The sequence below is a fragment of the Nonomuraea sp. NPDC052634 genome (genome assembly GCF_040678535.1).
In the GTDB taxonomy this organism is placed as follows: domain Bacteria; phylum Actinomycetota; class Actinomycetes; order Streptosporangiales; family Streptosporangiaceae; genus Nonomuraea; species Nonomuraea fastidiosa.
This window is the reverse complement of the sequence record NZ_JBFATY010000015.1, coordinates 1-114,410: the sequence shown is the minus strand read 5'-3', so window position 1 is coordinate 114,410 and position 114,410 is coordinate 1. Positions and strand designations below refer to the sequence as shown.

Sequence of the window (114,410 nt, the reverse complement as noted above, 5' to 3'; positions counted from 1 at the left end):
CGTCGCCCGCGCTGGCCACCGCGCCGCCCGCGCCGACCAGCAGGGAGACGGCGGTGGCGATCGCCTCCTCGTCATCGAGCAGCAGCGGCGGCAGTGCCTGGCCGGGGCCGAGCTGGTAGCCGCCGCCGACGCCCTGGCTCGCGTGCACCGGATAGCCGAGCGTGCGCAGGCGTTCGACGTCGCGCCGTACGGTGCGGGGCGTCACGCCGAGCCGCTCGGCCAGCTCGGGCCCGGTCCAGACCCGGCGCTGCTGGAGCAGCCCGAGCAGCGTCAGCACCCGTTCGGTCGTGCCGCGCTCGTCCTCGCCCGCCAGAGTCATTTCTTCACCATGCCAGAGAATGCGGACCGATCCTGTCCGCTAGGGGTGTCAGCCTAGGCGCATGAGCAGGAAAGAGATCGACTGGAACCAGACGCTGCGCGAGCAGATCGCATGGCACTGGGCCAACCAGCTGCGTCCCCGCCTCGAGGGCCTGACCGACGACGAGTACTTCTGGTCGCCGGTGCCGAACCCGTGGAGCGTGTGGCCGCGCGGGAAGTCCACGGCGCCCATACAGGCCGGTGCCGGCGACTTCACCATCGACTTCGCCTTCCCCGAGCCGAAGCCCGCGCCGTTCACCACCATCGCCTGGCGGCTCGGCCACGTCATCGTCGGCGTGCTCGCCGTCCGCAGCGCGAACCACTTCGGCGGCCCGCCGGCGTCGTACGAGACCTGGACGTACGCGGGCACCGCGACCGAGGCGCTCGACCAGCTCGACACCGAGCTCGACCGCTGGCTGGCAGGGGTGCGCGGCCTGAGCGAGGAGGAGCTGCGCCGCCCGATCGGCGAGACGGAGGCCTTCCCCGAGGCGCCCATGGCCGCCCTCATCCAGCACATCCACCGCGAGCTGATCCACCACCTGGCGGAGGTCTGCCTGCTGCGCGACCTCTACCTGCACACCCACGCCACCACGGAAGGCGCCCAGCGATGAGCCGTCAGGTCCAGATCACCTTCGACGCCCACGACCCTAAGGCGCTGTCCACCTTCTGGCGGGACGTGCTGGGCTACGTCCACCCGGCGCCGCCCGGCGTGAAGGTGCCCGACGGCGCCGACCCGCTGGCGGCGTGGGACGAGTTCCTGGAGCGCTCCGGAGTGCCCGAGGAGCAGCGCAATATGGCCTCGGCCATCGAGGACCCGGACGGCGTCGGGCCCCGGGTGTTCTTCCAGCGGGTGCCCGAGGGCAAGGCCGCGAAGAACCGCGTGCATCTCGACGTACGTGCGGCGCCCGGCCTTGAGGGTGACGAGCGGATGGCTGCGCTGGAGGCGGAGTGCGAGCGGTTGCTCAAGCTGGGCGCCACCCGGGTGCGCAGGCACGAGCCCGACGATCTGATGAGCGGCGGCTTCATCGTGATGCTCGACCCCGAGGGCAACGAGTTCTGCCTGGACTGAGCGGCGCGACCGCCGCGAGCACGCGGCTCGCAAGCCCGCGAGGCGCGGGGCCCTCAGCGGGCGCTCACCCCAAGACTGGGGACAGCTCGACAGGGACAGCTCAACAGGGGCGGGGTCAGGCGTCGACGAGGCGGGAGTAGAAGTCGAGTGCGACGTCGAACCCGTCGCGGCAGTTGCGGTGGGAGCGGTAGCAGGGCCGCCAGGCCGAGCTGGCTCCCACCCCGGCCCGCGCGTCGCGCAGCGCCTCGGGCACCCGCTCGGGCCTCGGCAGCAGGCCGTGGCCGAGGTAGCGGACGCCGGAAAGCTCGGTCTGCAGGCCGCGCCCGCCGGAGACGAACCGGCCGAACCGCCACCCGCTCTCTTCGTCCCACACCAGCGCGGTGCCATCGCTCAGCCGCACCGTGGCGCAGCGCGGATCACAGGGGCCTTCCCACCAATCCGTGACCTCTGACCCGAGCACCTCGACGACGCGCTGCACGTAGCTGATCGGCTGGTGCAGCCACTCCTCGGTGTACGGCTCGACATGCCTGATGGCCACAGACGGCACCCCCTTGTGCCCAAACGGTAAGGAAAAAGCGGCGTTGAACAACCATACCGGCGCCGAACTTATTCCGATGCACAGCCGTCTAGTCATTACGGACGGTATTTACGTCCCTGACGGGGAAGGAGGGGGACCCATATGCTCGCGGTGCTCCTCGTCGTGCTGATGGTCGTCACGGTGGCGGCCATGGAGCTGTGCTTGCACTGTTCGGCAAAGAGCAAAGAGAGTGTCGAGTCCCGCAGCGAGATCACCGGGGACTAGTCTCTCCGGCATGTCCCTGCTTCTCTGGCTGCACATCGGATTCGCGATCTTCACGCTCGGCCCGATCGTCGCCGCGACGATGTCCGCGCCCCGGGTGATCCGGCAGAAGAACGTGCAAGCGCTGAGCTTCATCCAGCGCACGACCAGGATCTACGCCATCGGCAGCCTCGGCGTGTTCGTCTTCGGCCTGGTGCTCGGCATCGTGATGGGCAACGGGGTGCTCGGCCGGTGGTACATGAGCGCGTCGATGACGCTGTTCATCGTGGGCGTCGTGCTGCTCTTCATCATCGACCGCGACCTGCGCGCCGCCGTACAGGCACTCTCCAGCGAGAGCACCGAGGACGACGCGAAGGTGGAGAAGGGGCGGATCGCCGCGATCAGCAGCCTGCTGTCGGTGATCTGGCTGGTGATCCTCTTCCTGATGGTGGTGCCCGAGTAGCGCCCCTGCGGGTGGGCCCGCCCCCGGGCCCACCGTCGGAGGCGGCTCAGGCCAGCGCCTGGGTGAGGTCGGCGAGCAGGTCGTCGATGGTCTCGATGCCGACCGACAGCCGCACCAGGTCGGAGGGCACCTCAAGCGGCGACCCCGCCGCCGAGGCGTGGGTCATGCGGCCGGGGTGCTCGATGAGCGACTCCACTCCCCCGAGCGACTCCCCCAGCGTGAAGAGCTCGGCGCGGTTGCACACCTCCACGGCCTCCGCCTCGCCTCCGGCGACGCGGAACGACACCATGCCGCCGTACCGGCGCATCTGCTTGGACGCCACCACGTGGCCGGGGTGGTCGGGCAGCCCCGGGTAGAACACCTCGGTCACCTTCGGGTGGGAGAGCAGCAGGTCGACGACGCGCTCGGCGTTGTCGCAGTGGCGGTCCATGCGGACGCCGAGCGTCTTGAGCCCGCGCAGCGTCAGCCAGGCGTCGAACGGCCCGGCCACCGCGCCCATCGAGTTCTGGTGGAAGGCCAGTTCCTCGCCGAGCCCGGCGTCGGCGGCCACCAGCGCGCCGCCCACCACGTCGGAGTGCCCGCCGACGTACTTGGTGGTGGAGTGGACGACCACGTCGGCCCCCAGCGTGATGGGCTGCTGGAGGTACGGCGATGCGAAGGTGTTGTCGACGACCAGCAGCGCGCCGTTGTCATGGGCGAGCTGCGCGAGGCCGGCGATGTCGGCGATGCCGAGCAGCGGGTTGGTGGGCGTCTCGACCCAGACGACCCTGGTCTTCTGCGTCATGGCGGACGCCACGGCGTCTAGGTCGTGCAGCGGCACGGGGTCGTAGTGGAGGTCCCAGCGCCTGAGGACCTTGTCGAAGAGCCGATAGGTGCCGCCGTAGGCGTCGCCGGGGATGATGACGTGGTCCTGCGGCTTGCACACCGTACGCAGGAGGGTGTCCTCGGCGGCCAGGCCCGAGGCGAACGCGAGCCCGCGTGCCCCGCCCTCCACGGCGGCCAGCGCGGTTTCGAGCGCGGTCCTGGTCGGGTTGGCCGAGCGGCTGTATTCATATCCGGACCGCAGGCCGCCCACGCCGTCCTGCTTGTAGGTCGACGTGGCGTAGATCGGTGGCACGACCGCGCCGGTCAGCGGGTCGGGCTCCTGACCTGCGTGAATGGCCAGGGTCTCAAAACCGTTGCTCATACCAGCCACGTTAGTGGACGCCGGCACCGCTCAAGACGACCCACGCCCCCGCCCGGACCGTGGCCGGATCGGCGGTCAGGCCGCGCGGGTCGCGTGCCGGTCCCCGCCGGACCGCGCGCGCAGCGGCACGACCTCCGCCTCGCGTACGGAGTCCGCCTTGATGAAGCGTCCCTTGGCGCCCTCGGCGGGCTCGCCGTTGATGCGGGAGAGCAGGATCGGATCGGCCAGCGCGAGCAATACCGCGACGACCAGCCCGGCCCCTAGAAGGGTGAATCCGATGACCATCATGTCTGTCCCCTTTCCGACACGATTCAGCATCGTCCAGGGCCCGCCTGTTCCACCTCGGCTCTAAGGCTGGTCTCCGGGAAGCCCACTCGGCCGAACGGTTGATACGAGATGTCCGACTTGCGGCTTAGGCTCAAGGCCGTGGTGAGCTCCAAACGCGTCGTGTACTGGATCCGCCGGCTCAGTGAGCTGGCCATGTACGGCTGGCTCGGCCTGCTCCTGCTGCTCGACGTCGCGGCCGCCTGGCAGCTCGGGGGCGCGCAGTGGCTGGTGCCGGTCTGCGGGGCGGCCGGCTGCGCGGCTCTCATGCTGCGGCAGAAGTACCGGACGCAGGGGTTCCTCGCCGTGCTCGGCCTGTCGTTCGTGGCGACGACGGCGATCGCCGCCACGAGCAAGCATGGCCTGCCGGGCATGACGGAGACGGGCGCGCTGCTCATCCTCATGCTCGGCGTGCTGCGCCACGTCGAGCCCGTGCGGAATGCCGCCCTGCTGGCCTGTCTCAACCTGTTCGTCCTGATGACGGAGGCCAACGGACGTGTCGAAGTGGGGCTGCCGGCCTCGTTCCTGCTGTTCGCGAGCTGGTCGCTGACCGCGGGCGTCGGCGGCTACCTGCGCTTCCAGCAGGAACGGCGCAACGAGGCGGTCCACTCCGTACGCCGGGCCGAGCGCCTTGAGCTGGCCAGGGAGCTGCACGACCTGGTCGCACACCACATCACCGGCATCGTCGTGCAGGCCCAGGCGGCGCGTACGGTCGCCGAGACCAACCCGCAGGCCGTGCTGCCCGCACTGGACGCGATCGCGACGGCCGGGACTGACGCGCTGACCTCGATGCGCCGCATGGTCACCGTGTTACGAGCCGAGGACGGCGCCGACAGGACGCCCGGCGTCACGCTGGCCGACCTGCGCATGATGACCGACCGGTTCTCGGCAGAAGGGCCGAAGGTGGCCTTCGAGATCGGCCAGGGCCTGGACGACCGTACGCTGCCGCCCGAGGTCATGACCACCCTGCACCGGGTGCTTCAAGAGGCGCTGACGAACGTGCGCAAGCACGCCTCCCGCACCGCCTGGGTGGAGGCGAGCCTGCGCCGCGTGGACCAGGTGGTGGTGCTGCGGGTGCGGAACTTCGGCTCGGACGCCGACCCGCGCGTCTCCCGGCTCGGCGGCGGGTTCGGGCTGGTGGGCATGGCCGAACGCGTCGAGGCGCTGGGCGGCAGGCTTTACGCGGGCCCGACCCCCGAGGGCGCGTGGGAGGTCGTCGCCGAGTTCCCGCTCCCCTGACCCGGCCGCCGGCCGGCCCCCGGTGGCGCCGCACGCGCGTTGAGCACGACGCCACCGGAGCGCCGGGAGCGTCAGTGGTTGGCGAGGAAGGCCAGCAGGTCCTGGCGGGTGATCAGCCCGGTCGGCTTGCCGTCTTCCAGCACAACGGCCGCATCGGCCTTTTCCAGCGCTTCCACCGCGATGGCCACAGGTTCACCACTGCCGATCGTGGGTAGCGGCGCCGACATGTGATCGGAGATCGGGTCGTCGGAGGAGAGCCTGCCATGGTAGAGGGCTTCGAGGAGATCGCGCTCGACGATGGAGCCGACCACCTCGGCCGCCATGACCGGCGGCTCCTCCTTCATGACCGGCAGCTGCGACACGGAGTACTCGCGCATGATCGAGATGGCCGTGCCGACCGTCTCGTGCGGGTGCACGTGGACGAACTCCGGCAGCCCGCCTCCCTTGCGCGCCAGCACGTCGCCGACCAGCCCCTCGTCGGAGGTGGTGGTCAGGAAGCCGTAGTCGGCCATCCAGTCGTCGTTGAAGATCTTCGACAGGTAGCCGCGGCCGCCGTCCGGCAGCAGCACGACCACCACGTCGTCGGGCGACGCCTTGGCCGCCACCCGCAGCGCCGCGACCACGGCCATGCCGCAGGACCCGCCGACCAGCAGCCCCTCCTCGCGGGCGAGCCTGCGGGTCATGGTGAAGGAGTCCTTGTCGGACACGGCGATGATCTCGTCGCAGATGTTCCTGTCGTACGTGGCCGGCCAGATGTCCTCGCCGACGCCCTCCACGAGATACGGGCGCCCGGTGCCGCCGGAGTAGACCGAGCCCTCCGGGTCGGCGCCGATGATCTTCACCCGGCCGTCGGAGACCTCCTTGAGGTAGCGGCCGGTGCCGCTGATCGTGCCGCCGGTGCCGATGCCGGCCACGAAGTGCGTGACCCGGCCCTCGGTCTGCTCCCAGATCTCGGGACCCGTCGAGTGGTAGTGGGAGTCCGGGTTGTTCGGGTTGGAGTACTGGTCGGGCTTCCAGGCGTTGGGAATCTCCCGCGCCAGCCGGTCGGAGACCGAGTAATAGGACTCGGGGTGGTCGGGCGCGACCGCGGTCGGGCAGACCACCACCTCCGCGCCGTACGCGCGCAGCACCGCGATCTTGTCCTGGGCCACCTTGTCGGGCACCACGAACAGGCACTTGTAGCCCTTCTGCTGGGCCACGATGGCGAGGCCGACGCCGGTGTTGCCCGAGGTCGGCTCGACGATCACGCCGCCGGGGCGCAGCTCGCCGGATTTCTCAGCGGCCTCGATCATGCGTACCGCGATGCGGTCCTTGACCGAACCCCCAGGGTTGAAGTACTCGACCTTGGCGAGCACCTGTGCGGGCACGCCCGCGTTGACTTTGTGCAGCCTGACGAGTGGCGTGTTGCCCATCAGGTCGACAAGGGAATCGTAAACGCGCACCGGGGTGTTCACCTTCTTTGCCGAAGCTTGGTCAGCTTGCCGATGGCCGAGGTCCAGTGGGGGTGGCCGGCCCTCGGTTAGTTTCAAGCAAACGCTACCGCCGAGTTCGACTGAGGAGGGCACGTACGTGGTGTGGCCGGCAGGCATGGCACGCGCGGCGAAGAAGATCGCGACGGCAGCGGCGTTCGGAGGCGGCGGTCTGACGGCGCTCGGAGCCACCGCCTACGGGCTGTTGATCGCGGAGAGCCTGCTGGCGCGCAAGGCCATCGGCCGCCCGCACGGCCTGGACGGGCCGCCCTCCGACGGCGTCTACGGCACCGACTTCCCCGGTGAGCCGATCAAGATGGCGATGCTGGGCGACTCCACCTCGGTGGGCCTGGGCATGACCGACCCGGCCAAGACGCCCGCGGTGATGCTGGCCAACGGGCTCGCCGTGGTGGCCGAACGGCCGGTGGAGCTGAAGGTGGTGGGCAAGTCGGGCACTCCGTCGGCCGAGCTGGCCGAGCAGGTCGACGCGGTGCTGCCGATGAAACCCGACCTGGCGGTGATCTTCGTGGGGGCCAACGACATCATCACGCAGACGCCGCCCGCGATCGCCGTACGCCATCTGACCAAGGCCGTGCGGCGGCTGCGGGATGCGGGGGCCGAGGTGGTCGTGGGCACGTGTCCCGACCTCGGCACCGTACGCCCGATCGCACAGCCGCTGCGCTGGGTGACGCGGCGCTGGAGCCGGCAGCTCGCCGCGGCGCAGACGGTGGCGGTGGTGGACGCGGGCGGCCGTACGGTGGCGTTCGCCGACGTCCTCGGCCCCGAGTTCGCGACAAATCCGACAGAAATGTTCGGACCGGATCGTTTCCATCCATCTGACCGAGGTTACGCGCAGGCCGCTAACGCGGTGCTACCGTCGGTGTGCGCTGCGTTGGGGCTGTGGCCAGAGCCGCGTCCCGCGCGCGGCGAAGCACTGCAACCGATCTACCTCGCGGCGGCGACGGCCGCGGAGGAGCCCGGCACCGAGGTCTCCGCGACCCGGGTCGACGGGCGGGCGACGGGCCTGCACGGCAAGTGGGCGACGTTGTTCCGCCGGCGACTCGGCGAGGCGGTCAACGAGCCCTGACACCTGCGCACCCTCGGCCGGTCACCTTCCGCTGCCGAGCCGCCACTCCCCGTCCTCATTGGAGTGGATTGCCCGTGCGCCGGCCCTCGTGGAAACCGTCACTCGCCCTCGCCGCAACCCTCACCGCCGGCCTCGCCACCGGCGGCTGCTCCGGCAGCGACGCCGCCACCTCCGCCTTCCCTTCCTGGCACAACACCCAGGTCAACGTCGTCAGCAGGATGGCCGTGGGCGGCGACGTGGTCGCCGTCACCTCCATGAAGCCCGAAGGCGCGCTGGAGACCGTCGCCCTCAGCCTGCGCGACGGCCGGCGGCTGTGGGCGCACCCGGCCACCATGGCAGGCCGCCTGCCCGGCATGGGCGTCTCCACCCCCGCGCTCGTGCGCAGCGGCGACCAGGCCGTGGTGGTCGCGCTCGACCCGGGCAAGCAGGGCCGCTGGAACGCCACGCTCATCGCCCGTGACGCCCGCACCGGCGCCCGCAAGTGGAGCAGGCCGGTGCACTCGACGTTCGGGCCGCAGCGCTGCGGTCCGTACGTGTGCCTGTCCGAGCACACCGCGCTGGCCAAGGCGCGCATGGTGGTGCTCGACCCGGCGACCGGCAAGGTGCTGTGGAAGCTGCCCGGCATCTCCGAGGTCGAGTGGTCGGACGACAAGCGCGTGCTGCTGCTCAGACTCGCCAGCAACCCCATGGTGGAGTCGTACGAGCTGGAGACCGGCAAGCTCCAGTGGCAGCAGCCGATCGAGCAGGCGCTCGGCCCCGGCATCGACCTGTCGGGCGGCTGGGCGTTCGGCGGGGCCGGTGACGACCTGGTGGGCTACGTCGCGCCCTACACCAACCCGCGCACGAAGAAGGTCTCGGCGTTCGGGCTGTTCTCCATCAAGATCGCCGACGGGACGATCAACTGGATGCGGCCGTCGGTCGTACGCGTCTATCCCAGCGGCAATCCCGGCCTCGCCCCCGTCGTGCGGCCCGTCGACCGCCACGGCTCCTATGGCGGCTTCGCCAGGCTCGACCCGACCACGGGGCGGGTCGTCGGCCAGATCACCGCCTCCGACGTGCCAGGATCGGGCTGGTGGCTGGCCTTCCCCGACCGCATGGACAAGCTGGGCTTCCTCCAGCACCGCGCCAAGGGCTCGGCCTTCGACCTGGCGGCGGGGCGTCCGGTGCCGCCGGAGAACGTGCGCGCGTGGTCGTTCTGCGTCACCGACCCCAAGCCGCTGCCGCTGCGCGGCCAGCCGCCCGGCTTCTACTCCACGGCCGCGCTCTGCGAGTACGACCTCGGCACCGGCAAGCGGGTCACTCCCGCCTCCACCCCGCCCTCCTGGTACACCGGCAGCCAGGACGGCTGGCGGCTGTGGCGCGACGAGCGAGGCGGCCTGCACGCGGTCAACGACCAGACGGCCGACTCACCCGGCATGTACGGATAACAGCAGCCCTGTCGGCCCCTCCCCCGCGCTCTCTTCGCCCGCCCGGCACGTACGAACAGCGGGCGAGCAGCCCTGCCGGCCGTCGCACCCCCAACCATCCGCGCACCTACGGAAACCGGGCGAGCGGGCCGGTCGGCTCTTGCGCTAAGAACTGGAATATAGTTCTACTATTAGCGCCGACAAAGGAGGGGCCATGCCCGAGGCAGTCATCGTCGCAACCGCGCGTTCCCCGATCGGACGGGCCTTCAAGGGGTCGCTCAAGGACATCCGGCCCGATGACCTGACCGTCCAGATGATCAAGGCGGCGCTGGCCAAGGTGCCCCAGCTCGACCCCGCCTCGATCGATGACATCATGCTCGGCTGCGGCCTGCCCGGCGGTGAGCAGGGCTTCAACATGGCCAGGGTCGTGGCGGTGCTGCTGGGCCTGGACAACGTGCCCGGCACCACCGTGACCCGCTACTGCTCCTCGTCGTTGCAGACCACCCGGATGGCCTTCCACGCCATCAAGGCGGGCGAGGGCGACGTGTTCGTCTCCGCCGGCGTCGAAACCGTCTCCCGCTTCACCAAGGGCAACTCCGACTCGCTGCCCGACACGCACAACCCGCTCTTCGCCGAGGCCCGCGAGCGCACCAAGCAGTTCGCCGAGGGCGGGCAGGTCTGGCACGACCCGCGCGAGGACGACCGCGTACCCGACATCTACATCGCCATGGGCCAGACCGCCGAGAACGTCGCCCAGATCAAGGGCATCTCCCGCAAGGAGCAGGACGAGTTCGGCGTGCGCTCGCAGAACCTCGCGGAGAAGGCGATCGCCGACGGGTTCTGGCAGAAGGACATCACGCCGGTGACCCTGCCCGACGGCACCGTGGTCAGCAAGGACGACGGGCCGCGGCCGGGCACCACGTACGAGAAGGTCTCCACGCTCGCGCCGGCCTTCCGCCCCGACGGCACGGTCACGGCCGCCAACTGCTGCCCGCTCAACGACGGGGCCGCGGCGGTCGTCATCATGAGCGACACGAAGGCCGCCGAGCTGGGCATCACGCCGCTGGCCAGGATCGTCTCGACCGGCGTCTCCGCGCTGTCGCCCGAGATCATGGGACTCGGTCCCGTCGAAGCGTCGAAGCAGGCGCTGGCCAGGGCCGGCATGGCGATCGGCGACATCGACCTGGTGGAGATCAACGAGGCGTTCGCCGCGCAGGTCATCCCGTCGTACCGGGAGCTCGGCATCGACATCGACCGGCTCAACGTCAACGGCGGCGCCATCGCGGTCGGCCACCCGTTCGGCATGACCGGCGCGCGTATCACCTCGACGCTGATCAACAGTCTCCAGCACCACGACAAGAGCATCGGCCTGGAGACGATGTGCGTGGGCGGCGGCCAGGGCATGGCCATGGTCCTCGAGCGCCTGAGCTGAGCCGGTCCCAAGCGATCCTGAGGCGGCTTTGACAGGCTGCTTCATGCGGTGAGGCCGCGCACCCCGGTGACGGGGCGCGCGGCCTCAACAGTGCGGCCAGAACGGACGTAGTGCTTCCCGTGACGGCCGAAAGGGACGCCGAGGGCTCAGCCGTGGCGGTCGGGGCCGGCCTTGACCGGGGTGATGCGCATCAGAACGCGCCGGTCGCGCTCCATCGCGGCCCGGTAATCGTCCCAGTCGGGATGCTCGCCTGAGATGTCGCGATAGTAGGCGACCAGGAGCTCCATGGCCTCGGGCAGGTGGACGACCTCGGCGGTGCCGTCGATCTGGATCCAGTCGCCGTAGAAGCGGTCGGTGAACGCGCACAGCGACACGTGGGGATCCCGGATGGCGTTGCGCACCTTGGCCGCGGTCTCGCGGCTGCTGATCACCACGTGGTCGCCTTGTACGCCTGCGACGACCGGCGACATCTGCGGGCGCCCATCGCGGTGCCGGGTCAGCAGGACGGCGTGGTGATGATCACGAAGGAAGCCGAGGGCCTTGTTGAGATCCATACCCTCATGATGACGCGCCCGCGCTTGCGGCACGGGCGCGGCTAGGACGGTTGGGCTCAGATGAAGCCCATGCGGTTACGGCGGTGCCGCTCGTGCTCGTGGACGATCGCGGCGGCGTAGCCGTGGGTCAGCCCGTGCTCGTCTGCGAGCCAGTTGGCACGCTCGTCGCACCTCAGGAAGGCCGGGCCGTTGTCGATTGCTTGGAACCACTCTGGGAGTTCGCGCCCCGTGATGGCCGGGACCCTTGCGATCAGCTTCGTCTGCGTCTCCGGTGAGTGGTTCAAGGACATGGGCACCTCCGCGGATTAGCTCCTTTGCTTGACACTGCAACACGGAAGTGAGGTTGGCAACCCCTCGGCCCGGCATCATTTTGTGACGGCAGGTAGATTTTCCATCGCAGAGCGAAAGGGCCCCGCCAGTGCGGCGGGGCCCTTTCGCACGACTGTCGGTGACGGTCAGTCGCTATCGCTGAAGTAGCTGATGAACCGCAGCACCTCGAGGTAGATCCACACCAGGCTCAGGGTGAGGCCGAAGGCGCACTGCCAGGCGAACTTGTCCGGAGCGCCCTGCTTGACGCCCTGCTCGATCGAGTCGAAGTCGAGCAGCAGGAAGAAGCAGCCGAGCAGGATCATGGCGACGCTGAAGATCCAGCCGAGCGGGCTGTCGGTGCGCAGGCCGAGGCCGCCCTCGTGGAAGATGCCCACGATGAGGTTGACGACGACCAGGCCGAGCGCGGCGAGGCCGGCCGCGATGGTGAACTTCACCAGCTTGGGTGTGACGCGGACGATGCGCAACGCGTAGACCGTCAGCACCGCGCCGAACGCGAACGCCGTGCCGAGCACCGCCTGCATCACGATGCCGCTGACCAACCCCTCGAAGACCGAGCTGATCTTGCCGAGGAAGACACCCTCGAACACCGCGTACGCCAGGATGAGCGCCGGGTTGGTGCTCATCGTGAACGAGGCGATCAGGCCGAGGACCAGCGCCACGACCGCGGCGCCGATGGCGACCATCGGGGGGACGTCGAGGATCCAGGCCGCGGCGGCGGCCACGACCAGCGCGCCGAGGGTCATGAACCCTCGCACCACGACGTCGTCGAGCGTCATGGTCCGGTACGCCGGCCGGGTCGGTGGTGCGTACGACGGCGCGTCGTACATGTGCTGCAGCTGGTCGGGTGACGGGGTGGGACCGGCCCAGCCCGCCGCGGCCTGCTGCCGCGACCTGCTGAATACGGGGTTCTTGCTCTCCATCGCTGCCTCCTGTGACGACGAGCCTACGGTGCGCGCCGTCACCTTGGTCAACTGACGCTCATAACGATGTTCATACGGGACTTCGGCTGCGTTCACAACGATCCGGGCCTTCGCGGAGTTCCCGGGATCGCCTGGCGGCCGGAATTCCGCCTCCGCAGGTGCCCGGCGGCGCGTCGACGTGCTCCGATGCGCTCGGCGGCGAGTATGGCAGCATTCGGGAACCGGAAAGGATGGCTGTCAGGCGTAGTCGGACATTCACAGAAAGGGAACTCCGGCAATGCCGGAAGAAAGCAGAAAACCTGGGGCTTGTCAATATCGGACGGCCGACGAAAACTTATCGGCCGGCCAAACAGCGGGCGCCGCCCGGCCGGTGGGCGCCGACGGCCGGAGGCCCCGGGCCGGGCGGCTCGGGCCGTACGACACCGGCTCTAACAAGCAGTGATCGCACGGTGACAGGACAAAATCGATAACAACTCGATATCGTCAGGTGACGGCTGAGCCGCGTCCATCCTGCCGATCGCGGTAAAGCTCCAGGTCAGAGACCTGAAGTCAATGGAGAAGGCAAGTGCCCCCGGCGGGATTCGAACCCGCACGTCAACCCTTTTAAGGGGTTTGCCTCTGCCATTGGGCTACGGGGGCGCCGTAATCATACGAAACAGACCATGCTTCCGAGGAGCACAACTTCGCATCAAGCGTCACAAGTGTGAAGCTTGCGGTGAAGTGATAGCGCCCCAGGGACTCTGTCCAAGAAGAGTAGACCGTCGAGATGGTCCAGTTGGTGCTGAATGCAGCGAGCTTCCACGGCATCCGCTTCGATGGTGACGCTCTCCCCGGTTCCTGGCAAATGCCCATGTACGGTGATACGCGTGGCTCTGCGGACATCCGCGGTCAGTCCCGGGATCGATGTGCACCCCTCCCGGCCCTCGTCCCAATCGGCGGCCCCCGCGAGCCTGGGATTGACGAGGACCGTCTCTCCGGCCCAGGAACGACTCCTTGGGTGGCGACGGGCGTCAAAGGCGATCAGGCGCCAGCTCAGCCCGATCTGAGGGGCCGCCAGCCCCGTCGCGGCAGGCGTGCCGCGCAATGTCGCCAGCAGATCCGCCGCGGCGGCCACGACCTCAGGCGCGCCCGGGTCAACGGGCGCCGCCACGGCGGACAGCACAGGGTGCGGGGCGCCGAGCACGTCCCGCACGGTGCCGGTCGGTCTCGGTCCCCGCGGGTTCACAACAGATCCGGTTCGACGGGACGGAAGGTGATCTCGGAGTCGAGGCTCGCGCCGACCGCGGCCAGCCTGCGCATGAGCGCCGCCACGTCGACGTCCTTCGGCAGCTCGACGTCCGCGATGAGCACGTACAGGCGGCCGGTGAGCCGCGTGCTCATGCCGGTGATGTTGCCGCCGTCCTCGGCCAGCACGGCGCTGACGGCCGAGACGATGCCGGGACGGTCGGGGCCGTGCACGGTCAGCACGTACTCCAGCCCGCCGCCCTGCCCGCCGAGCCCGCCGTCGCCGCAGAAGTGGCGGCGGGCGGCGATCGCCGAGGCGGTGACCACGAGGTCGGGGGCGCCCACCCGTTTGGTCAGCTCGGCGGGATCCAGGTCGCCGGATACCAGCAGCATCATCGCGACGTGCCCGCCCAGCAACGTCATGGTCGAGTCCTGGATGTTCACGCCGCAGTCGGCGAGCGACCCGGTTACCGCGGCGATCACGCCTGGCCGGTCGACGCCCAGCACGGTCACCGCTGACAGACCCACTCGTGGCACCCCTTCCGCTTGCGACATGGGTGCCGTGAACGCCCCGGCGACGTGGTTCACCGGGGCGCTGCCGTACCCGAGCTAGCGGCGAGTCGTCGCCACCGCGGCCCTGAAGCCGTCGCGGGGGTGCTCCATCTCTCCCAGCGAGATCGTCTCCCGCTTGAAGAACAGAGCCAGCGTCCAGTCGACGACGACACGGACCTTGCGGTTCAGCGTCGGCACCCGCGACAGATGGTAGGTGCGGTGCATGAACCACGCAGGGAAACCGCGCAGCTTGACGCCATAGACATTGGCGACGCCCTGATGCAGGCCGAGTCCGGCGACCGATCCGACGTACTTGTGGCGGTATTGGACGAGTTCCTCCCCGCGGAGGTAGCGGACGATGTTGTCCGCCAGCACCTTCGCCTGCCGGACGGCGTGCTGGGCATTGGGCGCGCAGTACTTGCCCGGGTTGGTCACGTCGGGCACCCCGGCGGCGTCACCGGCGGCGAACGCGCCCGGCGTGCCCGCCACGGTCAGCATCGGCGTGGTCTTGATCCGGCCGCGCTCGTCGAGCGGCAGGTCGCTGTCGTTGACCACCGGGCTGGGCTTGACGCCGGCCGTCCAGACGAGCGTCTCCGCCTCGAACTCGGTGCCGTCCGAGAGCACCACGTGGCCGCCCACGCAGCTCTCCAGGCGGGTTTCGAGTCGGACGTCGATGCCGCGCTCGCGCAGCTGCTCCAGCGTCCACTTGCCCATCTCGGGGCCGACTTCGGGCAGCACCCGGTTCGTCGCCTCGACGAGCACCCAGCGGATGTCCGACGGCTTGATGTTGCGGTAGTAGCGGGTGGAGTGCTTGGCCATGTCCTCCAGCTCGGCCAGCGCCTCCACACCGGCGAACCCGGCCCCGACCACCACGAACGTCAGGGCCCTTCGCCGCACCTCCGGGTCGTCGGTCGACTCGGCCACGTCGAGCAGGTGCAGCACGCGGTTGCGCAGCGCGATCGCCTCGCCGACCGTCTTGAAGCCGATGCCGATGTCGGTGAGCCCGGGGATGGGCAGGGTGCGGGAGATCGACCCGGCGGCCATCACGATCACGTCGTACGCGATCTGGCGCGGCTCGCCCTCGGCCGGCTGGAAGGTGACGACGCGGCCGGCGTGGTCCACCTTGGTGACGGTGCCGTTCAGGATGTGCACCTTGGGCAGCACACGGCGCAGCGGGGCCACCATGTGGCGGGGCGAGAGGTTGCCCGCGGCGGCCTCCGGCAGGAACGGCTGGTAGGTCATGTAGGACTGGGGGTCGATGATCGTGATGCGGGCTTCGCCGTCGCGGAGTTCGCGACGGAGCCTGCGCTGGAGCCGTAGTGCGGTGTAGAGGCCGACGTATCCGCCGCCGACGATCAGAATGTGCTTGTTCATCCTGAGGCCACATCCCTCGTGGTTGCTTGTGAAAGCATTCACAAGCCTACGCCAGCGGCTTCCGCGTAAGCCAGCCGAGAAGTGGTGTAACGCGTCACACCGCCAGTGACCTGGCCCTTGAGAAGACGTCGTCCAGCATTCGGGCGGTGACGCGGCCGGTGAACGTGTTCTGCTGGCTCGGGTGGTAGCAGCCCATGAGCGTCACTTGGGCGTCGCCGCGCTTGATCGGCACCTCTGTCCCGTGGCCGAACGGCGGACGTGGACGCGGCAGCTCGTAGCCCGCCTCCTTGAGCGCCGGCCACACGGCCTGCCAGGCGTAGCCGCCGAGCGCCACGATCACCCGTACGGTCGGCGCGACCAGCGTGATCTCCCTGGCCATCCACGGGAAGCAGGTGGCCTTCTCCTCCGGCGTCGGCTTGTTGTCCGGCGGGGCGCAGCGCACCGACGCCACCACACGGGCGCCGATCAGCCGCTGGCCGTCGCCCGCGTGCGTGCTGGTCTCCTGGGCGGCCAGGCCGCACCGGTGGAGTGAGGCGAACAGCCAGTCGCCGCTGCGGTCGCCGGTGAAGATGCGCCCGGTCCTGTTGCCCCCGTGGGCCGCCGGGGCCAGCCCCACCAGCAGGATGCTCGGCCGTTCGTCGCCCCACCCCGGCACGGGGCGGCCCCAGTAGGTCTCGTTCGCGAACGCGCGCCGCTTCACCCGCGCGACCTCCTCGCGCCACTCCACCAGGCGGGGGCACGCGCGGCAGACGGACTGCGCGGCCGTGAGCTCCGCGAGCGTGCCGCTGCCGGCGGCGAGGTGGCGCACGTCGGCGGGGTCGAGCGCGACAGGCGTGTCGGCGGTCGCGGGGTCTTCAGGCCAGCCGGTGCCGGGAGGGACGAAGCTCATGACACCGATGGTGCCCGATCACTTCGAGCGCTCGGACCTTGACGAGGCACTCGGGCAGGGCGCGACGTCTTGATCGGAGTCCTGCGCGCCCGCGGCACCCGCAGTCGGGCCCTTACGCGGCCACTCGGGCAGGGCGCAACGACCTTTTCGGAAACCCTGCGCGCCCGCGGCGCACGCGGGAGTGATGCGCGCCCGCGGCACGCGTACGAGCGAACGGAAAACCGGGCGGCTCCCGAAGGTGCCGCCCGGTTGAACCGCTCGATTCGGCGTCACGGCGCGGTCCGCCCGGACGTCGCCCGGCGGCACCGACCGGTGCCGTCCGGACGGGCCCAGGACGCCGCCAGAGGCGTTACCCGGCGGCGTCCGTGCCGTTCCCGTTCACTCAGTGCCTGTCAGGCCTTGCTGTCCTCGGTGGCGGGCAGCGTCGTGGCCTCGGGCGCGGGCGCGGGCAGAGTGGTGGCCGACGGCTTGGGCTCCGGCTTGTCGGCCGGGGCCTTGCGGCAGGCCGGGTAGCGGTCGCTGGAGGAGTCGCTGTTGTTCGGTCCGGTGACCGTCAGCGTCACCACGCCGCCCTTGGCGTCCGGGCCGCTCAGCTCGGTGGAGAAGGCCGGCACCAGGATCGTGCCGCCGTCACGGCCGAAGTAGGTCTGGCCGTTGCTCACCGTACGGCCGTTGAGCGACCAGCGGTAGGAGACCCGGCCCGCACCGGTGGCGGTGATGGAGCCGGTGGCCTTGACCGTGCAGCTGCCGACGACCGTGGCGTTGGCGGACGCGGAGACCTTGCCGCGCGGCTTCGGAGCCTCGTGCCCGTCCTTGCACGCGACCTTGTAGTACGTCCTGTTGGAGGACTCGCTGTCCGGGCTCAGCACCTGGAGCTGCGCCCAGCCGCGCTGGCTGTGACGCGGGGAGATGCTGAAGCCGACCTTGCGCGAGTCGCGCACCTTGATCTTGCCGTAGTCGGCGGTGTGGCCGTTGAGGACCCAGCGGTAACGCACCCAGGCCGGACGCGAGGAGCTGATCACGCCGGTGAAGTTGACCTTGTCACCGGGGGCGCAGCGGTGGGCGTACGAGCTGTAGCTCGTCCAGGCGCGAGCGTTGATCTTGGGGCCGTGGTCGCGCACGACCTCCTTGAGCGACACGCAGGAGACGGAGAAGTAGCTCTTCTTCGAGGTGAACTTCTTGGGCCCGAGGACCTGGACGGCCTCCCAGCCCTTGACGTCCTCCTTGAAGGTGATGGACTGCTTGACCGTGACCGTCTTGGTGCCCTTGCCCTTGACCGTGAGCTCCTTGACCTTGCTCTTGGAGCCGTCGCCGTGCAGCCAGCGGTAGGCCAGCTTGGTCTTGCCGTTGACCGGCACCTTGATCTTGGCCGAGAAGTTGACCGTGACCGGACACGATCCTTCGTGGGCCCGCGGGGAGGCCTTCGGCGTGGTGGCCGTGACCTTGGGCTTCGACGCGGTGGCGGCCTGGGCGGGCCCGGCGACCAGGCCCGCGGCGAGCGCCGCCAGGGCCGCCGACGAGGCGCTGAACGCCACAGCCTTACGCGCTAACCCAACAGACATCATGTGAGAGTGCTCCATTCCTTGAGGGAAGAGACGCGCTCGGGAACGGTCGCCAAGCCTGCGCCTTTCGCGCATGACACATGGCAAAGCCCCCGTTTTGCCTCTTTACTGAAGCACAATACTGATCGCGGGCTCAAGACGATCACGAATCCGGAAATGTCCGGATTTCTTCAGCTTCGGGCGAGAGACCACGCCATCCCGTCGAGGATGTCGTGCTCACTCACGACGACCTGCGAAAACTTGAACCGGCGCACGATGCGGTCGAGGATCAGCGCCCCCGCGCCGATCACGTCCACGCGTCCGGGATGCATCACCGGGATCCGCGCCCGCTCCTCGTGGGTCATCGCGAGCAGCCGCCGCGTCACCTCGTGCACCTGCTCGGCCGACAGGCGGGAGTGGTGGATGCGCGCCGGATCGTAGGAGGGCAGCTCCTGCGCGATGCCCGACACCGTCGTCACCGAGCCGGCCAGCCCGACCAGCGTCTTCGCCTTGCGCACCGGCACCTCGGCCTCGACCCGGTCGAGCGCGGCCTCGATGTCGGCGACGACCGCCTCCAGCGCCTCCGCCTTGGGCGGGTCTCCGGCGTCGCGCAGGTGCCGCTCGGTCAGCCGTACGCAGCCGATGTCGACCGACAGCGCGCCCTCGGCGTGCACGGAACCGACCACGAACTCCGTGGAGCCGCCGCCGATGTCCACCACCAGGTAGGGCGCGAGCGAGCCCCGCGCCACCTCGGTCTCGGGCGACAGGCGCGAAAGACCCCTGGTGGCGCCCGTGAACGACAGCTCGGCCTCCTCGGCGCCCGTGATCACCTCGGGCTCCACCCCGAAGATCTTCCGTACGCCGGTCACGAAGTCCTGCCGGTTGGCCGCATCGCGGGTCGCGCTCGTCGCCACCACACGGGTCGCGGTGGCGCCGTGGCGCTCGATCAGCTCCTGGTACTCGCGCATCTTCGCGAACGTGCGCTCCAGCGCCTCGGGTGCGAGCCTGCCGGTGCGGTCGACGCCCTGGCCGAGGCGGACGATCTCGTTCAGCCGCTCGACGTCGGTCAGCGTGCCGTCGCCGATGTCGGCGATGAGCAGGCGTACGGAGTTGGTGCCGCAATCGATGGCCGCTACACGCATGGTCCGTCACTCCACCAGTCGGGGAGTGCGTCCAGCGCCTCCCTGCCGAACGGGTTGATCCCGGGCACCGCCAGCTCGTGGGCCACGAGCGCGTGCAGGCACTTGACCCGCTCCGGCATGCCGCCCGTGCTCTGCATGCCCGGCGGCAGCGGCTCGATGCCCTGCTCGCGGGCCGCCTGGTCACGCCGCGCCAGGTAGTCCTCGTGCGCCGCGCGGTAGGCCTCCGCCAGCTCCGGCTCGGTCGCCAGCCTGGCCTGCATCTCCCGCATCAGACCGGAACCCTCGAGGGTGCCGATGGCCGAGGCCGCCTTGGGACAGGTCAGGTAGTAAAGAGTCGGGAAGGGCGAGCCGTCGGGCAGCCGCGGCGCGGTCTCCACCACGTCGGGGTTGCCGCACGGGCAACGGTGCGCGACCGCGCGCAGCCCTCTCGGCGGCCGTCCGAGCTGCCGCTCGACGACCTCGACGTCCTTACTGTCCAACGCGTTCCCTTCCTGTCGCCGACCCTCCGGCCGGCTGCCCCGCGGGCTCCTTGGTCGGCTGTTTCGTGGCCTGCCCGGTGGGCTCATCGCTCGACTGCCCGCTCGACTGGTTCGCCGGCTCCTGCGTGGGTTCCTTCGCCGGCTTCGCGGGCTCTTTCGTGGTCTGCCCGGTGGGCTTGCCGCTCGGCTGCCCGCTCGGCTCCTTGGTGGGCTCGCCGCCCGGCTTCCCGCTCGGCTCCGCACCGGGCTTCCCGCTCGGCTCCGCACCGGGCTTCCCGGAAGGAGCGGCGCCCTGCTGCCCGGTCACGGCCCTGCGGCCGGTGCCCTTGTCGGCGGCCTGCACCGACTCCCACAGCGTCTCGTACCACGGCGGCACCTGCGCGGGCTGCTTGACCGCCGCCTGCGCCTTGCCCTGCTCGGGCTCCATCACCACGTAGCACTTCTCGCCGGGACCGCAGTAGTGCAGCCGCTCCTTCGCCGTCTTCTTGATCCAGTTGGGGTCGTCGCTCTGCCTGTCGCGAGCCAGCAGCGCCTGCTTCTCGGCCTCGACCCTGGCCTTCTCGGCGCGCAGCTCCGCGATGCTGCGGCGCAGGCTGATGTACTCGCGCACAGGGTAGGCCAGGCTCATCGCGATCGCGCACACCACGACGGCCAGGATGGCCGCCCGCCCGGTGAGCTGCGGTCTCTTCGCCACTTGCTGCACACCCCCTCAAGTGCGGCTCGCGGCCGGAGAATCGGGGTGCCGCGAGCCGTACTCGAAACTAGCGCCGGAAACGCGGGAACGCCGCGCGACCCGCGTAGCGGGCGGCGTCGTCGAGCTCCTCCTCGATGCGCAGCAGCTGGTTGTACTTGGCCACCCGGTCGGAGCGGGCCGGAGCGCCCGTCTTGATCTGGCCGCAGTTGACCGCGACGGCCAGGTCGGCGATCGTCGTGTCCTCGGTCTCGCCGGAGCGGTGGCTCATCATGCAGCGGTAGCCGTTGCGGTGGGCCAGGTCGACCGCGTCGAGGGTCTCCGACAGCGTGCCGATCTGGTTGACCTTGACCAGCAGGGCGTTGGCCGCACCCTCCTTGATGCCGCGCTCCAGCCGCTCGGGGTTGGTGACGAAGAGGTCGTCGCCGACGAGCTGCACCTTGTCGCCGAGCTTGGCGGTGATGGCCTTCCAGCCTTCCCAGTCCTCCTCGTCGAGCGGGTCCTCGATGGAGACGAGCGGGTAGTTGGCGACCAGGTCCTCGTAGAAGGCGATCAGCTCCTCGGACGACAGGCCCTTGCCGTCGATCGTGTAGACGCCGTCCTTGTGGAACTCCGACGCCGCCACGTCGAGCGCCAGCGCGACGTCGTCGCCCGGCACGTAACCGGCCCGCTCGATGGCGGCCAGGATGAGGTCGAGCGCGTCGCGGTTGGAGGGCAGGTTGGGCGCGAAGCCGCCCTCGTCGCCCAGGCCCGTGGCGTAGCCCTTCTCCTTCAGCACGCCCTTGAGCGCGTGGTAGACCTCGGTGCCCATGCGCACGGCCTCGCGGAAGGACTCCGCGCCGATCGGCGCGATCATGAACTCCTGGATGTCGACGTTGGTGTCGGCGTGAGCGCCGCCGTTGAGGATGTTCATCATCGGCACCGGCAGCACGTGGGCGTTGGGGCCGCCGAGGTAGCGGAAGAGCGACAGCTCGGCGCTGTCGGCCGCGGCCTTGGCCACGGCGAGCGAGACGCCCAGGATGGCGTTGGCACCGAGCTTGGCCTTGTTGGGCGTGCGGTCCAGATCGATCATGATCTGGTCGATGATCCGCTGGTCCTCGGCCTCGATCCCGTTGATCTCCTCCTGGATCTCGTCGGTCACCGCGAGCACGGCCTTCTCCACGCCCTTGCCGCCGTAACGCTTACCGCCGTCGCGCAGCTCGACCGCCTCGAACTGGCCGGTGGACGCCCCGCTCGGCACGGCCGCCCGGCCCCTGCTGCCGTCGTCGAGAATGACCTCGACCTCGACCGTCGGGTTGCCCCGGGAGTCGAGGATCTCGCGCGCGTATACGACCTCGATGGTAGCCACGGGATGCGCTCCTCAATCGAAAGCTGATATGCCATCAGAGCCTATCGGTACGGCCACCCCGCGCAGGCTCTCAGGTCGCCGCGGCGCACCTCCACTGCGCACTTCTACTGGGCACTTCTACTGGGCACTTCTACTGCGCACTTCTACTGGGGGCTGGAGGACTCCCAGGCCCGCACCCGGTCGCGGTAGGCGCGGGCCGCGCCGCGCAGCTCCGCCTCGGCGTCGAGGCCCGCCTCGGCCGCCCTGCGTACGAGGTCGAACAGCTCCCTGGCCACCCCCTGGCCGACCGCCGCCGACAGCGACTCCGGCGCGCCCGCCCGCTCGGCCCTGCGCAGCAGCTGGGCCACCAGCGACAGCGCGGGCTGCCCCATCGGCACGCCGTCGAGCACCGACTCGGTGCCCTTGGCGGCGCGCTCCGCCGCCTTGATCGCCTCCCAGTTGGCGTTGACCTCGTCGGCGCTCTCCGCGCGTACGGACCCGAACACGTGGGGGTGCCGCCTGACCAGCTTCTCCACGATGCCGGCCGCCACGTCGTCGATGTCGAAGCCCTCGGCCACGCGGGCGTGGAAGACCACCTGGAGCAACAGGTCGCCCAGCTCTTCGCGCAGCGCCGCGTAGTCGCCCTGCTCGATGGTCTCCAGCACCTCGTACGCCTCTTCGAGCAGGTACGGCACCAGCGACGCGTGGGTCTGCTTGCGGTCCCACGGGCACTCGGTGCGCAGCCGGTCCATCACCGCCACCAGGTCGAGCACCCGCGCCCCCGGCAGGTCATAGGAGCCGGGGACGACCTCGATGACCGGTGGCTCGTCGAGCGAGATCGCCGCCTGCCCGACCGCCCGCATGAAGTCCTCGCTGTCGTGCTCGGCCAGCCACACCACGGTCTCGGCCACCGCCCGGCGGGCCAGCGCCGCCGGGTCGGGCTCGACGACCTCGGCGGCGATGCCGGCGTCCGCGAGGTAGGGAAGCTGCGGGTGGTCGGCCGAGCCGGTCAGCACCGGGCCGGACCGCAGCGCCTGCCACGCCTGATGGCTCAGCAGGCCCGGCGCGACCCGGGGCGAGGTGGTGACGACGATCAGCGGCACGATCAGCCCTGCGCCGCCTGCTCGCCCGCCTTGCCGAACCTGCCGGCGTCGACGAACAGCCCCGGCTGCTTCTGGTCGGTGTTGAGCTTGCCGAAGCGCGGGTTGACGATCCGCTTGATCGAGTTGAACTCGTCGAGCAGCCGCTGCTGCCCGGACTGGCCGAACTGCTCCTGCAGCTTCCGCAGGCCGGTCATCGCCCGGCCGTAGTCGCGGGCGTCCGCCGGGGAGACGGCGTTGGCCAGGAGGTTGATCTCGGCGGACTCGTACTGCCCGGGGTCCTTGAGCGTGGCGTCCACCTCGCTCTCGCTCACCTGCACGTTGTAGCGGGCCATGAGCTGCTTGGACGCGGCCACGTCGACCAGCCGGCGCAGCACCGCCTGGGAGACCGGCACGCTCAGCGCCGACTCGTCCAGGTTCGCCCGCTTGAGCGCGGCGATGTACTCCTGGGTGTCATCGTTGAGCTTGCTCATGGAGATGCGCTCGTTGCCCACCACGGCCGCGGCTCCGGCCTGCATGGGCGAGGAGCAGGCGGACAGCGCCACGGCGGCCGCCGCGGCGGCCACAGCCACTCGTATCGACTTCACGTACGTCCCTTCCGACCGGAAACCGCCGCTAGCTTACCCGGGCGGGTTCGAGGAACATCGCCTCGACCAGGTCACCACACCATTTGAGCAAGTCGAGGTCGCGCAGCGGCTGCCCGCCCAGCGGCTTGGTCTTGGGCACCGGCACCAGCAGCGTCTCCGCGGCCTGCTTGTATATCGCCTTCTTGTACAGCCGGTCGAGCCGCACCTGCTGCGACTCCTTGAGCCGTACGGGACCGAACTTGATGTTCTGGCCCTGCAAGGTGACGTCGGTGAGCCCGGCCGCCCGCGCCTTGATGCGGAACCGCGCGACCTCCAGGAGGTTCTCCACCTCCACCGGCGGCTTGCCGTAGCGGTCGGTCAGCTCGGCGCGCACCTCGTCGATGTGCATCGGGGTGGCGATGGCCGCGATCCGCTTGTACGCCTCCAGCCGCAGCCGCTCGGAGGTGACGTAGTCGTGCGGGATGTGGGCGTTGATCGGCAGCTCGACCTTGACGTCCTGCTGCTCCTCCTGCACCTCGCCGCCGGCCAGCTTGGCCTTCTGCTCCTGCACCGCCTCGGCCATGAGGCGGACGTACAGGTCGAAGCCGACGCCCGCGATGTGGCCGGACTGCTCGGCGCCCAGCACGTTGCCCGCGCCGCGGATCTCCAGGTCCTTCATGGCGACGTACATGCCGGCGCCCATCTCGGTGTGCTGGGAGATCGTGGCGAGCCGCTCGTGCGCGGTCTCGGTCAGCGGCTTCTCCGGCGGGTAGAGGAAGTAGGCGTAGCCGCGCTCCCTGCCGCGGCCGACGCGCCCGCGCAGCTGGTGGAGCTGCGACAGGCCGTAGTTGTCGGCCCTGTCCACGATCAGCGTGTTGGCGTTGGGCACGTCGAGGCCCGACTCGACGATCGTGGTGGAGACGAGCAGGTCGTACTCGCGCTCCCAGAAGCCCACCATGATCTTTTCGAGCTGGTGCTCGTTCATCTGCCCGTGCGCCACCGCGATGCGGGCCTCGGGCACCAGCTCGCGCAGCCGCGCGGCGACCCGGTTGATCGAGGCCACCCTGTTGTGCACGAAGAAGATCTGGCCGTCGCGCATCAGCTCGCGCCGGATGGCCGCGGCGATCTGCTTCTCGTCGTACGGCCCCACGAACGTGAGGATCGGATGCCGCTCCTCCGGCGGGGTGAGGATGGTGGACATCTCGCGGATGCCGGTCAAGCCCATCTCCAGCGTGCGCGGGATCGGCGTGGCGGACATCGCCAGCACGTCGACCTGCGTGCGCAGGTGCTTCATGGCCTCCTTGTGCTCGACGCCGAAGCGCTGCTCCTCGTCGATGATGATGAGCCCGAGGTCCTTGAAGCGCACCTCCGGGCTGAGCAGCCGGTGGGTGCCGATGACGACGTCGACCGCGCCCGTGCGCAGGCCGTCGAGCGTGCCCTTGACCTCGGCGTCGGTCTGGAAGCGGGAGACCGGCCTGACCGTGACGGGGAAGCTGGAGAACCGCTCGGTGAAGGTGGACATGTGCTGCTGCACCAGCAGCGTCGTGGGCACCAGCACCGCGACCTGCTTGCCGTCCTGCACGGCCTTGAACGCCGCGCGCACCGCGATCTCGGTCTTGCCGTAGCCGACGTCGCCGCAGATCAGCCGGTCCATCGGGACGCCGCGCTCCATGTCGCGCTTGACCTCGTCGATGGCTTCGAGCTGGTCGGCGGTCTCGGCGTACGGGAAGGCGTCCTCCATCTCGCGCTGCCACGGCGTGTCGGGGCTGAACGCGTGGCCGGGCGAGGCCATGCGCGCGGAGTAGAGCCTGATCAGCTCGCCGGCGATCTCCTTGACCGCCTTCTTCGCCCGCGACTTGGCCTTGGCCCAGTCGGCGCCGCCCATGCGGTTGAGCGTGGGCGACTCGCCGCCGACGTAGCGGGTGACCTCGTCGAGCTGGTCGGTGGGCACGTAGAGGCGGTCGCCCTTGGCGTACTCGATGACCAGGTATTCGCGGGTGGCGCCCTGCACGGTGCGCTGCACCATCTCGACGTAGCGGCCGACGCCGTGCTGCTCGTGGACGACGTAGTCGCCGACCTTGAGCTGAAGCGGGTCGACCATGTTGCGGCGGCGCGAGGGCAGGCGCCGCATGTCCTTGGTGGACGCCTTCTGGCCGACCAGGTCGAGGTGGGTGAGCACGGCCAGGCTCGGGGTGATGAAGCCGTGCTCGATGCGGCCGGTCGTGACGTGGACGACCTTCGGCTCGGGCGCCTTGTCGAGATAGGCGTGCAGCCTGGCCGGCACGTCGACGCCCTTGAGCAGCTCGACCATGCGCTCGGCGGGGCCGTGGCCCTCGCTGAGCAGTACGACGGCCTTGTCCTCGGCCAGCCAGCCCTTGATGTCGGCGAGCGCCTTGGAGGTGTCGCCGCGGTAGGCCTCGGAGTCCTGCGCGTCGAGCTCGACGCCGCCGCCGAACGGCGCCATCGTCCACCACGGCTGGCCGAGCGCCGAGGCGTGCTCGCGGATCTCTTCGAGCGTGCGGAACGCGGCCGCGCCGAGGTCGATGGGGGCCTCGCCGCCGGCCGCCGCGTTGATCCAGGAGGCTTCGAGGAACTCCTGCGAGGTGCGTACGAGCTCCTCCGCCCGCCCCCTGATCCGCTCGGGGTCGCACACGAACACCGCGGACCGCGCGGGCAGGTGGTCGAGCAGCAGGTCCATCTCGCCGGCCAGCACGGGCGCGAACGCCTCCATGCCCTCGACCGGGGTGCCGTCGGCGAGCTGGTCGAGCACCTCGGCGAGCGCGGGGTACTCCCCGGCCAGCTCGCGCGCCCTGGCCCGCACCTCGTCGGTCAGCAGCAGCTCGCGGCACGGCGGCGCGAACAACCCCTCGTCGGCCGCTTCGAGCGAGCGCTGGTCGGCCACCTTGAACCAGCGGATCTCCTCGACCGTGTCGCCCCAGAATTCAAGGCGCAGCGGGTGCTCCTCGGTGGGCGGGAACACGTCGAGCAGGCCGCCGCGCACCGCCACCTCGCCGCGCCGCTCCACCATGTCGACCCGGTGGTAGCCGTTGTCGACCAGGGCGCGCACCACCTCGTCGAGGTCGGCGTCGTCACCGGCGCGCAACCTGATGGGCTCAAGGTCGCCGAGACCCTTCACGATGGGCTGCAACAGGGCGCGCACCGGCGCGACGATCACGCTGAGCGGTCCGGCGGCGGCGTCGCCCTTGACCGGGTGCGCCAGCCTGCGCAGCACCGCGAGCCGCTGGCCCACGGTGTCGCTGCGCGGCGACAGCCGCTCGTGCGGCAGCGTCTCCCACGCCGGGAACACCGCCACGGACGACGGCTCGACCAAGCTGGTCAGCGCCGCCGCCAAGTCCTCGGCCTCGCGCTCTGTGGAGGTCACGGCGAGCACCGTGCGCTGGTCGTGCGCGGCGAGGGCGGCCACGCCGAACGGACGCAGCGAGGAGGGCGCGACCAGCGCGACGTCGCCGCCCTCTTCGAGAGCGGCGGTCAGCTTCGGGTCGGCGCGAACAAGGTCAAGTAGCCCGGAAAGACTCATCAGATACGCCCACAGCCCCACGACGGCAACACGACTACCCCCGGACGGGGAAGGTCGCGGGGGTTCCGTACCAGACTACTCGCCGTGAAAGCTCAGCCGACGCGGTAACCAGGCACGGAGGGCCAGCGCACGGTGAGGACCGTGGACGGCTCCTCGGCCCGCCAGGAGTGGCCGACGCCCTTGCCCCACACCACGTAGTCGCCCGGCTTGTCCAGCAGCACGCTGCGGCCCGGCAGCTCGACGCGGAAACGGCCGCTGATCAGGATGAGCAGCGCGGTGCGCACTTCGTTCTCCACCCACGCGGCCCGCTCGTCGCCCGCCGGGTGCACGCCCCACTTGATCTCGACGTCTTCGCTGTGTCTTGGGTCGCCCGGGGGTTTGAAGTGACCGAGCAGCCATCCCCTGTCGAGCGGCGCGTCCACGTTGGCGTTGCCCACGTAGACGCCCTCGTAGACCTGATCGTCCGCCTGATCGCTCACGGGGCAGGACGCTAGCAGGGAAATGCCTTACTGATTCCACTTGGTTGATTACTGTAGGTGACATGTCTGAGGTGCGATCGGTCGCCCGCAGCGGCGACCTCTTCGAGCAGCGGCTCCGCGAGCACTGCGCCGGCCAGCCGATCCGGCGGCTCGACGTGCTGGTCGCCGGGTGCGCGCACGGCGAGCCGCTGGTGCTCGACCACATCGAGACCAGGGCCACCGGAGCCGACGAGGACCTGCCCGCGGTCAGGAAGGTGGTGGAGGAGCGGGCCGATCTTGTCTCCTACTCGCTCGGCGACCTGCGCTCGGTGCCGCTGCCGCCGCGCGGCTTCGACGTGATCCAGCTGTCGTTCCTGCTGGAGCGGGTGCGCCACGCGGAGCTGGTGTTCGACCGGCTGCTGCAGGCGCTGCGGCCCGGCGGGCTGGTGCTGCTGCGGGTCCGCGACCGCCGCTCCGCCTACGGCCTGCTCGACCGCCTCACGCCGGGCTGGCTGCGCCGGCTGCTGTGGCGGGCCCTGGTCCTGCCGGGCACGCCGGGCCCGCTGCCCGCCGTGTACGAGCCGCTGGCCTCCAGCGACGGCCTGCACGCGTTCTGCCTGAGCCGGGGCCTGATGATCACCGATGACGAGCGCGCCACCAGCGGCCCCGCCCGCGCCCGCCGTCCCGTCGCCGCCCTGGTGTCGCTGGTGTCCAAGCTGACCAGCGGCCGCTTCCCCGCCTCGCACGACGAGATCACGATGGTGATCAGGAAGCCCCAGCACCACTTCGCCCGCCTCATCTAGCGGTCGAGGCAGGCGTCGCGGAGCGGCACACTGGTCTGGTACGGACCGAGCACACTCGAATAGTTGGGATGCAGAACGTGGAGTGGACCCCCGACCCGCGCGAGCTGGCCGACCTCGAACTCCTGTTGTCGGGCGCGTTCGAACCGCTGACGGGGTTCCTGGGCCACGACGACCTGCACACCGTCTACGAGCGCGGCACGCTGGCCGACGGCACCCCGTGGCCCGCGCCCGTCACCCTCCACATCGACGCCGACCTGTCCCCCGGCGACGAGGTCACGCTGCTCGACCCCGAGGGGCTGCCGCTCGCTGCGCTCACCGTGACCGGCCACGAGCCCGACGGGCTGACCTCAGGCCCCGTCAAGGCGCTCGGCACGCCCGAGCACGGCCCGTTCGCCCGGCTGCGGCGCACTCCCGCCCAGGTCAAGGAGGAGCTCGGCGGGCGTCCCGCGCTCGCCGTCACCATGCGGGGGCCGCTCGACGACCTGGACGAGGTGACGGCCACCGCCAAGGAGCTCGACGCGGTCGTCCTGCTGCTGCCGCTCGCATACGGCGAGGCGGGCCCGGCCGTCGTGCGCGCCGCGCTGCGCGCCCAGGAGCGGCTGCCCGAGGGCACGCTCGTCGTCCCGGTGCCACTCGCGCCGCGCGATGAGCCGGAGATCGACCTGGAGCTGCGCGAACACGTCGCCACCGCCTACGGCGCCGCCGAGCACATGGCGGGCCCCGACCCCGTGCACATCCCCGGCCCGCCGCACCGCCGCGGCCTGGTGGTCTTCTTCACCGGCCTGTCGGGCTCGGGCAAGTCCACGATCGCCCGCGGCCTGCGCGACGCGCTGCTGGAGTCCGGCAGCCGCACGATCACCTACCTCGACGGCGACGTGGTGCGCAAGCTGCTGTCGAAGGGCCTGACGTTCTCCAAGGCCGACCGCGACCTCAACATCCGCCGCATCGGCTTCGTCGCCGCCGAGGCGGCCCGCCACGGCGGCCTGGCCATCTGCGCCCCCATCGCCCCCTACGCGGCCACCCGCGCGGAGGTGCGCGAGATGGTCGAGTCGGTGGGCGCCGACTTCCTGCTCGTCCACGTCGCGACCCCGCTTGAGGAGTGCGAGCGGCGCGACCGCAAGGGCCTGTACGCCAAGGCCCGCGCCGGCCTGATCCCCGAGTTCACCGGCATCTCCGACCCCTACGAGGAGCCCGACGACGCCGACCTGGTGATCGACACCACGCACCTGTCGATCGAGGCGGCCGTCTCCCGCGTGCTCGACACGATCAAGGCCGGCGGCTGGGTGCGCTGAGCCCGTCACATGAGCATCGTCAGGGTCTGGGCACGGGCGTGGAGCGGAAGTAGGGGTCGCGGGCCAGCCGGGTGAAGGCGCGGTCGGCGCCGCCGTCGGAGTCGAAGCTGGTGTCGCCGCGCGGCGCCTGCGGCGAGTCGAAGTAGATCAGCGCCTTGATCTGCGGGTATTTCTTGATCTGGCGCAGCACGGACTCGAAGAACGTGCGCTTGAAGTCGCGGTCGTACGATCGCTCGAACACGCCCCACTCGGCCACCATGACCGGCTTGCCGGGGAAACGCGCCTGCATCCACCGGTAGAAGCCCGGCCAGTCCGGGTATTCCTTGCGCGTCTTGTTGACCAGCCCGTCGAAGTCCTGGACCCGGTCGTCGGCGTACGGGTCCATCGCCACCCAGTCGACCACGTCGTCACCCGGGTAGAGGTCCTCGAACCACGGCTTGGCCGCCCAGTTGGGCGCCCCCATGTACGTCATGACGACGACCGCGTTGCGCACGCCCTGCGCCCGCAGCCGCAGCACGATGTGGCGGAACATGGCGGCGTAGTCGGTGGCCTGCATGCCGGAGCCGGACGAGACGTCCACGTCGTTCTCCGGCTCGTGGTGCAGGGTGAGGAAGAACCGCTCGGGGAAGGTGCGCCTGATGTGCGCGGCGAGCCGGTCGATCCTGCGGTCGAGCTTGCCCGCGGCGATCTGCGCCCAGGTGTGCTGAAACGACGGCTTCCAGTTGACCATGAGCAGCCGCGGCCTGTCGGGGTCGCGGGCCAGCCTGACCTCAGCGGGCGTGGGGAACAGCTCGCGGCCCCGGTGATAGACGTGCACCACGTCGGCGGCCGCCCCCATGCGCATCTCCGCGCCGTGCAGCGCCTGCTCGATCGGGACGCCGGTGAACACCTCGGGCGCGAGGCCCCACCAGGCGCCGCAGGACGGGATCAGCCTGGAGGTGGCCGTGCAGGCGGGCGACCCCGCCGCCTGCTTGGCCGTGGGAGCCTGGACCGGCGCGGGGACGGGCGAGCCCGCGGCGGTGGAGCAGGCGGCAAGGACAGTGACCAGCGCAGCGGCCAACACGGCGGCCGGCGACATCGTGAGAACACCGGTCGTTGCTTTCCGCGAAATTCCCCGTAGCAGCAAAGTCTTCCAACCCCCTCGTCGAACGACCCCCGGCTGTCACACCTGAACCTTGCCATGTCATTCCTGGAACTTCAGCCAGTGTGAGAGTTAGCCCAGCTCGTGGCGGGTAAAGAGACGCCCGGGAAATAGCCCTAGAAACCGAAATATGGGCATTTCCCGGGCGGCTTATCCGGGAAAAATCTTGAAGTATTGAACCGGGGTGATCAGGCGCCGCCCTATAGTGGGCCCACCACTTCGGCGGTGACGCGCTGGCGCCAGGCGGCCACGCAACGTACACATTCAGGAGACCATCCCCCATGAGCTCCGGTACCGACCTGGACGCACACCTTTCGCTGCTGCGCAGGCGATGGCTGGTCCTGGTGGGCTGCGTCGTCGTCGGCGGCACGGCCGCGCTCGCGCTGCTGCGGCTGGTCCCGCCCGCCTACACCGCGACCGCACAGGTGCTCGTGCTGCCCGTCGGCGCCGGCGAGCAGGCCAACCAGGTGACCGCCCGCCACCGCGAGGCGCTCAACCTCGACACCGAGGCCCAGGTCGCCCAGTCGGCCGTGGTCGCCGCGCGGGCCGCGCGCACGCTGGGCATCGACGCCGTCGAGCCGGTCGAGGTGGCCGTGCCGCCCAACTCCTCGGTGCTGCTGCTGTCGGTGACCGCCGCCGACCCCGAAGGCGCTGCGGCGCGCGCCTCCGCGTACGCCGAGGCGTACCTCGCACACCGCCGCGAGAGCGCGCTGACCGCCATGGCCCGCCAGCAGGAGGCGGTGCTGAGCAAGCTCAAGCAGGTCAACGCCTCCATCGACCGGGTGATCAGGCAGCTCGCCACCCTGCCGAGGGGCCCGGAGCGCGCGATCGCCGTGCAGCGCCACGGCGTGCTCAACCGGCAGGCGGCCGGCCTGGCCGTCAGGTACGACGCCCTGCGCACGCTCGCCGTCACCCCGGGCACGATCATCACCAGGCCCGTGCCGCCCGCCGCGCCCAGCTCCCCCAGCCTGCCCCTCTACCTCGGGACCGGCCTCATGCTCGGCCTGCTGGCCGGTGTGGCCGCCGCCTACGTACGCGACCGCCTCGACACCCGCCTGCGCACGCCCGACGACGTCGAGCGGCTCACCGGCCTCCCCGTGCTCGGCGACCTGTCGGGCCCGCGCGGGCCCGGCGTGCTGCACGACCTGGCGAGCGCGCTCGTCGCCGCGTGCCCGGGCAAGCGGCTGCTGGTCACCTCGCTGCCCGCCGACCTGTACTCCTCGTCGCTGGCCGAGCCGCTGGCGGTGAGCGCGCCGCTGGTCGTGCTCGACGGCACCGACGTGCGCGACCTGTCCAGAGCCGACGCCGCCGTGCTGCTCATCGGTCTCGGCCGGGTCACCTCGCGCGACGTGGCCGCCGCCGCACGCCGCCTGGCCCACCACGACGTGCCGATCGTCGGCGCGGTGACCGCCACCGACGCCGTCCCGTCGTTCGTGCCCCTGCTGGAGCCGCACCCGCCCACCTCGCTCGGCAAGCTCGTCGCCACCGGCGAGCTGCGCGCCGCCCGGCCGGGAGCGCAGGACGAGACCAGCCCACTGCAGGCGCTGCACCGGCGTCATGGCCGATCGACGTGATCGGACCCGCGTGGCCCATAGCGGCGCTGCTGGTCGGCTACCCGCTGTGGTGGGCGCTGGGGTTCGGCGGGCTGTCGGTGGTGGTGCTCGCCGTGCCCATGGCCGTGCTGCTGTGGCGGCGGCGGCCGATCAAGGTGCCGCGCGGCTTCGGGCTGTGGCTGCTGCTCCTGGCCGGCTACCTGGTGAGCGGCCTGATGCTGGGCGAGTCACCACCGGGCACGTACGGCGAGTTCGGCGCGGGCCGGCTGATCGGCTACGGCATGCGCTTCGCGCTCTACTGCGCGGTCCTGATCATGGTGCTCTACCTCGGCAACCTCACCGAGCGCGAGCTGCCGCAGCTCCGGCTGGTGCGCATGCTGGGCGTATTGTTCGTCATCACCGTGGCCGGGGGGCTGCTCGGCGTGCTCGCCCCCGGTTTCGAGTTCACCTCGCCGGTCGAGCGGCTGCTGCCCGAGTGGATCGCGGGGAACCCGTTCGTGCAGAACCTCATCCACCCGACGGCCGCGCAGACCCAGAAGGTGCTCGGGTTCTCGCTGCCCAGGCCGGAGGCGCCGTACGAGTGGGCCAACGCCTGGGGCAGCAACGCGTCGGTGCTGCTGGTGTGGTTCGTCGTCGGATGGTGGGTGTACGGGCGGGCGCGGCAGAAGGTCTTCGTGGCCGTCGTGGTCGCCCTGGCCGCGGTGCCGATCGTCTACTCGCTCAACCGGGGCCTGTGGATCGGCCTGGGGCTGGCCGTGCTCTACCTGATCGTCCGGGTGGGCGGCAGGACCAGGGTGGCGCTGTGCGCGACGGTCGCGGCCGCCGTGCTGGCGTTCCTGCTGAGCCCGCTCGCGCCGCTGTTCGCGCAGCGGCTCGACCGGCCGCACTCCAACGACATCCGCGCCTTCACGGTGAGCGCCACCCTCGCCGCCGCCGCCCACTCGCCCGTGATCGGTTACGGCAACACCCGCAACGCCACCGGCAACCACCGCTCGATCACCACCGGCAAGACCGGCTGGTGCCCCGGCTGCGGGCATCCGCCGCTGGGCAGCGACGGGCAGCTCTGGCTGCTGATCATCACTCAGGGGTTCACGGGGGCCGCGCTGTACGTCGCGTTCTTCGTGGGGGCGATCCGCCGCCACTGGCGCGACCGCAGCCCGATCGGGCTGGGCGGGGTGCTCGTGATGGGCTTCGTGCTGCTCTACATGTTCATCTACGACGGGCTCGTCACGCCGCTCAGCCTCTATCTCATCTCGTTCGCCCTCCTGTGGAGGAACACGCATACGGCTGGGGGATCGTCATGAACGACGCCGCGGTGCGGCTCGGCTATCTCGCCGACACCGTACGCCTGCTGTATCCGGGCGCCGGCTCGCCCCGCGCGTACACCGTGCTGCCGCATCCCGCCGTGCCCCGCAGGCTGGCGCCGCGCCGCTGGTGGCACCTCGGGTCGCGGGTGGTGGTGCCGGTCGAGGGGTCGATCGCCGACCACCTGGGCGAGGTCTTCCAGCGCCCGGTCGAGACCGTCCTGCACGTACGCCCGGCGCGGCGGGCCAACCGCAAGCCCATCCTGGAGGCCCGCGCGGACGGCCGGCGGCTGGCGTTCGTCAAGATCGGCGACACCGAGCGCGCCCGCAGGCTCGTCGACGCCGAGGCGGCGGTCCTGCGCAGGCTGGCCGCGCTCCCCCTTCACACGGTCACCGTGCCGGCCGTGCTGCACCACGGCGACTGGCGCGGCCTGTCGGTGCTCGCGCTCTCGCCGCTGCCGGTGCGCCGGGGCCGGGTGCCCGCGCCGCTGCTGCTGGAGGCGGCCAGGGAGATCGCCGCCACCGGCGGCGACCGGCCCGCCTGGCACGGCGACCTCACCCCGTGGAACGTCAGCCGCGGCCCCGGCGGGCGGCTGCTGGTGTGGGACTGGGAGCGCTACGAGGTCGGCGTCCCCCTCGGCTTCGACGTGCTGCACCACTTCTTCCACCGGGCCCTGCGCAGGATGCGCCCGCCGGTCGCGGCCAGGGCCTGCGTCGCCCAGTCCGTACGCCTGCTCGCCCCCCTGGGCCTGTCGGCGGCCACGGCCAGGCGGACCGCACTGCGTTACCTCATCGCGCTGGCCGACCGGCACGCCGCCGACGGCCACACGCCGCTCGGCCCGCCGCAGTCGTGGCTCAACCCGGCCGTCGATCACGAGGAGCTACTCACGTGAGGACCACGAAGCGCTCGGTCCTGTCGCTGTCGCGGACCACGGGACGGTTCACCTCGGCCGCCCGCGTGCTGCCGTCGTTCCTGATCGCGGGCGCGCAGCGCTGCGGCACGACCTCGCTCTACCGCGCGCTCGCCCAGCATCCGCTGCTGCTCAAGCCCGTGCTGCACAAGGGCGTGCACTACTTCGACGTGGCCTACTGGCGCGGCATGTCCTGGTATCAGGGGCACTTCCCGCTGCGGGTGGGCGCCGCGCTGCTCACCCACCGGTACGGCCACCGCCCCCAGGCGTACGAGTCGTCCCCGTACTACCTGTTCCATCCGCTGGCCGGGCAGCGCATCGCCGCCGACCTGCCCGGCGTGAAGCTGATCGTCCTCGTCCGCGACCCCGTCGAGCGGGCCTGTTCTGCCCACGCCCACGAGCTGGCCAGAGGCTACGAGACCGAGTCGCACTTCGAGCGCGCGCTGGAGCTGGAGGAGGAGCGGCTGGCCGGAGCCGAGGAGCTGCTGCGCACCTCGCCGCACGCGTTGCACCACTCGCACCGCCACCACGCCTACCTCGCCAGGGGGCGCTACGCCGACCAGCTCGACCGGCTGGAGCCGCTGTTCGGCCGCGATCGCATGCTCGTGCTCGACAGCCACCGCTTCTTCGCCGAGCCGGAGACCGCCTACGACCGGGTGCTGGAGTTCCTGGGCATGCCGCACCTCGGTTATCCGGTCTTCGAGCGCTACAACCGGCGCTCGCTGCCGCGTCCCGTGCCGCGCACGCTGGCCGGGCGGCTGCGCGACCACTTCGAGCCCTGGGACGCGCGGCTGGTGCGCTGGCTGGACGGTGAGCCCTCGTGGCGGCGCTGACCGTCCGCAGGGGGCTCGCCGGGCTGTCGGGGGCCGCGTTCGGCGCGGTGGCGCAGGTCGTGCTCGTCGTGGTGGTGACCAGGACGTACCCGGCGGCGGAGGCCGGGGCGTTCTTCACCGCGACCGCGCTGGCGCTGATGGCGGCCGGGATCGCCAAGCTCGACGCCGGCAACGGGCTCGTCTACTTCATCGCCCGCGCCAGGTCGTACGGTTACCGCGGCGTCTCCGGCTACATCAGGGCCGCCGTACTGCCCTGCCTGGTCGTGGCCGTGGCGGCGGCGGCCGTGCTGTTCCCGCAGCTCGGGCCCGCCGCCGGGCTGCTGCCCGTCATGGTGGCCGCCGACGTGCTGCTCGCGGCCGGGCGCGGGTTCGGGGCGCTGCGGCCGACCGTGCTGCTCGACGGGCTGCTCGTGCCCGGCGGCCAGCTCCTGCTGGTCTCCGCCGCCGCGCTGGCCGGGGCGGGCGGCTGGTGGCTGCTGCCCGCGTGGGCCGCGCCGTACCTGCCGGTGCTGGTGCTCGCCGCCTTCTGGCTGCGCAGGCGCGTCACGTGGACGCCCTACCTGCCGGGGACCGCGCTCGATCTGTGGCGGCACACCGCGCCGCGCTCGCTCGCCGGCGCCATCCAGGCCGTCTTCCAGCGGGTGGACATCGTGATCGTGGCGCTGCTCGCCGGGCCCGCCTCCGCCGCCGTCTACACCGCCGCCACCCGGGTCAAGGTCGTCGGGCAGCTCGCCAACCAGGGGCTCGCGCAGGCCGTACAGGCCGGGCTGGTCAGGGCGCTGGCCGACGGCGAGCGGGAGCGGGCCAGGGAGCTGTACCAGGCCGCGACCGCGTGGCTCGTGGTGCTCACCTGGCCGCTCTGGCTCGCGTACGCGGGGCTCGCGCCGTGGCTGCTGCGCGTGTTCGGCCCCGCGTACGGCGCCGCCGCCCCCATCGCGCTCGTCCTCGCCGCCACGATGATGGTGTCGACCGCCTGCGGCATGGTGGACGTCGTGCTCACCGCCGCCGGGCACACCGGCGTCAGCCTGCTCAACCTGCTGGCCGCCATCGGCTGCACGGTGCTGCTCGACCTCGCGCTGATCCCCGCCTACGGCGCGCTCGGCGCGGTCGCCGGCTGGTCGGGCGGCATGCTGGTGAAGAACCTGCTGCCGCTGTGGCAGCTCCACCGCCGCTACCGGCTCCACCCGTTCGGCCGCCACACCCTGACCGCGCTGCGCAGCCCGCTGCCGAGGCGGCCCGCATGACGGTCCTGGTCACCGGGCTGCCGCGCAGCGGCACGAGCTGGACGGGCCGCATGCTGGCCGCAGGACGCGAGCTGATCTACGTCAACGAGCCGCTCAACCCCCAGCACCCGCCGGGCCGCTGCCCCGGCGTGCTCGCCGCCCGGGTGACGCACCGGTTCCAGTACATCTGCGACGACAACGCGGGTGTCTGGCTGCCCGCCTTCCGCGACACGGCGGCCCTGCGCTACCGGTGGCTCGCCGAGCTGCGTGCGAACCGCTCGCCGTACGACCTGGCGCGGATGCTGCGCTACGGCACGGCGTTCGCCTACGGACGGCTCACCGGGCGGCGGGCGCTGCTGGACGACCCGTTCGCGGTGCTGAGCGCCGGGTGGTTCGCACGGCGGCTGGGCTGCCGGGTGATCGCGCTCGTCCGTGACCCGGTGTCGTTCGTGGCGAGCTGGCAGCGGCTCGGCTGGACCGTCTACTTCCACGAGCTGCTCGAACAGCCGCTGCTCGTCCGCGACCATCCCGAGCTGCTGGAGCTGCGGGAGCTGGTCGGCTCGCAGGACCGGGTGGCCAAGGCGGCGGCGCTGTGGCGGGTCACGACGGGCATCCTGCGCCGCACTCCGGGCATCAGGCTCGTCTCGTACGAGTCGCTGGCCGCCGACCCGATCCCCGGCTTCCGCGACCTGTACGCGTACGCGGGGCTGCGCTGGACCCCCGCCGCCGAGCGGCGCATCGCGCGGGCCTGCACCGGCGACGGGCGGGCGGCGGCGTTCGCCTGGTCGGGCCTGTCGCGCACGGCCTACCGGCGCATGGACCCCCGGCTCGCCCTGGCCGACCCCGCCAGGGGGCTCACCGGCGAGGACGCCGAACGCGTCCGCGTTCTCACCGCCTGAGAGCCTGAGGGCCGCCGCCGGCCGGGAGGTCACGCCTTCATGCGGCGCCGGCGACGGTGGCGCAGGCGGGCGGCCAGGCAGCCGCCCAGCAGCCGGGCGGCGAACGGCAGGTCGTCCACCAGGTACCGCCGCGCCAGCCGCCCGGGCTCGCTCACGAGCCGGAACGCCCATTCGAGCCCGGCCCGCCGCACCCACAGCGGCGCTCTGGCCACGGTCCCCGCCGCGAACGCGATGGCCGCACCGCACCCCAGGAACCACGCCCCGGGCAGCTCCCGCCGTAAGTCGGCGATGAGGAGGTCCTGCCGGGGGAAGCCGAGCCCGACGAACACCAGCCGGGGCGCCGCCGCCACCACCTTCACGCGCACCTCGGCCACGCCCTCGGGCGTGCGGTCGAACCCGTACGGCGGCGCGTACGCCCCGCACACCCGCAGCCCGGGGCAGGCGCCAGCGAGCCGGTCGGCCGCCCGCTCGGCCACCTCGGGCGGGCCGCCGCCGAGCAGGTACACCGGCCAGCCACGGCCGGCGGCGAGCCCGCTGAGCGACCAGATCAGATCGGCGCCGGTGACCCGCTCGGGCACGGGCGTGCCGAGCAGCCTGGCCGCCCACACCAGCGGCATGCCGTCGGCGACGACCAGATCGGCCGACCCGATGAGCGCCCGGAGGGCGGGGTCGGCGGACGCCGCCCGGCAGATGTCAACGTTCGGGGTGACGATGTGGCCGCCCCGCCCGGCCTCCAGCGCCGCCGCGACCCGCCGCAGCACGTCCTCCTCGCGTACGGCGTCCATCTCGACGCCGCCGACGCGCACCCTCCCCGGGGGCGAGAGGGGCAGGACGGTGGTGGGTGCGGTCATATGCCGTGTCCCCGCCGCTGCAGCGCCGACAGCACGGCGGAGGCCGGGATCAGACCGGCCGCCACGGCGGCGGCGATCGCGCCGCGCGGCTCCAGGGGGCGGGTGGTGACGGTGCGGGCGGCCCACCGCAGGGCCGCCCGCCGCTGCCCCAGCGCCGCGTGGCTGAAGGCGAGCTGGCCGTAGACCCGCGCCGCGCCGCACGGGTCCACGGCCAGTTCGGGATGCCGGGCGAGCATCCACTCAAGCCCGGCAATGCGGTCGGCCCAGCGGGCCGCGTAGTGGGACCTGGCCCAGCGCACCAGCACGAGCGGGCGGTCGATGTGGACGAGAGGCCGCCGCTTGGCGGCGCGCAGGGCCAGGTCCCAGTCTTCGTTCTGCCCGGCGGGGGCGCTCTCGTCGGGGCGGAGCGCGCCACGCCGGAACAGGAACGTCGATGAGTGCACCATCATCATGCGCGAGCGGGTCAGGTCGGCGGCGGTCACCGTGTCGGAGCCGGCCAGCCGGGCGACGCGGCGGCCGCCGTGCTCGACCTCGATCGCGCAGCTCGCGAACTCGCCCCCGGCCCGCTCCAGCGCCTCGGCCTGTGCGGCGAGCTTGCCGGGCCGCCACACGTCGTCGTCGTCGCAGAACGCGATCAGCTCGGTGGCGCAGGCGTCGATGCCGGTGTTGCGCGCGCCGGGCAGCCCGGGGGTGCGGGTGTTGGGCAGCACCCGTAACGGCAGGCCGTCGAGCGACCGCGCCGCCTCGCGGGCGAGTGCGAGGCCGCCGTCGGCGACCACGACCACCTCGAGCGGCCCGGCGTACCGCTGGGTGAGCACGGCCTCCGCGGCCTCGCGCAGCTGCCCTGGACGGTCACCACGGGTCGGGATGACCACCCCGACCGACGGCGCCGCGCTCACGCGGCCACGCCCCGATAGCCGTAACGGGCGCGCAGGGGCCAGGTGAGTGCGGCGACCAGCCGGCGGTCGCCGCCGGGCAGCGCCGAACGCCAGGAGTCGTCACGCCGCAGCTCCACCGGCCCGACGCGGAAGCGCATGGGGTTGCCCGACGCCGTGTGCGACGGGCTCAGCCAGGCCGTGCGGCCGTCGAGGAAGTCGGGCTCGGGCAGGCCGAGGCCGCGGGCCAGCGCGGCCAGGGCGGGGCCCGGGGCGGCGAGCAGGTCTTCGTACCGGATTCTGGTGACGCGCGCCCCGCGTGCGGCGAGCAGCTCGATCGCGGCGTTCTGTGCCGACCAGTGGACGGCCGTGCGGGCGGGGCTCCACCGGGTCATCGGCCGGCCGTTCTCCGGCCGGTGGACGGTCCTGCTCCAGGAGTGGGCGACGGCGCGCGGGTCGCGGACCACGTGCACGACGTGGACGTCGGCCCCGCTTGCCACGAGGCAGCAGGCCAGCGAGGCGTGCTTGCTGGAGTCGATCACCACGGGTGCGCCGGCGGCGGAGTAGAGCCGCAGGTAGGCGCGGGTGTATTCGGCCAGGTCGGGATGGCCGATGCGGGGGATCCTACGGGTGCGGTCGATGCGCGCGCGCAGGGCCAGCACGCGCTCGGCCAGCGGACGGGACCAGCCGCCGAAGGCACGCTCCCCCACCTGCCGCCAGAAGGGACAGGCGGGGAAGGCCGTGCCGCACCCGCACGGCTCCCCCGCGAGCACCCCTCGCTCCCACAGGTGCACCACCTCACCCAGCGCCACCACTCCGGGAAGCTCTCCGAGGAGCCTCTCCAGCAGAGTGGTGCCGCTGCGGCCCAGGCCGCCCAGGTAGACGACCTGGGGAGTAGCGCGATCTGTCACGGAACGAGGGGCTTTCGCGTCGTCGAACACCGAACGCGACGACCCTAGCGCGGACCGTAATCGTCAGATCAAGGAACGCTTAAAGATCTACCTGGACGAGTCGATGATCATCCCGGCGCCGACGGTGCCGTTGGTGGCCTCGTCGATCAGGATGAATCCACCGGTCAGCCGGTTGCGCGCGTAATCGTCGACGAACAGCGGCTGGGTGATCCGCAGCGAGACGCGGCCGATCTCGTTGAGGCCGAGCGCGGTCGCCTCCTCGTCGCGGTGCAGCGTGTTGATGTCGAGCCGGTAGTGCAGGTCGCGCACCAGCGCGCGGGCGGTCCTGGTGGTGTGCTTGATGGTCAGCTTGGAGCGCGGCGTGAGCTTGGTGCCGTCGGCCATCCAGCAGACCATCGCCTCCAGCTCCTGGGCCACCCTGGGCTGGTTGTTGGGCCTGGCGATCATGTCGCCGCGCGAGATGTCGAGGTCGTCCTCGAAGCGTAGCGTCACCGACATGGGCGGGAACGCCTCTTCGACCGGCCCGTCGTAGGTGTCGATCGACGCGATGCGGGTGGTCAGGCCCGACGGCAGGTGCACCACCTCGTCGCCCGGCTTGAGCACGCCGCCCGCCACCTGGCCCGCGTAGCCGCGGTAGTCGTGGAAGGCCGGGTCGGTGGCGCGCTGCGGCCTGATGACGTACTGCACGGGGAAGCGCACGTCGGTCAGGTTGCGGTCGGAGGCGATGTGGACGTTCTCCAGGTGGTGCAGCAGCGACGTGCCGGCGTACCACGGCATGTTCTCCGACCGCGACACGACGTTGTCGCCGTTGAGCGCCGAGATCGGGATGAACGTCAGGTCGGAGACGTTGAGCTTGGAGGCGAACGCGGTGAACTCCTCGCGGATCTCCTCGAAGCGCTCCTGGGAGTAGTCGACCAGGTCCATCTTGTTGACCGCGAGCACCAGGTGCGGCACGCGCAGCAGCGAGGTCAGGAACGCGTGCCGCCGCGACTGCTCCAGCACGCCCTTGCGCGCGTCGATGAGGATGATGGCGAGGTCGGCCGTGGAGGCGCCGGTCACCATGTTGCGGGTGTACTGGATGTGCCCCGGCGTGTCGGCGATGATGAACTTCCTGCGCGGGGTCGCGAAGTACCGGTACGCCACGTCGATCGTGATGCCCTGCTCCCGCTCGGCCCGCAGGCCGTCGGTCAGCAGCGACAGGTCGGTGTACTCGGTGCCCCGGTCGCGCGAGGTCCGCTCGACCGCCTCGAGCTGGTCCTCGAAGATCGCCTTGGAGTCGTACAACAACCGCCCGATGAGGGTGGACTTGCCGTCATCGACGCTTCCCGCGGTGGCAAAGCGCAGAATGTCCATCAGAAGTAGCCCTCTCGCTTGCGGTCCTCCATGGCGGCCTCGGACGAGCGGTCGTCGGCCCGCGTGGCCCCCCGCTCGGTGATGCGGGTGGCCGCGATCTCCTGGATGATCTCTTCGACCGTGCTGGCCGTGGACTGCACGGCGCCGGTGCAGGTCATGTCGCCCACCGTGCGGTAGCGCACCACCGCCTCGAACAGCGGCTCGTCGTCGCCGCGCGGCACCACATCGGAGTCGGGCAGCAGCATGCCGTCGCGCTCGAAGACCTTGCGGGTATGGGCGAAGTAGATGGACGGGATCTCGATGCCCTCACGCCGGATGTAGTCCCAGACGTCGAGCTCGGTCCAGTTGGACAGCGGGAAGACCCGGATGTGCTCGCCCTTGCGGATGCGGGCGTTGTAGAGGTTCCACAGCTCGGGGCGCTGGTTCTTCGGGTCCCACTGTCCGAAGTCGTCGCGGAAGGAGAACACCCGCTCCTTGGCGCGCGCCTTCTCCTCGTCGCGCCTGGCGCCGCCGAAGACCGCGTCGAACTCGTGCTCCTCGATCGCGTCGAGCAGCGTCGTGGTCTGCAGCCGGTTGCGCGAGGCGCGCTTGCCGGTGTCCTCGACGACGCGGCCGGCGTCGATGGAGTCCTGGACGCTGGCGACGATCAGCCGGGCGCCCAGCTCGGCCGCGCGCCGGTCGCGGAACTCGATGACCTCCTCGAAGTTGTGCCCCGTGTCGACGTGCATCAGCGGGAACGGAATCGGCGCGGGCCAGAACGCCTTCTCGGCGATGCGGAGCATGACGATCGAGTCTTTGCCGCCGGAGAAGAGCAGACACGGCCGCTCGAACTCGGCGGCCACCTCGCGCATAATGTGGATGGCCTCGGCCTCGAGCACGTCGAGCTGCGACGTCGTGTAGTCGCGCTGGAGCATGGAAGCTTCCTCCGGCGGGTCAGCGGTGCAGGTCACGGATGCCGGCGAGCAGGGATGTCGCCAGCTCCGGTAGGGAAACCAGGATATCCGGTAGGGACGGATCGGCTTGGTTGTAGGTCAGCTGCGAGCCGTCGATGCGGCTGGCGTGGGCTCCTGCGGCGAGCGCGACCGCGACCGGCGCGGCTGAGTCCCACTCGTACTGGCCGCCGGCGTGGACGTACGCCTCGACCTCGCCGGTCAGCACCGCCGAGATCTTGGCCCCGGCCGAGCCGATCGGCACCAGGTCGGCGCCCACGAGGTAGGCCAGCTTCTGGACGAACTCGGGCGGCCTGCTGCGGCTCACCGCGATGCGGAAGCGCCCCTTGTTGTCATAGGCGGGGTCGTAGGCGGGCGGCTTGGGCGGGTCGGCGGTCGTCAGCGTACGGCCCTGGGCCGGCAGCGCCACGGCCCCGGCGGTGAGCCGCCCGCGCTCCCACAGCGCCACGTGCACCGCCCAGTCGCTGCGGCCTTCACCGCCAGGGGTCAGGCGCTCGGAGAACTCCCTGGTACCGTCGAGCGGGTCGATGATCCACACCCGCTCGGCGCTCAGCCTGCGCGGGTCGAGCCGCTCCTCGCGGGTGGCCTCCTCCGACAGCACGCTGTCGCTCGGGCGCAGCCGCGCCAGGCTCTCCATGAGAAACAGGTGGGAGGATCGGTCGCCCTCGGCGCGCAGCGCGGCCGGGTCGTCGTACCCCAGCCGCTCGCGGACCTTCAGCAGCCGCGCTCCTGCCTCGGTCGCCAGGTCTGCGGCGAGGGCGTGGTCGTCGCGAATCGTCATCAATAAGCTCCTTGCCCGCGGGCGACGGCCGACCAAGTCTTCCACAGGATCTGGAGGTCCAGAGTGAGGGACCAGTTCTCCACGTAACGTAGGTCGAGACGGACGGATTCCTCCCACGATAGGTCAGATCTGCCACTGACCTGCCACAGCCCGGTCAGCCCAGGGCGTACGAGGAGTCGTCTGCGCACATCGTCACCGTAACGCGCCACCTCTTCGGGCAGCGGCGGGCGCGGCCCGACGAGCGACATGTGTCCGAGCACGACGTTGATGAGCTGCGGCAGCTCATCAAGCGAATGGCGGCGCATGAACGCGCCGAGCGGCGTGACCCGCGGGTCGTTCCTGATCTTGAACAGCACGCCGTCGCGGTCGCTGACGAGCGTGACCTTCTGCTGCTCCGAGCCGCGCCGCATGGTGCGGAACTTCAGGATCGTGAAGAGCCTGCCGTCCCTGCCCACCCGGGTCTGGCGGAACAGCGCGGGCCCGGGGCTCGTCGCGCGTACGGCCACCGCGAGCCCGGCCATGAACGGCGCGAGCAGCACCAGCAGCGCGGCGGCCACCACGCGGTCGAAGACGTTCTTGACGAGCTGCCGCGCGCCGGCCAGCTCGGGGTGCTCGACGTGCAGCAGCGGCATGCCGGCGACCGGCCTGATCATGGTGCGCGGGCCCGCGACGTCCATCAGCGCGGGGGCGACGACCAGCTCGGTGAGCGTGCGCTCCAGCCGCCAGGCCAGCCGGCGCAGCGCCTGGCCGTCCATCTCGGGGCAGGCCAGCACGGCCACGGTGTCCGCGTCGTGCTGCTCGACGGCGAGCGGCACGTCGCTGAGGTCGCCGGCCACGGTCACGCCCGCGACGCTCTGTCCTTGATGCCCGCCCGGCAGGCAGGCGGCGACGACCTCCATGCCGTGGTGGCGTTCCCTGCGGAAGAGGCCGACCAGCTCGGCGACGGAGGCGGCGTGGCCGACGGCGATCACCCGGCGCATGCACCGCCCGGCGGCCCTGCGCCGGTGCAGGTTGCGGCGCAGCGCGTAGCGGACGGTGAGGGTGAGGAGGGTGACCAGGGGCAGCGCGAGCACGACGTAGCCGCGGGCGACGTCGGTCTTGGTGAGGTAGGAGCCGATGGCGGTGGCCGCGGTGAGCGCCAGGCCGGCCTGGGCGACGCGGCGGAACTCCTCGGGGCCGTCGCCGAGCATGCGCGGCTCGTACGCGCGGTTGAGCGCCACCGCCCCGCACCACACGACCGGCAGCACGAGGCTGACCAGCAGATAGGGAAGGACGTAAGGGGTGGGCCAGCCGAACCTGACGGCGAACGCGGCGCAGGCGCCCACGCCGGCCGCGCACAGATCACCCAGCACGGCCTGCAACCGATATGTGCGCACCCAGGAGCGCGTGCGCGGTGCTGCCTTCCCCCAGCAGCCCCCATGGCCGGTCCTCACAGCCATGAGCCCCTCACCGCGCACGCGTGCCTCCAGGTGACCACTCCTGAACGGACAGTGACCGATCGTAGCCGCGCCGCGTCCCGGCATTCGGCGGAACGAAGCTATGCGGGGATCAGCGAGGAGGGCCGGAAATGTGGAGATCAGCCCGGTGGAAGTCGTTCTGGGTGGCCTCCAGGCCGCGGGTCATCAGCGACTCGACCACGTCGGCCGCCCGGTCGACGAGGAACGGCAGGTCCTTGCGCTCAGCGGTGGCGAAGTCTCTGAGCACGTAGGAGGCCGGGTCCATGCGGCCGGGCGGTCGCCCGATGCCGAAGCGGACCCGAAGGTAGTCGCGGGTGCCGAGGGCCTTGGTGATGGACTTGAGCCCGTTGTGGCCGTTGTCGCCGCCGCCCAGCTTGGCGCGCAGCGCGCCGTAGGGCACGTCGAGCTCGTCGTGCACGACGATGAGCCGCTCGGGGCCGATCTTGTAGAAGTCGCACAGCGCCTTGACGGGCCCGCCGGACAGGTTCATGTACGTCAGGGGCTTGGCGAGCACGGCGGCCCGCGTCTCGCACACCGCGGCCCTGCTCTTGTGCGCCTTGAACCGCCCGCCCGCCCTGGCGGCCAGCTCGTCGAGCACCATGAAGCCCGCGTTGTGCCGGTTGCCCGCGTATTCGGGCCCCGGATTGCCCAACCCGGCGATCAGCCAGCGATCCATGAAGTCCCCTCATAGCGGAACGGGACGGCTCGAGTCCGGCCGCCCCGTTCACGAATGAACCCGTCGCTCACTCGGCGGCGGGAGCCTCCGCGGCCTCGCCCTCGCCCTCGGCGGCCTCCTCGCCCTCGGCGGGCGCCTCGACCGGCTTGGCGATGACCTGCAGCACGATGGTCTCGGCGTCGGCGGCCAGCGAGGTGCCCTGCGGCAGCTTGAGCTGGCCGGCGGTGATGGAGGTGCCGACCTCCAGGCCCTCGACGTCGACCTCGACGCCGGTCGGGATGTGGGTGGCCTCGGTCTCGACGGCGATGGTGGTCACCTGCTGCTCCAGCAGGCCGTCGGAGTGGACGTCGCCGACCGGGGTGACCGGGATCTCGACGGTGACCTTCTCGCCGCGGCGGACCAGCAGCAGGTCGACGTGCTCGACGAAGCCCTTGATCGGGTCGCGCTGGACGCCCTTGGGCAGCGCCAGCTCGTCGACGCCGTCGCCCTTGAGGTGGATCAGCACGTTGGGCGTGCGCAGGGCGAGCAGGACCTCGTGGCCGGGGAGCGTGAGGTGCTTGGGCTCGATGCCGTGCCCGTAGAGAACGGCGGGCACCTTGTCGGCGCGGCGGATCTTGCGAGCGGCGCCCTTGCCGAACGTGGTGCGCTGTTCGGCGGCGATACGTACTTCAGACACGACATCTCCTAGGGATGTAGATGTGGACGGTTCATCGCGCTCCCCCTCACCCGCCCTAGCGGAAGGCGTTACGAGCGCAACCTGTTCAGTCTAAGGGGCTCAGGTGTCTCCCTCGAACAGGCTCGTGACCGAGCCGTCCTGGAAGATCTCGGTGATCGCCCGCGCGATCAGCGGCGCGATCGACAGCACGGTGAGCTTGTCGAAGCGGCTCTCCTGCGTCAGCGGCAGCGTGTTGGTGACGATGACCTCGGAGATGCGGGAGTTCTTCAGCCGGTCGACGGCCGGGTCGGAGAAGACCGCGTGGGTGGCCGCCACGATGACGTTGGTGGCGCCCTGCTCGTAGAGGGCGTCGGCCGCCTTGCAGATGGTGCCGGCGGTGTCGATCATGTCGTCGATGAGCACGCAGGTGCGCCCGCGCACCTTGCCGACGACCTCGTTGACCTTCACCGAGTTGGCGACGTCGAGGTCGCGCCGCTTGTGGATGAACGCGAGCGGCGTGCCGAGCGTGTCGGCCCAGCGCTCCGACAGGCGCACGCGGCCGGTGTCGGGCGAGACGACGGTGGTGTTGGCGAGGTCGAGCTTGTTCTTGAGGTAGCTCTCCAGGACCGGCATGGCGAACAGGTGGTCGACCGGGCCGTCGAAGAAGCCCTGGATCTGCGAGGTGTGCAGGTCGATCGACATGAGCCGGTCGGCGCCCGCGGTCTTGAACAGGTCGGCGATGAGCCGGGCGGTGATGGGCTCGCGGCCGCGGCCCTTCTTGTCCTGCCTGGAGTAGCCGAAGAACGGCATGACCACGGTGATGCGCTTGGCGGATGCCCGCTTGAGCGCGTCGACCATGATCAGCTGTTCCATGATCCACTTGTTGATGGGCGTGGTGTGGCTCTGGATGACGAAGGCGTCACAGCCGCGCACGGACTCCAGGTAGCGGGCGTAGATCTCGCCGTTGGCGAAGTCGATGAGTTTGGTGGGGGTGAGGGAGACGCCGACGTGCTTGGCGACCTCCTCTGCCAGCTCGGGGTGTGCTCGCCCGGAGAAGAGCATGAGGTTCTTCTCCCCGGGCTGCTTCATGCTGGTCACTTCGTGCTCTCCTGCTGCTCTCGCTCGGCCAGCGCCCGCTGGGCGGCCGCCGCCGACTTCGTGCCCGCGCGCCTGCGCAAGACCCATTTCTCGATGTTGCGCTGCCGCGCACGCGCCACGCCGATGGCGCCGGGGGGTACGTCGTCGACGATGGTCGAGCCGGCCGCCGTGTAGGCGCCGTCGTGGACTGTCACCGGGGCGACGAGCATGGTGTCGCAACCGACGAAGGCGCCGTCGCCCACCGTGGTGCGGTGCTTTTCGACGCCGTCGTAGTTGACGAAGACCGTGGAGGCGCCGATGTTGGCGTCGTTGCCGATGGTGGCGTCCCCCGCGTAGGACAGGTGCGGCACCTTGGAGCGTTCGCCGACCTTGGTGTTCTTCATCTCGACGAAGGTGCCCGCCTTGGACTTGCGCCCGAGCACGGTGCCGGGGCGCAGGTAGGCGTAGGGGCCGACGCTGGCCTCCGGGCCGATCTCGGCGTGGTCGCAGACCGCGTTGCGCACCACCGCGCCCTCGCCGACGACGGTCGAGGTGAGCGTGGTGCCCGGCCCGACCTCGGCGCCGGTCTTGATGACGGTCTCGCCGTGAAGCTGGGTGCCGGGGTGCACGACCGCGTCGGGCTCGATGCGGACGCCGACGTCGATCCAGGTGCTGTCGGGGTCGATGATCGTGACGCCGGCGCGCATGTGCTGCTCCAGCAGGCGCCGGTTAAGGATCTTGCGGGCGGCGGCGAGCTGCACGCGGTCGTTGACGCCTTCGACCTCGACATGGTCGGCGGCGACGCACGCGCCCACCCGGTGGCCGTCGCGGCGCAGGATGGCGAGGACGTCGGTGAGGTACTCCTCGCCCTGGGCGTTGTCGGTGGAGACGCGCTTGACGGCGTCGGCGAGCAGCAGGCCGTCGAAGGCGTAGATGCCGGAGTTCATCTCCTTGATCGCGCGCTGCTCCGGAGTCGCGTCCTTCTCTTCGACGATCTCCAGGACGGCGCCGCTCTCGTCGCGGATGATCCGGCCGTATCCGGTCGGGTCGGGCACTTCGGCGGTCAGCACGGTGACCGCGTTGTTCTCGGCGGCGTGCCGGTCGAGCAGCCCGGCGAGGGTCTGGGTGCGCAGCAGCGGCACGTCGCCGTAGGTGACGAGGACGGTGCCGGAGATCGTGCCGATCTCTTCGAGCACCGTGCGCACGGCGTGGCCGGTGCCGCGCTGCTCGCGCTGGACGACGGTGCGCGCGTCGGGGCTGGTGGCGGCCAGGTGGCCGCCGACCCGCTCGAGCGCGTGGCCGATCACCACGATGAGCTGCTCGGGCTCAAGGTCGCGGGCGGCGGCGAGCATGTGGTCGACCAGCGCACGGCCGCACAGCTCGTGCAGGACTTTCGGGGTCTGGCTCTTCATCCGGGTGCCCTCGCCGGCGGCGAGGACGATGACGGCTGCCGGGCGCGGCACACTCACGGACTGAGGCTCCCTGTGACTGGACAGATCAGGGCATTCGGTACGACATCCGCACCGCTGCACATTGTGCAGCTACCCTCCCGACACCGTGAGGATACCTGGCCTCCCCCCGAACTTTCCGCCGGGGGGAGCACGTTAAGGCTCCCGGAAGAGGACTCGAACCCCTACAAAGTGGACCAAAACCACTTGTCCTGCCGATTAGACGATCCGGGACAGATCGGACACGTGATGTCCGGCACTCCCTACGATACCGACCCCACGCGCCGTCGCGCGCCCCTATTGCCGCTCATCCCCGCCTGCACCCGCGTGGCCCCATAACAGAACCTCCGCAAACCGCGCAAGACACGATTCCCACGCTGCTCGGCGGTCTCGCCGTCACGTTCTCGACATTCCGGGCTCGACTCTTTCTAACCTACGCTGGCGTAGGTTACGGTTGCGTAGCCAGGACATTCACTTACATACCTCGCGGAGGACTGCCAATGACCGTTGTCGCCGAGCGTTCCACCCCTGCCCCCAAGCCGGACTTCGAACCGGAACCGAAGTCCCGATCCGAGCTCATCACCTTCGGGCTCGTGGTCACCCTGCCTCTCGTGGCGATCGCCGCGGCCGTACCGTTCGCATGGGGATGGGGACTCGGCTGGACGGACATCGCCATCGCCTTCGTCTTCTATGTGGTCTCCGGGCTCGGCGTCACCGTCGGCCTGCACCGCTACTTCACGCACGGCTCGTTCAAGGCCAAGCGGCCGCTGAAGATCGCCATGGGCATCGCCGGCAGCCTCTCCCTGGAGATGTCGGTGCTCGACTGGGTGGCCACCCACCGCAAGCACCACAAGTTCTCCGACAAGGAGGGCGACCCGCACTCGCCGTGGCGCTTCGGCCCCGGCTTCAAGAACATGACCAAGGGCCTGCTCTACGCCCACATGGGCTGGCTGTTCGAAAGCGAGCGCACCAACAGGGAGAAGTACGCACCCGACCTGTGCAAGGACGAGGACGTGCAGAAGCTGCACAAGTGGTTCCCCGCGCTCGCGCTCACCTCGATCCTGCTGCCCGCCGTGCTCGGCCTGCTGATCACCTGGTCCTGGCAGGGCGCGCTGACCGCGTTCTTCTGGGGCTCGCTCGTCCGCATCGGGCTGCTGCACCACGTCACCTGGTCCATCAACTCGATCTGCCACGTCTTCGGCGAGGAGGACTTCCAGGTCCGCGACAAGTCGCGCAACGTCTGGTGGCTGGCCATCCCGTCCTTCGGCGAGTCCTGGCACAACCTGCACCACAGCGACCCGACCTGCGCCCGCCACGGCGCGCTCAAGGGCCAGATCGACCTGAGCGCCGGCCTCATCCGGATCTTCGAGAAGCTGGGCTGGGTGTACGACGTCCGCTGGCCGACGCCGGAGCGTCTGGCGGCGAAGCGCATTGCCTGACGATCAGCCGGTGAGCGGCGGCCCCGCAACGGCCGTCATTATGGAAACCGTGACCGAACCCCGATCCCGCAGGCGTATGTCCGGTGCCGAGCGCAGAGAGCAGCTGATCCGCATCAGCCGCACGCTCTTCGCGGAAAAGGGGTTCGACGGGACCTCTATCGAAGAGATCGCAGCTACCGCACAGGTGTCGAAGCCGGTGGTGTACGAGCATTTCGGCGGCAAGGAAGGGCTGTACGCGGTCGTCGTCGACCGCGAGATGCAGAAGCTGCTCGGCATGATCACCGAGGCGCTGTCCGCCGCGCACTCCCTGGTGAAGCTGGAGCGGGCCGCGCTGGCCCTGCTCCGCTACATCGAGGAGAGCAGCGAGGGCTTCCGCATCCTGGTCCGCGACTCCCACGCCGCGTCGGGCACCGGCACGTTCGCCAGCCTGATCAGCGAGATCGCGAGCCAGGTGGAGGACGTGCTGGCCGACGAGTTCGCGGCCAGGGGCTACGACCCCAAGCTCGCCCCCATGTACGCCCAGATGCTGGTCGGCATGGTGGCGCTGACCGGGCAGTGGTGGCTCGACGTGCGCAAGCCGAGCCGCGAGGAGGTCGCGGCCCACCTGGTCAACCTGGCCTGGAACGGCCTGACCGCGCTCGACCCCAACCCGTCGCTGACGGTCTCGCTGCGCGACCGCGTCGCCTCGGCCAAGCCGCGCACGGTCAGCGAGAAGGAGCTGCGCGAGCTGGAGAAGGCCCGCGAGAAGGAGCTCAAGGAGGCGGAGAAGGCCCGCCAGCGTGAGCTGAAGGAGGCCGAGAAGGCCCGCATACGCGAGCTGAAAGAGCGTGAACGGTTGCTGAAGGAGGCGGAGAAGGCCCGTGAACGGGAGGAGAAGCTCCGCCAGCGGGAGGCGCGCCTGGCGGAGCGCGCCGCCCGCCTTGAGCAGGTAGATCATCCTGAGTGACCCTTGAACGGCACGGTCCCGCGGGGTGACGATGGGGTTGAGCAGGGCCGACCCTCTGGGGTGAGCCGTTGCGGCGACGTTAACGTGCTGTTCAACCGAACGGGGCACCATACGCCATATGTCTGCGGAACCGTTCCCATCCGCCTCCGACCTGCCCCTCCCGCAGGAGCGGTTCCTCAACCGCGAGGAAAGCTGGCTCCAGTTCAACGAGCGGGTGCTGGAGCTGGCCGAGGACCCCTCCCTGCCCCTGCTCGAACGCGTACGCTTCCTGGCGATCTTCGCCAGCAACCTCGACGAGTTCTTCCGCGTCCGGGTGGCCGGGCTGAAGCGGCGGATGGCGACCGGGCTGCTGCTGCGCACGAAAAGCGGCCTGAAGCCGCAGGAAGAGCTGGTCAGGATCGCCACGGTGGCCGACGAGCTGGCCAGGCGGCACGCGGCCGCCTTCCACAAGCAGATCAGCCCCCAGCTCGCCGGCGAGGGCATCGAGATCGTGCGCTGGGACGACCTGAGCCGCGAAGAGCGCACCGAGCTGCGCAAGCTGTTCAAGGAGCGCATCAGGCCCGTGCTCACGCCGCTGGCCGTGGACCCCGCGCACCCGTTCCCCTACATCTCCGGGCTGAGCCTCAACCTCGCCGTCCTGGTACGCAATCCCGCGACGGGCCACACCGTGTTCGCCCGCGTCAAGGTGCCCTCGCAGCTGCCCAGGTTCGTCCAGGCGTCCAAAGACCGTTTCGTACCCCTGGAAGACGTCATCGCCGCCCATCTCGGGCAGCTCTTCCGCGGCATGGAGATCCTCCAGCACCACGTCTTCCGCGTCACCAGGAACGAGGATCTCGACGTCGACGAGGACGTCACCGAGAACCTCATGCAGGCCCTGGAGAAGGAGCTGCTCAAGCGGCGGTTCGGGCCGCCCGTGCGGCTGGAGGTCGAGGAGAGCATCACGCCGGAGGTGCTGGCCCCGCTCATCGAGGAGCTGGAGCTGGACCCGCACGAGATCTACCGGCTGCCCGGCCCGCTCGATCTGTCGGGCCTGCACGCGATCGCCGACCTCGACCGCGGCGAGCTGAGCTACCGCCCGTTCGTGCCGGCCGAGGTGATCAACGCCGAGGACGACATCTTCTCGGTGCTGCGCGAGCGCGACGTGCTGCTGCACCACCCGTACGACTCCTTCAGCACCAGCGTGCAGCGCTTCATCGAGGACGCCGCCGCCGACCCCAGAGTGCTCGCGATCAAGCAGACCCTCTACCGCACCAGCGGCGACTCCCCCATCGTCAACGCCCTCATCGACGCCGCCGAGGCGGGCAAGCAGGTCGTGGTGGTCGTCGAGATCAAGGCCCGCTTCGACGAGCACGCCAACATCTCCTGGGCGCGCAAGCTCGAACGCGCCGGCTGCCACGTCGTCTACGGCGTGGTCGGCCTGAAGACCCACTGCAAGCTGGCCCTCGTCGTACGCCAGGAGGCATCGGGCGAGCTGCGCCGCTACTGCCACATCGGCACCGGCAACTACAACCCCAAGACCGCCCGCCAGTACGAGGACTTCGGCCTGCTCACCGCGGACCCGCTGGTCGGCGAGGACGTCACGGACCTGTTCATCCACCTGACCGGCTACTCGCACCACTCGGCCTACCGGCGGCTGCTCGTCGCGCCGCACTCCATGCGCAGCGGCCTGGTGGCGCGGATCGAGCGGGAGATCGCCCACCAGCGGGCCGGCCGCCCCGCGCGGATCAGGATCAAGACCAACTCGCTGGTGGACGAGCCGATCATCGACGCGCTCTACCGGGCGTCCAGGGCCGGCGTGCAGGTGGACCTGTGGGTACGCGGCGTCTGCACCCTGCGCCCCGGCATCCCTGACCTGTCGGAAAATATCCGGGTACGCTCGGTTTTGGGGAGGTTCCTTGAGCACTCGCGCGTCTACGAGTTCGGACTCGGCCGCCGCCCCGAGGTGTGGATCGGCAGCGCCGACCTCATGCGCCGCAACCTGGACCGCCGCGTCGAGGCCCTGGTCAAGGTGACCGCGCAGAAGCACAAGGCGTACCTCATCGAGCTGATGGACCGGGCCATGGACGACTCCACCAGCACCTGGTGGCTCAACTCCGACGGCACCTGGACCCGCCACCCGGGCGATGACCTGCAGAGCCATCTGATCAGCACCCGCCGCTGGAGGACCGTTGACAACTGACGAGCCCATCCGGGCGGCCGGCGCCGTCATCCTGCGCGGCTCGGGAAGCGACACCGAGGTGGCCGTCGTCTACCGTCCCCGCTACAACGACTGGACGTTCCCCAAAGGCAAGCTGGAGCCGGGCGAGCACGTCGTCGCCGCCGCCGTACGCGAGGTGCGCGAGGAGACCGGGCTGACCGTCACGCTCGGCCGGCCGCTGCCGCCCGTCTGGTACCCCATCGGAGGGCGGCGCAAGCGGGTCGACTACTGGGTGGCGCGGGCGGTCCACGACGCCGGGTTCGCTCCGGACGACGAGGTCGGCGAGCTGCGCTGGGTGCCGCTCGACGAGGCCGGGCGGCTGCTGTCGTACACCTGGGACACGCCGCTGATCGAGGCCCTTTCCGCCGCGCCGCTCGACACCACGCCGCTCGTCCTCGTACGCCACGGCTCGGCCGGCTCCCGGGACGAGTGGGAGGGCGACGACGCCACCCGGCCGCTCGACCGGCGCGGCCTCGCCCAGGCGGGGGTGCTCTCCGCCGTCCTGCCCGCCTGGCGGCCCGGCCGGCTGCTGTCGTCGCCGAGCGCCCGCTGCGTGCAGACGCTGGAGCCGTACGCGCGGATCTCCGGGCTCGGGATCGGGGTCGATCCGCTGCTCAGCGAGGAGGGCCAGGACCCGCGCAAGACGCCGGCCCTGGTGTCCTCGCTGTCCTGGCCCGCCGCCGTGTGCAGCCACCGCAAGGTGCTGCCCGGCCTCATCCAGGCGCTGACCGGGGAGGACGTACGGCTGCGCAAGGGCGGCTTCGCCGTGCTGCACCGGGCGGACGGGCGGGTCGTCGCCGTGGAGCAGCACACGACGTGACAGTGGGCGCCCGGCGAGGAGCCGGGCCTCCGGCCCGCCGTTACAGGACGGCCTCGGCCGCCTTGCAGGTCTTCTTCCACACCTTGGGGAAGTCGGCGTGCGCGCGTTCGGCGGTGCCGCGTTCGAGGCCGATGAGCAGGCCGTACGTGAAGGTGTCCTGGCCCGCATCGCGGGCGCTCGCCGCCTCCCTGGCCAGCAGCTCCTGCGCGACCACGCCGTCCTGGTAGGCGCCCAGCACCTCCTGGATGTCCTCCGCCAGCCCGGCCAGCGTGCCCATGTCGTCGCCGAGGATCGGCCGGAGCGCCTCTGCGGTGTAGCGGGCGCGCTTGGCCGCCTTGCGCACGTCGTGCATGGCGATCTCGCGGCGTTCGGGGTCGCCGATGGCCTGCGCGCGCTCGTACGCGGTGGTCACCCGCTCCCAACCGGCCCTGGCGAGGTCGCGCAGCTTCTCCTGGGCGGGCTTGGCCGCCGCCTTGCCCAGCTCCGGGGCGGCGAGCAGGGCGTCCAGGGCGTCGAGGAGGCGGTAGTAGCGCTCGCCGCTGAGCTCCTCCTTGATCCGCTCGTACGCCTGCCGCTCGCGTTCCAGCAGGTCGGCGCCGAGCCGGGTCTCGACGTCGCCGACGATCAGCTCGGGCTCCAGGCCCTTGAGCGCGTTGGTGAACCTGGCCCTGATCACCTCCAGGTCGCGGGCCTCGCCGAGGACGTTGCCCAGCCGGCGCAGCTCCTCCTGCACCCCACGCGTGCCGGTCACGACGGTCTTGAACGCCTTGAGCGCGCTGCGCAGCCTGCGGGCGGCCACCCGCATCTGGTGCACGGCGTCCTCCTCGGCGCGGCGCACCCTCGGATCCTGCGCCAGCAGGGCCTGCACCTGCTCGGCCAGGTAGGCCATCACCACCTCGCCCGCGCTGCCCGGCTTCGTGGCGGCGATGGCCGGCGGCGCGGGCTCAAGCAGTTTGGCCAGCTTGTTGCCTGCCTGCGACGGTACGGCTCCGGCCGCGCGCAGCCGCTTGCCGACCTTCTTCAGCAGCTTCTGGGTGCCGCCTTCGAGCAGCTCGGCCTCCACCTCGCGCCAGCGCACCACCCTCGGCTCATCGCCGAACACGGTGCCCTTGACCCGGTCGTCGGCGATCTCCACCAGATCGGTGCCGTCCTCGCGCAGCACGGTGACGCTCCTGCGGGTCTCCAGCTCGGCCACGGCCACCAGCTCGGCGCCGCGGGTGTAGGCGCGGACGAGCTCGGCCAGCTCGGCGGGGACGATCTTGGTGCTGCGGGTGAGCGGGTGGGTGATCTCCTGGCGTACTCCCTTGGCCTTGGGCAGCTTGAGGTGCCAGCCGGCGTCGTCACCGCCGCGCCGCCTTCTGAGCGTCACGCCGCGCGCGGCCAGGCGCAGATCGGGGGTGTCGTAGTACAGGGCCACGAGCCGGAAACTCCTCGGCCCGGTCACCTCGGCCAGGCTGCTGAGGTCCGGGAGCTCATAGTCCGCCGGGACGTCGAACTTGTCCTCGATCTCGATGCCCACTGCACCTCGCAAGAGTCCTGATTCGGACCATGATGCCACCCGAAGCGGCACCTCAGAAGATGGGCTGCTACTTCTGGACCACGACGAAAATGCGCCGGAACGGGAAGGGCGTCCCGTAGCTCCTCGCCGGGTACGCCTCGGCGAGCAGCTTGCCCAGGTCGTTCTTGAACCGCCGCTGGTCGTCCTGGTCGAGCCGGTCGAAGATCGGGCGCAGCGCCGTGCCGGAGACCCACTCGAGCACCGGGTTCTCTCCTTGGAGGATGTGCACGTACGTGGTCTCCCAGGCGTCAACCTGCGAGCCGCCCTGGTTGAGCAGGTCGACGTACTCCAGGGGCTCGCTCACCGGCGTGCCCCGTGTGTAGCCGCCGAGCTTGTCGGACCAGGCGCGGGAGTTGCACAGCTCGCGGATGGCCACGTGGCTGGGCGCGTCGAAGTTGCCCGGCACCTGGAAGGCCAGCCAGCCGCCCGGGGCCAGCTCCTCCATCCAGTGCTCCAGCACGGAGTGGTGGTCGGGCACCCACTGCAGCAGCGCGTTCGAAATGATCACGTCGACGGGCCTGTCAGGGCGCCAGGTGGCGGCGTCGGCGACCTGGAACCTGACCTTCGACTCCAGCTTCCTGGCCTTGCCGATCATGGCCGGGGAGGAGTCGAAGCCCTCGATCGTCGCATTGGGCCAGCGATTGGCCAGCTCGACGGTGAGTTCACCGCTGCCGCAGCCCATGTCCACGACATAATCGGGCTCTACCGCCCCCACCCTTGAGATGAGCTCGATGAACGGCCGCGACCGCTCGTCCGCGTAGACGGCGTACGTCACAGGGTCCCAGATATCTCTCGACATGAAGATAATTGATATCGAGAGGGATATCTCGATGTCAAGACAGTACACTTGTGTGTCATGACGGAAGATGCTAGGGACGAGGTCGATCGCCTCGTCGCGGCTTGGCGGACGGAGCGCCCCGATCTCGACGTTGAGCCGCTCCAGGTGCTCTCTAGGGTGTCACGACTGGCCAAGCATCTCGACCGTGCGCGGCGCGCGGCGTTCGCCGAGCACGATCTGGAGCCGTGGGAGTTCGACGTGCTGACGGCGCTGCGCCGGGCCGGAAAGCCCTACGAGCTCAGTCCCGGTGCCCTGCTCAGAGCCACGCTCGTGACCTCGGGCACCATGACCAACCGCATCGACCGCCTCGCCCAGGCCGGGCTCGTCCGCCGGCGGCCCGACCCCGAAGACCGGCGTGGCGTGCTCGTCTCCCTCACCGAGACGGGGCTGGCGCGGGTGGACGCCGCATTCGCCGACCTTTTGCGGAGGGAGCGGGAGCTGCTGTCCAGCCTCGGCCCCGCCGATCAGCGCACCCTCGCCGACCTCCTCCGCACCCTCCTCACCCCCTTCGACTCCCCTCTCTGACCCACCACGCACGCCTTCGATCCACTCCCGGCCTTCGCGGGTACGGCCGACAAGCCCCGCAGGCGATCCCCCATGCCTTTCGTGAGGGCGCCCGACGAGCCCCGAACGACCCCCCTACGCCCTTCGCGGGGACGACCGCCCAGTTCCCGACCGACGATCCCCACACCACACGCGAAGGCGACCGACGAACACCACCGCGATCCCTTTCGCCCTTCGCAGGGCGACCGACGAGCCCCGCCGGCCCACACCTCCCGCGGAAACGAGAACGGCCCCGATCCGATGCGGGATCGGGGCCGTTCGCAGCCTCCAGGCGGTCCCAGCGGGCCCACCTGGCGAGCCGGTCACTCGCCCAGGCGGTCGGCGACTTCGAGCCACTCGGCCTCGATCGCGTCCTTCTGGGCCGTGATCTCGCGGAGCTGAGCGTCGAGTTCGCCCAGCTTGGCGTAGTCGCTGGCCGCCTCCGCCATGGCCGCGTGCAGCCTGGCCTCCTGGTCGCTCAGCTTGTCGAGCTGACGTTCCAGGCGGTTGAGCTCCTTGCGAAGCTCGCGCTCCTCCTTGGCCGACAACCCGCTGGGCGTGCTCGGCGCGCTGGACGCGCTCGGCTGCGCGGCGGCGGCAGGCTCGGACGCGGCAGGCGCGGCGCCCACGCCGAGGCGGGCGGTCACGGCCGTGCCGGCGGCGCGGCGTTCGAGATATTCGTCCACCCCGCCGGGCAGCAGCGACAGCTTGCCGTCGCCCAGCAGCGCCACGCACTTGTCGGTGACCCGCTCGAGGAAGTAGCGGTCGTGGCTCACCAGGATCAGCGTGCCCGGCCAGCCGTCCAGCAGGTCTTCGAGCTCGTTGAGCGTCTCGATGTCGAGGTCGTTGGTGGGCTCGTCGAGCAGCAGCACGTTGGGGTCGTCCATGAGCAGCCGCAGCAACTGCAGCCGCCGCCGCTCGCCACCGGACAGGTCGCCGACCACCTTCCACTGCGCCTCGCCGCGGAAGCCGAGGCGTTCGAGCAGCTGGGAGGCGGTCCACTCGCGCTTGCCGACCTTGAGGTACTTGCGGATCTCCTCCACCGACTCCAGCACCCGCCGCGTGGGGTCGAGCTCGCCCAGCTCCTGCGACAGATGCGCGAGGCGTACGGTCTTGCCCCTGATCACCCGGCCGGAGTCGGGCTTGATCGTGTCGGCGAGCAGGCGCAGCACCGACGACTTGCCCGACCCGTTCACCCCGATCAGCCCGATGCGGTCGCCGGGGCCGAACTGCCAGGTGAGGCGGTCGAGCACCAGCGGACCCGTGCCGGGGCCGCCGGCGTGGAGGGTGACGTCTTCGAGGTCGTACACCGTCTTGCCGAGCCTGGCCGCGGCGAAGCGCATCAGCTCGACGGTCTCGCGGGGCGGCGGCTCGTTCGCGATCAGCGCCTGGGCGGCCTCGACGCGGAACTTCGGCTTGGACGTACGGGCGGGCGGGCCGCGCCGCAGCCAGGCGATCTCCTTGCGCATGAGGTTCTGACGGCGCTCCTCGGCGGCCTGGGCGATGCGGGCCCGCTCGGCCTTCGCCAGGACGTACGCCGCGTAGCCGCCCTCGTAGCGCTCCACCCGGCCGTCCACGACCTCCCACGTACGGGTCGAGACCGCGTCGAGGAACCACCGGTCGTGCGTGACGACCACCAGCGCGCTCTTGCGGCCGGCCAGGTGCCCGGCCAGCCACGCGATGGCCTCGATGTCGAGGTGGTTGGTGGGCTCGTCGAGCATGATCAGGTCGTGGTCGTCGATGAGCAGCTTGGCCAGCGCCGTACGCCTGCGCTCACCGCCCGACAGGTCGCCCGCCTTGGCGTCGAGGTCGAGGTCGCCGATCAGGTTGGCGAGGATCTCACGTACGCGCTGGTCGCCCGCCCACTCGTGCTCCGCCAGCCCGCCGAGCACCGTCTCGCGCACGGTGAGCGTGGGATCGAGGGCGTCCTGCTGCGTCAGGAACCCCACTCGCAGGCCGCGGCTGTGGGTGACGCGGCCGCTGTCGGGGCGTAGCGTGCCCGATAGCACGGACAGCAGCGTCGTCTTGCCGCCTCCGTTACGCCCGACGACACCGATGCGGTCGCCTTCCTCGACACCGAGGGAGACGTCGGTGAGGAGCGGCTTGGGGCCGTAGGCGTGGGAGACCGACTCGAGATTGACCAGATTCATGGCCTTCCCAGGGTATCGGCTCCCCACGTCCCGCCCGCCCGCGCTGCCACCGCCGATAAGGCGCTCGAGAGCCGCCGAGAACCCTGCTTGGAGAACCCGCCCAGAGACCCGCGCAGGCCGCGCATGGACGTGCGACCAAGCCCGCCTCACCAGCCGATCAAGATCGCCCCACGAGAGCTCATCGGAGTTCCCGGCTCCGGGGCGATCGCGCGAGGAGCGCGCCCCGGGCGGCTGCACCAAGATCGCTCCCGGATGCCCCTTCGACCACGCTGAACGCCCGAAGACCGAGAGCACGCGGCCCTTGGAACCGAACCTCAGCACACCCGAAGATCGACGCTAGCCCCTGAGACCAGCCCCCGGAACGAACCCCAAGCGCCCGCGACCGGGTTCAAGACCGGCCCCCCTTGAAACCGACCTTCGCCTCCGAGCACGCCCGGCTTCCCGGAAGCCGCAGACTCAGATCACGGTGGCGCCCTGGACCGGGCCGTGGGCGGCGACGGCCGTGTGGGCGGCGCCCGTGGCGGTGAGGCTCTCGGCCAGGTCGCGGGCGTGGGTGGCGTCGATGGCGAGGAACGCGCAGGTCGGCCCCGACCCGGAGACGATCGCCCCGAGTGCGCCGTGCTGGCGGCCGGAGTCGAGGGTCGGGCCGAGCTCGGGGCGGAGGTTGAGTGCGGCGGGCTGGAGGTCGTTGCTGAGGTGGGCGCCGAGTGCGTACGCGTCGCCGGTGCCGAGCGCCTCCATCAGGGAGTCGTTGAGCGTCGGCCACGGCACCTCGGCGTTGGACTCCGCTCGGAGGCGGTCGCACTCGGCGTACACCTTGGCCGTCGACAGACCGCCGTTGGCCAGGGCGAACACCCAGTGGAAGGTGCCCCCGGTGGGCAGCTCGCTCAGCTGCTCGCCGCGCCCGGTGCCGACCGCCGTACCGCCGATGAGCGAGAACGGAACGTCGCTGCCCAGGTCGCCGGCGATCTCCATGAGGTCGTCCATGGGCAGCCCCAGACCCCACAGCTCGTTGCAGGCCACGAGCGCGCCGGCCGCGTCGGCGCTGCCGCCCGCCATGCCGCCCGCGACCGGGATGTTCTTGTGGATGATCAGCTCGGCGCCGTAGCTCCGTCCGGCGTGCTTGGCGAGAGCGCGAGCGGCCCGGATGGCGAGGTTGCTGTCGTCGATCGGCACCTGGTCGGACCACTTCCCGTTCACCTGAACGGTGATCCCCTCGGCCTCCTTCGCCACCACCTCATCGAAGATCGACACGGCGTGGAAGACGTTGACCAGGTCGTGGTAGCCATCTTCCCTGAGCGGGCCGACAGAAAGCTGCACGTTGACCTTCGCGGGCACACGTACGGTCACCGAACTCATCGATCTTCTGCCACTCTCACTACTTGCCGGGGTCAAGGACACTCGATGTTATCGGGGCGCGGAGCCCTGACATGCGGTTCTCGAAATATGACGCCAAGGTCTGCCGACTCCTCACCACGGAGAGTCAAGTTGGTCACCAAATGCCCCGAACCTCCGTGATGACAATGCGTGAACACATCGGACGACTTTTGCGGAGAAGGCGAGCCCCGAGCGAATTACGCAATGTGGGTCCGCCCCGCCCTCCTTACGGCGTTCTTCCCGATGAAGGTGGTGAACGACATGGTGACAGTGATCGAGGTGCCGCAGTGGCGGGGATCGGGCTCGCGCACCGCCGAACGCCTGAAGGAAGGGGCGCGGCTGCTCGCCGACATGGTGGGCGCCGAGCGTCGGGTACGGGTCGCGGTCGAGGACGACCTCGTCATCACAGCGTCACGGGTGCGCACCGCCCTTGAGCAAACGTCCGACGGCTTCGTGGTCACCACGGGCGGGGACTGCGGTGTCGAGCTGCAGCCGATCGCGGCGGCGCGGAGACGGTACGGGGACCGGCTGGTCGTGCTCTGGTTCGACGCCCACGGCGACCTGAACACACCCGCCACCTCGCCCTCCGGCGCCTACCACGGCATGGTCCTGCGTGCCCTCACCGGTGACGGCCCCACCGGCCTGGTGGCCGGCGAGCCGCTGACGTCGCGGCAGATCGTCCTGGCCGGAGTACGCGATCTGGACGCCGGGGAGAAGGAGTTCATCGAGGGCGCGGGCGTGCCGCTCCTGCCGCCAGGCGCGGACGCGGAGGCCCTGATCGAAGCGATCGAATCCCGCCGTAAGGAACGCGCGTCGACCTCGCGCACGGACGCGAGCATCGCAACCTCGGGCACGGACGCGAGCATCGCAACCTCGGGCACGGACGCGAGCATCGCAACGAGCGCCTCCCACGCGGCAGCGGCGGCATCGGACGACGACACCGTCGTGTACGTACACATCGACTTCGACGTGCTGGACCCGGAGATTTTCGCCAGCGTGGGATCGCCCGCGCCCGACGGACTGCGACCCGAAGAGCTACTGTCACTGGTGCGCGCCGTGGGCGAGCGGTTCAAGGTGGTCGGGCTGGGACTGATGGAGTACGAGCCGTCCCGCAAGGAAGACCAGGAGCTGCTGTCCTCTCTGGTGAGCGATCTGGTGCAGGCATGCACCCCCAAGCAGGCCGGCTGAAGGCGCGGCTCCGCCAGGAGGCCAGCTGAAGGCGCGACTCTCCCGAGAGGCCCGGCCGCCCACAGACCACCACCTCACAGAGCGATCACACACGCCCGTCCGGCTGAAGGCGCGACGCTTCCGCGAGGCCGGCTGGAGACGCGACTTTCCCGCGAAGCCAGCTGGAGACGCGATTCTCCCGCGAGGCCGGCTGGAGACGCGCACACGGCGCCAGGCAGGCCTACGCTCCCCCGAACCGGGACTTGAATCACGCTCGGTGCGGCATCAGCGTGCACGCAGTCCTGGCCGGGTGAGATGGAACCTGAACGTCGGAGGTCTGCACTCGAACTCGGCGTACTGTGACCACCGGCGCCCGCCCCACATGCCTGGACCTGCAGCAAGGGTGACCGGGCCCCGGAACCTGGCCCACACCCAAGTGCTCGCGAACGTGAAAGCACACGAGGAGCGCGTCAATTCGCGGAGCGGGGGTCCGATGTACGCAGGCGTCAGGCCCGCCGACCGGATTCCGGGGCACGGAAACGTTGGACGCGCCGAGGCAGGGCCGCGATGTACGCGGACATCGCGGCCCACCGACCGGACCCCGGAGCACGCAAACACTGAACACACCGGAACGGGACTGCGGTCCACGCGCACGTCGGGCCTACCGCGAGTCCCGGGGCACGACAACGCTGAACGCACCGAGGCGGGGCTGCGGTCCACGCCGGCATCGGGACGGCCAACCGGATATCGGAGCACGCCAACGCTGAACACACCGGAACTGGACTGCGGTCCACGCCGGCATCGGGACGGCCAACCGGATCTCGGAGCACGCCAACGCTGAGCCCGCAGGGCGGGGGTGCGGTGCGGACGACCGGCGTCCGCGCACGCCACGCCTCGGTTTCGCACGCCCAGCGTCCGCGCACGCCCCACCCGGTTGCACATCGGAGGTCGGACGTCGGAGCTCGGAGCGTGGTACGAGTGCCGGAGGACTGCGGCGCGGACGCTGCGTAGTCGCGACGCTTGCGGGTACGGCCGAGCTGGTTGAGTTCTCAGCCTGGACGGACGGCGCCTCGGAACGAAGATCGGTAGTAGGGAATGTTGAGGAAGCTTGTCTTCCTGACCACGTCGCCGGTCTTGGGGGCGTGGATCATGATGCCGCTGCCTAGGTAGAGAGCGACGTGGGTGGGCGCGCCGGTGCCGCCGCCGAAGAAGAGCAGGTCGCCGGTACGGCGGGCCGAGAGCGGGATGCGGCGGCCTTGGCGGAACTGGGCTCCCGTGTAGTGACTCAGCCGCACGCCGGCTCTGGACCAGGCGTAGAGGGTCAGGCCGCTGCAGTCGAAGCCTCTGGTTCTCGCGCCTCTGCCTATGCCGAACGTGGGGCCTTTGGGCGAGCCGCCGCCCCAGGAGAAGGCGACGCCTAGTTGGGTCAGGGCGGCTGCGGCGGCGATCTGTCCCTTCGTCATGGCCTTCTTCTTGCGAGCGGCTTCGGCGGGGGTGGTCATGGCTGTGAGGAGAGCTGCGACGAACGCGATGAGCAGGGCGGGGCGGAGGGCGAACCAGAGGAAGACGGAGTTCTTGGTCATGGGTGCCTCCCAGGCTGAACGGGGGTGGGAGGCCAGGATCCGGTGCTGGGCGAGGGCGGGATCGTGCCGAGCACGGTTCTGTGGACCCGGGAGGACACGGGGAGGCTGGACCTGTGGAAATCCCCCGGTTATCGCCTGGTCATCGCCCTCCCTGTTCACCGCCGGGTCATCGCCCTGTTCACCGCCTGGTCATCGCCCTCCCTGTTCATCGCCTGGTCATCGCCTGGTTGAAGAGCCACGCTGCTGAGCAGCGCAGGCTTCTCTTCCGCTCAGGACCCTCGCGAGTCCGGGTCCTCGCACGTCCAGGGGTCTCTCCGGTTCAGGGTCCTCGCAGCTCCAGAGGTCTCGCGGGAACAGGGGTCTCGCGGGAACAGGGGTCTCGCGGGTCTAAGGACCTCGCAGCTCCACGGGTCTCACGGTCCAAGGACCTCGCAGCTCCACGGGTCTCGCAGGTTTAAGGACCTCGCAGATCCAGGGTCCGGCCGGTCCGGGGTTGGACCGGGTCTGGCAGGGTCTGGCCGGTCCGGGGTCTGACAAGGATCAGCCCTGGTGGTGAGCAGGTACGGGGCCGGCCGGGTCGAAGGTTCACGACCTGGCGGATCGCGGCAAGCCGCACGAATCACGCGAATGCGGGGTGGGGCCTGCACAAACCACGAATTGCGGAGAGGCAGAGCCCGCACCGAACTACGCGGATCGCGAAGGCGGAGCCCGCACGAACCACACCGATCGCGAAGGCGGAGCCCGCACGAACCACACCGATCGCAAAGAGGCGGAGCCCGCACGAACCACGCGGATCGGGGGTGCAGGCTCCCGGCCGTGCGAACCGGTCAGGGGCGGTGTTCGGCTATGCGGGCGAAGGCCTGGACGTCGAGTTGTTCGCCGCGCGCCGACGGGTCCACGCCGGCCGCCCTCAGCGTACGTTCCGCGTCGGCGGCGCTGCCGGCCCAGGTCGCCAGGGCGGCGCGGAGGGTCTTGCGGCGTTGGGCGAAGGCGGCGTCCACCACCTCGAAGACTTCCTCGCGGGTGGCCGTGGTGGGCGGCGGGTCGCGGCGGACCAGGGAGACCAGGCCGGAGTCGACGTTCGGTACGGGCCAGAAGACGCTGCGGCCGACAGGCCCGGCCCTGCGTACGTCGGCGTACCAGGCGGCCTTGACCGACGGCACGCCGTACACCTTCGAGCCCGGGCCTGCGGCGAGGCGGTCGGCCACCTCCGACTGCACCATGACCAGCCCCTTGCGCAGCGAGGGCAGCACCTCCAGCAGGTGCAGCACCACAGGGACGGCCACGTTGTACGGGAGGTTCGCCACGAGCGCGGTGGGCCGGTGGCCGGACAGGTCGCCGGGCGTGACCTTCATCGCGTCGGCGTTGACGACCGTGAGGTTGCCGGCATCGGCGCGCTCGGCGACCGTGATGGGGAGCTGGGCGGCGAGCACCGGGTCGATCTCGACGGCGACCACGTGGGCGGCCGACGGCAGCAGCGCGAGGGTCAGCGAGCCGAGGCCGGGACCGACCTCTATGACGACGTCGTCGGGTGAGAGGTCGGCGACGCGGACGATGCGCCGGACCGTTCCGGCATCGATCACGAAGTTCTGCCCGAGCTTCTTTGTCGGACGAAGATCTAGCTTGTCCGCCAAAATACGTATTTCTGCAGGGCCCAACAGCCTCATCATCCAACCAGTCTCCCGCATGAAGGACGTGCGATGGCGCGTGGGGAGATCAGAGGAGAGGATGGCGTGGAACAGGAAGGAACGTCCCTGATGGAGCCAACGGGCGCCGCGCCGCTCCGGCCGACCGACTTGCGGGAGATCGGGCCGTACCGGCTGCTGGGCCGCCTCGGCGAGGGCGGCATGGGGACCGTGTTCCTCGCCAAGGCCCCGACCGGGCGTTTCGTCGCGGTCAAGGTGGTGAAGGCGGCGTACGCCAATCAGGAGGGGTTCGCGGCACGCTTCCATGCCGAGGTGGAGAACGCCAGGCGGGTGGCGTCGTTCTGCACCGCCCAGGTGCTCGACAACGGCAACACCGCCGACGGCCGGCCCTACATGGTGACCGAGTACATCGCGGGCACTGCCCTGTCCGCGCAGATCGCGAACCATGGGGCGCTCGACCCCGGGCCGCTGCACGGCGTCGCGCTGGGCGTGGCGGCGGCGCTCGCGGCGATCCACGTGGCCGGGCTCGTGCACAGGGACCTCAAACCGGCGAACGTGATCCTGTCCATCTCCGGGCCGCGCGTGATCGACTTCGGGATCGCGCGGGCGCTCGATCGCGAGACGGGGTTCACGATGTCCGGCGAGCTGCTGGGCAGTCCGGGGTGGTGGGCTCCTGAGCAGGTACGCGGCGAGCCGGTCAGCCCGGCGGCCGACATCTTCGCCTGGGGCTGCCTGGTGGCTTATGCGGGGAACGGGCGGCACCCGTTCGGGCGTGGCGACCCCATCACGCTGGCGCACCGGGTGCTCAACACGCCGCCCGACCTGGGGGCGCTGCCCGCTCCGCTCAACGAACTCGTACGCCGGGCCACCTCCATGGACCCCTCCCTGCGGCCCAGCGCGCAGGACCTGCTGATCGCCTTGGTGGGCGGGAGCGCGCCTACGACTACGGCTGCGGCTCCCGCCGACCCGCCGACGCTGGTGGCCACCGAGATGCTGGGCGAGTGGGAGCCGCCCCAGAACGTCGTCGATGAGCCGGACATCACGGCCACTTTCACCACCCCGCCCCCGAGTGATGCGACGCGAGAGGATCCGGATGTCGCTCCAGGTGGCGGCTCGCGGCCGACCGTGCCGCCTGCGTCGTTCGGTGCCGCCGCTTCGGATCCCGTCCCGAAGGACGTGGCCGAGCAGGCGTCTATCGAGGAGCGGGCCCGTCAGGAGGAAGAGGCGGCCAGGCAGGAGCTCGCTCGCTGGAAGGTGCCCGGCCAGACCGGCTCTCCGCAGGAGGCGGGCCGGGTGCGGGGGCTGTTCCCGTTCGGGAAGCGGTCGCTGAAGGACGACGACTCGCCGGTACGGGACGATGCCGCGCCGTCTCAGCAGGGTGCCGGACAGGACGGCGGGCCGGCCCCACGTGGCGAGGGCGCGCCGGGTGGTGGGGCGCGCGGTGGCGGAGCCTTGCCGAGTGCCGGCTCCCTGCCGGGTGGGGGGACGGTGCCGGGTGCCAGGTCTCTGCCGGGTAGCGGGTCCGTCCCAGGCGGCGGGTCCGTCCCAGGCGGCTCCGTCTCAGGCGGCGGGTCCGTCCCAGGCGGCTCCGTCTCAGGCGGCGGGTCCGTCCCAGGTGGCGGGTCCGTGCTGGCCGGCGGGTCTGTGCCGGGTGCCGCGGGCGGGGGGCAGGAATTAGGTACGGATACGCAGCCGGGGACGCGGCCTCCGCTCACCCCCGTCGACGAGCCCGACACCCTCGGCGGCCCCCGTACACCGGGCACGCGCTGGCTCATCGCCGCTGCGGCGGCCGTGGCGGCGATCGTCGTGACGGTGGCGGTGCTGATCGCGACGTCCGGGCGCAACACCGCCATCACCGCGAACCCCGGCGCCCCCTCCCAGGCGGCGGGCAGCGAGCAGCCCAATGACGTGGGACGCAGGTTCGCCCTGGGCCCCGGCTTCGACGATCCGGTGGCGATCGTCCCGGAGGCGCCGCAGTGCGGGCTGCGGACGTACCAGGACATGACGGCGAGCAAGGGGCAGCTCTGCGTGATCCGCTGGACGGTGATCAACCCGAGCGGGACGCGGCGGGATCTGATCCAGCCCGTGGTGACGCTGGTGGACGATCGGGGCGCCGAGCACGACGCGGCGGCTCTCACGCTGCCCCCGGCCATCCCGCCGGGCGGACGGCTGGACAGCGCGTTCGTGTTCGACCTGGCCCCGTACCGCAAGCCGGTGAAGATGACGGCGACCATGCTCGAGAACGGGCGGCAGATCGAGGTGGCGCTGGGGTGATCAGGAAGGCTGTGCTGCTGCTGGTCATGCTGGTCGTGGCGGGTGTCCCTCTCGCCGGCTCGACGGCCGGCGCCCAGGCGACCGCCGTCAGTGAAGCCACCGTCCACACGACCGCCGTCCACACGACCGCCGTCCATGAAACAACCGTCCGCACGACCGGCGGTGAACCCCCTGCCTGCGCCGGTGATGCCGACTTCGACGGTGACGGGGCGGGTGATGTGGTGGCCGGTGACCCGTTCGGGGACGGGCAGAAAGGGGCCGTGCACGTCCTGTCAGCGGGCAAGGTCGTGCCGGTCTCGGTGCCGGGCGTGGCGAGGGGTGACGGGCTCGGCTGGTCGGTACGGCTGGCGCAGCTCAATGGTGACTCCTGCGCCGACCTGGTGATCGGCGCCCCGTACGCGGATGTGGACGGCGTGGAGGACGCCGGCGCGGTGTTCGTGGTCTACGGCGGCCGGGTCGCGTCCCCGCAGCGGCTGACCGCGACGCGCCCGCAGCGGTTCGCCCACTTCGGCTGGTCGCTGGCCGCCAAGGGCGACCTGGTGGCGATCGGCGCGCCGTACGAGGACGAAGGGGACCTCCAGGACACAGGCGCCGTGTACGTCCGCAAGGGCGCGGGCGAGCTACGCCGCATCAGCCAGGAGAGCGTGGACGTGCGGGGCAACAGCGAGGTGGGCGACCAGTTCGGCTGGTCGCTGGCGTTCGGCCCGAAGAACGCGCTGGTCGTCGGTGTCCCGTACGAGAACGACGACGGCCTGGGCCGCCAGGTCGAGGACGGGAAGATCGACTCGGGCTCGGTGGTGTTCATCGACGACGTGCTGGCGGCGAAACTCACCTCGGAGAAGCTGGACTCCCCGACCGGCACCTCCGGCGACCGGTACGGCTACGCGGTCGCCTACTCCGAGGGCTCCGGGTACGCGATCGGCTCACCCGGCCCCGGCTACGTCGATCTGCTCGGCACGGACAGAAAGCCCCTGCGGCGGGTGACGCAGGAGGGCGAGCAGGCGTTCGGCTTCTCGCTGGCGGCCTCGACGGACGGGCGGCTGGCGATCGGCGCTCCTTACGGGGGCGGCGTTCGGGTGATCTCGTGGAAGAACGCGGCCGAGGATCGGCGGCTTGAGGACACGGAGGGGCTGTTCGGCTGGTCGGTGGCGTTCAGCGGCAACAGGCTGTACGTGGGTCAGCCGGACGCGCGGCCGTACGGGCGGGTCGCGGTGGCGGGCAGGAACGCCGAGACGTTCAAGCCGTTGCAACCGCCGAAAGGCGCCGACTTCGGCGTCAGCCTCGCCGGCTGAACCAGGTGCGCCGCAGCGGTCAGGTGCTGGGAAACAGGCGGTCGCCGCACGCCGGCCACACCCCCTGCCACCTCCCACCCACCTGCCGGTACAGCACCTGCGCCCGATAGGTCTGCTCCTCCTCCGGCCACTCCGACGGCAGCCCCATCCCGCCCACCGATTCCCAGACGGGCAGGCTGAACTGGTACATCCCGTAGTACGGCCCGTCCGGGTTGTACGCCTGCGGGTCGCCGCCGGACTCGCAGTCGGCCAGCGCCTCCCAGTCGAGCCGGGCCACGTCGCGCGGAATGGTCACGGTACGCGGCGGCGCGACCCTGATCACGGTCCCTTCCTTGGGAAAGCTGTCGAGCGGCGGATCGACCAGGTAGCCGCGCCGCACCCGGATGCCCTGCTGGCGGAGCACGCCGCGCACGGTCTTGGCGGTGGTCCGTGAGGTGCGCCGGGTGTTGCCGGTCATGACGTGCACTTTGCGCAGGGTGTAGAAGGTCAGCGCCATGCCTTCGAGCGGCACCTCGTACGCGGGCGGTGCGGACAGCCGCCCGGCGGCGGGGGTGAGGTCGAGCTCGGCGAGCGCGTCGCCGACGTTGGTGGCGGTGACGAGGTGCGTGCTGGTCCGGCCGTCGAGGGTCAGGGTGATGGGGCGGGCGCGGCGCACCTCGATGGTGGTTCCGTCGGAGACCTCTTGGTGCGCGGCGGGGCGTACGACGTCGCCGGAGCCGAGCCGTATGCCGGTGTCGTCGAGCACCTCGCCGACGGTGGCGGCCATGGCGTGCACGGGCCTGCGCTCGCCGTCCACGACCACCGTGACCTCTTTGACGAGGAGCGAGACGGTCACGAGCGTGCCGACGGCCAGCGCGCCGGCCGCGCAGACGACGGGCGTCCATGGGGAACGCCACGGGATGGGCGGACGGGGCGCACGCCTCTTTCCTCGCAACGGGCCACCTCCGATAACCGGAAACGGCCCGAACGCTAGCGAGAAATCGACGTCCGCCCGTGATGCCTTGCCCGAATCATGGTCACCACTCGCCGAAGACCGTGACTCCGTTGGCGCTGATCGCCTCGCACAACCGGTCGGGATGGACGTTCTTGACCTCGGCGAGGCAGCGCAGGGTGAGCGGGATGAGGTAGGGGGCGTTGGGCTTGCCGCGGTGCGGGACCGGCGGCAGGTAGGGGGCGTCGGTCTCGACCAGCATCAGCTCGGGCGGCGCGACCGCGGCGGCCTCGCGCAGGTAGTGGGCGTTCTTGTACGTCACAGGCCCGGAGAAGGACATGAAATATCCGGCCTCGGCGCACTTCTTGGCCATCTCGGCGTCCCCGGAGAAGCTGTGGAACACCACCACGTCCGGCGCGCCCTCGTCGGCCAGCACCTTCAGCACGTCGTCGTGCGCCTCGCGGTCGTGGATGACCAGCGCCTTGCCGGTGCGCTTGGCGATCTCGATGTGCGCGCGGAAGCTGGCGTGCTGGTCGTCCTTGCTCGCCCAGTCGCGGTAGTAGTCGAGGCCGGTCTCGCCGACCGCCCGCACCTCGGGCCGCCGGGCCAGCTCCTCGATCTCGGCGAGCGCCTCGGGGGTGGCGGCGTGGGCCTCGTTGGGGTGGATGGCCACCCCGGCGTACACGCCCTCCTGACCGGCCGCCGCGTCGGCGTTCCAGCGCGAGGAGGTCAGGTCGTAGCCGATGGCGACGAGCCGCGTCACGCCGACCGCGCGGGCGTCGGCGAGGATGCTGTGCACGCTGGCCTCGGCCGCCTGGGCGGCCTGCGCCACCGGGTCGCCCGATGACGCCTGCCGGTTGCCCACCATGATGTCGAGGTGGCAGTGGCTGTCGAACACGGGCGAGGAAAGCGGCTCTGGCGCGGCGGGAAGCTTGCTCACGGGATCTACGGTAGCCCCCGCCGCGCCGTGCGGCTCACTCGGCCAGCCTGGCCAGCTCCTCGTCGACGACCTTCGGGTCGAGCTTCTTGAACAGCGGCGACGGCGGCGCGAGCGGAGTGCCGGGCTTGATCGGCCGGTGCTCCCAGCGCGCCTCGCCGTCGTAGTCGCCGGTGATGACGGGGTACGGCGTGCCGCCGTCCTCGTCGACCTCGCGGATCTCCGGCATGCCGGACCAGACGCCCTGGCCGCCCAGCATGGCGTAGACCTTGTTGGACGAGCTGGGCAGGAACGGCGTCAGCAGCGTCTTGGCGTCGTCGACCACCTGCAGCGCGACGTGCAGGATCGACTTCTGCCGCTCGGGGTCGTCCTTGAGCTTCCACGGCTCCTGCTCGGCCAGGTATTTGTTGGCCTCGCGGACGACGTCGAACGCCTCGGTGATGGCGTTCTTGAAGCGCGAGCGGCTGAGCTCGGCGCCCACGGGCCCGAACGCGTTGCGCGAGCGCTCCAGCAGGGCGCGGTCGGCGTCGGTGAGCTGCCCGGCCTCGGGCACCGCGCCGAAGTTCTTCGCCGCCATGGAGATCGAGCGGTTGACGAGGTTGCCCCAGGCCGCGACCAGCTCGCCGTTGTTGCGGTTGACGAACTCCTGCCAGGTGAAGTCGGTGTCCTGGTTTTCCGGCCCGGCGACCGCGATGTAGTAGCGCAGGGCGTCGGCGTCGTAGCGCTCGAGGAAGTCACGGACGTAGATGACGACCTGGCGCGAGGAGGAGAACTTGCGGCCCTCCATGGTCAGGAACTCGCTGGAGACCACCTCGGACGGCACGTTGAGCGCGCCGAGCGAGCCGGGCGTGCCGTTGTGGTCGCCCTGGCCGTTGTAGCCGAACAGCATCGCCGGCCAGATCTCGGCGTGGAAGACGATGTTGTCCTTGCCCATGAAGTAGTAGCCGCGGGCGTCGGGATTCTGCCACCACTGACGCCAGGCGTCGGGGTCGCCGGAGCGCTTGGCCCACTCGATGGAGGCCGACAGGTAGCCGATGACCGCGTCGAACCACACGTACAGGCGCTTGTTGGGCTGGTCGCGCCAGCCGTCGAGCGGGATCGGCACGCCCCAGTCGAGGTCGCGGCTGATGGCCCGCGGCTGGAGGTCGCCGAGCAGGTTGAGCGCGAACTTCAGCACGTTGGGCCGCCACTCGCCCTGCTTGGACTGCAGGTAGGAGCCCAGCACCTCGGAGAAGGCCGGCAGGTCGAGCATGAAGTGCTCGGTCTCGACGAACGTCGGCGTCTCGCCGTTGATGCGGCTCTTGGGGTTGATGAGCTGGATCGGGTCGAGCTGGTTGCCGCAGTTGTCGCACTGGTCGCCGCGCGCGCCGTCGTAGCCGCAGATGGGGCAGGTGCCCTCGATGTAGCGGTCGGGCAGTGTGCGGCCGGTGGACGGCGAGATGGCCCCCATCGTGGTCTTGGGGACGATGTAGCCGTTGTCGTAGAGACCCTTGAAGATCTCCTGCGTGACGGCGTAGTGGTTCTTCGTCGTCGTCCTGGTGAACAGGTCGTAGGACAGCCCGAGCCCGGTCAGGTCTTCGGCGATGACGCGGTTGTAGCGGTCGGCGAGCTCCTTCGCCGTCACGCCTTCCTTGTCGGCCTGCACCTGGATCGGGGTGCCGTGCTCGTCGGTGCCGGACACCATCAGCACCTTGTTGCCCGCCATCCGCTGGTAACGGCTGAAGACGTCGGACGGCACGCCGAACCCGGACACGTGCCCGATGTGACGGGGGCCGTTGGCATAGGGCCAAGCAACGGCGGTCAAGATGTGCTGGGACATGGTTCCAAGCCTACGGGGTGGTTGGCGATCGTTTGTTCCGCGACTCCCCCTCCGCGGCGGCGCGCGTGCCGCGGGCGGTGAAACCCGCGGGGCACGCGCGCACCGGTGTGCGGACGGTTATCGCTTGGTGGTCGGCTCTTCGAGCGAGATGGCCGCGGCGGCCTCCTCGGCCGCGGCGGCGGCGTTGTCGATGGGCGTCTCGCGGGTGCGGCGGATGCCCAGGATGCTGATGAACAGCGCCGCGAAGATGGTCTGGAAGCTCATGATGAGCGCGGTCGCCGAGGGCACGACGAGGCGCAGCGACTCGCGCGGGTCGAGCTCGCCGAAGCTGCGCACCTGCCAGTGGACCAGCGACATGACCAGGCCGATGAGACCGGCGAGCGCGAGCAGGCCGCCGACGACGAGGCCCTTCTCCAGGCTCACCATGTCGATCAGCCTGCGGATGCGCGGCGACTCCGGCAGGAAGCCCTCCTCCGCCGCGTAGACCTTGGTGAAGACGGCGAACAGCGCCGCCTGGAAGCCGATCACCACCAGGGCCGATGTGCCGACCAGGGTGTCGACGTCGAAGGCGAGCTCGCCGATCTCGACCGGGCCGAACGTCAGCGCGGTGCCGGCCACCAGGCCGATCATCATCATCAGCACGCCGGGGTAGAAGAACAGCCACTTGGGGCTGTAGAGCAGCAGGAAGCGCAGGTGGCGCCAGCCGTCGCGCCAGGAGCGCAGGTGCGGCGGGCGGGAGCGGCCGTCGGGCGAGAGCGTGGTGGGCACCTCGCGTACGTCGAGGCCGGCCAGCGTGGAGCGGACCACCATCTCCGAGGCGAACTCCATGCCTCCGGTCTGGAGCTGCAGCTTCAGGATGGAGTCGCGGCGGAAGCCGCGCAGCCCGCAGTGGAAGTCGCCGATCTTGGAGGGGAAGAACAGCCGCCCGATGAACGACAGCACCGGGTTGCCGAGGTAGCGGTGCAGCGGAGGCATGGCGCCGGGGGCGATGCCGCCCTTGAAGCGGTTGCCCATCACCAGGTCGGCACCGTCGCGAAGCTGCTCGACGAACGGCATCAGCGCGGTGAAGTCGTAGGAGTCGTCGGCATCGCCCATGATGACGTATTTGCCGCGAGCCGCCCTGATGCCGCCCATAAGGGCGTTTCCGTAGCCCTTCTCATCGACATGGACAACACGGGCACCGGCGTCGCGGGCGAGCTGCTGAGAGCCGTCCGTGCTGCCGTTGTCGGCGATCAGCACCTCGCCCTCGATGCCGTGCTCCTCCATGCACGCCAGGGCCTTGCGCACACAGACTTCCACGGTCTCCGCCTCGTTGAGGCAGGGCATGACCACCGTCAGTTCCACGTGTCTACCCTTCAGTTAAGGCTCTTCCCAGTGAACCATGATGCCCTGAACGTAACGGTGGTCGGGCACGGACGCCGAAACGGCTGGCATTCTTTACAACATGGTGAGCGTCGCGGAGATTACCCCTGTGGACCACTCCGCCCCTGGTCGGGCAGCACGTGCGCTGTCCATGTTGCGCAGGCATCGGGTGTTCGCCGCGGCCTTCGGCGCCGGTGCCGTGCTGCGGCTCATCACCATGCTCGGCTACGGGCCGGCGATGTGGTTCAACGACTCGTACGAGTACGTCTCGGTGGCGCTGCACCCGCGCCCGCACCCCATCAGGCCCGACGGCTACAGCTTCTGGCTGATGCTGCTGAAGCCGTTTCACAGCTTCACCCTGGTGGTCTTCACCCAGCACCTCATGGGACTGGCCACGGCCTGCCTGATCTACGCGCTGCTGCGGATCAAGTTCCGGCTGCCGAAGTGGGGGGCCACGCTGGCGGCCGCGCCGGTGCTGTTCGACGCGTACCAGATCCAGCTCGAACAGCTCATCATGTCCGACACGCAGTTCACCCTGCTGGTCGTGGGCGTGATCACGCTGGTGCTGTGGAAACGCCGGCTGTCGTGGAAGGCGGGCGTGGTCGTCGGCCTGCTCCTGGCGCTCACCTGGCTGACCCGTTCCATCGGCCTGCCGATCCTGGCGCTGGTGGTGCTCTACCTGCTGGTCAAGCGGACGGGGTGGCGGCCGATCACGGCGGTGGTGACGGCGTGCGCGGTGCCCGTCATGGCGTACATGGGGTGGTTCGCCGCCGTCCACGGAAAATTCGCCATGACCAACAGCGACGGGCTGATCCTTTACATGCGCACGGCGATCTTCGCCGACTGCAACAAGATGGACATCGACAAGTACAAAGAGGTCCAGCTTCTGCTGCTGTGCATCAACGACCCGGTCAGCCAGCGCAAAGACTACGCGCAGTGGTATCTGTGGGGTCAGGGCAACGGCGACGGCACCGGCACCGGCGAGGTGCTGCACCGGTGGGGCGCCAACAAGAAGTGGAGCGAGATCACCAACGAGGCGGCCAGCGCGTTCGCCACGCGGGCGATCCTGTCGCAGCCGGGCGACTATCTGAAGGTGGTGGCGCGCGACTTCTTCCGCTCGTTCCACTGGGGCAGGCCGCGCTTCCCGGACGAGTCGACGTACAACATGTACCAGTTCAAGCCGTACGTCGAGATCGACGGCAACGGCCAGCCGAAGCGGCTGCCGAAGTGGGCCTCCTACGCGGGCGGCCGCACCGACACCGACGCGTTCGCCTACGAGCAGGGCCCGCCGGAGACCCGCATCGTGCACCCGTGGGCCGACATCATGAGCGGCTACCAGAAGGTGTTCTACCTGCGCGGCATCATGCTCGGCGGCATCCTGCTCATCGGCCTGTACGGCGTGGTCGTGCGCTGGCGCAAGTTCGGCGGCCCGGTGGTGCTGCCGTGGCTGGGCGCGATGGGCCTGCTGCTCGCGCCGGCGGCGACGGCCGAGTTCGACTACCGCTACGTGCTGCCCGCCGTCCCGCTGGCCTGCATCGCCGCGGCGATCACGCTGCGCCGGGGTGTCACGTGGCCGAGGTGGTCGAAGTGGTCACCCAGGAGGACAGCAGCATCCGAGCCCAGTACTGTGCGTGCGTGATGGCCTCGGCGCTCAGCACGGGCGACAGCCACCAGAAGTTGACGAGCACGATGAGCGCGAACGCGCCGACGACCGCGGCCCCGACGGCCCGTCTCGTGGGCGTGGCCGTGCGTTTGCCGAGCACGAGCCCGGCCATGAGCGTTACGGCCAGCACCATGAACGGCAGCACGGGCGCCATGTAGAACAGGTACATCGTGCGGTTGTCGGCGACCGCGTAGTAGAACCACGGCAGCCAGCCGGCGGCGTAGGCGAGCAGCACGGCCCCGGCCCGCCAGTCGCGGGTGGCGACGTACCACGCGATGAGGCCGATGAGGGCGATGGCCGAGCCGTACCAGAGCGCGGGGGTGCCGACGCCGATCACGGCCTGCGAGCACTCGGCGGCGCCGCAGCCGCCCTTGTCGCCCTCGTAGTAGAAGGCGACGGGCCGCAGCAGCAGCGGCCACGTCCACGGCTCCGACATGTACGGGTGCGGCGTCTGCAGGTTGCTGTGGAAGCCGAGGACCTCCATGTGATAGTGCAGCCACGAGCGGGCCGAGTCGACGACGAAGAACACCGGGTTGCCCGAGGTGGCCTGGTCCCAGTTGCGCCCCCAGCCGCGTGAGGTGGCGAACCAGCCGGTCCACGAGGCCACGTACGTCAGGGCGGGCGCGAGCGCGAAGGCCCCGAGCGCGCCCGGCGCGTCGTAGGCGAAAGCCCCGCGATAGGGCTCGCGCGCCCCCGTCGCCCGCCTGGCACCGGCGTCCCACATGAGCGACAGCACGGCGAAGGCCAGCAGGAAGAAGATCCCCGACCACTTGACCGCGCAGGCGGCGCCCAGGCACACCCCTGCCGCGATCCGCCACGGCCGCCACCCGAGCCGGGGCCCGCGCAGCAGCTCCGGCGCGTACCGGCCGGCCAGCCGCGTCCGCGCGTGATCGCGGTCGGCCACCAGGCAGGCGAACCCGGCCAGCACCCAGAACATCAGGAAGACGTCGAGCAGCGCCGTGCGCGAGAGCACGAAGTGCAGGCCGTCCAGCGCCAGCAGCAACCCGGCCAGGCAGCCCAGCAGCGTGGAACGGGTCATCCTGCGCGCCACCCTGGCCAGGATCAGGATGGACAGCGTGCCGGCCAGGGCCGCCGCGAAGCGCCAGCCGAACGGGTTCATGCCGAACAGCCATTCGCCGACGGCGATCATCCACTTGCCGAGCGGTGGATGCGCCACGAAGGACGCGCAGTCCTCGGGCTGGGCGCACTGGCGGAAGATGTCGAGGTCGCCGGCGAGCAGCCGCCGGTCGGCGATGGGGTCCTTGGCGTCGCCGAGCATGCTGCGCTCCACGCCCTCGACCAGCAGCGAGTAGGCGTCCTTGGCGTAGTAGGTCTCGTCGAAGACGACGGCCCTCGGCTCGCCGAGCCCGATGAAGCGGAGCAGGCCGCCGAAGACGGCGACCGCGAGCGGCCCCAGCCAGCCGGCGAGCGCGCCCTCCTGGAACGGCGGGACCAGCCGGCGCGGTGATAACCCCTGATGACGCACCCTGCGCACCCTAGTCTGCGCACCCTGACCTTGCGCGCCCTGACCTTGCGCGCCCTGACCTTCCGCGCCCTGGCCTTCCGCGCCCTGGCCTTGCCCGCCCTAGGAGGCGGGACTCCCCCTGTGCACCAGGTCGTACAGCTCACGTTTGGGCATGCCCGCCTCCTTGGCCACGCCGGCGATGGCGGCGTTGCGCTTCTCGCCCTCCGCGACCCTGCGCTCCACCTCCGCGACCAGCTCGGCGGGGTCGCGCTCGACCTCGCCCGGCACGTGGCCGGCGACCACGATCGTGATCTCGCCCTTGACGCCGCCCTCCGCCCACGCGGCCAGCTCGCCGAGCCCGCCCCTGCGGACCTCCTCGTACGTCTTGGTCAGCTCCCGGCACACGGCGGCCCTGCGGCCGGGCCCGAACGCCTCGGCCATCGCCGCAAGGCTGCTCGCGAGCCGGTGCGGCGCCTCGAAGAAGACCATCGTGCGCTCCTCGGTGGCCAGCCCGGCCAGCCTGCGAGCCCGGTCACCCGGCTTGCGCGGCGGGAAGCCCTCGAAGCAGAACCGGTCGCTGGCCAGGCCGGACACCGCGAGCGCGGTGGTGACGGCGCTCGGACCAGGCAGCGCGGTGACCGGCACGCCCGCCTCGACGGCCAGGCTGGTGAGGCGGTAGCCCGGGTCGGACACTCCCGGCATGCCGGCGTCGGTGATCACCACGACCGTGCGGCCCTGCTTGAGCGTCTCGATCAGCTCCTGCGCGCGGCCCGCCTCGTTCTGGTCGTAGTAGGACACAACCCGGCCGGTCAGCTCGACCCCGAGGTCGGCCGCGAGCCTGCGCAGCCGCCGGGTGTCCTCGGCCGCGATGACGTCGGCGCTCGCCAGCGTCTCGCGCAGCCGCGGGGAGACGTCGCCCACCTGACCGATGGGCGCTCCTGCCAGCACCAACCTGCCGTTTCCTGTCACCCGACCATTGTGACAGGGCATCCCAATTAGACCGTGTTTCTTGGGTAACCACCGCTCTGGGGCCCGTACGATGTCCGAATGGCGGTGACCGATTCTCCGTACCAGGGATACGAGCACATGAAGGACGCAGACCCTTCCCCCGCTCGTTCCGTACGTGATCGTCTCGTGCCTCCCATGCGCGGCAGCGTGCTGTGGGGCTGGATCGGCCCGCTGTTGGTGACGCTCTTCGGCGGGATCCTGCGCTTCATGCAGCTCGGCCATCCCAATGCCGTGGTGTTCGACGAGACGTACTACATGAAGGACGCCTACTCGCTGATCACCCACGGCGTCGAGCATGTCACGATCAAGAAGGCCGACGAGGCCGTCATGGCGGGCAACACCGACATCTTCCAGTCGTGCGCCCCGCAGGAGCTGGAGAAGTGCGCCTCGTACGTGGTGCACCCGCCGCTCGGCAAGTGGATGATCGGCGCCGGCGAGTGGATCTTCGGGCTCAACCCGTTCGGCTGGCGCTTCGCCGCCGCGCTGATCGGCACGCTGTCGATCCTCGTCCTGGCCAGGGTGGCGCGCAGGATGACCCGCTCGACGCTGCTCGGCTGCTTCGCGGGCCTGCTGCTGGCGCTCGACGGCCTGCACTTCGTGCTCTCGCGCACGGCGCTGCTCGACATCTTCCTGATGTTCTGGGTGCTCGCCGCGTTCGCCTGCCTCGTGGTCGATCGCGACCAGGCGCGGGAACGCCTGGCCACCTGGTACGAGCAGTCGCCGATCACCGCGCAGGGACCGTCGCTCGGCATCAGGTGGTGGCGGATCGCGGCCGGGGTGTGCCTGGCCTTCGCGATGTCGGTCAAGTGGTCGGGGCTGGCGTTCCTGGTGGCGTTCGCCGCCATGTCGCTCGCGTGGGACTACGGCGCCCGCCGCGCGCTCGGGCTGCGTCAGCCGTACGTGGGGGCGTTCAACAAGGACGTGCCGCAGGCGACGCTGGCGTTCGGCCTGGTGCCGTTCGTGACGTACATGCTGACCTGGATCGGCTGGTTCGCCACCGACTCCGGCTACGGCCGCAACTGGGACCAGGCCACCTCGACCGGCAACCCGCTGTTCTTCCTGGTCGACTCCATGCGGTCGTGGATCCAGTACCAGTGGCAGGTCTTCACCTTCCACAGCGGCCTGCAGACGCCGCACAACTACATGTCGGAGCCGTGGTCGTGGCCGCTGCTGCTGCGTCCCGTCGCCTTCTACTACGAGGGCAAGAAGGGCGGTTGCGGCGCCGGCAACTGCTCGGAGGCGGTGCTCGGCGTGGGCACGCCGGTGATCTGGTTCGGCGCGGTGGCCGCGCTGGTGGCCCTCATCGCCTGGTACGTCTCCTCGCGCGACTGGCGGGCCGGGGCGGTGCTGCTGAGCTACGCGATGGGCTGGCTGCCGTGGTTCTACTTCGCCATCGCCGACAACCGGACGATGTTCCTGTTCTACGCCATCCCCATGGTGCCGTTCATGGTGCTGGCGATCACGCTGTGCGCGGGGCTGATCATCGGGCCCGCGACGCCGACGGCGACCGGGGCCATGCCGACGCGGCGCACCGTCGGGGCCGCCGTGGTCGGCGCCTTCGCGCTGCTCGCCCTGATCAACTTCTGGTGGCTGCAACCTGTGCTGACGGGCGAGCTCATCACCTACACGGAGTGGAAGGCGCGCATGCTCTTCGAGAATCGGTGGATATGATCATCTTACAGTCGGCTCGATAGGGATTTCTTAGGTAGTCGCTGTGCAAGACCCAATACGCACTGGTTTCGGTCATCGTCAGGCCCGGGGTCGATACGGCAAACTTCGAGGCATGAGTGCACCGGATGTCACCGCCCTTCTCGCCGAGTTGGAGCGATCTCAACCGGATATGGCCGAGGAGGCCAGGACCGCCGTCGAGTGGCTGACGGGCGGGGAGCCTCTGGAGTCGGTGACCCAGCTCGACGTCTGCGAGTTCCTCTGGTACACGTTGCCGCTCAAGGTCGGCCCGCAGGGAGGCGACCACGAGCGGCTGGCACGCTCGCTGGGGCAGCTGCTCCGGCTCGGCGGCATGGACCGTTACGCCGATCTGTGCGTGTCGCCCACCACGATGCAGATCCTGCGCACCTACGCCACCGAGGGCGAGGAGGCCGGCACCAGCGCCTATCAGCAGGCTCTCGAGGCCACGGGCGTGCTCCCGCCCGACGTGCCCGAGCTGCAGTGGAGCATGATCATGGGGCCGGAGGAGCTGGGCGCCCACATCGCCTGCTCCGCCGCGCTCGAGCTGGCCATCGTGGCCGGCGAAGACGTCGACCGCACGGCGCTGACCCGGCGCTGGCTCACCGAGCCGCGCGCCGAGCTGGGCGGCGACAGCTGGCTCAACCGCGTGCACGGCGAGCGGCTCAACCGCTGGGTGCTGGGGCGCGGCCCGGCCAGGCGGGAGCTGGCGCAGCCGTTCGAGGTGCGGCTGCACGCTCCCGTCGCGCCGCAGCCGCTGCCGGCCCTGCACCGGCTGCTGTCGGTGGCCGCGTCCGGCGAGACGCTGCCGCTGCGGCTCGCGCCGTCGCCCGAGGCGCTGCGGCTGCGCGATCTGGCCGAGCGCGAGCTGGGCGCGATCCGCCGCGACGGCGCCAAGCTCACGATCACCGACTACGGGCTGCGGCTGCTGCGCTCGAAGTCGGCCATGTGGACGGCGGTCACCCGGCTGCTGCTGGCCAGGGGCGAGCACGAGTTCGAGGTGTCGGCCAGGGAGGCCGCGCTGATGTTGCTCGCCGACGGCACGCTGATGTCGCCGGCCAAGCTCATCGAGCGGGTGGCCGAGGTGGTCGGCGGCGAGGGCTGGCACCCCTCGACCGGCGTCGACGACGTCAGGGGTCCGGTGACGGACCTGGTGGCGCAGCTCACGGCGCTGGGGCTGGCGTTCAGCGACGAGCTGGCGGTGCGGATGGACCGTCCAGGCCAGCTCGCGGCGCTGGCGGCACTGCGGGCCCACGCGCTGCGGCCGAGGAAATACGTCAGCTCCGGGTGACGGCCCGACACCCCAGGCATACGGGCGAATACTCCCGGTAGTTACGATTGTCGGGAAATGCCCTATGTCGGAGGGGGACCGTCATGGAGCTGTTCCCGGCCATGCCGCTGGCGGAATGGACCGAGGCCAAGGAGACCTTTCACAGGTTCGCGCAGATCGTGGGGAAGATCAGGCTGGCATCGAGCAACCGGCGCAACCACTGGTGGCAGGTGCCGTTCCACCTGACCGGCCGCGGGCTCACCACCCGGCCCATGGGCGGGCTCGGCGAGCAGCCGCTGTTCTGCGTCGACTTCGACCTCGTACGCCACCGCCTGGTGATCGACGTCTCCGACGGCCGCAGCGCCGAGTTCAGCCTGATCGGGCGGAGCGTGGCCTCCTTCTACCAGCGGCTCTTCGACACCCTGGCCGGGCTGGGCATCCGGCCGGAGATCCGGCCGGTGCCGTTCGACCTGGGCGACGACACGCCGTTCGCCGAGGACACGCTGCACGCCCGCTACGACCCGGCGCTCATCAACCGCTACTGGCGGATCCTGTCGCAGGTCGCGCAGCTCCTCGACCGGTTCGCCGCCGAGTTCGCCGGCAAGACCAGCCCGGTGCACCACTTCTGGCACACCTTCGACATCGCGGTGACCAGGTTCACCGGGCGGGTCGTCAAGGTCTCGCCCGAGGCCGACCCGGTCACGCGGGAGGCCTATAGCTGGGAGGTGATCAGCTCGGGGTTCTGGTTCGGCGACAAGGAGCGCCCCTGGCCGGCGTTCTACTCCTACACCGCGCCGGAGCCCGAGGGGCTGGCCCGCGAGCCGCTGCGGCCCGCCAGGGCCGAGTGGATCCCGGCGCGCGGCAGCCACCTGGCGGTCCTGCGGTATGACGACGTACGGGTCATGGACGACCCCGTGGGAACCGTGCTGGAGTTCCTGGAGAGCGCCTACCAGGCGGGCGCCCGGCTGACCGGGCTCGACACGGCGGCGCTGGCCTCCCCCGGCGGCGTCACCGACCCCTACCACGAGCCGGAGGCCTGAACACACGTGAGCGCCCGCCCTCCGAGGAGGGCGGGCGCCCGACGTATGCGTACCGGTGTGCAGGTCGCCTCTCGGCGAAAGGCACAACGCGGCTCCAGCCGAACGGTATTCCGCGAAGGCAATAGGTGAGGCCCGGGGACACTGGACACACCGGCCACGCTGTATGTAACCACACCCGGGGCTCCTCCATTCCCTGGCACGCCGGAAGATTTCAGAAGTCCACCTCGACAGACCCTGACATAGCGGTCTTTTCCCGCCGGACATTCCTGCGCCGGGAGCCTCGCCGCCCGGCCGCGCAGGCAGCGCTGCCGGGGGCGGGCGCGCAAGGCGTCGGAGTGGGAGGCGCGTACCGGACAGCATCCCCCGAATTTTCTTCGAGATCTGGCGTCGGGCACTATCGAAGGCGTGCCATACGCGACGACACCCGACGGGGTGAAGCTGTCCTACCAGGTCCGCGGCCATGGTCAGCCGCTCGTGCTGCTCCAAGGTCAGGCCAACGAGCATCGCTGGTGGGACTCCGTACGCGACGACTTCGACGCCGCGTACACGACGATCACGCTCGACTGGCGCGGCACCGGCGCAAGCGACAAGCCGGACGAGCCCTACACCACGCGCGGGTTCGCCGCCGACGTGGTGTCCGTGCTCGACGACGCCGGCGTGGAACGCGCCCACGTGTACGGCACCTCGATGGGCGGGCGGGTCGCCCAGTGGCTGGCCGCCGACCACCCCGGCAGGGTCGGGGCGCTGGTGCTCGGCTGCACCTCGCCCGGCGGCGCCCACGGCGTCGAGCGCGGCAACGAGGTCCGCAGATCGCTCGCCCAGCGCGATCGCGCCGCCGCCGAGCGGGCCCTCCTTGAGCTCATGTACACCCCCGCCTGGCTGGCCGAGCATCCCGGCCCGTACCATACGACCGGCGACCCCGGCATGCCCGCCCACGCCCGCCGCCGCCACCTGGCCGCCAGCGCCGAGCACGACGCCTGGGACGCACTTCCCCGCATCACCGCGCCCACCCTCGTCGTCCACGGCACCGACGACGTCTTCAACCCGGCCGCCAACGCGCCGCTGATCGCCGAGCGCATCCCCGGCGCCGAGCTGCGGCTCATCGAGGGCGCGCGGCACGCGTACTTCGAGGAGTTCCGGCACGTCGCGAGCCCGATGGTGCTGGAGTTCCTGGCCCGGCACCCGCTCAGTTGAGCGCAAATGATTCGACAGCCGCGGCCCGGCGTTGCTAGGTTGCGGCACGTGAACAGCCCCGAAGCGTCAAGACGCCGGCCACCGGTCGTCCGGTGGCTGCTCCGCATCGCCCCCTCCAGGTGAGGGGCCGCTCCGGCATGGGGTGATCTCCCCGTCTCACGACGTCGGGCTCGCCTGAGCCTCGCTCATCGAGCCGTGCTCACCGAGCCTCGTTTCCGAGCCGGATTCCGCGCACGAGCACGAGCGCGAGCGCGAGCGCGAGTACGCGTACAGCCTTCCGGACCACCGGCGACACAGGTCCTCGCCCAGGGCGCTCCCCTGGGCCGTCCACCGCGCGCCGGGAGCCGGGCTCCCGCGCGCCCTGCCTGTGCCGATCCACGATCGGGGTCGCGGAGTTTCTCATGCCTTTCGTCATCTACCTGCTCGGGCTGGCGGTCTTCGCCCAGGGAACGTCCGAGTTCATGCTGGCCGGGCTGGTGCCCGGCATCGCCCGCGAGCTGGGCGTGTCCATTCCCGCCGCCGGGCTGCTCACCTCGGCCTTCGCCGCCGGGATGGTGGCGGGGGCGCCGCTCGCGGCGGCGCTGAGCCTGCGCTGGTCCAGAAGGACCGCGCTGCTGTCCTTCCTGATCGCGTTCCTGCTGGCCCACGTGGTCGGCGCGGTCACCACCGATTACGCGGTGCTGCTCGGCACGCGCGTGGTGGCGGCGCTGGCCAACGCCGGGTTCCTGGCGGTGGCCATGGCCACCGCGGTCGCGCTCGCCCCGCCGCACGCCAAGGGGCGGGCCACGTCGATCCTGCTCAGCGGGGTCACGATCGCCTGCGTGGCGGGAGTGCCCGGCGGCGCCGCGCTCGGCGGGCTGTGGGGGTGGCGCTCGGCCTTCTGGGCCGTCGCGCTGGCGCTGGTGCCGGCGATCGTCGCGGTGCTGCGGTCGGTGCCGGGCGGCGCTCCCGGCGGCACCGTACGCGGTGAGGCGCGGGCCCTGCGCCGGCCCCGCCTGCTGCTGCTCCTGCTGCTGGCCGCGCTGGTGAACGGGGCCACGTTCAGCACGTTCACCTACCTCGCGCCGCTGCTCACCGGCGTCACCGGGATCGGCCAGGCGTGGCTGCCCGGCTTGCTCGCGCTGTTCGGGCTCGGCTCGTTCGCCGGGGTGACGATCAGCGGGCGGCTCGCCGACACGCGTCCCATGGCGCTGCTGGTGCCCGGCGGGCTCGCGCTGGGCGCGGGATGGGCGGTCTTCGGCCTGGTGGCCGGGGCGCCGTGGCCGGCGGTGGCGCTGGTCTTCGTCCAGGGGACGCTGTCGTTCGCGGTCGGCTCGACGCTCATCTCCCAGGTCCTGTACGCCGCCACCGGCGCGCCCACGCTGGCCGGGGGCTTCGCCACGGCGGCGCTCAACGTCGGCGCGGTGCTCGGCCCCTGGATGGGCGGCCTGGCGATGGACGCGGGGCTCGGCTTCCGCGCGCCGCTGTGGGTGAGCGCCGGGCTGGTGGCGCTGGCGCTGCTCATCGCCGCCGCCACCCGCCCGTTCCTCAGCCGGCCGCGAACCCAGGTGCCGACCCACCTGCCCGCCCGGGCAGAGTGAGGATCATGCAAGAGGCACCGCACGGTGGCCGTCGTCATCAGGGAAGGCCGCAAGGACCCTCCCGACATCACCGAGGTCGCCCACACCGAGGCGGCGCCCGACATGTCGGGCTGGCCGGGCGCGGGGACGCCGCGCTGATCGACCGCTACTTCACGCTGGGGCCGCCGCTCTGACGGGGGTCAGCGGGGCGTGAAGCGCTCGATGGCGGCGTCCACCGCCTGCTTGAACGCCCCGCTACCGGTGTGTCCCGCGTCCCCGATGACGGTCAGCTCGGCGTCCGGCCAGACCTGGACCAGCTCCCAGGCCGTCTGGACCGGGCTGCTCAGGTCGAGGCGGCCGTGGATGAGCGCGCCGGGGATGCCGGCCAGCCGGTGGGCGTTGCGCAGCAGCACGCCCTCCTCAAGCCAGGCGCCGTTGGCGAAGTAGTGCGAGCAGATCCTGGTCAGGGCCATCACGTCGCGCGGCGGGCGGCCGCTGTAGGCGCCGGGCGCGCCGTTGACCTCCATCGAGATCACGGCGTCTTCCCAGGTGACCCAGTCGATGGCGGCGCGCTCGCGGACCTTCGGGTCGGGGTCGTTGAGCAGCCGCGCGTACGCGCTCACGAGGTCGCCGTCGCGGTCCTCCGGCGGCACGCCCTGCCGGAACCGCTCCCACGCCTCAGGGAAGAAGCGGCCGACGCCCCGGTAGAGCCAGTCGGTCTCGGAGCGGCGGGTCATGGTGACGCCGGTGATGATGATCTCCGAGACGCGCTCGGGATAGGTCTCGGCGTACGCGAGGATCAGCGTCGATCCCCACGAACCCCCGTACAGCAGCCACTTGTCGATGCCGAGGTGCTCGCGCAGCCGCTCCATGTCGGCGATGAGGTGGTGGGTGGTGTTGTTGGTCAGGTCGGTGTCGTGGTCGGCGGCGTGCGGCAGGCTGCGGCCACAGTTGCGCTGGTCGAACAGGACCGTACGGAACAGCTCAGGGTCGAACCTGCGGCGCGCGCCGGTCGAGCACCCCGATCCGGGCCCGCCGTGCACGACCAGCACGGGCTTGCCGTCCGGGTTGCCGCAGGTCTCCCAGTAGATGCGGTTGCCGTCGCCGGTGTCGAGCAGGCCGTGGTCGTACGGCTCGATCGGGGGATGCAAGGGAGGCTCCTTTCTCTGGTTTCGGGAACGTCCGAATATATCGGTACGGCGATGTCCCCGATCACCGGTAAAGAGGGCTAGATCCAACTATGGAGTAATCGAACCGCCACTAAGGGTAATGATCGCAACGAATAGCCGATCATCACTCTTGGGGAGCAACATGTACAGGCAGGCTATCGCCGTGCTGACCGCCACGTCCGCCGCGCTGCTCGCGCCCGCCGCGACGGCGCACGCGGAGGACGACCCGGCCGTCACCCGCGCACAGTGCAGCGACATCGACGGCGTCAAGGTCAACGTGTCGCCGCCACGGCCGCTGAGCGGGACCGTGACCACCGACGACGTCCGGGGCCTCATGGAGTCGATCGTCGCCGGCACCTCGCTCGCGGGCTTCTTCGCGCCGGGCGACGCGATCGAATCCGCTACCGCCGGCGAGATCGAATCCGCTGCCGCCGGCGAGGCCGTGCCGCTGTCCGCAGCCGGGCCGACGCCGCTGCCGCCGGTCCCCTCGCCCAGCCTGCCGCCGCTGCCGTTCCCCACACCCACCGCCACGCCGTCACCGACCGTGACCCCGCCGCCGGCGCTGAGCCCTGCGGCGGCCGGAGAGCCCGCCACGCCCTCCTCACGTGTGGAATCCATGCTGGAAGCGCTCGTCGACCGGGCCATCGCCTGCGCCCGCAGCGCGCTGCTCCAGGGCGCGCAGCCGCGTACGCAGGGAGCCTCGCCGCGTACGGCGGAGCCCGAGGCCCGCACGCAGGAGACCGAAGCCCGCACGCAGGAGACCGAAGTCTCGCCCGTCACCCAGTACTTCGAGGCGCTCGTCACCACCAAGCCGATCTGCCCCGCCACCACCAGGCCCGCTTCCGCGCAGACGTCGGACACCCTGTTCGACGTGATCGGCGTGCCGCGCCTGGTCGACACGGTGCTCGCCAGCCCGCTGTTCTGCGTCCAGCCGGACCAGGTGTCGCAGTCGTCCACCACCGTGTCGGTCCTGGACTCGCTCGGCATCATCCGCGTGTTCGACGAGCTGCTGGCGCTCTGAGCCGGAGGGACTGCCACGTTCGACATCTCCCCCTATGGTGGGGAAATGGAGACCATCGACACCGACCGGCTCACCCTCGTGCCCCTGCTGCCCGAGCACGCCGGCGAGATGGCCGGCGTGCTCTCCGATCCGGCGCTGCACGAGTTCACCGGCGGCTCCCCGCTGACCGCGCTCGAGCTGCGCGCCCGCTACGCGCGGCTGGCCGCGGGTCCGGCCGGCTGGCGCAACTGGGTGCTGCGGCTGCGCGCGGAGGACCGGCTGGTCGGTTACGTGCAGGCGACCGTCGAGGGCCGTACGGCCGAGGTCGCCTGGGTGGTCGGCACCCCGTGGCAGGGCCGCGGCCTGGCCAAGGAGGCCGCCGTAGCGCTGGTCGGGCGGCTCCTTGACGAGGTGGACACGGTGATCGCGCACATCCACCCCGAGCACGCCGCCTCCCAGGCGGTCGCCGCCGCAGCCGGGCTGCGTCCGAGCGGGCGAATGCAGGACGGCGAGATCCGCTGGGAGTTGCAGAACGGGTCTTGAGCCGGTGGCGGCCGGTGGTTTTAATACGCGCGAACCACGCCCCACCCGTTCCCCGCTCAGATGAGGAGTCTCCGTGACCGTCTCCGCAGGTCAAGCCCACTCTCCCAGCGTCGGCGCAGCTGCGTTAGCGCTACCACGTCGCCGTACCACCGCATGAAACTTTCTTTTCGCCCCTTGGGAAAGCGCTTACCACGAGCAAAGGACACCACCATGCGCTTAAGCCTGGCCGCCGCGGCCGCCGTACTCGCCCTGACCGCCACCGCCACCACCGCACCCGCACCCGTGCACGCCGCCTCCGCCAAGCAGATGGAGGACCTCGACCGGGGGCTGATCAGCGTACGCTCCGGGTCCGGCAACCTGGTCTCCTGGCGGCTGCTCGGCACCGACCCCGACGGCGTCACGTTCAACCTCTACCGCGGCTCCACCCGGATCGCCTCCGGGCTGAGCGGCGGCACCAACTACCTCGACAACGGCGCCCCCGCCGACGCCTCCTACACCGTGCGGGCCGTCGTCGGCGGCACCGAGCAGCCCGCCTCACCCGCCTCGATCCGCTTCACCGGCGGCTCCTACCTCGACGTACCGATCCAGCCGCCGTCCGGCGGCACCACCCCCGACGGCGTCTCCTACACCTACAGCGCCAACGACGCCTCCGTCGGCGACCTCGACGGCGACGGCCGGTACGAGATCGTGCTCAAGTGGGACCCGTCCAACGCCAAGGACAACTCCCAGTCCGGCTACACCGGCAACGTCTTCATCGACGCCTACCGCCTCGACGGCACCCGCCTGTGGCGTATCGACCTGGGCCGCAACATCCGCGCCGGCGCCCACTACACCCAGTTCCAGGTCTACGACTACGACGGCGACGGCAAGGCCGAGGTCGCCATGAAGACCGCCGACGGCACCAGGGACGGCCGCGGCACCGTCATCGGCAACGCGAGCGCCGACTACCGCAACTCCAGCGGCTACATCCTGTCCGGCCCCGAGTACCTCACCATGTTCAACGGCGAGACCGGCGCCGCGATGTCCACCGTCGACTACGACCCGCCGCGCGGCAACGTCTCCTCCTGGGGCGACAACTACGGCAACCGGGTGGACCGGTTCCTCGCCGGGACCGCGTACCTGGACGGCGCGCGCCCGTCGCTGATCATGGCGCGCGGCTACTACACCCGCAGCGTCATCGCCGCCTGGGACTTCCGCAACGGCTCGCTCACCAAGCGCTGGACGTTCGACAGCAACAACTCCGGCTCCCAGTACGCCGGCCAGGGCAGCCACAGCCTGTCCGTCGGCGACATCGACCAGGACGGCCGCGACGAGATCGTGTACGGCGCCATGGCCGTGGACGACAACGGCGCCGGCATGTGGTCCACCCGCACCGGCCACGGCGACGCCCAGCACCTCGGCGACTTCGACCCGGCCAGGTCCGGCCTGGAGTACTTCAAGGTCAGCGAGTCCACCTCGCAGCCCGGCTCACTCTACATCGACCCGCGCAACGGCCAGATCCTGTGGTCCACCTCGTCCGGCTCCGACAACGGGCGCGGCGTCGCGGGCGACATCTCGACGGTCAGGGTGGCCAGTGAATTCTGGTCGGCCGCCGACGGCAACCTGCGCAGCGTCACCGGCAACAACGCCGGCCGCAAGCCGTCCTCGATCAACTTCCTCATCTGGTGGGACGGCGACCCCGTACGCGAGCTGCTCGACCAGACCCACATCGACAAGTACGGCACCGACGGCGACACCCGCCTGCTGACCGCCTCCGGCGTCCACTCCAACAACGGCACCAAGGCCACCCCGTCGCTGTCGGCCGACATCCTCGGCGACTGGCGCGAGGAGGTCATCTGGCCCACCTCCGACAACCGCGCCCTGCGCATCTACTCCACCCCCACGCCCACGGACCGGCGCATCTACACGCTGATGCACGACCCGCTCTACCGCGTCTCCGTGGCCTGGCAGAACACCGCGTACAACCAGCCTCCGCACACCGGCTTCTTCCTCGGCGACCGCATGCCCACCCCGCCCCGCCCCGACATCTACGTCCGCTGACTCTCTAACGGGTGGCATGACTCTCTAACGGGTGGCACCGGCGCGTACCGGTGCCACCCTCAGCCGTCTCAGGCGAGGAGCAGGACGCCGAGTGCGGCCAGGGAGGTCACGCGGGGGCGGATGCCCAGGAAGAAGACCACGGCCACACCTCGAGGGCGGGCCATTTTGTCGGTCCCGTACGCCATGATCGGCCTCCGACAGACCCCGTACACCTCTCAAGGAGCGCTCATGACCACCGCCCACGGACCAGGCTGGCACGGCGTCGACTGGCAGGACCTCGCCCTCGTCCGATCCCGTCTCGACGCGGGCGCCGATCCGGAGCAGGGAGTGTTCTCCTTCGAACGTCCCCTTCACATGGCGGCCGAGGACGGTTCGCCCGAAGTGGTCGCCGAGCTGGCCCGGCGCGTCGGCGACGTCGACGCCGAACACGAAGGCCGCACCGCGTTATGGACGGCCGTCTTCCACGACCGCCCCGACAACGCCCGCGCCCTCGTCGCCGCGGGGGCGGACCCGTTACGTCCGATGATGAACGGCTGGTCCCCCGCGCGGCTCGCCCTGATCACCCGCACCCCTGACCTGTTCGGGCCGACAGGCCTCTCACTGACCCCCGCCGAGACCGCCGCCATCGCGGAGGCGCGGTGGCTCCTCGACACGCTGGAGCCGCAGCTCGACGACGGAGCCAGCATCGCCTGCGTGGGCGGCATCACCGCCGCTGAGGCGGTCCGGCGCCTGGGCCTCGAGCCGGCCGACATCGACCTGGAGGAGGTCTGGGAAGACCCCTGGGCCGAGGAGTACGAATACCTCGTCCGCCTCTCCGACGTGCCGGGCGGCTGCGTCGTCGTCCAGCCGTGGGGCTACCACGCCTCCGACCCGGACGTCATCGAGCGCCTGTCGGCCGGCACCGTCTGCTACGCCATGTTCGCCAACCCCAAGAGCGGCGACCAGGGTGCCGTGGCCCGCGACGGCAGCGTCGTCGCCTGGGACACACATCCAGGCGGCGGCCATGTCGAGCCGGAATCCTCGGCCGAGGAGATCCTCGCGACCTACCTCTACCAGGGCGCACCGGTGCCCTACTGCTACGCGGGAGCGGGCCTTCGCCCTGCCGACGCCGACTCCCTCACCGCCGAGACCGCCGAGTGGTACGCGTTCCCAGAAGACTGACGGCCCCGGTGCGTCTGCCCGCGTAGGGGCCGGGTGGCGGGCCCGGCCCCGGCCCTGGGTCGGCCGTGTTCCGGCGCTCCTCGGCGGTAGTCGTTCTCCTCCAGTTCGATGACCCAGGCGCGGCGTTCGGCGATCTTGCCGTCTCGCATGACGAACACCTCCGCGTTCGACATGCGCATCTCGCCGCCCGACGCGCGCCGCACCGTCCCCCTGAGCTCCGCCATGACGACGTCGCCCTGCTCGACCACGCGCACCACCTCCAGGTGGGGCGGGTCGATGAACTCGGGCGGGCCGTCGATGGCCTTGTCGTAGGCGTCCTTGCCGGTCAGGTGGAAGTGGCCGAAGTCCGCTCCTTGGCGTTCGGTATGAGTCATGGAAAGGTCGGAGCGGTCCGGGCGTTCTCGACATCCCTGGACGAGAATGGCGATCAACGGCTCGGCCGTCGGGAGGAGCGGTGCGGATCTGGTTACTCGCGCGGGAGCACAGAGCCATGATGATCGTGCTCCTCGTGCTGACGTCCAGCGCGTGCCTGCTCGTCGCGGGCCTGCCCAGGGCCTTGCAGGCGTCGTACGACGAGGCGCTGCACCGCAAGCTGACCGCCGCGCCCGCCGAGCTGGCCGACCTGACAGTGGCCCAGGAGGTCCGGGCCCGCGAGCACGACCTGCACGAACGCCGCGAGTTCGCCGCCCGCGACCGCCTCTGGCGCGAGGCCCTGCCCGCGCCGCTGCGCCGGCTGGTGTCCGGCGGCCACATGAGCGCCAAGACGCACCTCACGCCGATCACCGGCACGAGCGGCCACGCCTACCTGAACCTGGGCTGGCTCTCCGACGCCAACCGGCGCGTGACCTGGGTCGCGGGGCGGCCGCCCGGCGCGCCGTCGGCGATGCGGTACGAGGGCCGCACGATCCCCGTGTTCGAGGTGGGGGTCGTCGAGGAGGCCCTGAAGGAGATGGACCTGCGACTAGGCCAGACGAAGGTCATCGGTGAGAGCGACTACGCCGCCGCGAAGATCGTCGGCGTCTTCCGCGCCAGGGACCCCGGCGACCGCTACTGGTCGCACAATGTGGACGTCCTGCGCGTACGGAGCCTGCGCCCGCTGGAGAAGCACGTCACCGCGCTGATCTCCGACGCCGGGCTGAGCGCGCTGAGCGGCGAGGGACGCTTCCTGACCTACCGCTGGGTCCTGCCGGTGAACGCGGAGGCCGCCGCCGCGTCGGCCGTGACCGACATGCGGACGGCGGTCGCCGGCTTCGGCCGCGCCGTGGGCCTGCGGTCGAATGGGCTGGTCCATCTCCAGACCGGCCTGCCCAAGCTGCTGCGCGACTTCCTCGCCGCGCTGTCCACCGCGCAGACCGTGATGTACCTGGTGCTCGGCGGCCTCCTCGCGGTCGCGGCGGGCGTGATCGTGCTGGCCGTCCACCTCCTGGCCGAGCGGCTCGAAGGCACGCTGGCGCTGGTGCGGGCGCGAGGTGGCGCGCTGCGGCAGGTGGTCGCCGTGCCCGCCGCGCTGACGGGGATCGCGGTGGTGCCCGCCGCCGCGGCCGGGTACGCGCTGTCCTTCCTCGTGCCGGGCCCCGTGCCGCCGATCGTGCACGCCGGGCCGCCGCTCGTGGTGCTCGCGGCCATCGGGTACGCCGCACTGCGCCCGGCGTTCGTACACCGCCTGCCGCTGCGCGAACGGCGTGACGACCTGGTCGCCGCCCGCCCGACCGCCCGGCGCGTGACGCTGGAGGTGCTGGTCGTGGTGCTGGCGCTGGCGGGGGCGTACCTGCTGCGGGCCCGCGGGCTGGGCGAGGCCACGGGGCAGGATCCGTTCCTGCTGGTGATGCCGGTCGCGCTGACGGTGGCGGTGGCGCTGGTCCTGCTGCGCTGCTACCCGTATCCGCTGCGGCTGGCCGTCCGGTTGGTCGCGCGGAGCCGGGCGGCGGTGCCGTTCCTGGGGCTGACCAGGGCGGCGAGGGCGCGTCCCGCCGGGGTGCTGCCGGTGCTGATCCTGCTGCCCGCGCTGGGGGTGTCGGTGTTCGCGGCGGTGGTCTCCGACGATGTCGCCCGTACGCAGTGGCTGGCGTCCTGGCAGCGCACCGGCGCACCCATCAAGATCACCTCTGACATCGAGATCCCCCAGGACGCGATCGAGCGCGTCCGTACAACCCCAGGGGTGCGTGAGGTGGTGCTCGCGCAGACCGGCGAGGTGCAGATCGGGTACGGCGGCGAGCGTGCCCAGGCCATCGCCGTGGACGTCGCCCAGTGGCGGCGCATCCTGCACGACGCCCCGGTCGGACTGCCCGCCCTGACCGACGGGGTGCTCGTCTCACCGGCCCTCCGGGGCCGGGACACGCTGGAGATCGGCTGGCAGTCCCGGCTGAAGCTGCCCGTGCGCGGCGTCGTCGAGTCCGTGCCCGGCTTCTTCGACGAGGGCCGTTTCCTGGTCGTGCCCATCGGCGTGCAGCTCCGTCCCGCCGTGAACACGCTGCTCATCGACGGGAACGCCGCTCTGTCCGAGCTGGCCCGCCTGGTCCCTTCGGGCACCGTCACGTCCCAGGACTCGGAGCTGGCCGCCATCAGGGACGATCCGCTGACGAGCGCGGTCCGCCGGTCGTTCGTGGTGGTGACGGCCGCGCTGGCGGCGTACGCGCTGATCGCCGTCGTCCTGGCGCTGCTCGTCGGCGCGCCGGAGCGGGCCAGGGCGGTGTCGTTCCTGCGCACGCTGGGGCTGTCGGACCGGCAGGCGCGGCGGCTGACCGTGCTGGAGGTCCTGCCCGTGGTGCTCGTCACCGCCGTGGCCGGGCTGGGGCTGGGCGTGCTGCTGCCGTACGTGCTAGGGCCGGCGGTCGACCTGTCGCCGTATGCGGGAGACCTGCCGGTCGATCTCGGCGGTTAGACGACGAGCGTCGCGGCGGCGGCGCCCCTGCCCCTGACCCGCCGCCGCGCGCGGCTCGCGAGCTGCCGGGTCGCCTCGGGCGCCGGATGACCGCTATGTCCCGGTGCTGCCGTCGATGTGCTCGCGCAGCATGTCGGCGTGGCCGTTGTGGCGGGCGTACTCGCCGTTCATGTGGACGTACGCCCAGCGCAGGCACATCGGCCCCCAGCGCGGGCTGTCGAAGATCGCATCCAGCGAGAGTCCCGCGACGGCCTTGCGCGCGGCCTCCTGCTCGGCGACCAGCGCGGCCAGGTCCTCCTCCGCACGCGCGGGATCGACCTCGTCGAAGGCCGCGTCCGGCTTCTCGGGGCTGCTGTAGAGGCTGGGTATCGGCTCGCCCGCGAAGCGGCGGCGGAACCAGGTGCGCTCGACGTCGGTGAGGTGGCGTACGAGGCCGAGCAGGGACAGCTTGGACGGCGGCAGCGCCCGCTCGGCAAGCTGCTCCGCGGTGAGCCCGGCGCACTTGTGCAGCAGCGTGCCGCGATGCCAGTCGAGGAACCCTTCCAGCATCGCGCGCTCGCCGGCGACGAAGGACTCGTCGGCACGGGTGACAGGAGGAGCGGTCCAGACCATGAGACCAATCTTACGGCGTCTCTAAATTTAGAGTTACTCTAAGCTTGAGTGCCCCAGGCTTGAGGAGGTTAGCCATGGACGACGTGCGCGCGGCGCAGGCCCGCGTCGATAAGGCCGAGCTGCACGCGAGCCCCCTGGCCACGGCGTGAGCGGGCTCCGCGAGCTGAAGAAGCAGCGCACCCGTGCCGCGATCGCCGACGCGGCCCTTGAGCTGTTCCTGGCCCGCGGGTTCGACGAGGTCACGGTCGCCGAGGTCGCGCGCGCGGCGGGGGTGTCCGACGCGACCGTGTTCAACTACTTCCGTACGAAGGAAGACCTGGTCTTCGAGCGGCTCGACCGGTTCTGGACCCGCCTGATCGCTGCCATCGAGCACCGGCCGGACGGGCAAGGAGTCGTGGACGCCACCGAAGCGTTCCTGCTGGACCAGGAGCCCACGTCGCTGTCGGCCGAGGGCGATGAGCGGCTGGCCGGGATCAGCCGCATGATCGCCGCCAGCCCCGCGCTGCTCGCGCGCGAGCGAGCCTCCTACGACCACGCCGCGACCGCACTCGCCGAGGTGATCGCGCGCACCACCGCGCTGGGCGAGCACGCGGCGACGGCGGCTCACCTGATCCTCGGCGTCCACAAGTCCCTCGTCGCCTACACCCGGGAACAGGTGCTCGCCGGCGCCACCGGGCAGGCGCTCGCGGACCGTGTCGCCGCCCGTACCCGAAGCGGCTACGCCCTGCTCCGCCGAGGTCTCAGCGCATGATCGGAGAGGAACCCGGAGAGTGAAGACGAGCATCAGCGTGACCAACTTCTCCTGGCGCGACGGCACCATGGCCGAACGGCTGGGCGAGATCGCAGAGGCCGCCGACGCGGGCGGCCTGGACGCGCTCTGGGTCGCCGACCACGTGCTGCAGACCGACCCGTACGGCGCCCGCCCGCACGAGACCGAGATGCTGGAGTCCTGGACCACCCTCGGCTACCTCGCCGCGCGCACCTCGCGCATCCGCCTGGGCACGCTGGTCAGCGCGGCCACGTTCCGCCCGCCCGCACTGCTGGTCAAGGCCGTCACCACGCTCGACGTGATCTCCGGCGGGCGGGCCCTGTTCGGCATCGGCGCCGGTTACCAGGCCGACGAGGCGACCGCGATGGGCCTGCCGTTGCCGCCGCTGCCCGAGCGGTTCGACCGGCTGGAGGAGACGCTGCAGATCGCGCTGCGGCTGTGGACGGGCGACACCCGGCCCTACCGTGGGAAGCACTACGCCCTGGACGCCCCGGTCTGCAGCCCCCTGCCGGTCTCCCGTCCGCATCCGCCGATCCTCATCGGCGGCACCGGCGAGAAGCGTACGCTGCCGCTGGTCGCCCGCTACGCCGACGCCTGCAACGTCTTCGACATCCCCGACGGCGGCGAGACCACGCGCCGCAAACTGGCGGTGCTGCGAGGGCTGTGCGAAGGGATAGGGCGGCCGTACGAGGAGATCGAGAAGATCATGGCGACCCGGCTCCAGCCGGGCGAGAGCGCCGCCGCCTTCGCGGACCGCTGCGCGGCCTTCACCCCGCTCGGCATCGACCACGTCGTCGTCCTCACCACCGGACCCTGGACCCCCGAGACCGTGGACACCGTCGCCCAGGCCGCGCGCCGGCTCACCTGACCGGAACATCGCGGGCGGCGCTCCACCGGGAGACGTCCTCCGCGCCCGGCAGCACAGCGGCACCGCCTGCACGCCACCGCGGTCACCCCGCAGCGTTCTGCCGCGCCGGCGCCGGTCCGCCGCTTCCCCGGTCGTCGAGTACGAGCGGCGCACGCCCGTTGACGGTGTAACGCACGTGCGTGACGTTCGGTGTGGGAACGACCCCACGGGACGACGGGATTGGGCACGATCCGGTTCAATGCCGATGCTGACCACAGACCACCCGCGCTCCGGTGCCCCGTAGGAGCACTCGAGCTTCGACATGGTGATCATCGTCGCACCTGAGCCGATGGTCGCTCAGTCGGTCACCCGGCAACGCCGAAGGCCGCTCCCGACCTCTCGGAAGCGACCTTCGGCCTGGGTGGGGTGTTCACGAGTTGGTCTGACCAGGTACGGGAGGTAAGCCTTGAAGATCGCTTCCCGCCCGAGGGATGATCGCTTTCCTCTGGCCGTTCCGGCTTGTGACCTCAGCGTGGGTCAGCGACGCAGAATTCGTTGCCCTCCGGGTCTCTCATGATCGTCCAGGAGTCGAACTCGCGCACCATCGATGCGCCGTGCGTGATCAGCCGTTCGACTTCAGCCGACCGGTCGGCGGCGATGAGATCGAGGTGGATGCGGTTGCCGGGGTTTCCAGTCTCAGGGACTTCGCTGAAGAACAGAATCGGCCCAGGGCCGTCCACGGCCACGTTGGGATCGGTCTCGGGTGTTCGGCCCAGGCTGGCGAGCCGTTCGATCTCCGCCTCGTCGTAGGGTCGTACCTCGTATCCGTCCAGCGCTTGTGCCCAGAAGCGGGCCAGCGCAGACGGCCGCTCACAGTGGAACACGATCTCCCGCAATACCGCCATCTATGTCCCTTTCGGCTTGGTGGTCAATTCACACGGAGGAACTACGGGCGCTCACCTGGTCGCACGTCAACCCGGACAGCACACCGCCGTCCATCATGGTCTGGCGCACCGTCCGAGAAGGAGGCGACACCAAGACCAAGAAGTCCCGCCGTACCCTGGCCATGCCGAGGCGCTGCGCGGCTGCTCTCAAGCCCCACCGTGAACTTCAGGACGAAGGCGGCAGGCGACCGCCGGCAGGACACATAGACACTCAGTTAGTCACCCAGGAACGCAGAAGGCCGCTTCCGATCTCTCGGAAGCGGCCTCTGGCCTTGTGGAGATGAGGGGATTTGAACCCCTGACCCCTTCGATGCGAACGAAGTGCGCTACCGGACTGCGCTACATCCCCAAGGACTCGACTAGATTACCAAACCCCAGAGGGTCCTCGCGCCATCCTTTTCAGTCGCCCACCGCTCTCTTCGGCGGCTGGGCGTACTGATCGAAGAGGACGTCCTCATGCACCGGGGTGAAGTCGATGACCTCGGCCTCCGCTTCGGCGGCGGCGCGGCGCTGCTCGCGCAGCCGCCGCTGGCGCTCGGCGCGCGCCTGACGGGCGCGTTCGCGGCGTTCCATGTCGACCTTCACCGCGATGCGCAGGAACACGATGTACGTCAGCATGATGACGACGGACGGCGCCACCCCCCACCACGGGATCACCTTGACGGCGGCCGTCACGATGGAGGCCAGCACCAGCAGCGTGGTGAAGAAGAGCAGGCGCCGCCGGCGGGCCACGATGATGGCGCGCCGCCGGAGCCGGAACTGCCGGACGTCGACCTTCTCGATCTCGACGGGCGGTGCGCCGTCGTCCTCGTCGTGGTCGGACGGCGCGAGGTTGTCGAGATCGGGCAGCTGGTGCTCGCCGGTGTAATACTCTTCGAGCTCGGCGAGCTCCTGGAGGTTCGCCTTGTCTCTGCGCAGCCACATCGGAATGAGGACGCAGAGCCACATGACGACGATGGCCAGATAGAGGAGGACGGGGCTCACGACCACCTCCGGGCAGCACAAAGACGCGGTCGTGCTCGTCGCGCCTTGAATGTGCTCACGTCACGCACCGTAAGACCGCGTGTCACTGATTGACGAGCATTCGGTGCGGTGTGTCGCGAGATCGTCAAACCTCTTCGACGGAGGACCCACCGTGAGCCGCTGACTCACGCGCGCGACGCCATTGCACGAGCAGCCCGCCGGGAACGTCCTCGACGGTCAGCGCGTAGCAAATGTGGTCGCGCCAGGCTCCGTCGATGTGGAGTTGGCGCCGCCGAATGCCTTCTTCCCTGAATCCGAGCTTCTCAACCACCCTACGGCTGGCGTGATTCTCGGGACGGATGTTCGCTTCCAGCCGATGCAATCCGGTGGTGAAAAAGCAATGGTCAACGGCCATGGCGAGCGCGGTGGGGGTGATGCCGCGGCCGGCCAGCGCCCCGTCGATCCAGTAGCCGACCTGCGCAGAACGGGCAGATCCCCACACAATTGCACCAACGGTGAGCTGTCCGGCAAACCGTCCGTTGTACGTCATCACCCACGGCAGCGCCAGCCCCTGACGAGCCTCGCGACGCAGGGTGCCGACCATGGAGATGTAGGGCCCGAGACCGGTCCTGAACAGGGGCGTCTCGGGATTGCTCGGCTCCCACGGACGCAGCCAGTCGGCGTTGCGCACGCGCGTCTCACGCCACACGCGTACGTCGCCCAACCGTAGCGGCCGGAGGCCTACCGGACCTTCGTTGAGTGTCGCCGGCCAGCCACGAAGTCGATCCACAACTCTCATCATCCCCCTATCGGGCACGATGTCGCCACGGGGTGAGGGGCCGAATCCCCGTCAACGCGGGTGATCTCCGCCTCGGATCTGGTCCACCGCATGGCGGAGAATGGGGGCGAGTACGGCGACGCCATCCCGTACGCCACCGGAGGATCCGGGCAAATTTACGATCAAGGTTTGCCCAGCCTGACCGGCCAAACCACGGGACAGGATCGCGGTGGGCACCTTGTCGCGATTAGCCAGCCGTATTGCCTCCGCTATGCCGGGAATTTCCCGAGAAATGACACGAGCGGTCATCTCCGGGGTGAGATCCGTCGGCGTCAACCCGGTGCCGCCGGTGGTCACGATGACGTCATATCCGCCCGCGACCCCGTCACGGAGCGCAGCCTCGACCGGCTCGCCGTCGGGCACCACCACAGGCCCCTCGACCTCGTCACAACCGGCCTGCTCGCGCAGCAACTCGACCAGCAAAGGTCCGGATTTATCGGCATAAATTCCGGCGGACGCCCGATTCGAAACCGTGATCACCAAGGCCCGCATCATGAACCGTCCCGCGTCCACCGCCCGGTCTTCCCGCCGAGCTTCTCCTCCACCCGCACGTCGGTGATCACCGCACCGGGATCGACCGCCTTGACCATGTCGATGAGCGCAAGCGCCGCCACGGACACCGCGGTCAGCGCCTCCATCTCCACCCCGGTGCGGTCGGCGGTCTTCACCCGGCACGTGATGCCCACGCCCCAGTCCTGGACGTCGAGCTCCACCTTCACGCCGTGCAGCGCGATGGGATGGCACAGCGGGATCAGATCGGGCGTACGCTTCGCGCCCATGATCCCGGCGATCCTGGCCACCCCCAGCGCGTCGCCCTTGGGCACCTCGCCCGACCGCAGCAGCGCCACCGTCTCGGCCGACAGCAGCACCCGCCCGGTGGCCACGGCCGACCGGGCAGAGACGTCCTTGGCCGACACGTCGACCATGCGCGCGGCGCCCGTCTCGTCGATGTGCGTCAGCTCGCTCACAGCCTGATCACCTCCACCGAGGCTCCCGCCTCGACCTCGGTCACGTCCTCCGGTACCACGATCAGCGCGTTGGCCGAGGCCAGCGCGGCGAGCTGGTGCGAGCCCTGCCCGTGAGCGGGCGCCACCGTGCCGTCGCCGGCCAGCACCCCGCGCAGGAACGACCGCCGCCCGGACGGCGAGCGCAGCGGCCCCGAGGTGCGCGCGGTCACGGTGGGCGGCATGCCGCCGGGCAGCCCGCGCATCTTGTCCAGCGCCGGCTTGACGAACAGCATGAACGACACGAACGACGACACCGGGTTGCCCGGCAGTGCGAAGATCGGCACCTGGTCGTCCCCCAGCACGCCGAAGCCCTGGGGCATGCCTGGCTGCATGGCCACCTTCTCGAAGCGGACCGTGCCCAGCGGCGACAGCGCCTCCTTCACAGGCTCGTAGGCGCCCATCGACACCCCGCCGCTGGTGATGATCGCGTCGGCGCGTACGAGATGGGTGTCGAGCTTGTCGAGCAGGACGCCGGGATCGTCCCCGACGGACCCGGCGCGGAACCCGTCGGCTCCGGCCTCGCGTACGGCGGCGGTGAGGGTGTAGCTGTTGGAGTCCCAGATCTGCCCGGGCGACAGCGGGTTACCCGGCTCGACCAGCTCCGCGCCCGTCGAGATGACGACGACGCGCGGCCGCGGGCGCACGCGTACGCGGCGGCGTCCGACCCCGGCGATGATGCCGAGCTGGGCGGGCCCGATCACGGTGCCTGCCTTGAGCACGACCTCTCCGGCCTGGACGTCCTCGCCGGCGCGGCGCACCGCGTTGCCGGCCTCGGCGGCCCTGTCGATGCGGACGTTGACCTTCCCGCCGTCGGTCCACTCCACCGGAACCACCGCGTCGGCGCCTGCGGGCATGGGAGCGCCGGTCATGATGCGTACGCTGTGGCCGGGCCCCACCGCCCGCAGCTCCAGCGAGCCCGCCGCCACGTCGTCGATCACCGGCAGCGTCACCGGGGCGTTCGCGACGTCCTCGGCGCGCACCGCGTAGCCGTCCATGGCCGAGTTGTCGAACGGGGGCAGCGGCACCGGCGAGGTGACGTCCTCGGCCAGCGTGGTGCCGAGCGTCTGCTCCAGATCGAGCTCAAGGGGGGCCAGCGGACGTACAGTGGCCAGGATCTCGGCCAGATGCGCGTCAACTGATTTCATTCAGGAACTCCCGCAGCCACGGCACGAACTCCGGCGCCAGATCATCCCGGTCCGCCGCGAACTTCACCACCGTCCGCAGATAGTCGAGCTTGTCACCCGTGTCGTAGCGGCGGCCCCTGAACAGCACGCCGTGCACGGGACCGCCCTCGTCGGAGCCGCGCTGGGCGAGCGTGCGCAGCGCGTCGGTGAGCTGGATCTCGCCACCGCGCCCCGGCGGGGTGTTCTCCAGCACCTCGAAGACCGTCGGATCGATCACGTAGCGGCCGATGATGGCCCAGTTGGACGGCGCCTCGTCGGCCGGCGGCTTCTCGACGAGATCGGTGACGCGGACGACGTCCTCCTCGTCGGTCGGCTCGATGGTCGCCACGCCGTACAGGGAGACCGACTCCCTGGGCACCTCCATCAGCGCGATCACGCTCCCGCCGTACGTGTCGCGCACCTCGATCATGCGGCTCAGCAGGTTGTCGCGGCGGTCGATGAGGTCGTCGCCGAGCAGGCAGGCGAACGGGTGGTCGCCCACGTGGTGCTTGGCGCACAGCACGGCGTGTCCGAGCCCGCGGGGCTCGCCCTGGCGTACGTAGTGCAGGGTCGCCAGCGAGGCCGGCTCGCGAACCTGGGACAGCCGGTGCTCGTCGCCCTTGGCTTCGAGCGCCTCCTCCAGCTCGAACGCCCGGTCGAAGTGGTCCTCGATCGAGCGCTTGTTCTTGCCCGTGACCATGAGGACGTCGAGCAGACCGGCGGAGGCCGCCTCCTCGACGACATACTGGATCGCGGGCTTGTCGACGATGGGCAGCATCTCTTTGGGTGTCGCCTTGGTCGCCGGAAGGAACCGGGTGCCCAGACCCGCGGCGGGCACGACGGCTTTCGTCACAGGGTCGAAGTCAGCCATGATTAGACCCTAGTGGAGGGATCTGTGGACAAGTTGAACCTCCGTCGCGAGCTGAACGCGGCGCGTACGGCTCTCTCCCCCGAACAAGTACGCGCAAACGCCATCAAGGTCCGCGAAACGCTGCTCGAGCAGCCGTGGGTGCAGATGGCCGGCCTGGTGGCCTGCTACTGGTCGGCGGGGTCGGAGCCGGAGACGCACGGGCTGGTGTTCGCTCTCTGGAAACACGGGGCCACCGTCATCCTGCCGGTGCTGCGCGACGACAACGATCTCGACTGGGCGGTGTACGACGGGCCCGACACGCTCGCACCCGGCCGCTACGGGATCATGGAGCCGGTCGACACCCGGCGCGGCGTTGACGCCATCCGCACCGCCGCCCTCGTCATCGTGCCCGCACTCGCCGTCGATCGCGTCACCGGCGTGCGCCTGGGGAGGGGCGGCGGCTCGTACGACCGGGCGCTCGCCCGCGTCGGCCCCAACGTCCCCACCGTGGCGCTGCTGCACGACGGCGAGCTCATCGACGGCGTCCCGCACGAACCCCATGACCAGCGCGTCCGCTATGCGGCCACTCCTTCGGGCATCACTAGGCTGATGTGACGGCGGGGCCGGGAAGGGGGCCGGATGACGCTCAACCTCTCCCTCCTTCTCGGCGCCCTGATCGTCATCGCGGCCATCGCCTCCGTACGCCTGGTGCACCGCACCGGCCTGCCCAGCCTCCTGGTCTTCCTCGGCTTCGGGATGGTCCTGGGGTCGTCCGGCTTCACCTTCGACAACCCCCAGGTGGCCCAGCAGATCGGGCTGTGGGCGCTGGCCGTGATCCTCGCCGAAGGCGGGCTCACCACGAACTGGTCGCGCGTGCGGCGTTCCGTACCCCTGGCCATGGTGCTGGCCACCGTGGGCGTGGCGGTGAGCATCGTCGTGCTCGCGTTCGCCGTCTACGGGCCGCTCGGCATCGACGTACGGACCGCGCTGATCATCGGCGCGATCCTGGCCTCCACCGACGCCGCCGCCGTCTTCTCCGTGCTGCGCCGGCTGCCGCTGCCGCCGCGCCTGGCCGGCGCGCTGGAGGCCGAGTCGGGGTTCAACGACGCCCCGACGGTCATCGCGGTCGTGCTGCTCACCGGCGGGACGCAGGCCTCGGCCACGGTCGGCACGTTCCTCTGGAACACCGCGCTCCAGCTCGTCATCGGTGCCGCCGTAGGTCTCGCCGTCGGCCCTGCCGGCGCGTACGCGCTGCGCCACGTCGCCCTGCCCGCCTCCGGCCTCTACCCCATCGCCGTCCTCGCGCTCACCTTCATCTCGTACGGCGGCGCCGCCCTCCTCCAGGGCTCCGGCTTCCTCGCCGTCTACCTCGCCGGCCTCATCCTCGGCAACTCGCGACTCCCCCACCGGGGCGCGACCAGGAGCTTCGCGGAGGGCGCCGCGTGGCTCGCGCAGATCGGGCTGTTCGTCATGCTCGGCATGCTGGCCGACGTCGAGGAGCTGCCGTCGGCCATCGTCCCCGGTCTGATCATCGGCACCGCACTCGTGCTGATCGCCCGCCCGGTCTCGGTCGTCGCCGCCTCGCTGCTCGCCCAGGTGCTGCACGTGGACCGGGTGAGCTGGCGCGAGCAGGCGTTCCTGTCGTGGGCGGGGCTGCGCGGCGCGGTCCCGATCGTGCTCGCCACCATCCCCTGGGCGGCCGGCATCGAGGGCTCCAAGGACGTCTTCAACCAGGTCTTCGTGATCGTCATCGTGTTCACGCTGCTCCAGGGGCCGACGCTGCCGTACGCGGCCAAGCTGCTCGGGGTGAGCGCCCCCGCCGAGGCGCAGGACCTGTCCGTCGAGTCCGCTCCGCTTGAGGAGCTGCACGCCCACCTGATGCAGGTCACGGTGCCCGAAGGGTCGCGCCTGCACGGGGTCGAGATCTTCGAGCTGCGGCTGCCGGCCGGCGCCGCCGTCACCCTCGTCGTACGGGACGGCCGATCGTTCGTCCCCGCGCCCTCCACCCGCATCCACACCGGCGACCAGCTCCTCATCGTCACCACCGTCGTCTGCCGCGACCAGGCCGAACGCCGCCTGCGCGCCGTACACCGCAGGGGCAAGCTGGCCGGCTGGTACGGCGAGCAGGGGCTGGAATAGGTGTTTGGACCTATCGGTTACCATTAGCAGTCGCATCGCTCGAGTGCCAAAGCTTGTAAGGAGGAGCGCGTGCCGACTTATCAGTACGCCTGCAACGACTGCGGTGAGCAGCTCGAGGTGGTCCAGAAGTTCACTGACGATGCGTTGACGGTCTGCCCGAGCTGCCAGGGGAAGCTCCGTAAGGTCTTCTCCGCGGTCGGCATCGTGTTCAAGGGCTCGGGCTTCTACCGGACCGACAACCGCTCGTCGTCCTCGACCTCGTCGACGTCGTCCTCTTCTTCTTCCTCCTCTTCCTCGTCGAAGTCCGGGGAGGGCAAGTCGTCGTCCGACTCCGGCTCGTCTTCTTCGAGCACGCCCGCTCCCGCCGCCGCTTCCAACTAGTTCCAGATCAGCTGACCCGCCGCGCCCCCTGTCCCCGGCTGAGCGCAGGTCAGCTGATCCGTCGTTTCGCGCCCCCGCCTTCCCCTTTTCGTACGTTGGCCGAGGCGTCGGTCGCTCGCGCCCGCAGGACGTGGGCGGCTCGTCCCGCAACGGTCGCATCCTGGGGCAGAACCGCCGCCGCCTCACCCGCGTACCAGCGCTGCCTACCTCGACCCCACCCGCGCACCAGCACCACCCACCCCAACCCCACCCGCGCACAGCACCACCCACCCCTCCCGCGCACCGGCTTGCCCGCCACAGCCGAATCCGCGCGCAGGCGACGATAAGGGACGACTGAGCACAGCCCAGCGTGCCCCGCACAGGAACGACTGACCAACGCCCGGCATGCCCTGCACGGGCAGGGTCGTCCACAGCCCACCGCCACACCAGCCCGCCCATCCACAGAACCCGTTCCAGTCGAACGCGCCCCTCAACACTCCGGCTACTCTCTCGGCCATGGTCACTCGCGCAGACATCGGCGTCATCGGCGGTTCCGGCTTCTACTCCCTCCTCGACGACGCGGAGGAGGTCGAGCTCACCACCCCCTACGGCCCTCCGAGCGACGTCGTCACCGTCGGACGCATCGGCTCCCGCAGCGTCGCGTTCATCCCCCGGCACGGGCGGGACCACCGCTTCCCGCCGCACCGCATCCCCTACCGCGCCAACCTCTGGGCGCTGCGCTCGCTCGGCGTCCGGCAGGTGCTGGCCCCCAGCGCCGTGGGCTCGCTCAAGGCCGAGTACGGCCCCGGCACCCTCGTCGTCCCCGACCAGCTCGTCGACCGCACCTCCGGCCGTCCCCAGACCTATTACGACGCCGACGGCGCGGTCCACGTCTCGTTCGCCGACCCCTACTGCCCGTCCGGCCGGGCCGTGGCCGTGCAGACCGCGCGTTCGGCAGGCTGGGAGACCGTTGACGGCGGCACGCTCGTCGTGATCGAGGGCCCGCGCTTCTCGACGCGCGCCGAGTCCCAGTGGTTCTCCGCGAACGGCTGGTCCATCGTCGGCATGACCGGCTTCCCCGAGGCCATCCTGGCCCGCGAGCTGGCGCTCTGCTACACCTCGGTCTCCCTGGTGACCGACCACGACGCCGGCGTAGAGGCGGGCGAGGGCGTCACCCACGACGAGGTGCTGAGGTTCTTCGCGCAGAACGTCCAGCGCATGCGCACGCTGATCGCGCAGGCCGTCGAGGCGCTGCCGGAAGAGCGCACGTGCCCCTGCCCCAATGCGCTCGACGGCATCAAGCTCCCCTTCGAGCTGCCGTGATCGGGTCCTGGCTGTCCCGCTACGGCCGTCGCCGCCGCCTCATCGCGGCGGCGCTCGCCGCCGTCTCCGTCGTGACCGCCTACCTCGCCACCCGCCCGGCCCCGGCCGCACCCACGGTCCTGGTGGCCGTACGCGACCTGCGGCCGGGCCCGCTGAGCCCCGCCGACTTCCGCCCCGCGGCCCTCGATCCTCCTCCCGCGGGCGCGGTCCGCGCACTCCCCCGAGGCCAGACCCTGGCGACCCCCATGCGCAGGGGCGAGCCGCTGACCGACGTCCGCCTCCTGTCCACCTATCCCCTGCCTCCCGGCATGGTGGCCACTCCGGTGCGCATCGCCGACACCGCCACGGCCTCCCTCCTCGCGCCCGGCTCCACCATCACGGTGCTGGCCGCGAGCGACCAGGCGGCACCGGCGCGCGAGATCGCCACCGACGCGACGGTGGTCACCGTGCCGAGGCCCGCCCGCTCGGGCCCGTCGCAAGACGGCGCCCTCCTGGTCCTGGCCACGACCCCGGCCCAGGCCGCCGAGCTGGCGACCGCACAGGCCCACGCCCGCCTATCGATCACCCTCGGCGCCCTGAGAGCCACCCCGCAGAACTGACCCACCGAACCAACCCCCAGCAGAAACCCTCAGAACCAACCGACAGAACTCACTCAGGGTAAGCAGCAGACTACGATCTGATGCCATGGCTGGATTTAGGAAGTTCCTCATGCAGGGAAACGTCATCGACCTGGCGGTGGCGGTCATCATCGGAGCGGCGTTCAACTCGATCGTGCAGTCGTTCGTGGCCGACCTGCTCACGCCGCTGATCGCGGCGTTCGGCGGCCTGCCCGACTTCTCCTCGCTCAAGCTCACGGTCGGCCAGTCCAACTTCATGTACGGCAACTTCATCAACGCGGTCGTGTCGTTCCTGATCGTCTCCGCGGTGGTCTACTTCCTGGTCGTGAAGCCGTACACGCACGTCAGGGAGCGCAACGCCGCCAAGATCGAGGCCACGACGCGCGACTGCCCCGAGTGCCTGTCGGAGATCCCCAGGGCGGCCTCCCGCTGCGCCTTCTGCAGTTCTGAAGTGCCCGCGCTCTGACCTCAGAGGAGCTTGTCGATCTTCGGATCGTACTCCCAGTGCCATGGCTCGAACGGGCTGCTGTAGGCCCAGGAAGGATGGAACCACCCGTACCGCTTCGAGTTCTTCTCCATCCACACGAACTCCGGCGAGCCCGACCGCTCCACCCCGCCGCACAGGTCCACGGCCAGCCCGAGCCCGTGGTTGCTCCGCCCGGGCACGGCGGCGAACCCGGGCCGCCGGTAATAGACCGCCTGCTGCTCGGCCAGGCTCCGGTACGCGTCCGTGACGCACAGCGGCCTGCCGAACCGCCTCCTGAAGGCCTCGTTCAGGCTGACGAACGCGATGGTGGCGTCCGCCCTGAGACTGTGTCCCTTCTGCTGCAGGGGGCAGAGCATGCTCTGGGGGATGAGCCCGTTCGGGTAGTGGTCGGCGTTGGCCGCTTTGAGCGGGTTGCACCCCAGGGCCGCCCGCCCCACCTTGTCGACCTTGATGCCCAGCTTCACCAGCGCCGCGGTCAGCGACTTCACGATCTTGTCGGAGCGCTTCCGCAGCGTGTCCACCTCGGCGGCGAGCTGCGCCTCGGCCAGCAGGTTGCCGGCGCGCAACTCCTGTGCCTCGGCGGCCAGCTTCTCGGCCTCCCGGTACAGCGCGCTGGTCTGCTCGACGGCGTGCTGGCGTACGGTGACGATCTGGTTCGCGTCCATCAGCGCCCGCAGCGTCTTCTCGTCGGCGGCGCCGGACAGGAACGGAATGATCCCGCCCGCCATCAGCGGCTGCTGGTAGAGCAGCTCGGCCATCTGCGACACCGGCTGCCGCATCACGGCGAGCCGCTGTTCGAGGTTCTGCAGGGCGGTCAGCTTGCTCTTGAGCTCCTTCTCGGAGGCCGCGATCTCGGCACGCCGCTTCTCAAGGGCCCTAGTGGCGTCCTCGAGCTCCTTAGCCGACCGCTCGGCTTCCTTCCGCAGCGCCGTCAGGCTGGACGGATCCGGCTTCTGCCGCTGGACCTGCTGCACCCGTACGTCTGCACGCGCCGGCGCCTGCCCACCGGGCGTGAGGAGAGAAGCCACCGCCATGACAACCGCGATCAGACCCGCTGATCGAGGGGCTGGCACGTTCGACTCCTCCGTTTGCAAACTCGTGACCCGGGTCAGGCACGCACGTTACTACAGCCCTTCGACTGCCCGGACCGAACTCCGAAGAGCTGTTATGAGACGAATAGCCCCCTTTGTGCAACCCTCAAGCCCCACACCATCGGGTACGCCCTCCAGCCCCCACAGGTTCACACCTTCACCACAAGACACGTGACATTCGCTCCCATCACAGCCCGTACAGATGCCGCCGGGGAACCGACGCCTGCACACCCCTCAGCCCCGAAAGTCCCGCCACACTCCGTCGCCACCCGCTACGGACGCCCAAGGCCCTTCACCCACCAGCAACAGCCCAACAGCCCCACCCGCCCGCGCGCACCGCCGGCTGCCGCCTGGGGACCCGAGCAGGCGCGGATGCACAGCTCACGCCGCCCCGCCCCCAAAAGCCCTGCCCGCCACCCCCGCCGAGGACCAAGGGCCCACCCACCCGAGACGAAGACCTGGAGAGGAAGACCGACCCACCGGCATGGAGATAACGAACCCCCACCCCTGAGACCCGACACTCAGGCACCCCCCGCGAGGACGAACCGCCCCCACTCGCGAGGACGAGCCGCCCCCCACATGCGAGGAGGAACCACCCTCACCCGCGCGGAGGCACCGCCCCACTCGACCCGACCACGAACAGCCGACCAGACACGAACAGCCGACCGGAAAGGAAACAGCACTCTCAGCCCGCGCGCCCAGATGCGACACCGACAAACGGAATCCAGGAATCCCTTTCCGCCGTGGACTCCTCACCCCCGGTACCACCCTCCCGAGGCGCCTCTCTAGATGCCTCCTGGGCCCGGCGCCGCTCACTCTCCCGATCCCGGCACAAGTCCCACAACCACGTGTCCACCCACTCCCCGGCACACCCATCGGCCGTGGACTCGGGAGCGGGGGCGACCTCTTCCCGAGGCTTCCTGACCGCCCTCTCCGGCACCCGCGCCTCCCCCCGTACGACCGGCACGGCCACCGCCTCCCGCACCCGAACCCGCACGACCCCCTCGTACCTCCGCTCGGGCACATCCGGCGCCGGCACCAACCGCGGCGGCCACGCCACAGCCCGAGCCTCACCGACGACCGGCGGCCCACCCCACGGCACCAGCACCGGCACCTCTTCCGCCTCGAGCCCCTGCACCTCCCCCGCCAGCAGACCACCCGCGAGGATGGCCGGCGCCAGCAACGCACCGAACAACACCACGGGCCGCCGACGGGCCTGAGCACTACGCCTCCGAGTCACAGCCCAGAAGCTATCCACCCCCGAACACCCCGATTCTGATCACTTGTCATGCCTTTACCGCAGCTCAGACCACCCATAACCAACGCCGACGAACGGATCCCGCCCCGGCGTCGCACACAGTGCCAGACTTTCGCTAGGCTTACTGGAGTCCGCCTCCGTAGCTCAGGGGATAGAGCACCGCTCTCCTAAAGCGGGTGCCGCAGGTTCGAATCCTGCCGGGGGCACCACGTCCGACCAGCACTAAAGTGCCCTTGACCAGCGGAAACGTCGGTCGAGGGCTTTTTCGTGTGTCCGGCGGCGTCCGGCTGTGACTGATCGTTTGCGGCTGCCTGTGCCAAATACGTGCGCAAGCCAGAGGCCGTGCGACACTCGTGTGCAGTCCAGTACTGCCCACCGACGGTGGACCCGCTCTCCACCCTCAGCCACTTGACATGTCCAGAATGCCCGAATCCACGAAAGTGCTCGAAAACGGCCTCACCGACTGGTAAAGGCGCAGGTCGGAGAGAGTGCTCCCCGCGCACGCGGGGATGGTCCCCTCGTCGTCGTCGCCGTCCTCGACGGCCCGCCGTGCTCCCCGCGCACGCGGGGATGGTCCCAGGGCCGTTGGCGAGTGCGTAGTAGCGCAGGGGTGCTCCCCGCGCACGCGGGGATGGTCCCCGGCACCCCTACTCCCCGAAGGACCAGACATGGTGCTCCCCGCGCACGCGGGGATGGTCCCGATGAGCCGCAACCCGATCTCCAGCCTCGCCCGTGCTCCCCGCGCACGCGGGGATGGTCCCTGACCAAACCTGGTCTCAGGGTCCTCCGAATGGTGCTCCCCGCGCACGCGGGGATGGTCCCTCCCACACGCGTGCGTTCTCGTCGCTGCCCGCGTGCTCCCCGCGCACGCGGGGATGGTCCCACGGTGACGGGCGCTGTGGTGGCCGTCGCCGTGTGCTCCCCGCGCACGCGGGGATGGTCCTCTCAGAGCGCCTTCTCAGGTCCATTTCCTTCGGTGCTCCCCGCGCACGCGGGGATGGTCCCTTGTAGCCGCGGGTCTGCGGGCCGCCCCCGCCGTGCTCCCCGCGCACGCGGGGATGGTCCCCTGAAGGGCAAATCGATCGCGATCGGCCCTTGGTGCTCCCCGCGCACGCGGGGATGGTCCCGTCCGCAACGTCGTACGTACGGCGGCCGACCCGTGCTCCCCGCGCACGCGGGGATGGTCCCGGCCGCTCGCTGTGCCCCGTGGGAGGGAGGCAGTGCTCCCCGCGCACGCGGGGATGGTCCCGGCCGCCCCGCCAAGCGGAGGTTGTTCGACCCGTGCTCCCCGCGCACGCGGGGATGGTCCGAGGGCCTCGCCCTGGTGCCGAACCAGTGGGCGGTGCTCCCCGCGCACGCGGGGATGATCCCAAAGTTGATGTGTGCATGCTCGGTTTGTCCATGCTTCGCGCGAGCGCGGTAGAGGTAGGGGACAGTTCTGCTTTGGGACGTGTTCTCATCGGGGGTGAACCTGGCGGGTCGCCTCATGCGTACGTTCTGGCGACTGGTCGGCTCTGAGGCGGGGATGGCCATGCTGGTGCGTTATGCGGCCTATGTAGGAAGGGATCGTTCAAGGGACAATCGATACGTCCTCGTACGCGCTGGAGACCCGACATGACGACCCCGCCGTCACCGACTCCTGCGCCGTCGCCCGAGCCTCCGCAACCGCAGCCACCCGCGCGCACCGAGTCGGCGCCCACGCCCTCATCCACGCCAGAGCCTCCGTCGACACCCGCGCCTCCATCGCGAACCCCGCCGGCGACCCCGCAGCCGCCCGACTGGAACTACTCGGGCATCGATCCCAAGCTGATGCACGACTTCGAGCGCGACCTCGGCCAGGCCGAGACCACACTGCGCAGGAGCGAGCCCCACATCCGCCATCTCCTGCTGAGCCTCAACCTGGACATCTCGCGGCTGAGCGCGATACGGGAACTCGGCAACTGGATAGCGGCCAAGCGCCCGGAGTTACGTCGGCGCAACGACACCATTCAGGCCGTCACGACGCAATGGGGCACTGACACCACCGGCGGACTCCGTCCGTTCGATGAAGTGCTGTACACGAGGTCATCCGGCGACCCCGACGCCTACGCCGCCGCGTCCAAGCTGGCAGAGGTCACCCGGCGCGGCCCAGTGGATGAGAAGGTTCTCGCCGAGCTGGAGAAACGGGCCGGCAATGAGCAGTTCGCCACGAACCTCATGTACGCGCTCGGGACGGAGAAGTTCCGTCACCTCATAACAGCGCTGGCCTATCCGAAAGACCCGGACAAGAAACGGCTGCAAGCAGCGCTGGGCAAGGCGCTCGGCGCGGCCAGCACGCGACTGGACGCCTCCTGGCGCAAAGAACTGCTGTCCACCCTGCGCATTCCCACCGACCAGCACGGCCTGGCGCACCTGCTCAAGCACGGAACCTTCGATCGCGACTTCCTGGTCAGCGTCGCGGTGAAGCTGGAAGCCCTGGATCGTGAGACCTGGGGTGACAGAGTGTCGGCCACCTTGGACGACCCGATGGTCAGTGTGTGGGCGGCGCTCGCACGGCACCCGAGAGCGGCTCAGGACTTCCTCATCTCCGATCCCAGCGTGATGCGGCGCTACCTGACCGAGCGCCAGTTGGACGACAACGGCGAAGCCTTCGCCGATGCGCTGCACGCCGCCACCACCACCTACCGGGACCGCGACGGCACCCCGCAAGAACGATCGCCAGGATTCCACTCGGCGAAGCTGGCCAAGCAGTTCATCGACATCCAGGGCCAGCTCTTACAGGAGGGCAAGACACCGCTCGTGGCGACCGGACCCATCGCCGGCATCCTGGCCGCCTACGCCAACGACATCAGCCGCATCGGACGCCAAGCCGCGGTCGGCACCTCCGACGTCTACACCGCCACCCGCCGGCACTTTCTCCCACAGGACCAGGTCTGGGGCGCGCAGTTCGACCGAGAGAAGCTACGGGCGGTCATGACGGACCTCTTCCAGAGGGACCCCAAGGCCATGGCGACCGTGACCGCAGCGCAGACGGCATGGGCCAAGCAAATGCTCGATTACGGAGCCGCCCAAGCCGCAGCCGGGAAAGGCTACGACGCGTTGCGAGCCAACCTGCGAGAAGCCGCCGCCGGTTTCGGCATGATCACTGATGCCGGCGGTCTCGCCGAGATCCACAAAGCCAAGGACCTGGACGCCGCCCAGGAACGGAACATGAAACTGCTCCTGGCCGCCGTCAACACCGCGCTCAACATCCCGCAGGCCACCCCCTGGGCGATCGCCGCCGGCGTCCTCGGCTCCTGGAGCAGCGTGATCGAGGACTCGGCCACCACCGACAAGCACACGCTCAAAGCGACCCACAACGCCAACACCGCCAAAGAGCAGACACAGAAGCTCGTCGATCAGCTGGCCATCGACACGATGCTCAAGCACGGGTTGTTCGGCAAGAGCGATCCCCCTGACCCCAACCACCCCTGGAGCTCCCTGGAAGGGCTGAAGGAAGGCGATGACCCTCGCAAGTCACCGAACAACTTCCTCAAGAACGACGGCAAATCACTGATGACGCCGGAAGAGATGGAGCCGTACGAAGGCGATGTCCACGACCGCTCCAACGCCTATGAAAGGTGGCTACGCGATGGGGCCGGCGAGACGTGGAAGGACCTCAAGAACCAGCTGAACCTCGGAGTCGACGAAGGCATGTCGGAGTTCAAGCCCTGATGAGAGCACAACGCACCTATCCCGCCGCGATCCTCGCCTCCGTCCTGCTCCTGACTGCCTGCCAAGCGCCACAAGAGCCGCAGGTGGACACGAGGGCGCTCCCGGCCACCGCCGCACCGCCCTTCGTCTGCGACTACATACCGCTGGAAGCCGTACGGCTGATGACCGGCATCCAAGACCCCCTCGTCAAAGGCGACTTCGACCTCACCGCCGGCCAGGAAGTCGACGGCAAGACGTACGCCACCGGCGGCTGCTACGTCTACCGACCCACCGGCGACAAGACCAAGGTGCTCCAGATCTCGCTCGCCCCCGCCGACTCCACAGACGAGGTCCAACAGGAGATCGACCAAGGAGCGACGCCCCTGCCCGACATCGTCCCCGGTGCCACCGGCTACTACGGCACCGTCGGCGACGGCAACAGCGGGAAGGCGATCGCCGTCCTCGTCACACAGCGCGACGAACTACTCGTCGACCTCATCCACGGCGTGAAAGGACGCGACAACGCCGCCGACACCGCAGCCCTGATGAAGCTCATCGCGCCCAAATTGCTCCCCGCCGCCACGGCCTCAGCCGGCGAGAGCAAGGACTGAACCGATGCCCACGATGGTGAGCAACCCGCTCCACGAAGCGATCCAGCATGCCATCCGCACCATCAGCCCACTCATCGAGAACATCAACGCCGACGTCGACCGCCCCTGCCGTACCTTCCACACCGGCAAGGTCTGGACCGGGCCCTCCGCCAAGCAGTTCGACGCCCAGCTCACCCACTTCAGCACCCGAGCCCGCACCGCCGGCCAGGCCATCCTGGACGACCTGCGCACCCTCCTCGCCCGCACCCCCACCCAGGTCACCGAAGAAGAAGCCGCCACCATCAAACGCACGTACCGGCTCACCTGAACGGCTCCAGCACCAGCTTCCAGGAAAGACCCGCCGACGCTCCCGCACGTGCGACACTCATGCCGTGCCACCGCATAGCTCCAACCAGCCACCTCGCGGAAGTCCCAAATGTCCGATTCGGTGAAAGTGCTCAAAACTCAGCCCACTGGCCGATGAATACGCAGGTCAGGAAGAGTGCTCCCCGCGCACGCGGGGATGGTCCCCGTGCCGATCACCGACCAGGCGTGCCCCGGACGTGCTCCCCGCGCACGCGGGGATGGTCCCTCTCCCAAGCGGTAGTGAGCAGCCGCAAGCTAGTGCTCCCCGCGCACGCGGGGATGGTCCCCCGGCCTGGCCCTCACCCACCAGGAACAGGACGTGCTCCCCGCGCACGCGGGGATGGTCCCTACAGGCCGTGACATGGGTCGCGTGGAGCGAAGTGCTCCCCGCGCACGCGGGGATGGTCCCAGCGGCCTCGGTGACAACGTCACGTGGACTGTGTGCTCCCCGCGCACGCGGGGATGGTCCCCGCCTAGCAGGCGTAACATCCGGCATAGAGACGTGCTCCCCGCGCACGCGGGGATGGTCCCCAGGCCATCCAGATCCCGGCTCCGAGCGCCAAGTGCTCCCCGCGCACGCGGGGATGGTCCCCGCCGGGCGATCGACATCTACCGGCAGTGCCGGGTGCTCCCCGCGCACGCGGGGATGGTCCCCGCCGCTCTGGTCCTCGCCTCCGGGTGCGGCGGTGCTCCCCGCGCACGCGGGGATGGTCCCTTTGCCCCACTGCCGGGAGTGCGCGGCGGGGCGTGCTCCCCGCGCACGCGGGGATGGTCCCCTCCAGTCCTTCGTGAAGGATGGCGCATTCGAGTGCTCCCCGCGCACGCGGGGATGGTCCCTCATCCCCTCAATCGTGTACAGGTGAACAACTGTGCTCCCCGCGCACGCGGGGATGGTCCCAGCGAGTCCTGGCCCGGATGGACAGGCGGAGGGTGCTCCCCGCGCACGCGGGGATGGTCCGTCGCAGCTGATGGTGTGGGTTTGATCCGGTTTGGCGGACATCCGAGATCAGGGGTTCGTCCCCGAAGGGATGTCCATGATGGAGAGCATGGGGAAGAAGAAGCCGCGTCCTCACCGCTCGTTCACACCGGAGTTCAAGGCCGAGATCGTCGAGTTGTGTCAGCGGGGTGACCGCTCGATCCGCGCGGTGGCCCAGGACTTCGACCTGAGCGAGACGGCGGTGCGCCAGTGGGTGCACCAAGCCGAGGTCGACACCGGCCGGCGGGACGGGCTGACCAGCAGCGAGCGGGAGGAACTGGCGGCGTTGCGGCGCGAGAACCGGCGCCTGCGCGAGGACGTCGACATCCTCAAGCGAGCGACGGCTTTCTTCGCCAAGGAGACCCGGTGAGCGTGCACCCGTTCATCGAGGCGGAGAAGCAAGGCGGCCACAGCGTCAAACGCGCCTGTGAGCTGCTGGGAGTCTCCCGTGCCGCCTTCTACGCCCGCCGCAATGCCACCCCCGGCCCGCGC

102 protein-coding genes, 4 tRNA genes, 1 pseudogene and 2 CRISPR repeat arrays (1 of these 109 running past the window's edge) are annotated in these 114,410 nt (G+C 70.5%); of the genes and pseudogenes, 48 read left to right on the top strand and 59 right to left on the bottom strand.

All coding sequences use genetic code 11. The features are described from left to right. Positions 1-319 carry the beginning of a YafY family protein gene (locus tag AB0K67_RS37625; RefSeq protein WP_364069696.1) on the bottom strand. 659 nt of this gene lie to the left of the window's left edge, so 319 of the gene's 978 nt are visible here — the first part of the coding sequence; its start codon is at positions 317-319; its stop codon lies beyond the left edge, outside the window. A gap of 61 nt (positions 320-380) precedes the next feature. Between AB0K67_RS37625 and AB0K67_RS37620 the strand changes: the two genes are divergently transcribed. Both AB0K67_RS37620 and AB0K67_RS37615 read left to right on the top strand, forming a co-directional pair. Next, positions 381-968 carry a DinB family protein gene (locus AB0K67_RS37620; RefSeq protein ID WP_364069695.1) on the top strand — a complete coding sequence of 196 codons (588 nt, stop codon included), beginning with the start codon at positions 381-383 and terminating at the stop codon, positions 966-968. Then, positions 965-1,426, top strand: a complete 462-nt coding sequence (locus AB0K67_RS37615) for a VOC family protein (protein WP_364069693.1) — start codon at positions 965-967, stop codon at positions 1,424-1,426. The genes AB0K67_RS37620 and AB0K67_RS37615 overlap by 4 nt, the downstream gene beginning before the upstream one ends. A 115-nt stretch (positions 1,427-1,541) precedes the next feature. Here AB0K67_RS37615 and AB0K67_RS37610 read toward each other — a convergent pair whose 3' ends face one another. Next, entirely contained in the window at positions 1,542-1,964 is a 423-nt protein-coding gene (locus AB0K67_RS37610; protein ID WP_364069691.1) for a DUF6292 family protein, read from the bottom strand. Between the two features lie 141 nt (positions 1,965-2,105). Between AB0K67_RS37610 and AB0K67_RS37605 the strand changes: the two genes are divergently transcribed. After that, positions 2,106-2,228 carry a hypothetical protein gene (locus tag AB0K67_RS37605; RefSeq protein WP_364069689.1) on the top strand — a complete coding sequence of 41 codons (123 nt, stop codon included), beginning with the start codon at positions 2,106-2,108 and terminating at the stop codon, positions 2,226-2,228. A gap of 10 nt (positions 2,229-2,238) precedes the next feature. Beyond that, positions 2,239-2,667 (top strand): hypothetical protein, encoded by a 429-nt coding sequence (locus tag AB0K67_RS37600; protein ID WP_364069687.1) that lies wholly within the window; start codon positions 2,239-2,241, stop codon positions 2,665-2,667. Between the two features lie 46 nt (positions 2,668-2,713). Here AB0K67_RS37600 and AB0K67_RS37595 read toward each other — a convergent pair whose 3' ends face one another. Next, positions 2,714-3,853, bottom strand: coding sequence for a cystathionine gamma-synthase (locus AB0K67_RS37595; RefSeq protein WP_364069685.1), 1,140 nt, complete (start codon positions 3,851-3,853; stop codon positions 2,714-2,716). Positions 3,854-3,928: 75 nt separating this feature from the next. Then, entirely contained in the window at positions 3,929-4,141 is a 213-nt protein-coding gene (locus AB0K67_RS37590) for a hypothetical protein (RefSeq protein WP_364069683.1), read from the bottom strand. Positions 4,142-4,279: 138 nt separating this feature from the next. On the opposite strand from AB0K67_RS37590, the gene AB0K67_RS37585 reads away from it, so the two are divergent. Continuing rightward, positions 4,280-5,416, top strand: a complete 1,137-nt coding sequence (locus AB0K67_RS37585) for a histidine kinase (protein ID WP_364069681.1) — start codon at positions 4,280-4,282, stop codon at positions 5,414-5,416. Positions 5,417-5,487: 71 nt separating this feature from the next. On the opposite strand, the gene AB0K67_RS37580 is transcribed toward AB0K67_RS37585, so the two are convergent. After that, complete coding sequence (locus AB0K67_RS37580; RefSeq protein WP_364069679.1) at positions 5,488-6,858, bottom strand: cystathionine beta-synthase; 1,371 nt, start codon at positions 6,856-6,858, stop codon at positions 5,488-5,490. A gap of 127 nt (positions 6,859-6,985) precedes the next feature. On the opposite strand from AB0K67_RS37580, the gene AB0K67_RS37575 reads away from it, so the two are divergent. From AB0K67_RS37575 to AB0K67_RS37565, 3 genes are all read left to right on the top strand, one after another. Continuing rightward, positions 6,986-7,972, top strand: coding sequence for an SGNH/GDSL hydrolase family protein (locus tag AB0K67_RS37575; RefSeq protein ID WP_364069677.1), 987 nt, complete (start codon positions 6,986-6,988; stop codon positions 7,970-7,972). Positions 7,973-8,046: 74 nt separating this feature from the next. Continuing rightward, a complete protein-coding gene (locus tag AB0K67_RS37570; RefSeq protein WP_364069675.1) occupies positions 8,047-9,399 on the top strand; it encodes a PQQ-binding-like beta-propeller repeat protein in 1,353 nt (450 codons plus the stop codon). Positions 9,400-9,592: 193 nt separating this feature from the next. Next, positions 9,593-10,810 carry an acetyl-CoA C-acetyltransferase gene (locus tag AB0K67_RS37565; RefSeq protein ID WP_364069673.1) on the top strand — a complete coding sequence of 406 codons (1,218 nt, stop codon included), beginning with the start codon at positions 9,593-9,595 and terminating at the stop codon, positions 10,808-10,810. A gap of 146 nt (positions 10,811-10,956) precedes the next feature. Here AB0K67_RS37565 and AB0K67_RS37560 read toward each other — a convergent pair whose 3' ends face one another. The 17 genes from AB0K67_RS37560 to AB0K67_RS37480 all read right to left on the bottom strand — a co-directional run bounded on the left by AB0K67_RS37560 (position 10,957) and on the right by AB0K67_RS37480 (position 27,516). Beyond that, on the bottom strand, positions 10,957-11,364 hold the full coding sequence (locus AB0K67_RS37560) for a PPOX class F420-dependent oxidoreductase (protein WP_364069671.1): 408 nt from the start codon (positions 11,362-11,364) through the stop codon (positions 10,957-10,959). Positions 11,365-11,420: 56 nt separating this feature from the next. Next, positions 11,421-11,654: a DUF4287 domain-containing protein gene (locus AB0K67_RS37555; protein ID WP_357586258.1), complete on the bottom strand. Its 234-nt coding sequence runs from the start codon at positions 11,652-11,654 to the stop codon at positions 11,421-11,423. A gap of 165 nt (positions 11,655-11,819) precedes the next feature. Then, positions 11,820-12,614 (bottom strand): Bax inhibitor-1/YccA family protein, encoded by a 795-nt coding sequence (locus tag AB0K67_RS37550; protein WP_364069669.1) that lies wholly within the window; start codon positions 12,612-12,614, stop codon positions 11,820-11,822. Positions 12,615-13,180: 566 nt separating this feature from the next. Further along, positions 13,181-13,253 (bottom strand) — tRNA-Leu (locus tag AB0K67_RS37545). 49 nt (positions 13,254-13,302) lie between these two features. Then, on the bottom strand, positions 13,303-13,797 hold the full coding sequence (locus AB0K67_RS37540; RefSeq protein ID WP_364069667.1) for a peptide deformylase: 495 nt from the start codon (positions 13,795-13,797) through the stop codon (positions 13,303-13,305). 38 nt (positions 13,798-13,835) lie between these two features. After that, the gene (locus AB0K67_RS37535; protein ID WP_364069665.1) at positions 13,836-14,366 is read right to left on the bottom strand and encodes an ACT domain-containing protein; all 531 of its coding nucleotides are present in this window, start codon (positions 14,364-14,366) and stop codon (positions 13,836-13,838) included. An 81-nt stretch (positions 14,367-14,447) separates the two neighbouring features. Beyond that, on the bottom strand, positions 14,448-15,764 hold the full coding sequence (locus tag AB0K67_RS37530; protein ID WP_364069663.1) for an NAD(P)/FAD-dependent oxidoreductase: 1,317 nt from the start codon (positions 15,762-15,764) through the stop codon (positions 14,448-14,450). 94 nt (positions 15,765-15,858) lie between these two features. Next, positions 15,859-16,653: a uracil-DNA glycosylase gene (locus AB0K67_RS37525; RefSeq protein ID WP_364069661.1), complete on the bottom strand. Its 795-nt coding sequence runs from the start codon at positions 16,651-16,653 to the stop codon at positions 15,859-15,861. Between the two features lie 392 nt (positions 16,654-17,045). Continuing rightward, positions 17,046-18,188 (bottom strand): hypothetical protein, encoded by a 1,143-nt coding sequence (locus tag AB0K67_RS37520; protein ID WP_364069659.1) that lies wholly within the window; start codon positions 18,186-18,188, stop codon positions 17,046-17,048. 197 nt (positions 18,189-18,385) lie between these two features. Beyond that, positions 18,386-19,336 (bottom strand): Ppx/GppA phosphatase family protein, encoded by a 951-nt coding sequence (locus AB0K67_RS37515; RefSeq protein ID WP_364069657.1) that lies wholly within the window; start codon positions 19,334-19,336, stop codon positions 18,386-18,388. After that, positions 19,327-19,815, bottom strand: coding sequence for a DUF501 domain-containing protein (locus AB0K67_RS37510; protein ID WP_364069655.1), 489 nt, complete (start codon positions 19,813-19,815; stop codon positions 19,327-19,329). Before AB0K67_RS37510 ends, AB0K67_RS37515 begins: the two co-directional genes overlap by 10 nt. Next, positions 19,805-20,509: a septum formation initiator family protein gene (locus tag AB0K67_RS37505; protein WP_364069653.1), complete on the bottom strand. Its 705-nt coding sequence runs from the start codon at positions 20,507-20,509 to the stop codon at positions 19,805-19,807. The genes AB0K67_RS37510 and AB0K67_RS37505 overlap by 11 nt, the downstream gene beginning before the upstream one ends. Before the next feature lie 67 nt (positions 20,510-20,576). Beyond that, entirely contained in the window at positions 20,577-21,854 is a 1,278-nt protein-coding gene (gene eno / locus AB0K67_RS37500; protein WP_364069651.1) for a phosphopyruvate hydratase, read from the bottom strand. Between the two features lie 143 nt (positions 21,855-21,997). Then, positions 21,998-22,936 carry a MazG family protein gene (locus AB0K67_RS37495; RefSeq protein ID WP_364069649.1) on the bottom strand — a complete coding sequence of 313 codons (939 nt, stop codon included), beginning with the start codon at positions 22,934-22,936 and terminating at the stop codon, positions 21,998-22,000. A gap of 2 nt (positions 22,937-22,938) precedes the next feature. Then, a complete protein-coding gene (locus tag AB0K67_RS37490; protein WP_364069647.1) occupies positions 22,939-23,520 on the bottom strand; it encodes a SurA N-terminal domain-containing protein in 582 nt (193 codons plus the stop codon). Between the two features lie 28 nt (positions 23,521-23,548). After that, positions 23,549-27,037, bottom strand: coding sequence for a transcription-repair coupling factor (gene mfd / locus AB0K67_RS37485; RefSeq protein ID WP_364069645.1), 3,489 nt, complete (start codon positions 27,035-27,037; stop codon positions 23,549-23,551). Positions 27,038-27,129: 92 nt separating this feature from the next. Then, positions 27,130-27,516 (bottom strand): signal peptidase I, encoded by a 387-nt coding sequence (locus AB0K67_RS37480; RefSeq protein ID WP_364069643.1) that lies wholly within the window; start codon positions 27,514-27,516, stop codon positions 27,130-27,132. A 62-nt stretch (positions 27,517-27,578) separates the two neighbouring features. Between AB0K67_RS37480 and AB0K67_RS37475 the strand changes: the two genes are divergently transcribed. Both AB0K67_RS37475 and cysC read left to right on the top strand, forming a co-directional pair. After that, positions 27,579-28,298, top strand: a complete 720-nt coding sequence (locus AB0K67_RS37475) for a methyltransferase domain-containing protein (RefSeq protein ID WP_364069641.1) — start codon at positions 27,579-27,581, stop codon at positions 28,296-28,298. Positions 28,299-28,366: 68 nt separating this feature from the next. Then, complete coding sequence (gene cysC / locus AB0K67_RS37470; RefSeq protein ID WP_364069639.1) at positions 28,367-29,590, top strand: adenylyl-sulfate kinase; 1,224 nt, start codon at positions 28,367-28,369, stop codon at positions 29,588-29,590. 19 nt (positions 29,591-29,609) lie between these two features. Here the strand turns inward: cysC and AB0K67_RS37465 are convergent, their stop codons facing one another. Beyond that, a complete protein-coding gene (locus tag AB0K67_RS37465) occupies positions 29,610-30,653 on the bottom strand; it encodes a hypothetical protein (protein WP_364069637.1) in 1,044 nt (347 codons plus the stop codon). A 359-nt stretch (positions 30,654-31,012) separates the two neighbouring features. On the opposite strand from AB0K67_RS37465, the gene AB0K67_RS37460 reads away from it, so the two are divergent. Genes AB0K67_RS37460 through AB0K67_RS37435 form a run of 6 tightly spaced genes read left to right on the top strand, consistent with a single transcriptional unit; the run spans position 31,013 to position 37,454 of the window. Beyond that, complete coding sequence (locus tag AB0K67_RS37460; protein WP_364069635.1) at positions 31,013-32,305, top strand: Wzz/FepE/Etk N-terminal domain-containing protein; 1,293 nt, start codon at positions 31,013-31,015, stop codon at positions 32,303-32,305. Further along, positions 32,302-33,588, top strand: a complete 1,287-nt coding sequence (locus tag AB0K67_RS37455) for a hypothetical protein (RefSeq protein ID WP_364069633.1) — start codon at positions 32,302-32,304, stop codon at positions 33,586-33,588. The genes AB0K67_RS37460 and AB0K67_RS37455 overlap by 4 nt, the downstream gene beginning before the upstream one ends. After that, positions 33,585-34,481, top strand: coding sequence for a hypothetical protein (locus AB0K67_RS37450; protein WP_364069631.1), 897 nt, complete (start codon positions 33,585-33,587; stop codon positions 34,479-34,481). The genes AB0K67_RS37455 and AB0K67_RS37450 overlap by 4 nt, the downstream gene beginning before the upstream one ends. Further along, positions 34,478-35,332, top strand: a complete 855-nt coding sequence (locus AB0K67_RS37445) for a sulfotransferase domain-containing protein (protein WP_364069629.1) — start codon at positions 34,478-34,480, stop codon at positions 35,330-35,332. The genes AB0K67_RS37450 and AB0K67_RS37445 overlap by 4 nt, the downstream gene beginning before the upstream one ends. Then, a complete protein-coding gene (locus AB0K67_RS37440) occupies positions 35,320-36,576 on the top strand; it encodes a lipopolysaccharide biosynthesis protein (RefSeq protein WP_364069627.1) in 1,257 nt (418 codons plus the stop codon). Before AB0K67_RS37445 ends, AB0K67_RS37440 begins: the two co-directional genes overlap by 13 nt. Beyond that, positions 36,573-37,454 carry a sulfotransferase gene (locus AB0K67_RS37435; protein WP_364069625.1) on the top strand — a complete coding sequence of 294 codons (882 nt, stop codon included), beginning with the start codon at positions 36,573-36,575 and terminating at the stop codon, positions 37,452-37,454. The genes AB0K67_RS37440 and AB0K67_RS37435 overlap by 4 nt, the downstream gene beginning before the upstream one ends. 29 nt (positions 37,455-37,483) lie before the next feature. Here the strand turns inward: AB0K67_RS37435 and AB0K67_RS37430 are convergent, their stop codons facing one another. The 12 genes from AB0K67_RS37430 to AB0K67_RS37375 form a co-directional block, all read right to left on the bottom strand. Beyond that, entirely contained in the window at positions 37,484-38,305 is an 822-nt protein-coding gene (locus AB0K67_RS37430; RefSeq protein ID WP_364069623.1) for a WecB/TagA/CpsF family glycosyltransferase, read from the bottom strand. Next, the gene (locus AB0K67_RS37425; protein WP_364069621.1) at positions 38,302-39,204 is read right to left on the bottom strand and encodes a glycosyltransferase; all 903 of its coding nucleotides are present in this window, start codon (positions 39,202-39,204) and stop codon (positions 38,302-38,304) included. The genes AB0K67_RS37430 and AB0K67_RS37425 overlap by 4 nt, the downstream gene beginning before the upstream one ends. Continuing rightward, positions 39,201-40,091, bottom strand: a complete 891-nt coding sequence (locus tag AB0K67_RS37420; protein WP_364069619.1) for a sulfotransferase — start codon at positions 40,089-40,091, stop codon at positions 39,201-39,203. The genes AB0K67_RS37425 and AB0K67_RS37420 overlap by 4 nt, the downstream gene beginning before the upstream one ends. An 87-nt stretch (positions 40,092-40,178) precedes the next feature. Beyond that, the gene (gene cysN, locus AB0K67_RS37415; protein ID WP_364069617.1) at positions 40,179-41,444 is read right to left on the bottom strand and encodes a sulfate adenylyltransferase subunit CysN; all 1,266 of its coding nucleotides are present in this window, start codon (positions 41,442-41,444) and stop codon (positions 40,179-40,181) included. Continuing rightward, positions 41,444-42,358, bottom strand: coding sequence for a sulfate adenylyltransferase subunit CysD (gene cysD / locus AB0K67_RS37410; protein ID WP_364069615.1), 915 nt, complete (start codon positions 42,356-42,358; stop codon positions 41,444-41,446). Before cysD ends, cysN begins: the two co-directional genes overlap by 1 nt. Positions 42,359-42,377: 19 nt before the next feature. Beyond that, positions 42,378-43,175, bottom strand: a complete 798-nt coding sequence (locus AB0K67_RS37405) for a 3'(2'),5'-bisphosphate nucleotidase CysQ (protein WP_364069613.1) — start codon at positions 43,173-43,175, stop codon at positions 42,378-42,380. Then, positions 43,175-44,614: a sugar transferase gene (locus AB0K67_RS37400; RefSeq protein ID WP_364069611.1), complete on the bottom strand. Its 1,440-nt coding sequence runs from the start codon at positions 44,612-44,614 to the stop codon at positions 43,175-43,177. Before AB0K67_RS37400 ends, AB0K67_RS37405 begins: the two co-directional genes overlap by 1 nt. A 109-nt stretch (positions 44,615-44,723) precedes the next feature. Continuing rightward, positions 44,724-45,308, bottom strand: coding sequence for an aminoacyl-tRNA hydrolase (pth, locus tag AB0K67_RS37395; protein WP_364069609.1), 585 nt, complete (start codon positions 45,306-45,308; stop codon positions 44,724-44,726). A gap of 67 nt (positions 45,309-45,375) precedes the next feature. Continuing rightward, complete coding sequence (locus tag AB0K67_RS37390) at positions 45,376-45,984, bottom strand: 50S ribosomal protein L25/general stress protein Ctc (protein ID WP_364069607.1); 609 nt, start codon at positions 45,982-45,984, stop codon at positions 45,376-45,378. 99 nt (positions 45,985-46,083) lie between these two features. After that, entirely contained in the window at positions 46,084-47,061 is a 978-nt protein-coding gene (locus AB0K67_RS37385) for a ribose-phosphate diphosphokinase (RefSeq protein WP_364069605.1), read from the bottom strand. Then, on the bottom strand, positions 47,058-48,509 hold the full coding sequence (gene glmU / locus AB0K67_RS37380; protein ID WP_364069603.1) for a bifunctional UDP-N-acetylglucosamine diphosphorylase/glucosamine-1-phosphate N-acetyltransferase GlmU: 1,452 nt from the start codon (positions 48,507-48,509) through the stop codon (positions 47,058-47,060). The genes AB0K67_RS37385 and glmU overlap by 4 nt, the downstream gene beginning before the upstream one ends. A gap of 141 nt (positions 48,510-48,650) precedes the next feature. Continuing rightward, a tRNA-Gln gene (locus tag AB0K67_RS37375) sits at positions 48,651-48,722 on the bottom strand. 266 nt (positions 48,723-48,988) lie between these two features. Between AB0K67_RS37375 and AB0K67_RS37370 the strand changes: the two genes are divergently transcribed. The 4 genes from AB0K67_RS37370 (at position 48,989) to AB0K67_RS37355 (ending at position 53,890) form a co-directional block, all read left to right on the top strand. Then, positions 48,989-49,927, top strand: a complete 939-nt coding sequence (locus AB0K67_RS37370; protein ID WP_364069601.1) for an acyl-CoA desaturase — start codon at positions 48,989-48,991, stop codon at positions 49,925-49,927. Positions 49,928-50,003: 76 nt separating this feature from the next. Continuing rightward, entirely contained in the window at positions 50,004-50,873 is an 870-nt protein-coding gene (locus AB0K67_RS37365; RefSeq protein WP_364069720.1) for a TetR/AcrR family transcriptional regulator, read from the top strand. A gap of 118 nt (positions 50,874-50,991) precedes the next feature. After that, positions 50,992-53,052 (top strand): RNA degradosome polyphosphate kinase, encoded by a 2,061-nt coding sequence (locus tag AB0K67_RS37360; RefSeq protein ID WP_364069599.1) that lies wholly within the window; start codon positions 50,992-50,994, stop codon positions 53,050-53,052. Continuing rightward, positions 53,042-53,890 carry an NUDIX domain-containing protein gene (locus tag AB0K67_RS37355; RefSeq protein ID WP_364069597.1) on the top strand — a complete coding sequence of 283 codons (849 nt, stop codon included), beginning with the start codon at positions 53,042-53,044 and terminating at the stop codon, positions 53,888-53,890. The genes AB0K67_RS37360 and AB0K67_RS37355 overlap by 11 nt, the downstream gene beginning before the upstream one ends. Before the next feature lie 40 nt (positions 53,891-53,930). Here AB0K67_RS37355 and AB0K67_RS37350 read toward each other — a convergent pair whose 3' ends face one another. Together AB0K67_RS37350 and AB0K67_RS37345 are read right to left on the bottom strand one after the other, a co-directional pair. After that, the gene (locus AB0K67_RS37350) at positions 53,931-55,409 is read right to left on the bottom strand and encodes a CYTH and CHAD domain-containing protein (RefSeq protein ID WP_364069595.1); all 1,479 of its coding nucleotides are present in this window, start codon (positions 55,407-55,409) and stop codon (positions 53,931-53,933) included. A 67-nt stretch (positions 55,410-55,476) separates the two neighbouring features. Further along, positions 55,477-56,247, bottom strand: a complete 771-nt coding sequence (locus AB0K67_RS37345; protein WP_364069593.1) for a trans-aconitate 2-methyltransferase — start codon at positions 56,245-56,247, stop codon at positions 55,477-55,479. 57 nt (positions 56,248-56,304) lie between these two features. Here AB0K67_RS37345 and AB0K67_RS37340 point away from each other — a divergent pair, with 57 nt between their 5' ends. Continuing rightward, complete coding sequence (locus AB0K67_RS37340) at positions 56,305-56,811, top strand: MarR family transcriptional regulator (protein WP_364069591.1); 507 nt, start codon at positions 56,305-56,307, stop codon at positions 56,809-56,811. Between the two features lie 341 nt (positions 56,812-57,152). On the opposite strand, the gene AB0K67_RS37335 is transcribed toward AB0K67_RS37340, so the two are convergent. Next, positions 57,153-58,979, bottom strand: a complete 1,827-nt coding sequence (locus tag AB0K67_RS37335) for an ABC-F family ATP-binding cassette domain-containing protein (RefSeq protein WP_364069589.1) — start codon at positions 58,977-58,979, stop codon at positions 57,153-57,155. Positions 58,980-59,435: 456 nt separating this feature from the next. Then, entirely contained in the window at positions 59,436-60,338 is a 903-nt protein-coding gene (locus AB0K67_RS37330) for a 4-(cytidine 5'-diphospho)-2-C-methyl-D-erythritol kinase (RefSeq protein WP_364069587.1), read from the bottom strand. Positions 60,339-60,617: 279 nt separating this feature from the next. Here AB0K67_RS37330 and AB0K67_RS37325 point away from each other — a divergent pair, with 279 nt between their 5' ends. Next, on the top strand, positions 60,618-61,544 hold the full coding sequence (locus AB0K67_RS37325) for an arginase family protein (RefSeq protein ID WP_364069585.1): 927 nt from the start codon (positions 60,618-60,620) through the stop codon (positions 61,542-61,544). Positions 61,545-62,572: 1,028 nt separating this feature from the next. On the opposite strand, the gene AB0K67_RS37320 is transcribed toward AB0K67_RS37325, so the two are convergent. Together AB0K67_RS37320 and rsmA are read right to left on the bottom strand one after the other, a co-directional pair. Next, positions 62,573-63,106, bottom strand: coding sequence for an NlpC/P60 family protein (locus tag AB0K67_RS37320; protein WP_364069583.1), 534 nt, complete (start codon positions 63,104-63,106; stop codon positions 62,573-62,575). 827 nt (positions 63,107-63,933) lie between these two features. Next, a complete protein-coding gene (rsmA, locus tag AB0K67_RS37315) occupies positions 63,934-64,794 on the bottom strand; it encodes a 16S rRNA (adenine(1518)-N(6)/adenine(1519)-N(6))-dimethyltransferase RsmA (RefSeq protein WP_364069581.1) in 861 nt (286 codons plus the stop codon). 69 nt (positions 64,795-64,863) lie between these two features. Here rsmA and AB0K67_RS37310 point away from each other — a divergent pair, with 69 nt between their 5' ends. Together AB0K67_RS37310 and AB0K67_RS37305 are read left to right on the top strand one after the other, a co-directional pair. After that, positions 64,864-67,026, top strand: a complete 2,163-nt coding sequence (locus AB0K67_RS37310) for a serine/threonine-protein kinase (RefSeq protein WP_364069579.1) — start codon at positions 64,864-64,866, stop codon at positions 67,024-67,026. After that, the gene (locus AB0K67_RS37305; RefSeq protein WP_364069577.1) at positions 67,023-68,318 is read left to right on the top strand and encodes a hypothetical protein; all 1,296 of its coding nucleotides are present in this window, start codon (positions 67,023-67,025) and stop codon (positions 68,316-68,318) included. Before AB0K67_RS37310 ends, AB0K67_RS37305 begins: the two co-directional genes overlap by 4 nt. A gap of 19 nt (positions 68,319-68,337) precedes the next feature. On the opposite strand, the gene AB0K67_RS37300 is transcribed toward AB0K67_RS37305, so the two are convergent. From AB0K67_RS37300 to AB0K67_RS37285, 4 genes are all read right to left on the bottom strand, one after another. Further along, positions 68,338-69,252: a ubiquitin-like domain-containing protein gene (locus AB0K67_RS37300; protein WP_364069575.1), complete on the bottom strand. Its 915-nt coding sequence runs from the start codon at positions 69,250-69,252 to the stop codon at positions 68,338-68,340. 82 nt (positions 69,253-69,334) lie between these two features. After that, entirely contained in the window at positions 69,335-70,189 is an 855-nt protein-coding gene (locus AB0K67_RS37295; RefSeq protein WP_364069573.1) for a TatD family hydrolase, read from the bottom strand. A gap of 34 nt (positions 70,190-70,223) precedes the next feature. After that, positions 70,224-72,005 (bottom strand): methionine--tRNA ligase, encoded by a 1,782-nt coding sequence (gene metG / locus AB0K67_RS37290; protein WP_364069571.1) that lies wholly within the window; start codon positions 72,003-72,005, stop codon positions 70,224-70,226. A 117-nt stretch (positions 72,006-72,122) separates the two neighbouring features. After that, positions 72,123-73,349, bottom strand: coding sequence for a glycosyltransferase family 2 protein (locus AB0K67_RS37285; RefSeq protein ID WP_364069569.1), 1,227 nt, complete (start codon positions 73,347-73,349; stop codon positions 72,123-72,125). A gap of 169 nt (positions 73,350-73,518) precedes the next feature. On the opposite strand from AB0K67_RS37285, the gene AB0K67_RS37280 reads away from it, so the two are divergent. Then, positions 73,519-75,006 (top strand): hypothetical protein, encoded by a 1,488-nt coding sequence (locus AB0K67_RS37280; RefSeq protein WP_364069567.1) that lies wholly within the window; start codon positions 73,519-73,521, stop codon positions 75,004-75,006. Here the strand turns inward: AB0K67_RS37280 and AB0K67_RS37275 are convergent. After that, positions 74,933-76,516: a phospholipid carrier-dependent glycosyltransferase gene (locus AB0K67_RS37275; RefSeq protein WP_364069565.1), complete on the bottom strand. Its 1,584-nt coding sequence runs from the start codon at positions 76,514-76,516 to the stop codon at positions 74,933-74,935. The genes AB0K67_RS37280 and AB0K67_RS37275 overlap by 74 nt on opposite strands. Positions 76,517-76,615: 99 nt before the next feature. After that, positions 76,616-77,464: a 16S rRNA (cytidine(1402)-2'-O)-methyltransferase gene (gene rsmI, locus AB0K67_RS37270; RefSeq protein WP_364069563.1), complete on the bottom strand. Its 849-nt coding sequence runs from the start codon at positions 77,462-77,464 to the stop codon at positions 76,616-76,618. 117 nt (positions 77,465-77,581) lie between these two features. Here rsmI and AB0K67_RS37265 point away from each other — a divergent pair, with 117 nt between their 5' ends. The 5 genes from AB0K67_RS37265 (at position 77,582) to AB0K67_RS37245 (ending at position 84,273) form a co-directional block, all read left to right on the top strand. Continuing rightward, positions 77,582-79,174 carry a phospholipid carrier-dependent glycosyltransferase gene (locus tag AB0K67_RS37265; protein WP_364069561.1) on the top strand — a complete coding sequence of 531 codons (1,593 nt, stop codon included), beginning with the start codon at positions 77,582-77,584 and terminating at the stop codon, positions 79,172-79,174. Positions 79,175-79,286: 112 nt separating this feature from the next. Continuing rightward, on the top strand, positions 79,287-80,480 hold the full coding sequence (locus AB0K67_RS37260; RefSeq protein WP_364069559.1) for a hypothetical protein: 1,194 nt from the start codon (positions 79,287-79,289) through the stop codon (positions 80,478-80,480). Positions 80,481-80,563: 83 nt separating this feature from the next. Beyond that, positions 80,564-81,499 carry a DUF5996 family protein gene (locus AB0K67_RS37255; RefSeq protein WP_364069557.1) on the top strand — a complete coding sequence of 312 codons (936 nt, stop codon included), beginning with the start codon at positions 80,564-80,566 and terminating at the stop codon, positions 81,497-81,499. A gap of 405 nt (positions 81,500-81,904) precedes the next feature. Continuing rightward, on the top strand, positions 81,905-82,693 hold the full coding sequence (locus tag AB0K67_RS37250) for an alpha/beta fold hydrolase (protein ID WP_364069555.1): 789 nt from the start codon (positions 81,905-81,907) through the stop codon (positions 82,691-82,693). Between the two features lie 401 nt (positions 82,694-83,094). Then, positions 83,095-84,273: a Cmx/CmrA family chloramphenicol efflux MFS transporter gene (locus AB0K67_RS37245; RefSeq protein WP_364069553.1), complete on the top strand. Its 1,179-nt coding sequence runs from the start codon at positions 83,095-83,097 to the stop codon at positions 84,271-84,273. Between the two features lie 179 nt (positions 84,274-84,452). Here the strand turns inward: AB0K67_RS37245 and pip are convergent, their stop codons facing one another. Further along, complete coding sequence (gene pip, locus AB0K67_RS37240; protein ID WP_364069552.1) at positions 84,453-85,403, bottom strand: prolyl aminopeptidase; 951 nt, start codon at positions 85,401-85,403, stop codon at positions 84,453-84,455. Between the two features lie 160 nt (positions 85,404-85,563). Between pip and AB0K67_RS37235 the strand changes: the two genes are divergently transcribed. The 4 genes from AB0K67_RS37235 to AB0K67_RS37220 all read left to right on the top strand — a co-directional run bounded on the left by AB0K67_RS37235 (position 85,564) and on the right by AB0K67_RS37220 (position 90,165). Continuing rightward, a complete protein-coding gene (locus tag AB0K67_RS37235; RefSeq protein WP_364069550.1) occupies positions 85,564-86,442 on the top strand; it encodes a hypothetical protein in 879 nt (292 codons plus the stop codon). A gap of 45 nt (positions 86,443-86,487) precedes the next feature. After that, a complete protein-coding gene (locus AB0K67_RS37230) occupies positions 86,488-86,964 on the top strand; it encodes a GNAT family N-acetyltransferase (RefSeq protein ID WP_364069548.1) in 477 nt (158 codons plus the stop codon). Positions 86,965-87,174: 210 nt separating this feature from the next. Then, on the top strand, positions 87,175-89,004 hold the full coding sequence (locus AB0K67_RS37225; RefSeq protein ID WP_364069546.1) for a rhamnogalacturonan lyase: 1,830 nt from the start codon (positions 87,175-87,177) through the stop codon (positions 89,002-89,004). Positions 89,005-89,232: 228 nt separating this feature from the next. After that, a complete protein-coding gene (locus tag AB0K67_RS37220; protein WP_364069544.1) occupies positions 89,233-90,165 on the top strand; it encodes an ankyrin repeat domain-containing protein in 933 nt (310 codons plus the stop codon). On the opposite strand, the gene AB0K67_RS37215 is transcribed toward AB0K67_RS37220, so the two are convergent. Then, entirely contained in the window at positions 90,081-90,539 is a 459-nt protein-coding gene (locus AB0K67_RS37215) for a nuclear transport factor 2 family protein (RefSeq protein WP_364069542.1), read from the bottom strand. The two genes, AB0K67_RS37220 and AB0K67_RS37215, sit on opposite strands and share 85 nt — an antisense overlap. Positions 90,540-90,619: 80 nt before the next feature. Here AB0K67_RS37215 and AB0K67_RS37210 point away from each other — a divergent pair, with 80 nt between their 5' ends. Next, a complete protein-coding gene (locus tag AB0K67_RS37210) occupies positions 90,620-93,046 on the top strand; it encodes an FtsX-like permease family protein (RefSeq protein WP_364069540.1) in 2,427 nt (808 codons plus the stop codon). 93 nt (positions 93,047-93,139) lie between these two features. Here the strand turns inward: AB0K67_RS37210 and AB0K67_RS37205 are convergent, their stop codons facing one another. Then, positions 93,140-93,658 carry a DinB family protein gene (locus AB0K67_RS37205; protein WP_364069538.1) on the bottom strand — a complete coding sequence of 173 codons (519 nt, stop codon included), beginning with the start codon at positions 93,656-93,658 and terminating at the stop codon, positions 93,140-93,142. Between the two features lie 145 nt (positions 93,659-93,803). On the opposite strand from AB0K67_RS37205, the gene AB0K67_RS37200 reads away from it, so the two are divergent. Beyond that, on the top strand, positions 93,804-94,409 hold the full coding sequence (locus AB0K67_RS37200) for a helix-turn-helix domain-containing protein (RefSeq protein ID WP_364069536.1): 606 nt from the start codon (positions 93,804-93,806) through the stop codon (positions 94,407-94,409). A 19-nt stretch (positions 94,410-94,428) separates the two neighbouring features. Further along, positions 94,429-95,295 carry an LLM class F420-dependent oxidoreductase gene (locus tag AB0K67_RS37195; RefSeq protein ID WP_364069534.1) on the top strand — a complete coding sequence of 289 codons (867 nt, stop codon included), beginning with the start codon at positions 94,429-94,431 and terminating at the stop codon, positions 95,293-95,295. 506 nt (positions 95,296-95,801) lie between these two features. Here AB0K67_RS37195 and AB0K67_RS37190 read toward each other — a convergent pair. From AB0K67_RS37190 to galU, 8 genes are all read right to left on the bottom strand, one after another. Then, complete coding sequence (locus AB0K67_RS37190) at positions 95,802-96,179, bottom strand: VOC family protein (protein WP_364069532.1); 378 nt, start codon at positions 96,177-96,179, stop codon at positions 95,802-95,804. 314 nt (positions 96,180-96,493) lie between these two features. Further along, positions 96,494-96,567, bottom strand: a tRNA-Ala gene (locus AB0K67_RS37185). Between the two features lie 50 nt (positions 96,568-96,617). Then, positions 96,618-97,202 carry a hypothetical protein gene (locus AB0K67_RS37180; RefSeq protein ID WP_364069530.1) on the bottom strand — a complete coding sequence of 195 codons (585 nt, stop codon included), beginning with the start codon at positions 97,200-97,202 and terminating at the stop codon, positions 96,618-96,620. Positions 97,203-97,326: 124 nt separating this feature from the next. Further along, positions 97,327-97,980, bottom strand: coding sequence for a GNAT family protein (locus tag AB0K67_RS37175; RefSeq protein ID WP_364069718.1), 654 nt, complete (start codon positions 97,978-97,980; stop codon positions 97,327-97,329). A gap of 51 nt (positions 97,981-98,031) precedes the next feature. Further along, positions 98,032-98,511: a MogA/MoaB family molybdenum cofactor biosynthesis protein gene (locus AB0K67_RS37170; RefSeq protein ID WP_364069716.1), complete on the bottom strand. Its 480-nt coding sequence runs from the start codon at positions 98,509-98,511 to the stop codon at positions 98,032-98,034. Beyond that, complete coding sequence (moaC, locus tag AB0K67_RS37165) at positions 98,511-98,987, bottom strand: cyclic pyranopterin monophosphate synthase MoaC (RefSeq protein WP_364069528.1); 477 nt, start codon at positions 98,985-98,987, stop codon at positions 98,511-98,513. Before moaC ends, AB0K67_RS37170 begins: the two co-directional genes overlap by 1 nt. Next, complete coding sequence (gene glp, locus AB0K67_RS37160; RefSeq protein ID WP_364069526.1) at positions 98,984-100,171, bottom strand: gephyrin-like molybdotransferase Glp; 1,188 nt, start codon at positions 100,169-100,171, stop codon at positions 98,984-98,986. The genes moaC and glp overlap by 4 nt, the downstream gene beginning before the upstream one ends. Continuing rightward, positions 100,158-101,060 (bottom strand): UTP--glucose-1-phosphate uridylyltransferase GalU, encoded by a 903-nt coding sequence (gene galU, locus AB0K67_RS37155; RefSeq protein ID WP_364069524.1) that lies wholly within the window; start codon positions 101,058-101,060, stop codon positions 100,158-100,160. The genes glp and galU overlap by 14 nt, the downstream gene beginning before the upstream one ends. Positions 101,061-101,084: 24 nt before the next feature. On the opposite strand from galU, the gene AB0K67_RS37150 reads away from it, so the two are divergent. The 6 genes from AB0K67_RS37150 to mscL all read left to right on the top strand — a co-directional run bounded on the left by AB0K67_RS37150 (position 101,085) and on the right by mscL (position 105,944). After that, positions 101,085-101,654 carry a 5-formyltetrahydrofolate cyclo-ligase gene (locus AB0K67_RS37150; protein WP_364069522.1) on the top strand — a complete coding sequence of 190 codons (570 nt, stop codon included), beginning with the start codon at positions 101,085-101,087 and terminating at the stop codon, positions 101,652-101,654. Positions 101,655-101,678: 24 nt separating this feature from the next. Then, positions 101,679-103,178, top strand: coding sequence for a potassium/proton antiporter (locus AB0K67_RS37145; protein WP_364069520.1), 1,500 nt, complete (start codon positions 101,679-101,681; stop codon positions 103,176-103,178). A 69-nt stretch (positions 103,179-103,247) separates the two neighbouring features. Next, entirely contained in the window at positions 103,248-103,559 is a 312-nt protein-coding gene (locus tag AB0K67_RS37140; RefSeq protein ID WP_364069518.1) for an FmdB family zinc ribbon protein, read from the top strand. A gap of 495 nt (positions 103,560-104,054) precedes the next feature. Continuing rightward, on the top strand, positions 104,055-104,861 hold the full coding sequence (locus AB0K67_RS37135; protein WP_364069516.1) for an S-methyl-5'-thioadenosine phosphorylase: 807 nt from the start codon (positions 104,055-104,057) through the stop codon (positions 104,859-104,861). Further along, entirely contained in the window at positions 104,858-105,460 is a 603-nt protein-coding gene (locus AB0K67_RS37130) for a flagellar biosynthesis protein FlgA (RefSeq protein ID WP_364069514.1), read from the top strand. Before AB0K67_RS37135 ends, AB0K67_RS37130 begins: the two co-directional genes overlap by 4 nt. 85 nt (positions 105,461-105,545) lie before the next feature. After that, positions 105,546-105,944: a large conductance mechanosensitive channel protein MscL gene (mscL, locus tag AB0K67_RS37125; protein WP_364069512.1), complete on the top strand. Its 399-nt coding sequence runs from the start codon at positions 105,546-105,548 to the stop codon at positions 105,942-105,944. 2 nt (positions 105,945-105,946) lie between these two features. On the opposite strand, the gene AB0K67_RS37120 is transcribed toward mscL, so the two are convergent. Continuing rightward, a complete protein-coding gene (locus AB0K67_RS37120) occupies positions 105,947-106,999 on the bottom strand; it encodes a D-alanyl-D-alanine carboxypeptidase family protein (RefSeq protein WP_364069510.1) in 1,053 nt (350 codons plus the stop codon). A 1,448-nt stretch (positions 107,000-108,447) separates the two neighbouring features. On the opposite strand from AB0K67_RS37120, the gene AB0K67_RS37115 reads away from it, so the two are divergent. From AB0K67_RS37115 to AB0K67_RS37095, 5 genes and pseudogenes are all read left to right on the top strand, one after another. Continuing rightward, positions 108,448-108,523: transfer RNA gene (locus tag AB0K67_RS37115), tRNA-Arg, on the top strand. Positions 108,524-108,802: 279 nt separating this feature from the next. Further along, positions 108,803-109,685: a CRISPR direct-repeat array (repeat unit 29 nt; unit sequence GTGCTCCCCGCGCACGCGGGGATGGTCCC). Between the two features lie 438 nt (positions 109,686-110,123). Beyond that, on the top strand, positions 110,124-112,007 hold the full coding sequence (locus tag AB0K67_RS37110) for a hypothetical protein (RefSeq protein ID WP_364069508.1): 1,884 nt from the start codon (positions 110,124-110,126) through the stop codon (positions 112,005-112,007). Beyond that, a complete protein-coding gene (locus tag AB0K67_RS37105) occupies positions 112,007-112,597 on the top strand; it encodes a hypothetical protein (protein WP_364069506.1) in 591 nt (196 codons plus the stop codon). The genes AB0K67_RS37110 and AB0K67_RS37105 overlap by 1 nt, the downstream gene beginning before the upstream one ends. Positions 112,598-112,601: 4 nt before the next feature. Next, on the top strand, positions 112,602-112,904 hold the full coding sequence (locus AB0K67_RS37100) for a hypothetical protein (protein ID WP_364069504.1): 303 nt from the start codon (positions 112,602-112,604) through the stop codon (positions 112,902-112,904). Between the two features lie 174 nt (positions 112,905-113,078). After that, a CRISPR array of direct repeats spans positions 113,079-113,903; the repeat unit is 29 nt; unit sequence GTGCTCCCCGCGCACGCGGGGATGGTCCC. 67 nt (positions 113,904-113,970) lie between these two features. Next, positions 113,971-114,267, top strand: a pseudogene (locus AB0K67_RS37095) (transposase); the annotation flags it as partial. Between the last annotated feature and the right edge of the window lie 143 nt (positions 114,268-114,410).

What these genes read in the sequence shown, in the direction of transcription:
- AB0K67_RS37620 (WP_364069695.1), top strand. Translation starts at nt 381, where the DNA reads ATGAGCAGGAAAGAGATCGACTGGAACCAGACGCTGCGCGAGCAGATC.
- AB0K67_RS37615 (WP_364069693.1), top strand. Translation starts at nt 965, where the DNA reads ATGAGCCGTCAGGTCCAGATCACCTTCGACGCCCACGACCCTAAGGCG.
- AB0K67_RS37605 (WP_364069689.1), top strand. Translation starts at nt 2,106, where the DNA reads ATGCTCGCGGTGCTCCTCGTCGTGCTGATGGTCGTCACGGTGGCGGCC.
- AB0K67_RS37600 (WP_364069687.1), top strand. Translation starts at nt 2,239, where the DNA reads ATGTCCCTGCTTCTCTGGCTGCACATCGGATTCGCGATCTTCACGCTC.
- AB0K67_RS37595 (WP_364069685.1), bottom strand. Translation starts at nt 3,853, where the DNA reads ATGAGCAACGGTTTTGAGACCCTGGCCATTCACGCAGGTCAGGAGCCC.
- AB0K67_RS37590 (WP_364069683.1), bottom strand. Translation starts at nt 4,141, where the DNA reads ATGATGGTCATCGGATTCACCCTTCTAGGGGCCGGGCTGGTCGTCGCG.
- AB0K67_RS37565 (WP_364069673.1), top strand. Translation starts at nt 9,593, where the DNA reads ATGCCCGAGGCAGTCATCGTCGCAACCGCGCGTTCCCCGATCGGACGG.
- AB0K67_RS37560 (WP_364069671.1), bottom strand. Translation starts at nt 11,364, where the DNA reads ATGGATCTCAACAAGGCCCTCGGCTTCCTTCGTGATCATCACCACGCC.
- AB0K67_RS37555 (WP_357586258.1), bottom strand. Translation starts at nt 11,654, where the DNA reads ATGTCCTTGAACCACTCACCGGAGACGCAGACGAAGCTGATCGCAAGG.
- AB0K67_RS37550 (WP_364069669.1), bottom strand. Translation starts at nt 12,614, where the DNA reads ATGGAGAGCAAGAACCCCGTATTCAGCAGGTCGCGGCAGCAGGCCGCG.
- AB0K67_RS37530 (WP_364069663.1), bottom strand. Translation starts at nt 15,764, where the DNA reads ATGAACAAGCACATTCTGATCGTCGGCGGCGGATACGTCGGCCTCTAC.
- AB0K67_RS37525 (WP_364069661.1), bottom strand. Translation starts at nt 16,653, where the DNA reads ATGAGCTTCGTCCCTCCCGGCACCGGCTGGCCTGAAGACCCCGCGACC.
- AB0K67_RS37515 (WP_364069657.1), bottom strand. Translation starts at nt 19,336, where the DNA reads ATGCGTGTAGCGGCCATCGATTGCGGCACCAACTCCGTACGCCTGCTC.
- mfd (WP_364069645.1), bottom strand. Translation starts at nt 27,037, where the DNA reads ATGAGTCTTTCCGGGCTACTTGACCTTGTTCGCGCCGACCCGAAGCTG.
- AB0K67_RS37475 (WP_364069641.1), top strand. Translation starts at nt 27,579, where the DNA reads ATGTCTGAGGTGCGATCGGTCGCCCGCAGCGGCGACCTCTTCGAGCAG.
- cysC (WP_364069639.1), top strand. Translation starts at nt 28,367, where the DNA reads ATGCAGAACGTGGAGTGGACCCCCGACCCGCGCGAGCTGGCCGACCTC.
- AB0K67_RS37460 (WP_364069635.1), top strand. Translation starts at nt 31,013, where the DNA reads ATGAGCTCCGGTACCGACCTGGACGCACACCTTTCGCTGCTGCGCAGG.
- AB0K67_RS37450 (WP_364069631.1), top strand. Translation starts at nt 33,585, where the DNA reads ATGAACGACGCCGCGGTGCGGCTCGGCTATCTCGCCGACACCGTACGC.
- AB0K67_RS37435 (WP_364069625.1), top strand. Translation starts at nt 36,573, where the DNA reads ATGACGGTCCTGGTCACCGGGCTGCCGCGCAGCGGCACGAGCTGGACG.
- AB0K67_RS37430 (WP_364069623.1), bottom strand. Translation starts at nt 38,305, where the DNA reads ATGACCGCACCCACCACCGTCCTGCCCCTCTCGCCCCCGGGGAGGGTG.
- cysN (WP_364069617.1), bottom strand. Translation starts at nt 41,444, where the DNA reads ATGGACATTCTGCGCTTTGCCACCGCGGGAAGCGTCGATGACGGCAAG.
- cysD (WP_364069615.1), bottom strand. Translation starts at nt 42,358, where the DNA reads ATGCTCCAGCGCGACTACACGACGTCGCAGCTCGACGTGCTCGAGGCC.
- AB0K67_RS37405 (WP_364069613.1), bottom strand. Translation starts at nt 43,175, where the DNA reads ATGACGATTCGCGACGACCACGCCCTCGCCGCAGACCTGGCGACCGAG.
- AB0K67_RS37400 (WP_364069611.1), bottom strand. Translation starts at nt 44,614, where the DNA reads ATGGCTGTGAGGACCGGCCATGGGGGCTGCTGGGGGAAGGCAGCACCG.
- pth (WP_364069609.1), bottom strand. Translation starts at nt 45,308, where the DNA reads ATGGATCGCTGGCTGATCGCCGGGTTGGGCAATCCGGGGCCCGAATAC.
- AB0K67_RS37370 (WP_364069601.1), top strand. Translation starts at nt 48,989, where the DNA reads ATGACCGTTGTCGCCGAGCGTTCCACCCCTGCCCCCAAGCCGGACTTC.
- AB0K67_RS37365 (WP_364069720.1), top strand. Translation starts at nt 50,004, where the DNA reads ATGTCCGGTGCCGAGCGCAGAGAGCAGCTGATCCGCATCAGCCGCACG.
- AB0K67_RS37360 (WP_364069599.1), top strand. Translation starts at nt 50,992, where the DNA reads ATGTCTGCGGAACCGTTCCCATCCGCCTCCGACCTGCCCCTCCCGCAG.
- AB0K67_RS37345 (WP_364069593.1), bottom strand. Translation starts at nt 56,247, where the DNA reads ATGTCGAGAGATATCTGGGACCCTGTGACGTACGCCGTCTACGCGGAC.
- AB0K67_RS37340 (WP_364069591.1), top strand. Translation starts at nt 56,305, where the DNA reads ATGACGGAAGATGCTAGGGACGAGGTCGATCGCCTCGTCGCGGCTTGG.
- AB0K67_RS37335 (WP_364069589.1), bottom strand. Translation starts at nt 58,979, where the DNA reads ATGAATCTGGTCAATCTCGAGTCGGTCTCCCACGCCTACGGCCCCAAG.
- AB0K67_RS37330 (WP_364069587.1), bottom strand. Translation starts at nt 60,338, where the DNA reads ATGAGTTCGGTGACCGTACGTGTGCCCGCGAAGGTCAACGTGCAGCTT.
- AB0K67_RS37325 (WP_364069585.1), top strand. Translation starts at nt 60,618, where the DNA reads ATGGTGACAGTGATCGAGGTGCCGCAGTGGCGGGGATCGGGCTCGCGC.
- AB0K67_RS37320 (WP_364069583.1), bottom strand. Translation starts at nt 63,106, where the DNA reads ATGACCAAGAACTCCGTCTTCCTCTGGTTCGCCCTCCGCCCCGCCCTG.
- rsmA (WP_364069581.1), bottom strand. Translation starts at nt 64,794, where the DNA reads ATGCGGGAGACTGGTTGGATGATGAGGCTGTTGGGCCCTGCAGAAATA.
- AB0K67_RS37310 (WP_364069579.1), top strand. Translation starts at nt 64,864, where the DNA reads ATGGAGCCAACGGGCGCCGCGCCGCTCCGGCCGACCGACTTGCGGGAG.
- metG (WP_364069571.1), bottom strand. Translation starts at nt 72,005, where the DNA reads ATGTCCCAGCACATCTTGACCGCCGTTGCTTGGCCCTATGCCAACGGC.
- AB0K67_RS37280 (WP_364069567.1), top strand. Translation starts at nt 73,519, where the DNA reads ATGTTGCGCAGGCATCGGGTGTTCGCCGCGGCCTTCGGCGCCGGTGCC.
- AB0K67_RS37265 (WP_364069561.1), top strand. Translation starts at nt 77,582, where the DNA reads ATGAAGGACGCAGACCCTTCCCCCGCTCGTTCCGTACGTGATCGTCTC.
- AB0K67_RS37260 (WP_364069559.1), top strand. Translation starts at nt 79,287, where the DNA reads ATGAGTGCACCGGATGTCACCGCCCTTCTCGCCGAGTTGGAGCGATCT.
- AB0K67_RS37255 (WP_364069557.1), top strand. Translation starts at nt 80,564, where the DNA reads ATGGAGCTGTTCCCGGCCATGCCGCTGGCGGAATGGACCGAGGCCAAG.
- AB0K67_RS37245 (WP_364069553.1), top strand. Translation starts at nt 83,095, where the DNA reads ATGCCTTTCGTCATCTACCTGCTCGGGCTGGCGGTCTTCGCCCAGGGA.
- AB0K67_RS37235 (WP_364069550.1), top strand. Translation starts at nt 85,564, where the DNA reads ATGTACAGGCAGGCTATCGCCGTGCTGACCGCCACGTCCGCCGCGCTG.
- AB0K67_RS37230 (WP_364069548.1), top strand. Translation starts at nt 86,488, where the DNA reads ATGGAGACCATCGACACCGACCGGCTCACCCTCGTGCCCCTGCTGCCC.
- AB0K67_RS37225 (WP_364069546.1), top strand. Translation starts at nt 87,175, where the DNA reads ATGCGCTTAAGCCTGGCCGCCGCGGCCGCCGTACTCGCCCTGACCGCC.
- AB0K67_RS37220 (WP_364069544.1), top strand. Translation starts at nt 89,233, where the DNA reads ATGACCACCGCCCACGGACCAGGCTGGCACGGCGTCGACTGGCAGGAC.
- AB0K67_RS37215 (WP_364069542.1), bottom strand. Translation starts at nt 90,539, where the DNA reads ATGACTCATACCGAACGCCAAGGAGCGGACTTCGGCCACTTCCACCTG.
- AB0K67_RS37205 (WP_364069538.1), bottom strand. Translation starts at nt 93,658, where the DNA reads ATGGTCTGGACCGCTCCTCCTGTCACCCGTGCCGACGAGTCCTTCGTC.
- AB0K67_RS37190 (WP_364069532.1), bottom strand. Translation starts at nt 96,179, where the DNA reads ATGGCGGTATTGCGGGAGATCGTGTTCCACTGTGAGCGGCCGTCTGCG.
- AB0K67_RS37175 (WP_364069718.1), bottom strand. Translation starts at nt 97,980, where the DNA reads ATGAGAGTTGTGGATCGACTTCGTGGCTGGCCGGCGACACTCAACGAA.
- AB0K67_RS37170 (WP_364069716.1), bottom strand. Translation starts at nt 98,511, where the DNA reads ATGCGGGCCTTGGTGATCACGGTTTCGAATCGGGCGTCCGCCGGAATT.
- glp (WP_364069526.1), bottom strand. Translation starts at nt 100,171, where the DNA reads ATGAAATCAGTTGACGCGCATCTGGCCGAGATCCTGGCCACTGTACGT.
- galU (WP_364069524.1), bottom strand. Translation starts at nt 101,060, where the DNA reads ATGGCTGACTTCGACCCTGTGACGAAAGCCGTCGTGCCCGCCGCGGGT.
- AB0K67_RS37145 (WP_364069520.1), top strand. Translation starts at nt 101,679, where the DNA reads ATGACGCTCAACCTCTCCCTCCTTCTCGGCGCCCTGATCGTCATCGCG.
- AB0K67_RS37135 (WP_364069516.1), top strand. Translation starts at nt 104,055, where the DNA reads ATGGTCACTCGCGCAGACATCGGCGTCATCGGCGGTTCCGGCTTCTAC.
- mscL (WP_364069512.1), top strand. Translation starts at nt 105,546, where the DNA reads ATGGCTGGATTTAGGAAGTTCCTCATGCAGGGAAACGTCATCGACCTG.
- AB0K67_RS37120 (WP_364069510.1), bottom strand. Translation starts at nt 106,999, where the DNA reads ATGGCGGTGGCTTCTCTCCTCACGCCCGGTGGGCAGGCGCCGGCGCGT.
- AB0K67_RS37110 (WP_364069508.1), top strand. Translation starts at nt 110,124, where the DNA reads ATGCACGACTTCGAGCGCGACCTCGGCCAGGCCGAGACCACACTGCGC.
- AB0K67_RS37105 (WP_364069506.1), top strand. Translation starts at nt 112,007, where the DNA reads ATGAGAGCACAACGCACCTATCCCGCCGCGATCCTCGCCTCCGTCCTG.
- AB0K67_RS37100 (WP_364069504.1), top strand. Translation starts at nt 112,602, where the DNA reads ATGCCCACGATGGTGAGCAACCCGCTCCACGAAGCGATCCAGCATGCC.